Below are 93807 nucleotides of genomic sequence, written 5' to 3' on the forward strand. Positions count from 1 at the left end.
GCTTCGGTGAAGCCGGGATAGGCCTCTAGCTCGAGCACCGTGGTTGAGCCCGCCTCCGCCCGGGCTATGCCCGTGAAGGTGGTCACCGCCCCAACTTCGGTGCGCCCGGCGGTGAAGTCCGACAGCAAGGCGCCGGGATCGAACGGCGTTTCAGAGAGGGTGATCATCCGCCGCTCATCGGCGGGAGAAACGCGACTTCCGCCCCAGCCGACAGCGGGCGGTCGCCGCGTACGATGGCTTGGTCCAACGCTATCTGCACGCCCGGGGCGGCCAACGCTTCTCCCAGTCGGGCGTCCTCGGCCGTCAGTAGCGCTGTCAACGCCTGGATGGACGCGGCGTCCACCTCCCGCTCACGCCAGCCGGCGAGATCGCGGAGCGGTCCGAACAACAGCACCTTGGCCACTGCTCAGCCCCCCGTCGTAGACATGTGGCGAGCGACGGCAGGGCCAGCGCTCCGTTCGATGCGGAAATCGTGGCCTTTCGGCTTGCCGTCCACAGCCAGCCGGATCGCGTCGACGAGGTCGTCGTCGGAGCCACCGGCGCGGATCACCGCCCGCAGGTCCGAGGCGTCCTCCTGGCCGAGGCAGGTGTGCAGCGTGCCGGTGCAGGTCAGCCGGACGCGGTTGCAAGCCTCGCAGAAGTTGTGGCTGAGCGGGGTGATGAAACCGAGGCGTCCCCCGGTCTCCGCCACCGCGACGTAGCGGGCGGGCCCGCCGGTAGAGAGCGGCAGGTCCGAGAGCGTCCAGAAGCTCTCCAGTTCGGCGCGCACGGTCTCCAGCGACAGGTACTGATCCGTGCGATCAGTCTCGACCTCGCCCAGCGGCATGGTCTCGATCAGCGTCATGTCGCAGCCGCGCCCGTGCGCCCAGCGGATCAGCTCCGGCAGCTCGGCCGCGTTGTCGTCCTTGAGTGCGACAGCGTTGATCTTCACCTTCAGGCCCGCCGCCTGGGCGGCCTCGATCCCGGCGACAACCTTGGCGACATCGCCCCCACGGGTCAGTCGCCGGAAAAGCTCGGGCTTCAGCGTGTCCAGCGAGACGTTCACCCGGCGCACCCCAGCCTCGGCCAACTCGCCGGCGAACTGAGCAAGTCGGGTGCCATTGGTGGTGAGCGTCAGTTCCTCGAGCGCTCCGCTCCGCAGGTGTCGGCCGAGCTCGCGGATTAGCCCCATGACGCCCTTGCGCACGAGCGGCTCACCGCCCGTTATCCGCAGCTTCTTGACGCCCAAAGCCACGAACGCCGAGGCGATCCGGTCGAGCTCCTCCAGGGTGAGCACCTCGGCCTTCGGCAGGAAGGTCATGTGCTCGGCCATGCAGTAGACGCATCGCAGGTCGCAGCGGTCGGTCACCGACACGCGCAGATAGCTGACCGTGCGGCCAAAACCGTCCGTCAGCCCTGTGGGGCCTTGCCCCGATATGGCGTCGTAGGGCGTCATATGGCGACCAAGATAGAGAGGATCGGCGGTTGGCGACAGAGGCGGGTGGGCCGCAATGCTTCGAAGCCGTGGTTCTGGCCGCGGGCGCTGGCTCCCGTTTCGGCGGCGGCAAGCTGCTCGCGCCCTATATGGCGGGCGTCCTGCTGGACGGCGCCCTGGCCGCCGCCTTCGCAGCCCCGGCGCGGAGCGTCACGGTGGTCACAGGCGCGCAGGAGCAGGCGGTGGCGCAGGCCGCCATCCGTCTGGCCGACCGTCTGGGGGTGCACGCGCGCCTGCGGATGGTGCACGCGGCCGATTACGCCCTGGGCATGGCTCATTCGCTGCGGATGGGGATCGCGAGCCTTCCCGCCGAGACGGAGGCGGCCTTCGTGTTCCTGGGCGACATGCCCCGCGTGCCGCGCGAGATCCTCCGGCCTATGGCCGAAGCGGTCGACGCGGGCGCGCCGGCCGCCGCGCCCGTCTTCCAGGGCCGGCGAGGCAATCCCGTGCTGTTGTCCGCGGCCCTGTTCCCGCAGGTGCTGGCGCTCAGCGGCGACGCCGGCGCCCGCGCCGTGCTGGAGGGCCTCGGCGAGCGGCTGGCCCTCGTGACGGCCCCGGACGACGGCGTGCTCTACGACGTCGACCGGGCTGAGGACCTGCCGCGCTAGGCCTTGACGAACGGGAGGCTGGTGGTCGGCTGGCCGCCCATCGCCAGCAGGGCGTTGGCCACCGCAGGGGCAATCACGGGCGTGCCCGGCTCCCCCACGCCGCTCGGCGGGTTCGGCGACGAGACGATGTAGGTTTCCACCCTGGGCGCCTCGGAATTCCGCAGCACCCGATAGGTGTCGAAGTTCTGCTGGTCGACCTTGCCGTCCGTGAGAGTGATCGCGCCGTAGAGCGCGGCCGAGAGGCCGTAGCAGGTGCCCCCCTCCATTTGGGCCGCGACCTGGTTGGGCGAGATGGCGATGCCGCAGTCGATGGCGGTGACCACCCGGCCGACCTTCGGCTGGCCGTCCACCAGCTGCACTTCCGCGATCTGCGCCACCACCGAGCCGAAGCTCTCGTGCACCGCCACGCCGCGCGTCCAGCCCGCAGGGGCCGGCGTTGTCCAGCCCGCCTTCTCGGCGGCCAGGTTCAGCGCCGCCAGGTGCCGGTTGGCTCCGGCCTTCACATAGAGTGCGCGGCGGTAGTCCACCGGATCCTTGCCGGCCTTGCGCGCCAGCTGGTCGATGGTGTGCTCCATGACGAAGGCGGTGTGGGTCGCGCCCACAGAACGCCACCACAGCACCGGCACCCCGATGTCCGGCGTGATCACCTGGGCGTCCACCACCGGCGTGGCCTTCAGATAGGGCGAGCCCTTGGCGCCCTCCACCGCGGTGTCGTCCAGCTTGGGCGTGCCCATGGGCGAGCCCTTCATGATCGACTGCGTGACGATCCGATGGCGCCAGGTGGCCGGGAAGCCGTCCGCATCGGTGGTGACGCGGACCGCATGGTGCACGATCGGACGGTAGTAGCCCGCCTGCATGTCGTCTTCACGGGTCCAGACCAGCTTCACCGGCCGGCCCTTGCCGACCTTCTTGGCGATGTGCACGCATTCGACCACGTAGTCGGACTGGAAGGTCGCGCGGCGCCCGAACGAGCCGCCGGCGAACAGGGTCTCGACCTCGATGGCGCCCGGCGCGTTGATCACGACCTTCGCGGCGTTCATCTGGTCCATGGTCGGGATCTGCGAGCCATGGATCAGCTTGCAGCGGTTGCCGTCGACGATGGCCACGCAGTCCAGCGGCTCCATGGACGCGTGCGCCAGGTACGGGAAGTCGTAGGCGGTCTCGAGCGCCGCGGTCCCGCCCGCCGCCTGAGCGGCGTCGCCCTTGCTGTCGAAGGCGACCCACTCGGTCTTGTCGGGCGTGGTTTTCCCCGTGGCGATGTCGCGATAGAGGGCGGTGATCTCCGCCGAGCCGCGCTTTTCCGCCTTGCTCTCGTCCCACACGACCTTCAGGGCGTCCCGGCCCTGCCGCGCCGCCCAGGTGTTCTCGGCCACCACGGCCACGCCGCTCGGGATCTGGAAGACGTCGACCACGCCCGCGATCTGGCGGGCCGGAGCGGCGTCGAAGCTCTTCACCTTGGCGCCGAAGCGCGGCGGGTGGGCCACCATGGCCACCAGCATGTTCGGCAGCCGCACGTCCTGGGTGAACCTGGCCTGGCCCGTGCTCTTGGCCACCGAGTCCTTGCGGCGGACCCGGTCAGTGCCGATCAGGGTGAAGGTCTTCGGATCCTTCAGGGTCGGGGATTGCGGCGGGGTCACCTTGGCCGCGTCCTCCAGCAGCTCGCCGAAGCCCGCCTGGCGGTTCGACCCGGCGTGGCGCACCACGCCGTCCTGCACGGTCACCTCGCCGGCCGGCACGTTCCACCGGGCGGCGGCGGCCTGCACCAGCATGGCGCGGGCCGAAGCGCCGGCGGTGCGCAGCTGTTGCCAGGAGTTGGCGATGGCGGTCGAGCCGCCCGTGCCCTGCACGCCCATCAGTGTGTTGGCGTAGACCTTGGCGTTGCCCGGGGCCTGCTCGACGCGGACCTTGGCCCAATCGGCGCCGAGCTCCTCGGCCACGATGGCCGCGAGCCCGGCATGGTTCCCCTGGCCGAACTCGATGTGCTTGGAGAGCACCGTCACCCAGCCATCGGGGCTGATGCGCAGGAAGGGCCCGAAAGCGCCGAAGTCCTTCTTCGCCCCGATGCTCATGATGTCGGCGGGCGAGCAGCCCACCAGCAGGGCGCCGCCGGCCAGGGTGGCGCCGACCGCCAGGGCTTCGCGGCGCGTGGCGCCCTGGCTCAGGTCCTTGAGGAGCTTCTTCATCGCAGGTCTCCTCAGGCCTTCGGCGGCGGAACGGGCAGCGGCTGCGGATTGACGGCGATGGGCGGCGGCTGGGCGGGCGCCAGGCCGGCGGCGTCCTTGATGGCCGCCCGGATCCGCTGGTAGGTCCCGCAGCGGCAGATGTTGCCATCCATGGCCGCCGAGATCGCCTCATCGGTGGGCGCGGGCGTGGTGTTCAGCAGGGCGACGGCGCTCATGATCTGGCCCGACTGGCAGTAGCCGCACTGCGGCACGTCGTGCTTCACCCAGGCCTGCTGCAGCGGGTGGTTGCCCCCAAGGCCCTCGATGGTGGCGATCTTCATGGTCCCCACAGCCGAGATCGGGGTGGAGCAGGAGCGGATCGGCTGGCCATCGGCGAGCACGGTGCACGCGCCGCACTGGGCGACGCCGCAGCCATATTTGGTCCCGGTCAGCCCCAGTTCATCTCGCAACACCCAGAGAAGCGGGGTGTCCGGCCCGGCCTGCACCTGCAGCGGCTTGCCGTTCACATCGAGCGTTGTGGCCATAATCAAATCCCCGGGAACGCCTGTCCGTTGGTCATCCTAGCTGCGTTCAGATCGTCGGGTAAGCCGGGCAGCCTTGCGCCCGGCCGATGATGCGATAGCAATGCTCCGCGACACGCGCGCCATACCCATTCTTCAAGGAGAGCCGATTTGTTTCGTTCGATTTTCGCTGTCGCAGCCCTGAGCCTTGCCGCCAGCCCGGCGCTCGCCGCCGACGGCGGCCAGCTGTTCAACATGCAGTGCAAGATGTGCCACACGGGCGGCCCGATGGGGCCCTCGCTGACCGGCGTGGCGGGCGCGAAGATCGCCTCGAAGGAGTTCAACTACTCGCCGGCCCTGAAGGGCAAGAGCGGGACCTGGACCGACGCCAACCTGGACGCCTTCCTCAAGGCCCCGGCTCAGTTCGCGCCCGGCACCCGCATGATGGTCTCCGTGCCGTCCGAGGAGAACCGCGCCGCCATTATCGCCTACCTCAAGACGCTGAAGTAGGATCGGGCGCATGGACGCCTTCCCCGCCTTTTTCCCGCTCGCTGGCCGTACGGTCGTCATCGCGGGGGAAGGGGAGGGCGCCGAGGCCAAGGCGCGGCTGTTCGACGGCTCCCCCGCCGATGTGCGTCGGCTCAGCGGGGCCGACGCTCTCAGCCCGGTCTCATATCAGGGGGCGGCCCTGGCCTTCGTGGCCAGCCCGGACGACGCGTTCGCCACGGCAGCCGCGGCTGCGGCCCGCAAGGCGCACGTGCCGGTGAACGTCGTCGACCGGCCGCAGCTCTGCGACTTCACCACCCCGGCGGTTATCGACCGCGGCGAGGTGGTGGCGGCGGTGGGCACGGCGGGCGCCTCGCCCATGCTGGCCACCCTTCTACGCCACGACATCGAGGCCCGCGTGCCGGAGGGCGCCGGCCGCGTGGCCGCCCTGTTCCGCAGCCTGCAGGACGAGGTCCGCCGGGCCCTGCCCGAGCCGCATCGCCGCCGCGCCTTCCTGCGGGCGGCGCTCACCGGCCCAGCCGCCCAGGCGGCCATGTCGGGCGACATGCAGGCCGCCGCCGACCGGCTGCGCCAGGCGCTGGCCGACGATGCGCCCGGGCTCGGCGTCATCCAGGTGCTGGACGCCCGCGGCCCCGCCGACAACCTCAGCCTCAGGGCGAGCCGGGCCCTGGCCGCGGCCGACGTGCTGGTGTGCGATCCGGGCGTCGACCCGAACGTGATCTCCCTGGCCCGCCGGGACGCGGAACGGCTGGCGCCCCAAGATCTATCGCCCGAGCGCCTGCGGCGGCTGGTGGAGGACGGCATGCGGGTTGTCCGTCTGCACGATGGCCACGTGCCGACGGAGGACTTCGCCGCCGCCGGCGTGACCATCGAGGTGCTCCCGGTGGTGGAAGCTTGAATTATACCCGGATGATATTGCCGGTGGGTTTTTACCCGGGTAGATAGCGCGCTCCCTCTGGAGTGCGCTATGCTTGACCCTGTTCCTTCCGAGCGGCGCGCCCAGGTGGCGGCCGCGCTGCTTTCCGCCTTTGGCGTGACCGCTCCCGACGCCCCGCCCGCGCAGATCAGTGGCGGCATGTCCGGCGCCGCCCTGTTCCGCATCCGGGTCGGCGGCATCGCCTACATCCTGCGGCTGGAGCCGCCGGCCTCGCCCCCGTTCGGGGATCCCGTCCGCGCTCACGCCTGCATGCAGTCGGCCGCCGACGCCTGCTTGGCTCCCTCCGTGCGGTTCGCCGATCCGGCGACGGGCGTGGTGATCATGGACCTGGTCCCCGAGCAGCCGCTCGCCGACTATCGCGCCGGCCGCCAGGCCATGGTCGTGGAGCTCGCCCAGGCGGTGCGCCTGCTACACGCCACGCCCGCCTTCCCGCCGGCCGTGGATTACCTGACGGGGATGGACGAGATCGTGCGCTGGTTCCGCGGGGCTGGCCTGTCCTCTCCCGAGGCTGAGGAGCTGGTCGCCCGGTTCGAGCGCTTCCGCGAAACCTACCGCACGCCGCCGGCCGACCTAGTCTCGAGTCACAACGACCTGAACGCCCGCAACGTCCTCTACGATGGTCGGCGGCTGTGGCTCATCGACTGGGACGCCGCCTTCCTGGCCGACCGGTATGTGGACCTGGCGGCCGCCGCCAACTGGTTCTGCCGCGGGCCGGCGGAGGAGGATCTCCTCCTGCGCACCTACTTCCTCGCCGAGCCGACGGAGGCGAGGCGTTCGCGCCTCTTCGTCATGCGCCAGGTGAACTACCTGTTCTACGGCCTGATGTTCGCCTTGAGCGGCGCCGCGGCCGCCACGCCGGGCGCGGCGGATCCGTCGCGGGCGCAGCCGCATGCCGTCCTTCGGGACGAACTTGCGGCCGGCCGCCTGGACCTCTGGCAGGCTGCCAACCGGCTGGCTTATGGCGCGGCGCTGCTGCGGGAAGCCCTCGCCGGCTTCCGCAGCACGGACTTCGCCGATCGGCTCGCCGCTGCGGCCTAAGAATCCAGTGAGCGGCCCTTCGTCTCCGGCAGGAGGAACAGGCAGGTCAGGACGCTGATCAGCGTGAAGGCGAAGGGGTACCAGAGGCCCGAGTAGATGTCGCCGACGGCGGTCACGATGGCGAAGGCGGTGAAGGGGACGAAGCCGCCCACCCAGCCGGTGCCCACGTGGTAGGGCAGGCTGAGCGCCGTGTAGCGGATCCGCGTCGGGAACAGCTCGACCAGGCAGGCTGCGATCGGACCGTAAAGGGCGGTGGCGGCGACCACGAACACCAGCAGCACGCCGAAGGCGCCGATCAGGTTCATGCGGGCGGGATCGGCCTTCTCCGGGTAGCGGGCCACGGCCAGGCCCTGCTTGATCTGGCGTTCGACGGAAGCCTTCAGGGCCTTGGTCACCTCCGGCGGATGCCCGCTGGCGTCCACGGAGTTGATGATGGCGCCGCCGATGCGGACCTGCGCCGGGGCGCCAGGGACGCCGGGCTGGGTGGTGTAGGACACGCCCGCATTGGCCAAGGTGCTCTTGGCGATGTCGCAGGAGGTGACAAACTGCGCCCTGCCCACCGGGTCGAACTGCAGCGAGCAGTCGGCGGGGTCGGCCACGACCACCACCGGCGTCCGCGCCTCCGCCTCGGCCAGCGCCGGGTTCAAGGTCTGCGACAGCAGGTGAAAGCCCGGGAAGTACGCCGCCAGCATCAGGGTCATGCCGAACAGCATCACGGCTTTGCGGCCGAGTTTGTCGGAGAGCCAGCCGAAGAAGACATAGAGCGGCGCGCTGGCTGCAGTGGCCGACAGCATCAGGATGTTGATGGTTGCGGGCGGCGCCTTCAGGAAGCGCTCCATGAAGGTCTGCACGTAGAAGAAGGCGGTGTACCAGACGGCGCCCTGGGCGAACATGATGGCCGCAAGCGCGATCAGCACCAGCTTCAGGTTCGGCCAGGTTCCGAAGGCCTCCTTGAAGGGGGCCTTCGAGTGGGAGCCCTCTTCCTTCATCTTGGCGAACGCCGGACTCTCCGAGAGCTTCAGCCGCATCCAGACCGACACGGCCAGCAGCAGGGCGGAAACCAGGAAGGGGATCCGCCACCCCCAGGCGTCGAAGGCTTCAGGGCCGGCCAGCTCGCCCACCACGACCCGTGTGACGAGGATCACCATCAGCGCGCCGAAGAGGCCGATGGCGGCGGAGGTTTGCACCCAGCTCGTGGCGCGGCCGCGGGCGCCGGGCGGGGCGTGCTCAGCCACATAGATCGCGGCGCCGCCATACTCGCCGCCGAGCGCGATGCCCTGCACGATGCGCATCAGGACCAGCAGCGCCGGCGCGATCAAGCCGGCTTGGGCGTAGCTGGGCAGCAGGCCGATGGCGAAGGTGGCGCCGCCCATCATCAGGACGGTGGCCATGAAGGCCCCCTTGCGGCCGGCGCGGTCGCCGATGCGGCCGAAGATCAGCGCGCCAAGCGGTCGGAACAGGAAGCCCGCTCCGAACATGGCCAGGGCGGCGATATAGCCCGCCGTCTCGGGCAGGCCCGAGAAGAAGGTGCGGGAGATGACCTGGATCAGGCTTCCGAAGACGAAGAAGTCGTACCACTCGAAGGCTGTGCCGGCTGCCGACGCGGCCACGACCGTGGTCAGCGAGGTCTCCTTCTTCTGCGCCCCAGCCTGATCTGCGGTGATCTCCGCCATACGTTTCTCCCCGGACTTGACGGCAAGCTGTAGCACCGCTCTGCGAAGCGTTGGAAGGCGGTGGCGGAGAATGGACAGCGGCGGGCGAACCGCCCAAGGCTGCGCCCGTTCTGGACGGGCAGCTGGAGAACGCGCTTTGCAGGACATGAGGGACTATCCGGAAGGGCGGCTGGAGTATGTGGCCGCGCCGGCCGGTGTGGGTGCAGCTCCGCCGCCGGCCGAGCCGCCGCCGCCGGAGGCGCGCGTCTCCGTCTGGCGCCGGCGGCCGGTTCAGATTGCGCTCGCCGCCGCCGCCGCTCTGGTCCTGCTGTTCCTCTGGCTGAGCTGGGCCCTGCCGGTGGGCCGCGCGCTGGAGCCGCTGGAGAGCCCGACGCTGGTGCTGGTCACCGCCGACGGCAAGCCCTTCGCTCGGCGAGGGTCGTACAAGGAGGCGCCGGTGGAGGTGGAGCGGCTGCCCGAGCATGTGGCCGGAGCCTTCATCGCCATCGAGGACCGGCGATTCTACCGGCACTTCGGGCTCGACTTCCGCAGCATCGCTCGGGCCGCGGTGACCAATGCAGAGGAGGGGGAAGTCCGCCAGGGCGGCTCGACCATCACCCAGCAGCTGGCCAAGAACGCCTTCCTCACCAACCGGCAGACGCTGCGGCGCAAGGCGCAGGAAGCGCTGATCGCCCTCTATCTCGAGGCGCGGCTGTCCAAGGAAGAGATCCTCTCCAGGTACCTGTCTTCCGTCTATTTCGGCGACGGGGTGTTCGGACTGCGCGCGGCCGCCCGGCACTACTTCAACAAGGCCGCTGAGCAGCTCACCGCCGGAGAGGCCGCCATGCTGGCCGGCGTGGTGAAGGCCCCTTCGAGGTTGGCCCCCACGGAGGATTTCCAGGCCGCTCAGCGCCGCCAGCGCGTGGTGCTGGCGGCCATGGTCGAGCAGGGGATGCTGACTCCGCAGCAGGCGCGACAGGCGCGCCGCGTCCGCCTGCGCGAAGGCCGCGCCGTGCTGCCGGTGGGTTCCTACTTCGCCGACTGGATCTCGGCTGACACCAAGCGGGTGTTCGACCGCGCCTACGGCGAGGTGCGGGTGCAGACCACTCTGGACTCGGTGCTGCAGGCCCAGGCGCAGCGGGCGATCCGCCGCGCCGTCGGCAGCGCCCGAGGCCAGCGCGCCACCCAGGCCGCGCTCGTGGCCATGCGCACCGACGGCCGGGTGGTCGCCATGGTTGGCGGCCTCGATTACCAGAAGAGCCAGTTCAATCGCGCGACGCAGGCGCAGCGGCAGCCGGGCTCGGCCTTCAAGCTGTTCGTCTACCTGGCGGCGCTGCGCCGCGGCTACACCCCCGACAGCGCCATCCTGGACGCGCCCCTGCGCCTCGGCGACTGGACCCCGCAGAACCACGAGGGCGAATACGCCGGCCGGCCGGTGCCGCTGCGCGACGCCTTCGCCCGGTCCAGCAACGTGGCGGCCGTGCGCCTGTCCGAGCAGGTGGGCCGCCAGAACGTCATCAGTGCGGCGCGCGATCTGGGCGTCCGCTCGGATATCCCCAACGATCCGACCATCGCGCTCGGCACGTCCCAGATGTCCTTGCTGGAGCTGACCTCGGCCTATGCCGCGGTCGCGGCCGGCCAGGCGCCGGTGCGTCCCCGCGGCCTGCTGGTGGAGCCGGCCTACGGTCCGTTCGGCGGCCCGCCGCGGCCTCGCGCTCTGAACCGCCGCGAGCGGGACGGCCTCTTGGTCCTGCTGCGCGACGTGGTCACCCGCGGCACGGGCGCCGGCGCCAACCTCGGCGTCCCGGTCTACGGCAAGACCGGCACCAGCCAGGATTATCGCGACGCCTGGTTCATCGGCTTCACCGGGGACCTGGTTGTCGGCGTCTGGGTCGGCAACGACGACAACACGCCGATGAACCGGGTGACGGGCGGCAGCATCCCCGCCCGGGTCTTCCGCGAATTCACCAGCTTCGCCGCCTCGCGGCAGGACTTCCGCCAGCCCGCGGCCGTCGCGGACGAGGCCGAGACCCTGGACCTGGAGGCTATCGCCCCCGAGCCCCTGGAGCTGCCGCCCTTCGAGGGCGCGCCCACCGACGAGGCGCCGCTGGACCTGCCGCCCGGCGCAGAAGCGCCCCCGCCGGTGGCCGTGCGTCCGGACGAGTTGGCCGTGCCGCCGCCCGAGGTCGACGAGCCTGCGCCCGACGACGAGCCCGCGGAAGCGCCAACGCCATAGGGCGGCGGGGCGCGCGCCGCCAGCCGCCTACTTCCCGTAGGCGTAGGCGCTCACCAGGTCGAACAGGTAGTCGCGGCCCTCGTAGACCGAGCTGACGCGCAGCCGTTCGTTGAGGCCGTGAGCTCCGTTGCCGTCCGGATCGCCGAACACGCCGGGCGCGCCATAGACCGGGATCTTCGCCGGCCCGAAGTAGCGGCCGTCGGTCGCGCCAGCCAGCATGGACGGGATCAGCGGCACGCCCGGGAAGTGCTTGGCCGCCACCGCCTTCATCGGGCCGATGACCTTGGGGTCGAGAGGCGGCTGGGTGGCGATCGGGCGGACCGGCTGCACCGTCTCGATGCTCACCCGCGGATCGGCCACCACCTTGACCAGGGTCTCGCGGGTGCCTTCCACGGTCTCCCCGGGAAAGATCCGGCAGTTCACGATCGCGGTCGCCCGCTGCGGCAAGGCGTTGCTGGCGTGGCCGGCGTCGAGCCGCGTGGCGACGCAGTTGGTGTGCAGGATGGCGTTGACGTTCGCGTCGGTCGCGGCCACGCGGGCGGCCTCCGCGTCGGCGGGGTTGGCCAGCAGCTTCTTCAGCGCCTCGCCGACCGCGTCACCCGCTTGTGCGCGAAGGCCGAAGCCCACCCGCGTCGTGTCGTTCAGCCGGGTTGGGAAGACATAGCTGCGGATCTTCAGCAGGGCGTCGGCCAGCTCGTAGATGGCGTTGTCCGGCCGCGGCCGCGACGAGTGTCCGCCCGGATTGGTGACGGTGAGCAGATAGCTCTGGGCGGTCTTTTCGCCCACCTGGACGCCCATCCGCTCCTTGCGGCCCTCGGCGTTCAGCTGGCCGCCGCCGCCCTCGTTCAGGGCGAACTCGGCACTGATCAGCTCAGGGCGGTTGCGCACCAGCCAGTCGGCGCCGTTGAAGGCCTCGGCCGTCTCCTCGCCGCAGGTCAGCGCCATCTTCACAGTGCGGCGGGGCGGCTTGGCCGCCGTCTTCATGCGGATCAGGGTGTCGACCCAGATCGCGTCCATGGCCTTCATGTCGGCCGTGCCGCGACCGTAGAAGTAGCCGTTCTCCTCGATCAGGGTGAACGGGTCGCTGGTCCAGTCCTCGCGCCTGGCCTCCACCACGTCGAGGTGGCCAAGCAGCAGGATCGGCTTGGCCTTTGCGTCCGAGCCCTTCAGCACGGCGTCGATCGAGCCTTCCTTCGGGTGCGACGGCTCGGTCAGCAGGTGGATGTCGCCTTCGGCGAACCCGGCCTTGCGCAGCCGGGCGCCCATCTTGGCGGCCGCCTCGGTGCAGCTGCCGGAGGAGAGGGTGGTGTTGGTCTCCACCAGCTCTTCGTAGATCTCACGGAAGGCCTGCTGGTCCGGCCGCGGCCCCTGGGCCTGCGCGTCCGCCGCGCCGGCCAGCATGGTGGAGCCGATCAAGGCCGCCAGGATCTTCCGCATACGCACCCCCGCTGTTCGGGGGCCAATCAAGCACGGGGGCGCCGGCGCCGGAAGAGGTCAGGCGACAGCGATCTCCAGCTGCGTCGGCTCGGCACGCGCAGGCGCGCTGATGCGGGCGATCTCGGCGATCAGGGCCGCTGGGGAGATCGGCTTGCCGACAACCCCGTCCATGCCCGCGTCGAGGTAGGACTGGCGCTGGTGCGAGAGCACGTTGGCGGTGAGCGCGATCACCGGGGTCGCGGCTACGGGGCCGGGCAGGGCGCGGATGCGGCGTACGGCTTCAAGCCCGTCAATGCCGGGCATCTGCACGTCCATCAGCACCAGGTCGAAGCCGCCACGGCCGGCGGCCTCCACGCCGAGGTAGCCGTCTGCCGCCGTCTCCACCGAGGCGCCCAGCTGCTCCAGCATCTTGGTGGCGATCATCCGGTTGGTGGCGTTGTCCTCGACCACCAGCACCCGCACGCCGTCCAGGATGGCCTCGGAGCTTTCCTCCTGCGGCGCGGCGGCTTCGGCCGGCTCGGCGGCCACCTCCAGCCAGAAGGTGGAGCCTTCGCCTTCCACCGAGCTGAAGCCCACGTCGCCGCCCATCATCTCGGCCAGCCGCTTGGTGATGGCGAGCCCAAGGCCCGTGCCGCCGAACTTGCGGGTCGTCGAGGCGTCGCCCTGGTCGAAGCGCTGGAAGATGCGCGGCTGGGCCGCCGCCGGGATGCCGACGCCGGTGTCCTGCACCTCGAACCGCAGGCGGCCCTCTGCGGGCGACGAGCACCGGATGGTGACGTGCCCCCGCTCCGTGAACTTCACCGCATTGCCGACCAGGTTGAAGAGCGCCTGGCGCAGGCGCACGGGGTCTGAGCGCACCCAGCCCAGCGCGGGGTCCGCGTCGAGACGAAGCTCCAGGCCTTTGCCTTGAGCCTGCGGCCCCAGCAGGCGCACGACGCCATCGGCCAGCAGGGCCGGGTCGATCGGCTCGCAGGCCAGCTCCAGGCGGCCCGCCTCGATCTTCGAGAAGTCCAGGACGTCGTTGAGCAGCTCGGCCAGCATGTGGCCGCAGTTGAGCGCCTCCTCCAGCATGGCGCGGCCCTCGCCAGAGAGGCTTTCCTTGCGGAGCAGTTGCAGCACGCCCATCACGCCGTTCAAGGGCGTGCGGATCTCGTGGCTCATGTTGGCCAGGAAGGCGGCCTTGGCCTCGCCGGCCGCTTCCGCGGCGCGTTGCGCCTCGATCAGCGCCAGTTCCTGCCGCTTGTGGGCGTCGAAATCGTGGATCAGGCCCACGGCTTTCAGCCAGCGGCCGTTCCGGCCGACCTTCAGGTGGTGGACGACCCGGACCCAGCGCTCTTCGCCGTCCTCGCGCACGATGCGGGCCTCGAAGGCCTCGCCCGAGTCCTTGTCGCCCGCATGGAGGGCGCGGAAGGAGGCGCGCACATGCTCCAGGTCGTCGGGATGGAAGCCGGGGTAGCGGAGCTGGGTGGCCTCTTCGTAGGTGCTGCGCCGGCCCTTTCCGGTCAGCTTCTTGAACTCCGGCGAGCACCAGAAGCTCTTGTTGACGTGGTCGATCTCGTAGACGCCGGCGCCGGCGGCCTCGAGGGCGAGCTTCAGGCGCTTCGCGTTCTCCAGCGCCTCGCGGCGGGCCAGCCGCATGCGGGCCTCGCCCTCGCGGGCGGCGTCGCGAGCCTCCACGAGCTCGGTGATGTCCTGCGAAAGGCCCTTCAGCGCGTACACGCCGCCTTCGCGGGGCTCCGCGTGGAAAGTCGCGCGCACGGTGATCCAGCGACCATCCTTGCGCCGGATCCGGTGCTCCAGCTGAGCAGAGCCGCCCTCCAGCGTGCCCTTGCGGAGGGCGGCGAAGACCATCGCCCCCTCGGCGGGATCCAGCTGGGCCATGAACTTCTCGGGGGTGTCGACGTCCTCGGCCTCGAAGCCGGTGAGGGCCAGGAGTTCGTCGGACCAGTAGATGCTATGGCCGCCCGGCTCGAACGACCAGATCCCGACCCCCGAGGCGGCGCCCAGCAGCTTGCGCTCGCGCCGGGCGTCGTCGATCTCGGCCTCGCGGGCCATCTCCTCGCTGGCGTCGCGCATGGTCACGATCAGCGACTGGTCGGGCATCTTCTTGCTGCGGGCCGACACCCACAGCCACTCGCCGTTCTTCTGCAGGAGCCGGATCCGGCTCTGGCGGACGTCGCCCTCGGCCATCTCCCGGACCCGCTGCTGCACGCTCGGCAGGTCGTCGGGGTGGATCAGCTCGCGTATGGAGCGGCCGATGAGCTCGGCCTCGGGCCAGCCGCTCACGCGCACCCAGGCGGGGTTCACCAGCTTCAGCACGCCGCCTGGTCCGGCCACATGCATGAGGTCGCCGCTGTTTTCGAACAGCCAGCGGATCATCTCGTCCTTGCAGGCGGCGCCGGATTTGCGCGTTCGGCCCATGCGTTCCCCTCAACCGGGGAAGGCTAACATTAGCCTGGTAAACGTAAGGTTCTGATCGCCAGCGACTGTTTTAGAAGGCGTTCTCGCCCGTGATCGCCCGGCCCAGGATCAGGGCGTGGACGTCGTGGGCGCCCTCGTAGGTGTTCACCGTCTCCAGGTTCGAGGCGTGGCGCATCACGTGGTACTCGCCCGAGATGCCGTTGCCGCCGTGCATGTCGCGGGCGACCCGCGCGATGTCCAGGGCCTTGCCGCAGTTGTTCCGCTTCAGCATCGAGATCGCCTCGGGCACCCAGGCGCCTTCGTCGATCAGCCGGCCGAGCGCCAGCGCGCCTTCGAAGCCCAGCGCGATCTCCGTGGACATGTCGGCCAGCTTCTTCTGCACGAGCTGGCGCGACGCCAGGCTGCGGCCGAACAGCGAGCGGCTGGAGGTGTAGTCCCGCGCCGCGTGGAAGCAGAACTCCGCCGCCCCCATGGCGCCCCAGGCGATGCCGTAGCGGGCCTTGTTGAGGCACGAGAACGGCCCCCGCAGGCCCTTCACGCCCGGCAGCATCATGTCTTCCGGCACGAACACGTCCGCCAGGGCGATCTCGCCGGTCACCGAGGCGCGCAGCGACAGCTTGTTCTGGATCTTGGGGGTCTCGAAGCCCTTGGCCCCCCGCTCCACGAGGAAACCTCGGATGGTGTCATCCAGCTTCGCCCAGACGAGCGCCACGTCGCTGATCGGGGAGTTGGTGATCCACATCTTCGCACCGTTCAGCACGTAACCCCCGTCCACCTTCTTCGCGACGGTGCGCATGGAGGCGGGATCGGAGCCGCCATCGGGCTCGGTGAGGCCGAAGCAGCCGATGATCTCGCCCTTCGCCATCCCGGGCAGGAACTTGCGCTTCTGCTCTTCCGAGCCGAACGCGTAGATCGGGTACATGACCAGAGAGGACTGCACGCTCATGGCCGAGCGGTAGCCGCTGTCGATCGCCTCGATCTCGCGGGCGATCAGGCCGTAGGCCACGTGGTTGACGCCGGCGCAGCCGTACTCTTCCGGAATGGTCGGCCCGAGGAAGCCGAGCTCGCCCATCTCGGTCATGATCTCGCGGTCGAACCGCTCCTCGGCGTAGGCCGAGACCACGCGGGGCAGCAGCTTTTCCCGGGCGTAGGCGCGGGCCGCCTCCCAGACCATCCGCTCGTCCTCGGACAGACGCGCCGCGAGGTCCAGGGGGTCGTCCCAGCGATAGGTCTTCTGGCTGGCGCCGGTGTCGAGCGGCATGGGAGTCCTCCAAGTCTGGTCGCCGGCCTTATGGCCCCATTTCGCGGCGGCGGGTAGGCCCCGCCATACCTAGACTTCGGACCACATCCTGAGAAGGTTGTGATAGGAGCCCGTCAAGGAGACCAGCTCCGGTTCGCCCGCGCCCACCCGGGCAGCGAGCTGCTGGATGGCGACGTCCATCTGGAACAGCAGGGCGCGGCGCTCGTCGCTGCGCACCATGCTCTGGATCCAGAAGAAGCTCGAGACCCGCTCGCCCCGCGTCACTGGCGTCACCTCGTGCAGGCTGGAGGCCGGGTAGAGGACCATGTCGCCGGCCGGCAGCTTCACCGAATGCACGCCGAACGTGTCCTCCACCTGCAGCTCGCCGCCGTCGTAGGCTTCGGGGTCGGTGAGGAAGAGGGTGGCCGAGAGATCGCTGCGGATGCGCGTCCTGCCGTCGCGCGTCTGGCGAATGGCGTTGTCCACGTGCACGCCGAAGCCATGGCCCCCGCCATAGCGGTTGAACAGCGGCGGGAAGACCGTCTGCGGCAGGGCGGCGGCCACAAACATCGGGGTGCGTTCCAGGGCGTCCAGCACCCGCGCGCCGGCGGCCCGCGCCGCGTCGCTGCCTTCGGCTAGCTGCAGGTTGCGCTTGGCCAGCGCCGACTGACGCCCCGACGTCGCGTTGCCGTCGACCCATTCAGCGGAGTCGATCAGGGCCCGGAGCTCGGCGACCTGGTCGGGGCTCAGCACCTGGGGGATGTGCAGCATCATGGACTACCGTCTCCGGCTTGCGCGAAGACGCCCCGCCGGCGGCGGCCGACGGGGCGTCACGAGCCTGATCCCTCAGGGGGAGGAGGATCAGAACTCGAGATTGGCGGTCAAGAGCGCCGAACGGCCGGCGGCGATCTGGACCATATGGGTCTGGAACGGGCGCTCCACGTAGCGCTCGTCGGTGATGTTGTTGAGGTTCAGCTGCAGGCGCACGTTGCGGGTGACCTGCCAGCTGGCCACCGCGTCCAGTCGCCAGTAGCTGTCCACCTTGCGCAGGTTGGCGGGGTCGGCGAACCGCTCGCTCATATAGACGGCGCCTCCGCCGAGGCTGATCGCCGGGTTCACCGCATAGGTGCTCCAGACGGTCAGCGAATGCTCGGGGGTGTTGGGGAAGCGGTTGCCCTCGTTGGTGCGCAGCGGGCCGCCGTCGACGATCTTGGAATCCAGCCAGGTATAGCCGCCGAACACGCTCCAGCGGTCGTTGATCCGGCCGTTGGCGGACAGCTCGACGCCGTCCACCCGCTGCTCGCCCACCAGCAGGATGGTCCCGAGGGAATCTGTCACCCGGGCGTTGGTCTTCTCAGTGCGGAAGATGGCCGCGGTCGCCAGCAGCCGCTCGCCGAACAGCTGCCACTTCGTGCCGAGCTCGTAGGAGACGTTCTCCTCCGGATCCAGGTTGGCGTTGGCTAGGCTGAGGCTGGAGAAGTCGCCCGTCCCTTCGCCCGAGGGGTTCGAGGACGTGCCCACCGACGCATAGATCGAGCCGTTCGGGGCCGGCTGGTACACGACGCCCAGCTGGTAGTTCAGGAAGTCCGACTTGTTGGAAAGCGAGACCGGCGTCGTCGTGTAGTAGGGCGCCGTCGCGGCGACCGCCGCCGTAATCCCTGAGAGCTTGGTGCGGAAGTCATCCCATCGCAGGGCGAAGTTGACCGACCACTGGTCCGACAGGGTCACCGTGTCGAACAGGTAGAGGGCCGTCGTCTGGGTGGTGCTGTCGTTGAAGGCGATCGCCCGGCTGATGGTGCCGATCCAGGGATCCCTGGCGTTCGGGTTGTCTAGAGTCGTGCAGTTGTAGCCGAAGGCGGGACCGAGCCGCGTCGGCGATGAGCAGCCCAGGTTGGTCGCCGTCACCGCCTGATCCACGCGCGTGGCGGCGGCGACGGGCGGGAAGCCGGGCTGCTGTGGCAGGCCGGGCCCGGTGACGTAGTAACCCCGATTGTGGGTCTTCTCCTCCGACAGCTCCAGGCCGGCGGTGAAGCTGTGCGAAAACCCGGCGAAGTCGGCCGTGCCGCTCAGGTTCGTGACGCTGGCGAGCGTCCTCGTCGTCACGTTCCGGTTCTTGGACGAACGGAAGAGATAGCCGTTACGCACATTGCCCCGGCTGTCGTCCGGATTGGTCACCACATAGGCGTTGTTCGAGCGGCCGTAGCGCGTGGTGCTGGTTAGCCGCAGGTTGTCGGCGATGTCATATTCCAGCTTCACCGTGCCGATGTCGGACTTGGTGGTGTGGAAGTCCCGCGACAGCAGGCCGTAGAAGTCGTCGTCGTGGCCCTTGATCGGCCGGAGCGTCGCCGGATCGTAGGGAATGCCGTAGTCGGGCACGTCGTCGGTCTCGAGGTGAGAGTAGCTCAGCACCGCCCGGAGCGGCCCGTCGAGGCCAAGCGCCAGCGACGGCGCGACACCCCAGCGGCTGACGCTCACGTGGTCGCGGCCGGCGACATCCGCCTCGTGGGCCATGGCGTTCAGTCGGACCGCCACACCGGGGGTGAGCATCTGGTTCAGGTCGATGGTGGCGCGGCGGGTTTCATCCGTTCCCAGCGCCAGTGTGCCGCCCTGGAATGACTCGGGTTTGGGACTTTTGGTCACCAGGTTGACCGAGCCGCCAGTCGACCCGCGGCCGGAGAACACCGAGCCCGGCCCCTTGGTCACCTCAACCTGCTCCAGATTGAAGACCTCGCGCGACTGGACGCCGGCGTCGCGCACCCCGTCGACAAACACGTCGTTGGTCGACTCCACGCCGCGGATGAACGGCCGGTCGCCCATGGAGGTCCCGCCTTCGCCGGAGCCGAGGGTCAGGCCGGGCACGGTGCGCATCAGGTCCGACAGCGTCGTGGCCGCCGTGGTGCGGATCAGCTCCTGGCTGATCACCTGAATGCTCTTGGGCGTCTCGAGGATGGTGGCGGTGAGCTTCTCGGAGGTGGGGTCGCCCGCCGGCCGGGCGGTCACCACCAGGCTATCCACCGTGGGGGCGTCCGCCGCATCGTCCGCCGCAAATGCGGGCGGCGCCAGGGTAAGCCCCGCGATGCTGGCGAAGGCGGCCGGCGCCAGCGATCGGCGCGCGCGACTGCGGATACCCATGGTGTGGCTGGTCAACGCGTCCCCCGTCCAATTGAGACTGAAAGTGAGAAGCGTTCTTAGTTAGCCGCCTTGGCCTTGGCAATGCGAATCATTCTCAACTTGCCGAGCGGCCCAGGGGACGTCCGCAACCAAGCTCCGGGTTCCGTGTTCCGAACATGAGGGGCAGCGGTTGCCCGGGGAATTCCGCCCATGCCGACGAGCGGCGCTTTCGAGATCGCGAAGCCCTTCTTGTGGATGGCGTTCGTCGCCTTCCTGGTCGGCTTCTTCAGCTACTTCCTGTTCAACGACCCGGCGCAGCCCTTTGGCGCCCAGCCCGAGGCGTGGTCCGCCGCGGTGTCGGGTCCCTCGTCCGACGAGTGGAACGTCCTTAAGCACATCTGACGGCGCTCAGCCGCCGCGCGCCACGAACCAGCCGTTTCGGAAGCCTTCTGACGCCTTGCCGTACCCGAACGGCTGACCGTCCGTGGTGAGCACCGAGCCGCCCGCGGCCTCCAGGACCGCGTGGCCGGCCGCCACGTCCCACTCCATCGTCGGCCCGTGCCGCGGATAGATGTCGGCCGCGCCCTCGGCGATCCGACAGAACTTGATGGAGGAGTCCATCGGCTCCTTGCGGTCGAAGCCGTACTCGGCCGCGAGCTTCCCGATGGTCTCTTCCTTCATGGTGTGGCTGATCAGGGCCGTCGCCTCGCCCTGCGGCCAGGAGCGCACCCGCACCGCCGCGGCCGCGCCGCCGTTGACGCGCTTCCAGGCCCCGCCGCCGGCCGTCCACCAGGTCTCGCCGGTGGGCGGCGCCGACACCGCCCCGGCCACGGGGCGGCCGTTTTCGATCAGGCCGATGTTGACGGTGAAATTGGGGTCGCCGCGGACGAAGGCCTTCGTTCCATCCAGCGGGTCAACCAGGAAGAAGCGCGGCCCGATGGCGTCGGGGGTGCCGAACTCGCTCGCGTCCTCCTCCGAGATCACCGGCACGCCCGGGAACCGCCGCGCCAAGTGCTCGAGGATCAGGGTCTCACCCCGCCGGTCGGCCTCGGTGACCGGGCTCTCGTCCGCCTTTTGGAGCACCTGGAGGCCCGAGCGCCAGAGGGGCAGGATCAGCTCCGCCGCCGCCTCGCAGATCTCGGCCAGGGCCGCACCGATGTCGTTGTCAGTGTCGCTCAACTCAAGCCCTCGGATCGTCGCCCACGAACTCCAGCCTCACCACCGCGGCGTCAATCACCTGCTTGCCGGCATGCTCGAAGTTCACCGTCACCCGCCGCCCGGCCACCGACTGCACCTGACCCAACCCCCAGTCCGCCTCGACAGGGTGTCGCACCAGGACGCCGGGCTCCAGAAATGGGTCGGAAAACGGCTCCATGTCCCGTCCTCATATGGGGCCGCGACCGTTTTCCAAAGGCTCAAATCACCTCAAGGTCCGCCGCCATGAGCGACATTCCGAGTTCCCCCGCGCCCGCGGTGCGCACCGCCGAGCTGACGGCCTACATCGCCGCACGGATGTGCCACGACTTCATCAGCCCGGCGTCGGCGATTGTCTCGGGCCTGGACCTGCTGGACGATCCCTCCGCCCAGGACATGCGCGAAGAGGCCATGGGCCTGATCGCCACCTCCGCCCGCAAGCTGGCCGACCTGCTGGCCTTCACCCGTGTGGCGTTCGGCGCTTCAGCCTCCGCCGAGACCTTTGACGCCCGTGAACTCGAGAAGCTGGCGCAGGGCGTCTTTGGTCACATGCGCGCCGAGCTTGCGTGGACGGTGGAGACGCCGGCGGTGAACAAGCCTGCCGCCCGGGCGCTGTTGAACCTGGCCCAACTGGCCGGAGCCGCGCTCCCCACCGGGGGCACCGCCCGGGTGCGGGCGGTGCAGGAGGGCGCCTCGATAGCCATCGCCGTGGAGGCGACGGGCCCCCGGGCCCGCCTGCGCCCGGAGGTCCTGGCCGGCCTTCAGGGGCAGCCGATGGCCGAGGGGCTGCACGGCCACTGGGCCCAGGCCTACTATGTGCACCTGTTCCTGGCCGACGCCGGCGGCCGGGTGTTCGCCGACGTGACGGAGGAGAAGGTGACCTTCGCGGCCACGGTTCCAGCCTGACTTCCACCGCTCCTTAACCCTGACGCGCGACAACCCTTCTGAAGGAAGGGTACCGCGTCTTGAAGACCTGTCTCGTCGTCGACGACAGCCGCGTCATCCGCAAGGTGGCGCGCCGAATCCTCGAGGAGCTCGGCTTCGAGGTGGCCGAGGCTGCCGACGGCGCTGAGGCGCTGGCCTGGTGCCGGGTGGTGATGCCCGACGCGATTCTGCTGGACTGGCAGATGCCCGTCATGGGCGGCCTCGACTTCCTGCGCCGCCTGCGGCTGGAGCCCGGCGGCCAGACGCCGAAGGTGATCTTCTGTTCCGTGGAGAACGACCTCGACCGTATCCGCGCGGCGTTGGACGGCGGGGCCGACGAATACATCATGAAGCCGTTCGACGGCGAGATCATGGCTTACAAGCTGGCGGCCGCCGGAGTGACGGCGTGACGCCGGGCGAGCGCGCCTTCGTGGCCTGGCTTTGCGCAGAGCGGGCCGGCCTCCTTGTCGATCCAGACAAAGAGTATCTGATCGAAAGCCGGCTCGCTCCCGTGGCCCGGCGCGAGGGCTTCGGCTCGGCGGCCGAGCTGCTGCAGGCGCTGCGGGACCGGGAGGAGGAACGGCTGGTCTCCGCTGTGGTGGAGGCCCTGGCCCAGCGCGACGCAAGCTTCTTCCGTGAGCCTGAGGTCTTCGCCCTGCTTCGCGACCAGGTGCTGCCGAGGCTGGCGCGCCGGCGCGAGGGAGAGGCCATACGCGTCTGGTCGGCAGCGTGCGGTCCCGGCCAGGAGGTCTATTCCCTGGCCATGATGCTGGCCGATGCGCCCCTCGCTGGGGCGCGAGTGGAGCTCTTCGCCTCCAATCTCAGCGAGCGCCAGCTGGAGAAGGCGCGAAGCGGGGTTTACACCCAGTTCGAGGTCCAGAGGGGCCTCCCGGCCCGCATGCTGGTCCGCCACTTCGAGCGCCGCGACGAGGCCTTCGAGCTCTCGCCGCGCCTGCGCCAGATGGTGCGCTGGCGGCGCGTGAACCTGCTGGATGATCTCTCCCGGCTCGGTCGCTTCGATGTCGTCCTTTGCCGGCAGGTGCTCCCGGCGATGACGGAGGCGGGCCGCGCTCGGGCGCTCGCCGGCCTCACGGCCGCCGTGGACGGCGGGGGCGTCCTAGTGCTGGGGCGCCAGGACCTGGTCTCGCCGCCGCTTGGCTTTCGGCCGCTCGGGCTGGCGGGGATGTTCGTCGCCGACGCCGAACTCCAGGCGGTGGCCTGAGCCCGAAAAGGCGAAAGCCCCGCCGCGGGGCGACGGGGCTTCCGTTGGTCGGCCGGTGTAGGCCTTAGTTCTTGGCGTCTTGGGCCGTTTCCGTGACGGCCGAGCCGGCGGCTTGGACGTCCTTGCCGGCGCCGGCGACCGTGTTGCAGGCCGCGACGAACATGCTGGCGGTCAGAGCCGCCATCACAACAATCTTGCGCATTCCAAATTCTCCCGGGGAGTCGCTACTCAGCGCCGCCTGAACGGATCACGCTGCAGCTTGGTTCCCTGCGCTGGCCGGAGATGGCGTCTCGGCCCCCAGGGTGGGGAAGGTCAGCCGCGCGGTGATGCCGCCGTCCGGGTTGCGCGCCAGTTCGGCGCGACCGCGCAGCTGGCGGGCGAAGGCGGTCATCAAGGTGCGGCCGACCCCCGAGGCCACGAGCGCGTCGTCCGGCGCCTCGCCGTCGTCCGAGATCTCCAGCACCGCTTCCTGCCCGTGCACCGAGAAGCGCAGCGTCAGGGTGCCGCCGCGCTCGGCGAACGCGTGCTTCTGGGCGTTGGTGATCGCCTCCACGGCGAACAGGGCCAGAGGCGCCAGCCGGTCTGGATCGATCACCAGCGCCTCGACCTGCAGGTCCGTGCGCACGGGCGGCCCGTGCAGCATCTCGCCCGCCACCAGCTGGGCGGTCAGCTCTTCCAGGAACGGGCGCAGGTCCACGCGCTTGAGGTCGGGGCCTTGGTACAGCGCGCGGTAGATCAGGGCGAGCGCGGTGATCCGCTGGCGGGTGTCGCTCATCGCAGCCCGCGCCGCCGGGTCGGCCAGGGCTCGCTGCTGCATGTTCAGCAGGCTGGATATGACCTGCAGGTTGTTCTTCACCCGGTGGTGGATTTCGCGCATCAGCGCGTCCTTCTGGGCGAGGCTGTCGCGCAGCGAGGCGTCGCGCCCGACGATGGCGTCGGCCATGTCTTCCAGGGTCTCGGCCAGCTCGCGGATCTCGGGCGGCATCTGCTCCGCCTGCACCGGCCGCACGCTCAGGCGACCGCGGGCGTAGAGGGAGGCGATCCGCTGCAGATATGCGATCCAGCGCACGACCACGCGTTCGGTCACGGCGGTGACGGCGGTCAGGGCCAGCAGGAAGGTCAGCAGCGGGAAGAGGATGCCCGTCAGCGGATTCAGCCTGGCCCAGGACAGCAGGCCCGGAGACTCCGCCGACAGCACCACGAACACCTCGTCCCCGACCACAGGCGCGGCCGAATAGGCGCGTCGCTCGCCGAGCGCGTCCTTGGCGTACCAGACCGCAGAGCCTTGCTCCTTGGCCTCCTTCACCCAGTCCTGCGGCAGGCCGGAGAGCGCCTGCGGGTTCGTGGCGCCGATCGTGCGTCCCGCCCGATCGATCAGCGCCACCTCGGCGCCCCGAGGCAGGGCTGGGTCCTCGGCGTTCGGCTGCAAGCTCGACAGGGCTATCACCGCGGCGAACGCGCCGTCGAACCGGCCGTCCGGGGTGTTGGCGCGCACGGCGGCCAGCACCGCCGGCGCCTTGGCGTAGGCGGTCCCCGCGGCCTGGGTGATCACCAACGGGTCACCGGCGGCCAGCCGCTGGAACCAAGCTCGGGATGCACGTTGCGGATCAGCCGGCACGTCCCGCGCGGCGCACGCCACGTCGCCGCTCGCGCCGAAGCGGATCAGGTTCAGGTAGCCGGGCAAACGGCGCGTCGCCTGTTCGAGCCGCTGCGCGCACTGGGCGCCCACCGCGCCGGGCGCCAGCGTCTGGAGCAGGATGTCGCCCCCCTCTACGCGCGTCCGCGCGGCGGCGGCGCTCCGCTGGGCCGCGAAGCCCAGGGAATCGCGCAGCTCCATCCCTTCGCGTCGGTAGGCGATGGCGGCCTGGATCACGCCAAGCAGGAGAACGGGCAGCAGAGCGGCGGCCAGGGCCGCCGTCAGGCGGACCCGGATCGTGCTCAGCGATCCCAGCGGCGGGGCCTTCATGGCCGTCTTCCCGTCCTCAACGGACGGTGCTTAGCCGCTCCGCGTCGGCCAGGATAGACCGCATGGCGTCACCGGCGGCCGCGCCGTCGCGCTCATAATTGCCCTCGTCCAGAATGGCGTGCAGGGCGCGGCGCGCGCGACTGACGCGGCTCTTCACCGTGCCCACAGCGCAGTTGCAGATCTCGGCGGCCTCTTCGTAGGCGAAGCCCCCGGCGCCCACCAGGATCAGCGCCTCGCGTTGCTCCGGCGGCAGCATGGCCAATCCCTGCCGCAGTTCGTCGAGCGCCACCGGCGCCTCGGGATCGTCCACGGCCACGAGCGTCCGCTCGGCCGCTTCCTGGTCGAGCTGGCTCTGCCGCCACGAGCGGCGCTTTTCCGAATAGAACTGGTTGCGCAGGATCATGAAGGTCCAGGCCTTCATGTTCGTGCCCATCTGGAAGCTGGCGCGCGCGTCCCACGCCTTCATCATGGCGTCCTGCGCCAGGTCGTCGGCGGCCGCGGGATCGCCGCACAGGGTGCGCGCGAAGGCCCGCAGGTGCGGGATCAGCTGCACAAGCTCACGCTTGAAGGCGTTGTCGTCCGTTGCGCCCCGCGACGGGCGGGTGTCGGTCCCGTCCGCCATCAGCGGCTCTCCGACCGGCTGTCAGCGCGGCGCAGGATCTCCAGGAATTCCTCGGGCACGTCTTCGTTGACGATCTCGTCGAACATTTGACGCAGACGCACGCCGATGGCCTGCTGGCGCAGGCGGGCTTCGTCGAGCGCGGCGGACGACTTGCGCCGTTCCTCGGATGGACGTTGTTCGATCATGGCATCGGCGCTCCGCTCGCGCGGCGGCCGCCCCCTCTTTGCATCCTCGTCGCCGCTCAACGCCCGACTCCGTCCCAGGTTCCCGGTTCGCTGCGAACAAGATGCGGAAAACCCCGAGCCTTGGGAACCGGTTCCCAAGCGTGGCGTTCTTGTCCCATGATGGCGGTGCGGTCGGGGATTGGCCCTCGTCCGTTGCTGCCGCGCTCCGATGTCTACACTACGGGAGGGGTTCCCTTTGAGTCTTCTAGCCCGTCTGGCGCCGCATCTTCCCTACGTGCGCCGTTATGCCCGCGCCCTGACCGGCGATCAAACGACGGGCGATCACTATGTGCGCGTGGCGCTCGAGGCGCTGGCGGCTGGCGAGCGCGTGCTCGAGGCCAACCTGACGCCCCGCGTGGCGCTGTATCACGTGTTTCACGCCATCTGGTGCACCTCCGGCGCCCAACTCGAGGGACCGGCCGAGGACGATGGCGTCGGGGCTGACGACACCACCCGGCGGCTGATGCGGATCGCTCCGCGCTCTCGGCAGGCCTTCCTGCTGACCGCGCTCGAGGGGTTCACCCCGTCCGAAGCCGCCCAGATCCTGGGCACCGACTTCCCGGAGGTCGAGAAGCTGATCGCCGAGGCGCAGGCCGAGATCGACGCCGAACTCGCCACTGACGTCCTGATCATCGAGGACGAGCCGGTGATCGCCGCCGACATCGAGGCCCTGGTGCGCGAACTCGGCCATACGGTCGTCGACATCGCCGCCACCCGCACCGAGGCGGTGGACGCGGTCACCCGGAAGACTCCGGGCCTGGTGCTTGCCGATATCCAGCTGGCCGACGGCTCTTCCGGCATCGACGCGGTGAAGGACATCCTTGCCCGTTACGACGTACCGGTCATCTTCATCACCGCCTTCCCTGAGCGGCTGCTGACCGGCGAGCGGCCGGAGCCCACCTTCCTGATCACCAAGCCGTTCCAGCCGGAGACGGTGAAGGCGGCGATCGGGCAGGCCCTCTTCTTCCACCCGCGCAAGGCCTCCAAGCAGGCCGCCTGACGCGGGACCGAAAATCATTCTGGTGGGGTGAGGGCGCTGCGGCTTGCTGCAGCGCCCTTCCTTTTTGCGGCGCACCTCTGACGCCGCGCGCGCATAAAGAAAACGGCCGCCTCGAGGGCGGCCGCTTCGTTGGTTTCGACGGTTGGCGTCTATTGACCAGCGGGGACGGGCGGAACCTCGCCCTGGGCGCTGCCGGGCTGGGTGATCTGGGGGGGCTTGCCGTTCACCGGCGCCGGCTCCGGCGCGTTGAAGGCTTGGGCGTCAGCCGCCTCGCGAGCGTTGTTCGGCTCGGTGGACGCCAGGTCGCCCGACTTCCAGGTGAAAGCGGCGAAGAAGCCCAGCACCACCAGCGCGATGCCGAACACCAGCACCCAAAGTACGTGCCGGCCGAGACGGCCCTGGCGGGCGCGGGTGGCGCCCACCGCTGGGCGTTGAGGTGCGCGCGAAAGCGCCATGGCGGAGCTCCTTACTCAGAAGGGAAATAGCTGGATGGGCCGAAGTAGGGCCGGCCCGGGTCGAAGGCCTGTGGTCGCGCGGTCAGCGAGCCGATCACGCCGCTCACCATGGCCAGGCCCATCACCGCGGCGGCCACGAAGAACCGGCGGCGCGCCACCTGCTGTCGGTAGCTTGGCGTCTTCGTCAGTATGAAGCCGCCGCGCGACGCGAACGAATTGCGCATGGTCGAGCGTTCCTTCGCGGACCCAGCGGGCCCGTGTCGCCCGCCAAGGTCCTAACGCGCCGGTGAAGCCGCCGTTCCCTTGGGCGGCCGACCCGCGCCGTCCCGGAAAGACTTGCAAAATCAAAGGCTGTGGATAAGATGGCCACAGTGTCGTCGGCTCGAGCGAGGCTCGTCGGCGGTCGCGATTCTTTCCGATCTTTTTTTTGCGGCGGCCGGAACGCCTTTTGGCCAAGTGCATTTCTAGGTGTGCGGAGGCGGCGACGCCCCCCCCGACTTGAGACTGGTGATCATGCCAGTCTGCCGTCTCCGCACCCCTTTTCTCGATGATGCACACTCCGGCGGGCCCCAAGGGGCCCGCCTCTTCTTTGTGCGCACGTCGGCGGGACCGCCGGTCCGACCGGCGATCCCGAGCCGATCAGTCGGGCCGGCTCATGCGCAGCACCACGTCCACCCTGCGCCGCAGCGGTGCGGCGCGCCCGTCGGCCGTGGCGGCCCCGCTGGCGCCCACGGCCCCGACGCTGAATTCCGCCGCCGGCAGGCCTGCGGACGCGAGCGCGGCCGTTACCGACTGCGCCCGGCGTTTAGAGAGCTCCAGGTTGGCGTCTGGCGCGCCGGCCGCGTCGGCGAGGCCGATCACCTCCACCCGGCCCACCTTGCAACCCCGGGCGTCCGCGGCCGCCTGGCGGATCACGGCCCGTCCCTCGTCGGTCACGTCGGCGGCGCTGGGCTCGAAATAGATCTGCACTGTCTGGTCGGCGCAGCGGTTCGGGATTCGTACGATCCGCTCCCGCGCCTGCTCGACCGTGGCGCAGGCGGAAAGCCCGATCACCAGCGCGGCGGTGGCCGCGGTCCTCGCCAAGTCCATCTCAGTCCCCTCCCGTGCGTGACAAAGGCGTGCATGACAAAGGGCGGCCGGAAGTCCGACCGCCCTTGCCGTTCCCTAGGCGGCGTCGCCGCTTAGTAGCGCGGCGTGCCGTCGGACCAATAGTAACGGCCCGTGGCCGGGTCGTAGTAGTAGTAGCGGCCCGCGCGCTCGTCATAATACTGCTGGCGATTGGCCGGAGCCGCGCCGCAGCCGCCGTCCTCGCGGCAGCCCTTCACGGCGCCCGCAACCGCGCCGACGCCTGCGCCCACCGCGGCGCCGGTGCCCACGCCGACATCGCCGGACACAGCGCCGATGGCGGCGCCCGCGAGCGCGCCCAGCGCCGCGCCGCCGGCGGCGTTACCTTCCACGTTGCCGGTCGTCGAGCAGGCGGCGGCCAGAACGCTGGCCCCGGCGAGGGCGATCAATGGCTTGAGCATGTGTTTGGCTCTCCTTGCTTGTCCCCTGCGGCCCCTAACGCGGGTGCAAGCTTAACAGTTCCGCCGGAACCCATCGCCGCCGCCCTCGTTAGGCGCGCAACACACATGACCAGGAGCCCGCCCATGGTTGGCGACCGCCGAGACGCGCATGCCGACGACCTCAAGGCCGACCTGCGCGAAGCCTACGAGCGGGGCCGGAAAGACGAGCGCGCCACGCGCAAGCGTCATCCGGTCCTGATGACGTTCACCGTGATCGCCGCCGCCGTCGGCCTCGCGTTGATGGCTCTTGCGGCCTTCAACGGCTCGTTCGGCGGCGCGGGCCGGGTGGTGGACAAGAACCTCGCCGTGGCCGCGGACAAGGCCGAGCCAGCGGTGCGCGGCGCCGCGGCCGACGCCGGCGAGACCCTTCGCGAGGCCGGTCAGCCCCAACAGCCTGCGGCCGCCCAGACCGCCGACGCAGCCAGCTGACATCCAATGGTCAACGAGGGGGGCGCGACGCGCATCCGGCGCGTCGAGGCGATCGCTAACGTCGCCTCCGGCAGCGTCAGCGCGGATGCGCCGGCGCAGATCGAGAAGATCTTCGCGGACTATGGCGTCGACGCCCATGTCTGCGCGCCGGCCAAGGAGGACATCGGAACCTGCCTGCGCGCCGCCGTGGACGCTGCGCCCGACCTGCTCGTCGTCCTGGCCGGCGACGGCACCGCGCGCGCCGCAGCAGAGCTTTGCGGGCCAACGGGTCCGATTGTGGCGCCCCTCCCGGGCGGCACCATGAACATGCTGCCCCACGCCATCTACGGGCCGCGGCCCTGGCAGGACGCCCTGACCATCGCCCTGGCGCAGGGCGAGGAGCGCATGCTGGGCGGGGGCGAGGTGGAGGGCCATCAGTTCCTGGTGGCGGGCATCTTCGGCGCCCCGGCGCTTTGGGCGCCCGCCAGGGAGGCGGCGCGCTACGGCAAGCCCAAGCTCGCCTTCCTCCGCGCCCGCCGGGCCGCGCGCCATGCGTTCACCGGCCGCCTCCGATACGTGCTGGACCAGGGCGACCGCGATAAGGCCGAGGCGCTCACCTTCATGTGCCCGCTCGCTTCGCGGGCGCTGGCCGAGGACGAACATGTGCTCGAGGCGGCGGCCCTCGACCTGAACGGCGCGCTGGACGCCTTCCGCCTGGGCTTCCACGCGCTCACCGGCGACTGGCGCGACGATCCCAACGTGCTGGTCCAGAAGTGCAAGGTTGCGCGGATCTGGGCCGCCAACGGCATCCCGGCCCTGCTGGACGGCGAATCCGTCCGCCTGAAGTCGCTGGCCGAGGTGCGCTATCGTCCGGACGTCGTGCGCGTGCTCTCGATACCCAAGGACGTCTGACGTGATCCGCTTCGCGCACCTCTCGGATATCCACTTCGGAGGCGAGAACGAAGCGGCGGTGGCGGCGGCCGCGGACTACGTCAACGGCGGTGGTTTCGACCTGACGGTGGTCTCGGGCGACCTCACCCGGTTCGGCGAGAAGGTCGAGTTCGCCGCCGCGGCGGAATGGCTGGCCAGCCTCAAGGGGCCGCAGCTGGTCACGCCCGGCAACCATGACGCCCCCTATATCGCCGTGGCGGAGCGGGTGATCGCACCGTTCCGCCGCTTCGAGCGGGCGATCGGCCCAGCCTGGGCGCAAAGCTACCTGGGCGGCGGCTTCGCAGTGCGAGGGATCAACACCGCGCGCGGTCCGCAGCCCCGCCTGAACTGGTCCAAAGGTCAGATCGCCACGCGCCATGTGCGTGAGGCCACCCGCTTCTTCGACCAGTCGCCGCGCGCCTGCTTCCGCATCCTGGTCTGCCACCATCCGCTGATGGAGATGATCGGCGGCCCGATGACCGCCAAGGTGTGGGGCGGCGAGGCGGCGGCGGCGGCCTTCGCGGAGGCCAAGGTCGACCTCGTTCTGTCGGGGCACATCCATGCGCCCTTCACCTGGCCCTATCCGTTCGGCGACGGGAAGACCTATGCGGTCGGTGCGGGGACGCTTTCGGTGCGCGAGCGCGGCGTGCCGCCGGGCTTCAATGTGGTGGAAATAGAAGGGGCGGCGATCCGCGTCGCCGCCCTCTGTTGGGGGGGCTCGAAGTTCGAGCCCTATAGGACCTGGTCCTTGGACCGTCGTCCTATCTGAGCGGGGTCAAGGAACTCCTCGTCCTCGTACGAAGTGCATGACGATGGAAACCAGGAACAGCGCCAGGAAGACGAAGAACAGGATCTTGGCGATGCCCATCGCGGCGCCCGCGATCGTGGTGAAACCAAGAACCGCGGCGATCAGGGCGACCACCAGGAAAGTCAGAGCCCAACCCAGCATTGGCGTTCTCCTTTCTCGCCCATGGGGCGAGTCGATCGAGTACTGAGCAACATAGCTCACCCGATCAACGCGGCTGGAAGCGGAGCTGTTCCCGAGGGCGCCGTTAGCGGCGCCGTTCGGGGGGCTTGGCGGCGGCGCGGCCGGCGATGGCGGCGCTCAGGATCGTGGTGACGATCTTCGGGTTGCGGGCCAGGACGATGGCCCCCGCCACCGCCGCCCCGGCGGCCAGGACCGGCCGCTCGCGGGCGAGCTCGATCAGCCGCCCGGCCATGCCCTGCTCTTCGGGCGGGACGGGCTTGGGCCGCCCCTTCGCGTTGAGGGTCAGCGCCACCACCACCGCAAACAGGGCGAAGACGCCGGCGACGATGGCGGCGGCCCAGGCCGGGCCCACCAGCGGGCGGAACGCGGCGTAGACGGCGAACGACGCCGCGACGACGACGACGGCCGCCGCAGCCGCAATGGCGGCGGCGGCGGCCAGCAGTCTCACGATCTTCTGGAGGTTCAACGGCGTCCGGAGGAGAGCAGCAGGCCGATCAGCACGCCGACGCCCAGGGCGGCGCCGGTGGCCGCCAGCGGCCGTTCCTTCACGCGCTCGCTGACGTACTGCTGGGCGACGTCGAGTTGTTGGCCGGCGGTGTCGGCGTAGGTGCGGCTGTGGGCCCGGAGCTGCTCCAGGCCTTCCTGCACCACCTGTTCGATCTTCGCGCGCGCCTCGATGAAGGTGCGCTGCGCCTCGGCGGCCAGGCGCTTGCTGTCGCTGCCGGTCACGTCGGTATCGTTGGCCTGGTCAACGGCGTTCGCGGGCATGTCGATGTCTCCGAAGAAGGAACCCGGCCGACGCCGGGAAGCGCGAGCTTGAACGCCGGACATGCTAACCGGTTCCGCCTTGCGAGCAAAGGCGGAGCTTCTTCCATCCCCGGCAGGCCAAACGCTGTGGGCAACGCACGGTTCCTGTCGCAAGGTGCGTCATGTAGCCCTATGTTCGCGCGTCAGGGGCGCGCCAAGGGGTGACCGTTTAAGTGAACCACAAGCGTCTGGAACTCGCGATCGAAGCCGCCGGCCTGGGGGGATTCGAGTGGGACCTTGCTCGCGACGTCTTCGTGGTGTCCGAGCGGATGGCGGCGATCACCGGCCTGACGCCGGGCGAGATGCCGGCCGACGGGGGCACGGCGCTCGATCGCTATGTCCACCCCGAGGACCTGCCGGCCTACCAGGCGCGCCGCGAGCGCGACCTGGGCGCGGCGGGCGCTTATGAGGCCGAGTTCCGCCAGCTGCGCGCCGACGACGGCCGGACCATCTGGGTGCGAGTGGCCGGCGTGGTCAGCCGTGACGGGGGCGGGCGGGCTACGAACGTCACCGGCATCGTCCAGGACATCACCGAGCGCAAGGTCGAGGAGGACCACCGTCAGACCCTGATGGCGGAGCTGGATCACCGGGTTAAGAACGTGCTGGCCACCGTTCAGGCGCTCGCCCAGCAGACCGCTAAGCGGACGACCTCGCTCGAAAGCTTCCTCAGCAACTTCGGCGGCCGGCTGAAGGCCATGGGCTCTGCGAACGAGCTGCTCACCGCGGCGCGCTGGCGCGGCGCGGCGGTCGACCACCTGGTGGCGGCCGAGCTTGGGGCGATCGTGCCTGGCCAGACCAGCTGGGGCGGGCCCGAGCTGTTCCTGACTCCGCGCGCCGCCAACGCGCTCTCGCTGGCCTTGCACGAGCTCGCCACCAACGCCGTGAAGTTCGGCGCCCTGTCCGTGGAAAGCGGCCACGTGGACGTACGCTGGACCCGGACCGGCGACGGCGGCTTCGAGCTGGCCTGGACCGAGAGCGGCGGTCCTCGGGTGATGCCCCCCGCCCGCCAGGGGTTCGGCTCGACCCTGCTGGAGCAGGTCACGGGCCGGGAACTGAACGGCCAGACCGCGGTCGAATACCGCCCCGGCGGCGTCTACGCCCGTCTGCGCGCAGGCGCACCGGCCGTGGCCCCCCGGCCCGAGACGGTGCCCGAGGCCCCCACCGCGCGCGCGGCCGAGACCATCGTCGCGTCCAGTGGCCCAGCCGATCTCAGGGGCTCGCGCGTCTTGATCGTCGAGGACGCCGTCCTGCTGGCGCTGGAGCTGGAGACCAGCCTGTCTGAGGCTGGCGCCGAGGTGATCGGTCCGGCCTACGAGCTGGAGGAGGCCATGGCGCTTCTCGACCGTCAGATCGACGCCGCTGTGCTCGACGCCAATCTCAACGGCCGCTCGGTGACACCGGTGGCGGAAGCCCTGGCGCGGCGGCAGGTGCCCTTCGTGTTCGCCACCGGATATGGCGAGGCGGGGGGCGCGCCCGGCGGCTTCGACGCGCCGGTGATCCGCAAGCCGTACGACGTCACTCAGGTGGCCGCCGCCGTCGCCGAGCTGCTGCGGCCAAGCTGACGCACCCCCTGAGACAAGGCGCCGCCTCGCCGCCGCCAAAGCTACGCTGTAAATGGACGGGCATGGGGGACCTGCGGCAGCCGCAGGGGCCGGACCGGCGGCCCAGGGATATCGCCCGGAAGCAAGCGACCCGACCCTCAGACGCGCGTCAGATGACGCCCGCCGCCTTCAGGGCCTGAAGCCGCTCTTCGGAGCAGCCGGCCCGCGCGCGCAGCACCTCCGCCGTATGCTCCCCCAGCGCCGGCCCTGGCCAGCGTACCCGTCCGGGCGTGGCGGAGAGCTTGGGGAAGGCGTTCTGCATCCGGATCGGGCCGAACACCGGATGGTCGGTGGTGACGATCGCCTCGCGCGCCGTGAATTGCGGGTCCTCCAGCATGTCGGGGGCGCGGAACACCCGGCTCGCCGGCACGCCCTTGTCTTCGAGTAGTTTCAGCAGGTCGGCCAAGGCCCAGCCGCTGGTCCATTCCGCAATGATGTCGTCCAGCTCGCCCTGGTGACGGCCGCGGGCGGCGTGGTCCACAAACTTCGGATCGGCCTTCAGCTCCGGCCGGCCCATGGCATCCACCAGCCTCGCAAACACAGTATCGCCGTTGCCGCCGATCAGGATCAGCTCGCCGCCGGCGCACGGATAGGCGTTCGACGGCGCGATGCCCGGCAGGATCGAGCCGGAGCGCTCGCGCACATAGCCGGTCAGGTCGTACTCGGTGACCAGGTTCTCCATCACCGCTAGTACGCTTTCGTAGAGCGCCGCGTCGATGACCTGGCCGCGCCCGGTCCGCTCCCGGTGATGCAGGGCCATCAGGATGCCCATGACCGAGTGCATGGCCGCCAGGCTGTCGCCGATGGAGATTCCGGCCCGCGCCGGCGGCCGGTCCGGCTCGCCGGTGACGTAGCGGAGCCCGCCCATGGCCTCCCCGATCAGGCCGTAGCCCGCCCGCTGGGCGTAGGGCCCGGTCTGTCCGAACCCCGACACCCGGGCCATGATCAGCCGCGGGTTCTCGGCGGCCAGGTCCTCATAGGACAGGCCCCACTTCTCCATGGCCCCGGGGCGGAAGTTCTCGATCACCACGTCCGCCTGGCGGATCAGGGCGCGGGCGATCTCCTGGCCATCCCGGGTCCGCAGGTCCAGGCCGACCGACTTCTTGTTGCGCCCGATCACCGGCCACCAGGGCGATAGCCCCTTCGGTAGGCTTCGGCCCCACTGCCGCATGGGGTCGCCGGTCTTCGGATCCTCGATCTTGATCACCTCCGCGCCGAAGTCGCCCAGGATCTGGCCGCAGAACGGGCCGGCGATCAGGGTGCCCATCTCGACGACCACGAGGTCAGACAGCGGGCCGGGCGGCGAAGTTTCGGACATGGGCTCTCGGAACAGCTGGAGAAAGCAGGGATCGAACTGGCGGAGGCAAGGTGGAGCCGGCCCGCCATGCCTCTGTCAATGATCACCCTGCGTCGCCCCAGGCCCGACCCGGCCGCCGGCCTGGTCGCCCACCACCTGGCGCAGGCGGCCCCGGCCTGCAGGCGCAGCTCCCGAGGCCGGCTTCCCAAGCGCCCGGCGCGGGTCTAAGCCCTGCGGTCATGACCGCCTTCGTCGTCGACGCGCCCGCCACGCCCGCTGTCCCCGTGGACGGTGAGGGCGCCGCCTTCCCGGTCCGCCGCATCCTCTGCGTGGGCCGCAACTACGCCGCCCATCGTCGCGAGATGGGCGGCGACGACCGCGACCCTCCGTTCTTCTTCGCCAAGCCCGCCGACGCCATCGTGCCGCCCGGCGGGGACCCGGCCTATCCCCCTCGCACCGCCAATCTTCACCACGAGATCGAACTGGTGGTGGCGCTGAAGGCAGGCGGGCTGGACGTCCCGGTGGATCGGGCCCTGGATCTCGTCTTCGGCTACGCCGTCGGCGTCGACCTCACTCGCCGGGACCTCCAGGCCGCCGCCAAGGACAAGGGGCAGCCCTGGGACAGCGCCAAGGGCTTCGACGGCTCGGCTCCGATCTCGGCCATCCGGCGCTGGGACGGCGCACCGCCCCAGGGACGGATTTGGCTGTCGGTGAACGGCCAGGTCCGGCAGGACGCCAGCGTCGCCGACATGATCTGGAACCTCCCCGAGATCGTGTCCGAGGCCTCGAAGCTGTGGCGGCTCGCGCCCGGCGACCTGATCTTCACGGGAACGCCGGAAGGCGTCGGCGCTCTGCAGCGCGGAGACCGGGTGGAGGGCGGCGTCGAGGGCGTGGGCGAGCTCGCCTTCCGGATCGTCTGATGACGCTCGTCCTGCACAGCTACTGGCGGGCGACGGCGCCCTACCGGGTCCGCATCGGCCTGAACCTCAAGGGTGTCGCGTACGACTACGCGCCCGTCCACCTGGTGAAGGGCGTTCAGCACTCCGACGACTACAAGGCGCTGAACCGGCAGGAGCTGGTGCCGTCCATCGTCACGGAAGAGGGGCGGGTGATCACCCAGAGCCTGGCCATTCTCGAGTGGCTGGAGGAGACCCATCCGCAGCCGCCGCTGCTGCCGGCCGACCCTGCCGACCGGGCGGTGGTGCGCGCCATGGCCGATATCGTCGCCTGCGACATCCACCCGTTGAACAACCTTCGCGTCCAGCAGCAACTCACGGCGCTGGGCATCGATGACACCGGCCGCGACCTGTGGTCGAAGCGCTGGATCGACGACGGCTTCCGGGCGCTGGAGCCGATGGTCGCCCGCCACGGCGCGGGTTTTGCCTTCGGCGACGCGCCGACGCTGGCCGACTGCTGCCTGATCCCGCAGGTCTATTCGGCGCATCGGTACGGCGTGGCCCTCGATCCCTATCCAGCGATCGCGGCCGTCGCGGCGCGCGCCGCGGGCCATCCGGCCTTCGCCGCCGCCCATCCGGACCGGCAGCCCGACGCCACGCCAGGCTGATCAGACAGGCGCCTCACGCGGCGGAGACTTGCCACCCGCCGCGGCTTCGGCTTAGAGGCCGGCCATGCTCGAGGACCTGAAAGCCAACAACAAGCGCTGGGCGGAACGCAAGATTTCGGCGGACCCCGGCTTTTTCAAGCGGCTCGAGGGGCAGCAGGCCCCCGAGTACCTGTGGATCGGCTGCTCCGACAGCCGCGTGCCCGCCAACGAGATCGTCGACCTCGATCCCGGCGAGCTGTTCGTCCACCGCAACGTGGCGAACCTCGCCCCGCCGCAGGACGCCAACTACCTCTCAGTCCTGCAGTTCGCCGTCGACGTGCTGAAGGTGAAGCACATCCTGGTCGTCGGCCACTACGGCTGCGGCGGCGTGGCTGCGGCCGTGGACGGCAAGCGGCGGGGGCTCGTGGACCACTGGCTGCATCCGATCCGCGAGGTGCATCACGAACACAAGCACGAACTCGACGCCATCCCGGACGACCAGAAGCGCTGGGACCGGCTGGTCGAGCTGAATGTCATCCGCCAGGTCCGCAACGTCGCCTCGGACGTTTTCGTGCAGGACGCCTGGGCGCGCGGCCAATCGCTGTGCGTGCACGGCTGGGTCTATTCCATCGCCAACGGCCTGGTGACCGACCTCGATGTGGCTGTGTCCGGCCTCGAAGGGCTCGAACGCCTGGGCTGACCCTTGACGTGAGGCGGCGCGGAGGCTTCCCATCCGCGCCACCTGCGGCGCCCGCCAGAGGCGCCGGAAACGCTCAAGGAATACCGATGAAATCCAAGCTGTTGGCGGCCAGCGCGGTCGCCCTCCTTCTTGGCTCCGCCCCTGCTATGGCGCAGCGGGCCCCGGCCGGCGCCCAGCCGACCGCTGCCGAGGCCAAGGCCTTCGTCCAGAACGCCGAGGCTCAGCTCGAGAAGGTCAACGCGGTGGCCGCGCGGGCCTCGTGGGTGCGCGCCAACTTCATCACCGCCGACACCCAGTGGCTGGAGGCCAAGGCCTCGGCTGAGCAGAACGAGACGGCCACCCGCCTCGCCATGGAAGCGGCGCGCTTCAACGGCGTGAAGACCGACCCGGTCACCGCCCGCAAGCTGCAACTCCTCAAGCTGTACCTCGTCTCCCCGGCGCCGAACCGCCCCGGCGCCGCCGACGAGCTGTCGTCGCTGCTCACCAAGCTCGACTCCACCTACTCGACGGGAAAGTTCGACTTCCAGGGCAAGCAGATCACCCTGAACGACGCCGAGGACGTGCTCGCCAAGTCGCGCAACCCCGCCGAGCTGAAGGCGGCCTGGGAGGGCTGGCACTCGATCTCGCCGGTGATGAAGCCGGACTACGCCCGCTTCGTCGCGCTCTCGAACGAGGGCGCCGTCGGCCTCGGCTACAAGGACACCGGCGCGCTCTGGCGCGCCAACTACGACATGGAGCCGGACGCCTTCGCCGCCGAGACCGATCGTCTCTGGAAGCAGGTGGAGCCGTTCTACAAGAACCTGCACTGCTACGTGCGCGGCCGGCTGAACGCTCAGTACGGCGACGCCGTCCAGCCGCGCACCGGCCCGATCCGCGCCGACCTGCTCGGCAACATGTGGGCCCAGCAGTGGGGCAACATCTACGACGTCGTCCAGCCGAAGGGCGTCACCTCCAGCTACAACCTGGACGACCTGCTGGTGACCAAGGGCTACGACCCGGTGAAGATGGTCCGCACCGGCGAGAACTTCTACTCCTCGCTGGGCTTCGCGCCCCTGCCGCAGACCTTCTGGGAGCGCTCGCTGATCACCCGGCCGCAGGACCGGGAAGTCGTCTGCCACGCCTCGGCCTGGGACATCGACGACAAGGACGATATCCGCATCAAGATGTGCACCAAGGTGAACGCCGAGGACTTCACCACCATCCACCACGAGCTGGGGCACAACTACTATCAGCGGGCCTACAAGGATCAGCCCGTTCTCTTCCGCAACTCCGCGAACGACGGCTTCCACGAGGCCATCGGCGACTTCGCGGCGCTGTCGGCCACCACGCCCACCTACCTCCAGCAGATCGGCCTGCTCCAGAAGGCGCCCGGCGCGGAGGAGGACATCCCGTTCCTCCTGAAGATGGCGCTCGACAAGATCGCCTTCCTGCCCTTCGGCCTTCTGGTCGACCGCTGGCGCTGGCAGGTGTTCTCCGGCGAGGTGACGCCGGATCGCTACAACGACGCCTGGTGGAAGCTGCGTCTGCAATATCAGGGGCTGACCGCGCCGGGGCCGCGCCCGGCCGACGCCTTCGATCCGGGCGCCAAGTACCACGTGCCTGGCAACACGCCGTACACGCGCTACTTCCTGGCCCACATCTACCAGTTCCAGTTCCACCGCGCCGCCTGCAAGCAGGCCGGCTGGAAGGGGCCGCTGCACCGGTGCTCCGTGTATGGCCAGAAGGAGGTCGGCGAGCGGCTGAACACCATGCTGGCGCTGGGCCAGTCGCAGCCGTGGCCCGAGACGCTGAAGACCTTCACCGGCGAGACCCGCACGGACGCCAGCGCCGTGGCGGAATACTTCCAGCCGCTGAACGCCTGGCTGACCAAGCAGAACCGCGGCCAAAAGTGCGGCTGGTAGCCTGACCTGAGGTCGGGGAGGGCGGCGGCTCGTCCTCCCCGCACCGGTTAACCGTCAGCAGGCAGTTAACCGTCCCTCTTGCCCCGATTTTTACAGCGTTCGTCCGATCTGATGGCCGAACTCTGTCGAAAGGATCGGGGCCCCCGATGCAGACCAAGTCTGGGAACCGCCTGGCCGGCGTGCTGGCCCGACTGAAGTCCGGCGCCCGTGACGAACAGGGCGTGGCGGCGGTGATCTTCGCCCTGGGCCTGTCCGTACTCACGCCCATGGCCCTGGGCGTGTTCGACGTCTACATGGCCAGCCAGCAGCGCGGGAAGCTGCAGGACGCCCTGGACGCCGCCGCCCTCTATGCGGCGCGGTCCAACGCCCAGGACACCGACGAGATCGATGCCATCGGCGACCGCGCCTTCGCGGCCAACCTCGAGCTGATCCGCGGCGCGACGCTCGAGAACTCCACCTTCGCCCTGCAGGGCACCAAGGTCGTCGCCTCGGCCTCCGTCCGGCTGCAGGCCTTCGCCCCCACCTTCTGGGAGCACGATCCGGTGCAGGTGAGCGCGCAGGTGCAGCGGGCCGTCGACCGGCTCGAGATCGCCCTGGTGCTCGACAACACCGGCTCCATGGTCCTGAACAACAGCCCCAAGCTGTCGATCCTGAAGACCGAGGCGGCCAGGCTCGTCGACAAGCTCGCGCTCGCCGCCTCGCTCAGCACCGAGCCCGAGCCGATCAAGATCGCGCTCGTGCCGTTCTCCAACACCGTGCGCGTGCAGGGCCAGACGGCGCTGACGACCTACAACGCCACCACCCATACCGGTCCGGGCATCCCCTCGTGGATCGACCCGCGCGGCCAGGCGCACTGGAATGCTGCCAACAACAACATCTTCGAGCCGGCCGACACCGATCGCTTCCTGCTGATGCGCAACATCGGCCAGCAATGGGCCGGCTGCGTGGAGGCCCGCCGCCAGCCATTCGACATCAGCGAGGATCCGCCGGCGGCCAACGACGTGGCCTCGCAGTTCACGCCCTACTTCTGGCCGGATGAGCTCGACGTCAGCAACGGGACGATCCGGGTCAACGACTACCTGACCGACGGGGGCGCGAACAGCCTGACGACCCGTCAGAAGCTGCGCCGCACGGCGAAGTACGCCAACAACGCCACCTGGCGGCGGACCGGCAACTTCACCACCTCGCTCGGCCTGACCTACGCCCACGGCCCGAACGCCGGCTGCACCCTCCAGCCGATCCGCCGGCTGACCACGGACCTGCAGCAGGTCAAGACCGACATCGCCGCCATGACCGCCACGGGCGAGACCAACATCCCGCTCGGCCTCGTCTGGGGCTGGCACACGCTCACGCCGAACGCGCCGTTCTCGGACGGCCGCGCCTACAACACGCCGCACCTGCGCAAGATCGTCATCCTGATGACCGACGGCGACAACACCATGTATGACTCGGGCACCGACAACGCCTCCTACTACGGCGGCCTGGGCTTCATCTGGCAGAACATGCTGCCCGGCCTGGGGACCAGCTCGACCCTGGCCCAGCGGCAGACGGCGATGAACGGGCGGCTCTCGGCGCTTTGCACAGCGATGAAGGCGCGGCGGATCGAGATCTACACCGTTCGCGTCGAGGTCTCGGGCGGCTCGTCCACCCTACTGCAGAACTGCGCCTCGTCCCCGGACAAGTTCTTCGAGGTCAGCCAGGCCAGCCAGCTGGGCGCCGCCTTCGACGCCATCGCCGCGGCCATCACCAACCTGCGGATCATCAAGTAGCGGAGATCCCCCGGACCCCTCCGGGGGATGGCCTCGCCGGCGAGTGCTGTCGGTGGGGCCGGGGGCCGCGCGTCACCTCCCCAGTCTCGCGCGGCCCCCACCAGTCCCTACTTCAGCTTGATCTCCGCCAGCCGCTCCTGGAGGTAACCGTCGGCGGTGATCGGCTCGGGGTAGCGGTCGGGATGCTCGGCATCCACGCAATCCGGCAGCGTCTTGATCAGGTAGTCCGAGTTGAAGTGCAGGAAGAACGGCGTCGAGTAGCGCGGGAAGCCGCGGCGCTCAGGCGCCGGATTGACCACCCGGTGCGTCGTCGACGGCAGGCGGTGGTTGGTCAGCCGCTGCAGCATGTCGCCGATGTTGCAAACCAGGGCGCCGGGCGGCGGGTTGATGGCGATCCAGCGGCCGTCGTGGTCCTTCACCTCCAGGCCGGCCTCCTCGGCGCCGAGCAGCAGGGTGATGACGTTGATGTCCTCGTGGGCGCCGGCGCGGATGTGCGGCCCGTCCTGCGGCACCGGCGGATAGTGCAGCAGGCGCAGGATCGAATTGCCCACGTCCACCTTGTCCACGAAGAAGTGGCGGTCGAGGCCCAGGTAGACGCTGATCGCCTCCAGCACCTTCAGCCCCATGGCGTCCAGCGCGTCGTACAGCCACTGCACCTTCTCGCGGAACTGCGGCAGCTCGGCGTCCGGCCAGACGTTGTCGGGCATGTGGTCGCGGAAGGGATGGCCGGCCGGCAGGGTGCGGCCCACGTGCCAGAATTCCTTCAGGTCGTAGTGCTGGTGGCCCTTGGCGGTCTCGACGCCGAACGGGGTGTAGCCGCGCTGGCCGGCCACCGGCAGCTTGTACTTCAGCTTCACCGCCTCGGGCAGGGCGAAGAAGGCCTTCATCTGCTCCAGGGCCGCGTCGATGCGGTCCTGCGGCAGGCCATGGTCGGAAATCACCGCAAAGCCCCAGCGGGCGTAGCTGCCGCCCAGCGTCTGGGCGAAGGCGTCGAAGTCCTGGGCGAAGAGGTCGAAGGAGACCGGCTCGATGCGGTCCTGGAGGGCGAGGGCTTGGCTCATGCGGAGCGTTCTACACCCGCCGTCCGCCCGCCTCCACCCGGCGCGGCGTTTCGCCGGCTCCGCCGCCGCCCTCCACATCGTTGTCCGCCTCTTCGGCCTCCTCGCGCGCCACCCGCTCCATCTCGGCGCGCAGCAGCCGCTCCATGGTCTCCCGGCTGGCGCGGCTCGCCATGACATAGCCGTCGTCGTCCACCGCCGCCGGCTGCAGCTTGCGGAACAGCGTGTCGTCGTGCTCGCGGAACAGCACCGCGGCCTTCAGCGCCCGGCGCTCGCTGACCCCCAGCCGGACCAGCGCCTTGCGGCCGAAGTTGAGCGCGCTCTCGTAGGTCTCGCGCTCCACGTCGTGGGCGCCTGCCTCCAGCAGCTCATAGGCGTGGCGGCGGTCGAAGGCGCGGGCGATCACCGTCAGGTGCGGGAAGCTCTCGCGGGCCAGCTCGACCATCTCCTTGGCCTTGTCGCGGTCGTCGATGGCGACGATCAGCAGCTTGGCCTTGTCGGCGCCCGCCGTGCGCAGGAGGTCGAGCCGGCTCGCGTCGCCATAGTGCACCCGCCAGCCGAAGCGGCGGATCAGGTCGATCTGCTCGATGGACGAGTCCAGCAGCACCACCTTGAAGTCGCTGGCCATCAGCAGGCGGGTGGCGATCTGGCCGAAGCGGCCGAAACCGGCGACGATCGCGTCCGGCGGGCCCTCGTCGAACGGCAGGCGCTCGGGCTCGTCCAGCGTCTCGGTGCGGTTCAGCGCCAGCCGTTCGAAGGCGGCGAACACCAGCGGCGTCGCGGCCATGGAGACCGCGATCACGGCGGTCAGCAGGCGCGACAGCTCCGCGTCCAGCACCGCAGCGCCGACCGCGAAGCCCAGCAGGACGAAGGCGAACTCGCCGCCCTGGGCCAGCGCGACGGCCGTGGTCGCCGCTGTCCGCGGCGGGGTGCGGAACACCCGCGCCACCACGTACATCGCCAGGGCCTTGCCGGCGATCAGCCCCGCCATCAGGCCGAACAGCTCCAGCGGCCGGCCGGCCACCATGCCCAGGTCAAGGCCCGCCCCGACGGTGATGAAGAACAGGCCCAGCAGGAGGCCACGGAACGGCTCGATGTCGGTCTCCAGCTCGCGCCGGAACTCGCTCTCGGCCAGCACCACCCCCGCCAGGAAGGCGCCCAGCGCCGGCGACAGGCCGACCAGCTCCATCAGCGCGGCCACGCCCACCACCAGCAGCAGGGCCGAGGCGGTGAACATCTCGCGCAGCTGCGCCTGGGCGATGAACCGGAACACCGGCCGGGTCAGGTACCGTCCGCCGACCACCACCGCCGCCACCGCGGCGATCACCGCCAGCGGCCGGACCCAGGCCGGCAGGCCCGCCAGCAGCAGGGCGCCCCCGTGCCCCGCCGTCTCCGCGTGTCCCGCCTCCACGGGCGCGCCGCCGGCCAGCGCCAGCAGCGGCAGGAGCGCGAACAACGGGATCACCGCCAGGTCCTGGAACAGCAGCACCCCGAAAGTGGCTTCGCCTACCGCCCCCTGGCGCAGGCCCTTTTCCTCCAGGTTCTGCAGCACGATGGCGGTGGACGACATGGCCAGGATCAGCCCGGCCGCCAGCGCCGTGCGCCACTCCAGGCCGAGCGCCACGCCCGCGCCGCCCAGCACGGCGGCGGTGGCCAGCATCTGGCCCGCGCCGAGGCCGAAGATCGCCGTCCTCATCCGCCACAGCAGGGCTGGGCGCACCTCGAGCCCGATCAGGAACAGCAGGATCACCACCCCGAACTCGGCGAAGCGCATCACGTCGCCGGCCTCGCCCACCAGGTCGAGGGCGAAGGGCCCAACCGCCACACCGGCCAGCAGGTAGCCCAGCACCGAGCCCAGCCCCAGCCGCTTGGCGATGGGCACCGAGATCACCCCGGCCGCCAGATAGACCAGGGCCTGGGTGAGCAGGGTCTGGCCGTTCATTCGCAGGGTCCTTCGAGGGGGGCTCTCATCCGCGGGACATGACCCCGCCTCGCGCCGCCATGCACGTGCTTTTTGTGGCCATCCGCCTCGGCCGTGTGACTTGCATTCATCGGTCGATGAATTTTTCAGCGCCCTGGTTCTCAACCGCGCGCAGGCAGCGTAAAGGGCGGGGCATGGCGAACAAGGTTCAGAACGCCGCCGCAGACGCCCTGGCCGGGCTGCTGTTCGACGGCATGACCATCATGGCGGGCGGCTTCGGCCTCTGCGGGATCCCCGAAAACCTGATCGCGGCGATCCGCGACAGTGGCGTGAAGGACCTGACCGTCGTTTCCAACAATTGCGGCGTGGACGACTTCGGCCTCGGCGTGCTGCTCGCCGGCGGGCAGATCCGGAAGATGATCTCCTCCTACGTGGGCGAGAACAAGCTGTTCGCCGAACTGTACCTCTCCGGGAAGCTGGAGCTGGAGTTCAACCCGCAGGGCACGCTGGCCGAGCGCATCCGCGCCGGCGGCGCCGGCATCCCCGCCTTCTTCACCAAGACCGGCGTGGGCACCCTCGTGGCCGAGGGCAAGGAGACCCGGGTCTTCGACGGCGAGGAATACGTCATGGAGCGGGGCCTTACCGCCGACCTCTCCATCGTCAAGGCGTGGAAGGGCGACGCCGAGGGCAACCTCGTCTACCGGCGCACGGCGCGGAACTTCAATCCGATGATGGCCACGGCCGGCAAGGTCACCGTCGCCGAGGTCGAGGAGCTGGTGGACGTGGGTCAGATCGATCCCGACCACATCCACACCCCGGGCATCTACGTCGACCGGATCCTCAAGGGTCCGGCCTACGAGAAGCGCATCGAGCAGCTCACGGTCCGCAAGCGCGAGACGCACGCCGCCCCCGCCGCGGCCGGAGAGGAAGTCTGATCATGGCCTGGACCCGCGACCAGATGGCGGCGCGCGCCGCCCAGGAGCTGCGCGACGGCTTCTACGTCAACCTCGGCATCGGCATCCCGACCCTGGTGGCCAACTACATCCCGGCCGGCATGAGCGTCACCCTGCAGTCCGAGAACGGCATGCTCGGCATGGGCCCGTTCCCGTACGAAGGTGAGGCCGACCCGGATCTGATCAACGCCGGCAAGCAGACCATCACGGCCCTGCCGACCTCGTCCTACTTCAGCTCGGCCGACAGCTTCGCCATGATCCGCGGCGGCCACATCGATCTGTCCATCCTGGGCGCCATGCAGGTCGCGGCGAACGGCGACCTGGCCAACTGGATGGTGCCCGGCAAGATGGTGAAGGGCATGGGCGGCGCCATGGACCTGGTGGCCGGCGTCAAGCGCGTGGTGGTGGTCATGGAGCACGTGGAGAAGTCCGGCGCGCCCAAGCTGGTGGACGCTTGCTCCCTGCCGCTCACCGGCAAGGGCGTCGTCGACCTGGTGGTCACCGACCTTGGCGTCTTCGACGTGGCCCGCGGCAAGCGTCCGCTCCGCCTCGTCGAGCTCGCCCCGGGCGTCAGCCTCGATGAGGTCCGCGCCAAGACCGAGGCGGCCTTTGAGGTCGCGGACGCCGCGGCCGCCTAGGGATCGAGCAGTCCATCCTGGGCGGCGCGTTCCAGCATCAGCGGCTTCCGGCCACCCTTGTAGTGCGAGATGTAGGGCGCCGGGCCCTTGCCTTCGTGCTCTGGCAGGCAGGCGTAGAGGCTTTCCGGGAGGTGATGGACCTCGTAAGCACCGGACTCGACGATGTTCCGGAGGGCTTCCTGGTCGCCGTACCAGTTGAAGAACTTGGGCGGCAGAGCCTCCATGTTCCGCAGGCAGCGGGCCCAGAAGTCCGTCTGGTGAAGGCGAGTGGCGCAGCCCACGTAGGGATAGACCGCGCCTAGGGTCCGTCCTGCGTGTTCGCTCAGGTCCATCCCATTGAAGCGGTGGTTGAAGATCTGCTTGCGATTGAATTCGCGCAGGCAGACGGCGACCTGCGGCGCGCCATCCACCGCCAGCGGCCGGTGGCAGATCATGTCCGTGTCCAGGAACCACGTCGGCTGGTCGGTCGGCAGCTGCGCGAAGCACTGCATCCGGAACAGCATGACGTTCGCGTGCGTCCTCGGATGCCGGATGACCTCGTCCACCTCCTCGAGCCCAGGCGACGTGGTGTCGGAGATCTGAAGGATCCGCGTGCCGGGGTTATGGCGTCGGATCGATCGGGCGAGAATCTTGGCCATCTGCAGGTCGGGCCCGATCTGCAGGAACGCGACCGTCTGTGAATGGGCGGCGGTCAAGGTTCAGCCGAGATGGCGGCGGATGATGATCAGGCTGTTGTCGTCCAGGTGGGTGTTCGGACGCAGCAGATTCAGATCTCGATGTTGAGATCCTTCCCCTGGAAATAGTCGCGGAATTTCACCAGGGCGTCCGGCTTGATGTCTTCGATGATGTAGACGCCCTCGGGCGCGACCTTGTGGAACGAGTTTTCGAAGAGGCAGAGGCCCGCCTCGAAGGTGTGCAGCCCGTCGTCCAGCATGAGGTCGAACGTCTGGTCGGGAAGCTGCGCCCAAAGCCTGGCTATGGAGGCGGGGTCCGTCTGGTCCACGTGGTAGGTGCGGATCCGCTCTTCCTCGAAGAGGATGTCGGCGTCCACGTCGGCGCCGATGATCTGCGCGTTCGGGAAATAGTCGCGCCACGCCCGGAGGCTCGCGCCGGGACGGCCCCGCGCGCCCATGTGGGAGGGCAGGCTGATGTTGTTCGTGCCGATCCCGCACTCGAAGACGGTCCGCACGTAATGCCGGCAATGGTCGTAGAGCCGGCCATAGACGTCCGTGTAGGTGTGCGAGGGCCAGCGGTAGGGATGGCCGTGCGGCGATACTTCGCCCTTGTCCGAGCCATACTTGTCGCACAGGGAGGCCAGGAGCGACTTGGTGTTCTTGGCGTAGTGTGAGACCGCCCGGTAACCAAGCGGCTGGTTGAACCAGTCCAGGAAGTCTCGGACGGTCATGGTCTGCATGGCGTGGAGAGTCCCTGCGCTCAGTCGGTGAAGGCGGACGCTATAGCGTTCGCGTCCATGGCGGAAAAGCGGCTCGCCGTTGATGGCCGGCCCTCAAAACACCGCACCTGGATGGCTATATGTGGAAGGGCGCGTAGAGGAGCCTCTGAGGAGACCCGCCGGATGCGACCTGCCCTTTCCGCCGCCATCGTGGCCGCTTCCGCCCTGGCTGTGGCCTCCGCCGCGCCCGCCCAGTCCAACCTGCGCACCGCGGTGTTCGCCGGCGGCTGCTTCTGGTCGGTGGAGAAGTTCTTCGAGTCCGCGCCGGGGGTGGTGAACGCCGTCTCCGGCTATTCGGGCGGGGCCCGGCGCAACCCCACCTACGAGAACCACCACGGCCACCTGGAGGCCGTGAAGGTCACCTACGACCCGGCGAAGATCAGCTACGCCAAGCTGGTGGACTACTTCTTCCACCACATCGATCCCACCGATCCCAACGGCCAGATCTGCGACAAGGGCCCGGCCTACCGCACCGCCGTCTTCGTCTCGAGCCCGCAGGAGCGACAGGCCGCCGAGGCGGTCCGCGCCCAGGTGCAGAAGGCGCTCAACACCCGCATCGCCACCGAGGTGCGGCCGGCGGCGACCTTCTGGACGGCCGAGGGCTACCACCAGGATTTCGCCAAGAAGAACCCCGCCCGCTACGAGGCCTACCGCATCGGCTGCGGCCGCGACCGCCACCTCAAGGTGATCTGGGGCGGCCGGTAAGCGGGTCGCGCGGCTTGGGGGCGAAGCCCTCGCCGACGAACATCTCCACCCTCCGCTTGCGCTTGCGGTCCAGCCTCACGCTGGCGATCTCTTCGCCCGACACGCCACGGAAGTCGCCGGCCATCTCCGCCCGCCAGTGGCCTTCCAGCGCCACCGCCAGCACACGCGCCCCTTCGGCCGCCGTCAGCGGCGCGCTGGTTTCGGCCTGGTTCTGCGGCCCCTCCGCCAGCAGCCAGGCGCGGAGCGGCGGCGCGGCCGGGTCGGCGAACCAGTCCCGGCCGTAGTAGCGCATGGCGTAGTAGAGGAAGCGGCTGTTCACCGCGATGGCGGTGAGGCCGGCCGGCTCCTCCGCCGCGGCGCGCCGCAGCACCGCCTCGGTGGTGTCCTCCCAGCCCTTTGCCCGCTTGAAGCTGTTCGCGGCGCCCAGCTGCTCGGCGAACGCGGGCGAGATGGTGAAGGCCAGGAACAGCGCCGCCACCGCGGCCTGCAGGCCCAGCGCCGCATAGAGCCAGCCGCGCGCCCGCCAGCGCAGCAGCCAGGCGGCCACGACGATCGCGCCCGGCAGGTAGGCGGCGCCTGACCAATTGGCGTTGGCCCGGCTGATGAACGCCTGTCCGGTGACGATCAGCAGCGGCGGCAGGGTGAAGCAGAGCAGCAGCAGGTCGCGGGGATCCAGCCGTCGCCGCCGGACCGCCAGCCCGACGCCGACGAGCAGGACCGCGAAGGGGATGGGGCCGAACACCCCGAACTGGGTCAGCAGGAATTCGCCGAGCTCGCTCACATTGAACAGCTGGCGCCCGCCCCAGGCGGCGTTGGCGGCGGTGTGCTGCAGGGTGGCGAAGCCGTGGGCGGCGTTCCAAGCCAGGTTGGGGGCCAGCACGGCGCCGAAGGCGCCGAGCGCCAGGGCGATGCGGGCCGGCGTCCACGCGCGGCGCGCGTCGGGCGCCAGCGTCAGGTGGAGGGCGAGGCCGACCACGCCATAGAGGGCGGCGTATTTCGACAGGAAGGCCAGCCCCAGCGCCGCGCCGACCGCCGCCGCCAGCAGGCCGCGCCGCCGCTCCGCCTGCTGCAAGGCCACATAGGCCAGCAGGGTCAGGCCCAGGAAGAACAGCAGCGGCGCGTCCGTGGCGATCACCGCCGCCGACAGCTGGATGGCCGGCGCGAGCGCGTAGAGGGCCGCGCCCGCAAGGCCCACCCGGGCGTCGTAGAGCCTGCGCCCGATGGCGAACACCAGCAGCGCCGCGCCGGCCTGGAACAGCGGCGCGCCCAGCCGCACCCAGGCTTCGGCGTCGCCCCAAAGGGCGGTCGTCGCCCAGATGGTCCAGGCGATCATCGGCGGCTTGGAGTAGTAGCCGAAGTCGAGGGTGCGGGACCAAAGCCAGTACTGGGCTTCGTCCGGATAGAGCTCCAGCGGGGTGGCGAAGAGCGCGACCAGGCGCGCGGCCGTCAGGCCGGCGACCAGCAGCACGGCGGCCCGCCAATCCCGGTCCGGCGCCCGCGGCGTCACAGTTTCGCCCATCAACGACCTCGTGCTCGGCCCCGCCCGCCGCTCGGGAAAGGGCACGGTTGTATAGCGTGGGCGCCACGTTTCGGTGCGATTCGTGCGACCCGTCGTCACCGTTACAAAAGCGTCACCCACAAATACGGATTTCGAGGTATAGGGCGCCGCAAGACACGTGGACTCGTCGTGGGGCGACGGTTCGACGGTTGGGAAAAGGGGATATTTCCATGAACATCACTCAACGGCTCGCCTGTGGCGCGGCGGTGATTGCGCTCGCGTCGGCGGCCTCCTCGGCCGTGTACGCCCAGGCGACCACGGGGGCCCTGCGCGGCCAGATCACCGACGAGAACAGCGCTGGCGTCGCCAACGCGACCGTCACCATCACCCACGTGCCGACCGGCTCGACCTCCACCTCGGTCACGGACGCCAACGGCTTCTACTCGGTGCGCGGCCTGCGCCCGGGTGGCCCCTACCGCGTCAGCGTCACGGCTGCGAACTTCGACACCGGCACGGCCAATGTGGCCGCCATTGGGGTGGGTGAGCCCGCCAACGTCGACGTCCTGCTCTACGCCCGCGGCAACCAGGTCTCCGAGCTGGTCGTGACCGCGGCCGCTGCGGTGTCGAACCAGGGCGGCCCCAGCTCGAACTTCACCGCGGGCGACATCGAGAACCTCCCCTCGATTAGCCGCGACCTGAAGGACATCGCCCGGATCGACCCGTTCGCCTCGATCGACCCGACCAACCAGGACGCCCTGTCGTTCGCGGGCCAGAACACCCGCTTCAACCAGCTGACCGTCGACGGCGTGCGCCAGAACGACGACTTCGGCCTGAACAACAACGGCTACCCGACGCAGCGCTCGCCGATCTCGCTCGACGCCATCGCGGCGGTGAACGTGTCGGTCGCTCCCTACAGCGTGATCAACAACGGCTTCTCCGGCGGCCAGATCAACGCCGTCACCAAGTCGGGCGGCAACACCTTCTCGGGCACCGCCTTCTACGAGTACACCGACCAGGATCTGCGCGGTGACTCCATCGAGGGCGTCCGCGCTGGCGCGGCCTTCGAAGAGAAGGTCTACGGCGCCACCCTCGGCGGCCCGATCATCAAGGATCGCCTGTTCTTCTTCGGCTCCTACGAGAAGTTCGAAGGCCTGCTCGGCTTCGACGACGGCCCGATCGACTCCGGCGCCTCCATCCTGATCCCGCGGATCACCACCGCCGCCGTCGAGCAGTTCCGCGCCGACACCCAGCGGGTCTACGGCTACGATCCGGGCGGCGTGGTCGAAGGCCCGTTCCCGGTCGAGGACGAGAAGTGGCTCGCCAAGATCGACTGGAACATCACCGACAACCACCGCGCCTCGTTCACCTACCAGAACACCAAGGGCAACTCGTTCAACGGCTCGGTGTCCGACACCTTCGCCCAGGGCAACAGCACGACCCAGCCGGCCATCGGCCTGCTGTCGCGCCAGTACGTGAAGAACGAAGAGCTCACCGCCTACACTGTGCAGGTGAACTCGGACTGGACCGACGACTTCTCCACCGAGCTGCGCTGGTCCTCGAAGGAAACCGACACCACCCAGATCCCGCAGGGCGGCCTGACGGTCGGTGAAACCTTCGTCCGCGTCGCCGACCTGCCGGGCGTGCTGCCCGGGGCCGGCACCCCGGAAATCCGCTTCGGGGCGGACATCAACCGCCACGACAACTACCTGAACGTGAAGCTGGACACGCTGGAAGCCATCGCCCGCTACCGGGTCGGCGCCCACGACCTGCTGCTCGGCGCCCGCACCGAGAAGGACGAGATCTACAACGTCTTCGTCGCCCGCTCGCTCGGCGCCTACACCTTCAACAGCTACGCGGACTACCTGGCCCGCCGCGCCTCGGCCTTCTCGCTGACCGGCGGCATCGACCCGAGCTCCGGCCAGATCCCGGCCACGCTCGGCACCGCCCGCCGCGGCGCCGCGGACTTCGGCTTCCGCCTGTCGAGCCTCTACGCCGAAGACCGGCTGCAGATCACCGACAACCTCGACATCACGGCCGGCTTCCGCTTCGACTGGTACTCCACCAACGACGCGCCGATCCTGAACACGGCCTTCGTCTCCCGCCAGGGCTTCGCCAACACGAAGAGCCTGGACGGCGAGTCGGTGTTCCTGCCGCGCGTGTCGTTCAACTACGAGCCGATCGCCAACCTGAACATCACGGGCGGCTTCGGCCGGTTCTCGGCCACCGGCCTGAACGTGTGGATCTCGAACTCCTTCTCGAACACCGGCGTCAGCCAGACCAACGCGGTCTGCCCGGCGGGGCCGTACAACAACGTGAACCTGACCCAGGCCCCCGCGGGCTGCACCTTCACGCCCCGCGGCGGTGACGTGAATGCGCTCTCGCCGGCGTTCCAGATCCCGACGACCTGGAAGGCCAACCTGTCGGTGGGCTACGAGTTCGACTTCTCGGGCTTCGGCCTGGGCGACGCCTGGCTCCTGCAGGTCGACTATCTGAAGTCGATCAACGAGAACGCGCTCTACTGGTACGACGCCCGCGCCAACCAGATCGGCGTGGCGCCCGACGGCCGGCCGGTCTACGGCCGCACCACCACGGGCGACCTGACCGGCAACCAGGGCGACTTCATCCTGCGCAACATCGACAAGGGTGGGTCGGACTCTGTGGCGTTCACGGCGGCCAAGGACTGGCGCGACGGCCTGCTGGACGGCTTCGGCTTCCGCTACACCTACACCTACACCGAGGCGGAAGACGCCAACCCGATGACCAGCTCGATCGCGTCTTCGAGCTTCACCCGGTTCGCCAGCTCCGACCCGCAGCGTCCGCCGGCGGCGACCTCCGACTACGAGGTCCGTCACCGTCACGCGCTGAACCTGTCGTATGCGCGCAAGTTCCTGGGCGACAACGAGACGGCCTTCACCGTCTTCGCCCAGCACCGTTCGGGCCTGCCGTTCAGCTACACCTTCGCCAACAGCCGGACCGGCAACTTCGACAACGACTTCGGCTACTACACCTCGTCGTACTCGGGCCGCCAGGCGACCTCCAACGCGCTGCTCTACGTGCCGACCGCCAACGACCCGCGGGTCGTCTACGGGCCGGGCTTCGACGTGGCGCGCTTCCAGACCTTCCTGGAGAACTCGGGCCTGTCGAAGTACGCGGGCGGCATCGCCCCGCGGAACGCCTTCCGTCAGGCGGACGTGACCACCATCGACCTGCGCATCAGCCAGGAGCTGCCGGCCTTCTTCCCGAACGGGGCGAAGCTCGAGGTCTTCATGGACATCGAGAACCTCGGCAACCTGCTGAACGACGACTGGGGCGTGCTCGAGCAGTACGACTTCTCGCGCATGGTGCCGGTGATCGACGTCAGCTGCATCAACGCGGCTGGTGGCGCCGCGCCCACCTGCGCTGCTCCGGGCGCCCGCTACCTGTACCGCGGCACGGGCGTCAACGGCGCCTTCCAGGAGCCGGTCAAGGCCTACCGCCGCGACCAGTCCCTGTGGCAGATCAAGTTCGGCGCGAAGTACAAGTTCTAAGCCTCAGGGCCAGAACGGAAATCAGGGCGGCCGCAGCGATGCGGCCGCCCTTCTTCTTTGGGCGCGATGTCGCGCATGCTTGACGCAGGGGTCCCCCGGGGCCATCTGCGCCCGGCTTTTGTCGCGAGGGGGCCGATGACGACCTTCACCATCCCTGCCGAGTGGGCGCCCCACCGGGCCATGTGGCTGGGTTTCCCCAGCCATGCCGACCTGTGGGAGACCGACCTCGAGGCGGCCCAGCAGGAGGTCGCCGCGCTCGCCCGCGCCCTGGCCGGGCCGGGCGGTGAGACCGTGCGCCTGATGACCGGGCACGACGACGGCGAGGCCGCCGCGCGTCGGATGCTCGGCGATGTCGCGGGCGTCGAGATCGTCCCCGGCCGCTTCGGCGACATCTGGCTGCGCGACACCGGCCCGATCTTCGACAGCCTCGGCCGGGCGCGCGGCTTCCGCTTCAACGGCTGGGGCGGCAAGTACGCGCTGGAGCACGACGACACCGTCGCCGCCCAGATCGCCGAGGCCTCGACCGCCGAGCTCGTGCCCCACGACTTCATCCTCGAAGGCGGCGCCGTCGACCATGACGGCGAGGGCACGCTACTGACCACCGGTCAGTGCGTCCTCAACCCGAACCGCAACGCCGGCTGGCGTGAGTCCGACGCCGAGTCCGCCTTCGCCTCGGCGCTGGGCGCCCGCAAGGTCATCTGGCTGGGCGAGGGCCTCCAGAACGACCACACCGACGGCCACGTCGACAACCTGGCCCGCTTCGTCGCCCCCGGCGTCGTCGCCGTCCCGGTCGCCTGGGGCCGCGGCGATCCCAACCAGCACGCCTATGACGACGCCGCCCGCCGCCTGGCCTCCGAGACCGACGCCGCCGGCCGGAAGCTGAAGGTGGTGCGCATCCCCTCGCCGGGTTTCGTCGAGGGCGACGAGGGCCGCGCCGTCCCGGCCAGCCACATGAACTTCCTGATCGCCAACAAGGCGGTGATCGTCCCAATCTACGAGGCGCGTCCCGGCGAGCTCGCCGTCCAGGCGCTGGAGACACTGTTCCCCGACCGCCAGGTGATCGGCCTGCCTTCGATCGCCATCCTCACCGGCGGCGGATCCTTCCACTGCATCACCCAGCAGGAGCCCGCCCGATGACGCGCACCCTGACCGTCGCCGCCATCCAGACCTCCTACGGCGAGGACCTGCAGGCCAACATCAAGAAGACCGCCGACTTCATCCGCCAGGCCGCCGACCAGGGCGCGCAGGTGATCCTGCCGTCCGAGCTGTTCCAGGGCCCCTACTTCTGCGTCACCCAGGAAGAGCGCTGGTTCGCCACCGCCGCCCCCTGGCGCGAGCACCCCTGCGTGACCGAACTCGCGCCGCTGGCGCAGGAGCTGGGCGTCGTCCTGCCCATCTCGATCTACGAGCGGGAAGGGCCGCACTACTTCAACAGCCTCGTTATGGCCGACGCCGACGGGAGCCTGCTCGGGGTCTATCGGAAGAGCCATATCCCCGACGGCCCGGGCTACATGGAGAAGTACTACTTCCGGCCCGGCGACACCGGCTTCAAGGTTTGGGACACCCGCTTCGGCAAGGTGGGCGTCGGCATCTGCTGGGACCAGTGGTACCCGGAGGCCGCCCGCGCCATGACCCTGATGGGCGCCGAGGTGCTGCTCTATCCGACCGCCATCGGCTCGGAGCCCCACGACGCCACCCTCGACACCGCAGCGCCGTGGCGCCGCGCCATGCAGGGCCACGCCGTGTCGAACGTCATCCCGGTGGTGGGCGCGAACCGCACCGGCTTCGAGCCCTGGGACAACTACCCCAACGGCGGCCAGCTGTTCTACGGCTCGAGCTTCATCTCCGATCACCGGGGCGACCTGGTGGCCGCCTTCGGCCGTGAGGACGAAGGCGCCCTGACCGCGACCTTCGACCTGGACTTCCTGCAGACCCACCGCGCCGCCTGGGGCTTCTTCCGCGACCGGCGGACGGACCTCTACGCGGCGCTCGCGGGCGCGCGGCCGGCGTGATCGAGACCGAGCGGCTCATCCTGCGCCCCTGGCGCGACGCCGATCGCGAGGCCTTCGCGGCGATCAATGGCGATCCGCGGGTGGGTGACTGGCTGGGCGGGCCGATCGACCGCGCCCAGTCGGATGCCCTCGTCGACCGCCTGATGGCGCACCAGGCGCAGCACGGCTTCTGCTTCTTCGCCGCCGAGCGGAAGGCGGACACCCGGCTGGTCGGCATGATCGGCGCCAAGCGGATGGACGACGACCTGCCGGAGCCCGGCGCCGTCGAGCTCGGCTGGCGGCTGCATCCGGATGCCCAGGGGCAGGGGCTGGCGACGGAGGGCGCCGCGGCGGTCCGCGACTGGTCGTTCGCCCGCTTGGACGCCGATCAGGTGCTGGCGATCACCGCCGCCTCCAACCTGCCGTCCCAGGCCGTCATGCGCCGCATCGGCCTGGCGCACGACCCGGCCGCCGACTTCGACCACCCGCGCCTCGCGGCGGACCATCCGCTCCGCCGCCACGTGCTCTATCGCCGGAGGCGCTAGGCCGCCGGGCAGCTCGCGACCGGGGCGGCCGCGAGCTCGCGCCGGGCCTTGGCCATGTCAGCGCGGAAGGCGGGCTCGGCGTGCAGCCGCGCCACCATGGCGGACGCCAGCGTGCGGCCTGCCTCGATGTCGCTCATGAAGTGCACGCCGCAGATCGCGCGGCTCTCGCCCATCTCGCGGCCGGCCACCAGCAGGCGGTCGGCGCGCTCGGGGGCGAGCTCGGTCAGCAGCAACCCCCACGTCCAGCCCACCATGGCGTGGCCGGAGGGGTAGGACGCGTTGGTCTTCATCCAATCGGCCCGGGGGATGCAGATCGGCTTGTCGTTGCCGATCGCCGGCCGGACGCGGGCGTAGTGGTCCTTGGCCGGCGTGCCCACGTCGCGCACATCAAGCTCGATGCGGTGCAGGATGCGCCAGGTATTTGGGGTCCGCGCCTCGCTGATCTCGCGGCCCAGCGCACACGAAAATCGCCTCAGTGCGCCGCCCTGCCAGATCTCGTTGTCCTCGATGGCCTGCGTCCAGCGGGGCGTGCCCTCCAGTGCACGGCTTTCCTCGTAGGCGGCGCGCTCGGCGCGGCCCAGAGCGGAGTCCGGCGCCGCCGGCGGCGGCAGCACAGCCTTGCCGTCGAGCGCTCCCTTGGGGAGGTAGCCCGTCAGCTTGGTCGGGACCGGCCCGGCCCGGGCCGCGTCCACCGCCGCGGCCCTTGGCTCAGGGGCGTCGGTGGCGCATGCGGACAGCGCCGCAGCGGCCATAGCGGCGAGAAGGGTGAAGCGGATCAAGCGAAGCCCCCGGACGCTAGGAACGCAGCACCGTCTTGCCGTTCTTGATGACGGTGGCGCCACGGTCCTTAACCCGCGCCTCGAACGAAATCACGTTCCCGTCGCGCCACAGGTCCACCGTGATCACGTCGCCGGGAAACACGGGGGCCGAGAACCGGGCCTGGTGGCTGAGGATCTGGTTCGGGTCGTAGTCGGTGATCGCCTGCAACACGGCGCGGCAGGTGATGCCGTAGGTGCACAGCCCGTGGAGGATCGGCCGCGGAAAGCCGGCGCGCTTGGCCACCTCGGGGTCGGAGTGCAGCGGATTGCGGTCGCCGTTCAGCCGATAGAGCAGGGCCTGGTCGGGTCGGGTGTCGAAGTCCACCGACAGGTCCGGCGTGCGCTCGGGCGTCGGGTGGGGCTCGGGGGCGCCCTCCGTCGGGCCGCCGAAGCCGCCGTCGCCCCGGGCGAAGGTGGAGCCGGTGAGGGTGGCCACCTTCTCGCCGTTCTCATCGCGCCAGACCGTCTCGTTGACGATCACGGCGCCCTTGTCCTTGCCCTTGTCGTAGGCGCCCACCGTGCGGCTTTCGGCCGTGAAGGTGCCCGACACCGGCAGCGGCTGGTGCAGCTCCACCTTCTGCTCGCCGTGCACCACCATCAGGAAGTTGATCTCGCTGACGCGTCGGCCTTCCGGCACCTGCGGCGGCGCGCGGCCCTGGCGACCGCCGGCGGCGGCCAGCACGGTGGCGGCGGTGGGCACCACCTTGAGGTTCTTCTCGTAGACGAAGTCGAGCTCCCGCGGGTCCATGGGGTCGCGGCCGATGCCGATGCCGAGCGCGTAGAGCATCACGTCCTTGTCGCCGTACGTGAAGGTGCGCGGCGCGGTCTTCTGCTCGAGAATGTCGGGGTAATAGATCGGCATCTGAAATCCTCCCAATTCTTATGGCCAGGATTGAAGACCCGCCGCGGTCCCCTTCGCAAGCGCTCGCCGCGGATTTGCGGGCGTAGCGGCGATAGGCTAGAAGCGGCGACCTCGCGCGCGGGGACCGCTGCGCCCAGACTTCTCGAAGGCTTCCATGACCACGACGACCCAGCCCGGCCTCGGCCAGATCACCGGCAACGTGCTCTTCTACTCGCAACCCGAGCCGCTCACGCCCGAACTGCACGGCAAGCTCGGCGTCAAGCGCATGGACGGGCCGTTCAAGTTCGCCAAGACCGGCCACGCCATCCCGTTGACGGTCGGCGAGTTCCCGCTGGCCGCGGTCACTGGGCCGATCATCTTCGTGGGCGAAGAGAAGCTGCCGATCGCGGTGATGGGCCTCAACGCCGGCGAGAACATGTTTGTGCGTGACGACGGCGTCTTCGAGGCCGGCGTCTACATCCCCGCCTACGTGCGTCGCTATCCGTTCGTGTTCGCCAACGACTCCAGCGCCAACCAGATGGTGCTGTGCATCGATCGCAAGGCCGAGTTCATCGTCGAGGGCGGCGACATGGCCTTCTTCGAGAACGGCCAGCCCAGCGAGTACACCAAGAACTGCATCGAGTTCTGCAACAATTTCGAGATCGAGCGGCAGCGCACGATGTCCTTCGTGCAGATCCTGAAGGACCTCGACCTGTTCGAGACCAAGACCGCCAACTTCACGCCGCTGAACCCCGACGGCACCGCCGGCCAGCCGCAGAAGATCGCCGACTACTTCGGCGTGTCCGAAGAGAAGCTGAACCAGCTGCCCGCCGAGAAGGTCATGGAGCTGCGCGACAACGGCGCGCTTGGCCAGATCTACGCCCACCTGCTGTCGCTCGTCGGCTGGGACCGGCTGATCGCCGTCGCCATGGCCCGCGCGCCGCAGGAGCCCGCCGCGGCGAACGCCTAGGCCCGTCCCGCCCCAGGCCGGGGCGGGGACCACGCGTGGTGGAGGGGCTTCCGCTCAGACGGCGGAGGCGCCCCCTCCGTCTCCGCGCCTTAGCGTGCGAACACGCTCCGCGTCAGGCACGAGAAGACCAGCCGGCCGGCCTCGTCGAGCAGGTCGTGCTGGCAGATGACGATGCCTTTGCCGTCGCCGACCGGGTCCTTGGCCATCACCGTCATGCGGCCGCGCAGCAACTCGCCGGGCGGCGGGTTGCGCACCCAGCGCAGCGCGTCCACGCCGAGCCGCTTCGTCTGCGGCCAGTCGGTGTGCGCCACGGCGTCGAGCTTCGCCCAGATCGCGTAGAGCATGGCGTCGGGGCAGCCGCGGTCCACCGTCCAGCCCGGGGTGAAGGCGCCGCAGAAGGCCTCGAGCGCGGCAGGGTCGACCGCAGCGGCGCCCAGCGGCACCACCTGGCCGATCTCAATCTCGTCGAAGGATGCTGGCACGGACGACTCCGGGTTGGCGGGCGCTGTTGCGGCTGATGTGCCGCTGGCGGCCGCACGTGTCGAGGGCGCTTTGCGTCACGCCTGCCGCCGGGCCATATAACGCCCTGGTTACGCGAACGGATTAGGGCGGATGATGCGCTTCTTGGCGGGGCTTCTGATGGCGCTGGCGACAGCCGGCGCAGCCCTCGCGCAGCCGGTGAACACCGGGCATCTCGAGACCGAGCTGGTCGCCGAGGCGCGCGGCGTGGCGCCGGGCCAGACCATCCACGCCGCGCTTCGCCAGAAGATCCAGAAGGGCTGGCACACCTATTGGCGCAACGCCGGCGACTCCGGCGAGCCCAGCAAGATCGAGTGGACGCCGCCGCCCGCGGGCTGGACCACGGGCGCGTTCGTCTGGCCGACGCCGCATCGCCTCCCTGTGGGGCCGCTGGTCAACTACGGCTATGAGGGCGAGGTCCTGCTGCCGTTCGCCGTCACCGCCCCGGCCACCGCAAGGCCGGGCGAAACGGTCACGCTCTCGGGAACGGCCTACTTCCTGGTCTGCGAGGAGATCTGCATTCCGGAACAGGGGGTGGTGAAGCTTTCCCTGCCGGTGACGGCCGGTCCCGCCCCCGCGGATCCGAAGTGGGGGCCGGCGATCCGCGCCGCGCTGGCGGCCGCCCCGAAGCGGGCCGGCCTGGCCGCGGCCTTCGAGAAGCGCGGCGAACGGCTGGCGCTGGCCGTCACCGGCCCGGCCTTGAAGGGCGCTGACCTGGCCGAGGCCTACTTCTTCCCGTTCGAGCCGGGCCTCATTGATCACGCCGCGCCGCAGGCGATCGAGCGCGGCCCCGAGGGGCTCACGCTGACCCTGGCTCCCGGAGACGAGTTCCAGGTTCAGCCAGGGCCCCGAGCGCTTGCCGGCGTGCTGTCCCTGGGCGGGGCGGCCTACGAGGTCGCCGCGCCAATGGGGCCCCTGCCGTCGGGCGCCGGCGGACTTGGCCCGCCGCCGGCGAAGTCGGCGCTAGGGGCAGGCTCGGCCGGCCTTGGTTTGCCCATGGCGGCCCTGTTCGCGCTGCTGGGCGGGCTGATCCTCAACCTGATGCCCTGCGTTTTCCCGATCCTGGCCATGAAGGCCGCGTCCCTGGCCGGGCATGCGCACGAGGGGGCGACGGCGCGCAAGCAGGGCCTGGCGTTCGGCGCCGGGGTGGTGGCGAGCTTCCTCGTCCTCGCCGGCGCGCTGATCGCCCTGCAGGCGGCCGGCGCGGCGGTCGGTTGGGGGTTCCAGCTGCAGTCGCCGCCCGTGGTGGCGGGCCTGGCCCTGCTGATGCTGGCGGTCGCCCTCAACCTGTCGGGCGTCTTCGAGGTGGGTCTGTCGCTGCAGAACACCGGATCCGGCTTGGCGGGGCGAGGCGGCGTCGCCGGCGCCTTCTTCACCGGCGTCCTGGCCGTTGTGGTCGCCGCACCGTGCACCGCGCCCTTCATGGCCCCGGCCCTGGGCTGGGCCCTGACCCAGACGCCGGCCGCGGCGCTCTCGGTCTTCCTGGCCCTGGGCGTGGGCTTCGCCCTCCCGTTCGTGGCGGTGGCCTTTGCGCCCGGCCTGCTGGCGCGACTGCCCAAGCCCGGCCCGTGGATGGACGCCTTCAAGAAGGCCCTGGCCTTCCCGATGTACGGTGCGGCGGCCTGGCTGGTGTGGGTCCTGACCCAGCAGGCCGGCGCCGACGGCCTGGCCCGGATCCTCGCCGCCGCCGTGGTCTTGGCGGCCGCGCTGTGGCTCGCCGGCGCCGCCCAGCGCCGGCGACTGGCGGGCGGCCGTTCCCTGCCCCTGGCCGCCGCGGCGGGCGCGTTGGCCTTGGTGGCCTTGGTCGCGGCCATCGTGCCCCGCTACGCGCTGGCGACCCCGGGCGCGGCCCCATCCGGCGCGACCGCCGCCGTCCCCTACGAGCCGTGGAGCCCCGAGCGGGTGGCCGCGCTCCAGGCGGAGGGCCGACCGGTGTTCGTCAACTTCACGGCCGCCTGGTGCGTCAGCTGCCAGGTGAACGACCGGGTGGCGATCTCCCGCGACGGCGTCGCCAAGGCCATGGCCGCGCAGAACATCGCCTACCTGAAGGCCGACTGGACCCAGAAGGACGCGGTGATCGCCGCCGAACTCGCCCGCCACGGGCGGGCCGGGGTGCCGCTCTATCTCGTGTATGGCGCCCAGGGCGGCGCGCCGCGTATCCTGCCGAACATCCTGACCGAGGGGACGGTGATCAAGGCCCTCGAGGCCGCCGCCCGAAGCTGACGAGACGGAGACTGGCGATGATCCCGCGCAGAGCCCTCCTGGCCTTTGGCCTCCTCGCCATGGCGGCGGCGTCGCCGGCCGGCGCCAAGCCGCACGTCGGACAGCCCGCCCCGGCCTTCCAGGCCGTGGACGCCGACGGGCGCACCCGCACGCTGGCCGAGTTCCAGGGGCGCGTCGTGGTGCTGGAATGGACGAACAACGGCTGTCCCTACGTGGGCAAGCACTACAGCTCGGGCAACATGCAGCGGCTGCAGCGGCAAGCCGTCAAAGACGGCGTGGTCTGGTTGACGGTGGTCTCGTCGGCTCCTGGCATGCAGGGTCACCTCACCGCGCCGCAGGCGAAGGCCTGGAAGGCGAAGACGAAGGCGGCCTCCACCGCCGTGCTTCTGGACCCCACCGGTCGGGCCGGACGGGCCTACGACGCCCGGGTCACGCCGCACATGTTCGTCGTCGATCGCAACGGCCGGCTCGTCTACATGGGCGGCATCGATGACAAGGCCTCCTCCGAGCCGGAGAGCCTGAAGGGCGCCACGAACTACGTCACGGCGGCGCTTTCCGACCTGAAGGCCGGACGCCCTGTCGCCACGCCGGTGACCCGACCGTACGGCTGCGGCGTTAAGTACGGGTCGGCCGACTGACGGCCGGGGGAAAGACCTCAACAAGGGGCTAGAGAGCTTGTCGGAAGTCGACGCCGCCTGGGCGGCCCTGCACGCCGCCGCGGAGCGCGCCCGTGCGCGCCGGATCGTGAGCCTGTTCGCCGAGGAGCCGGACCGGCTCCAGCGCCTGACGATGTCGGCCGCCGGCCTGACGCTGGATCTCTCGAAACAGCCGTGGTCCCTCGCCGAGCTGGGGGCCGCCCTGGACCTGGCGCGGGCGAGCGGGGTCGAAGCTGCGTGCGAGCGGCTGTTCGCCGGCGAGACGGTGAACGCTTCCGAAGGCCGGGCCGCCCTGCACATGGCGTTGCGCGCGCCCCGGGGCGCGCAGTTCAAGGCTCAGGGCCAGGCGGTCTCCGGCGAGGTGGAGGGCGTGCTGGACGCCATGCGCGCGTTCGCCGGCCAGATCCGCTCGGGGGCTCGCCGCGGCGCGACCGGCAAGCCGTTCCGGGCCATCCTGCACATCGGCATCGGCGGCTCGGACTTCGGCCCGCGCCTGGTGTGGGAGGCGCTGAGGCCGCTGGCGCCGCAGATCGAGCTGCGCTTCGCCGCCAACGTCGATCCGGCCGAGATCCAGCAGGCGCTGGTCGGGCTGGATCCCGCGGAGACGCTCGTGGTGGTGGTCTCCAAGACCTTCACCACCCAGGAGACCATGACCAACGCCGAGACGGCGCGCGCCTGGCTGCGTGAAGCGCTCGGCGACGGCGCCGACGCCCATCTGGTCGCGGTCTCCACCGCCCTGGACAAGACCCGCGCCTTCGGCGTGCGCGACGACCAGGTGTTCGGCTTCTGGGACTGGGTGGGCGGCCGCTACTCGGTTTGGTCGGCGGTGGGCCTGTCGTGCCTGATCGCGCTCGGGCCCGAAGTCTTCGACCGGCTGCTGGCCGGCGGCGCCGCCCTGGACGACCACTTCCGGCAGGCGCCGCTGGAGGCCAACGCCCCGGTGCTGCTGGCCCTGGCGCATGTCTTCAACCGCAACGGCCTGGGCCGGCCGGTCCGCTCCGTCGTGCCCTACGCCCAGCGCCTGCGCCTGCTGCCCAACTTCCTCCAGCAGCTCGAGATGGAGTCCAATGGCAAGCGGGTGACGGCGGACGGGCGCCCCGTGCCGCACGCCACCGCCGCGGCGGTGTTCGGCGACGCCGGCTCCAACGTGCAGCACGCCTTCTTCCAGATGCTGCACCAGGGGACCGACGTCATCCCGCTCGACATCATCGCCGTGGGGGAGGGCTCGGAGGGCGATCCCGCCGCCCAGAAGAAGCTGCTGGCCAACGCCATCGCCCAGGCCGAGGCCCTGCTGGTCGGACGCAGCGAAGCCGAGGTGCGTGAGGAGCTCTCCCAGCGCGGACTGGCGGCCGCGGAGATCGACGTGCTGGCGCCGCAGCGGACCTTCCCGGGCGACCGGCCGTCGAGCTTCATCCTGTTGGACCGGCTGACCCCCGAGACCCTGGGGGCGCTGATCGCCCTCTACGAGCACAAGACCTTCGTCGAGGGCGTGCTCTGGGGGATCAACAGCTTCGACCAGTGGGGCGTCGAGTTGGGCAAGACGCTCGCCACCCGGGTGCTCGGCGAGCTCGAGGGCGGAGCCCCCGGCGAGCACGACCCCTCCACATCGGCGCTGATTGCACGGCTGAAGAGCTAGGGCGCTGTCCTGCCTCCCCTGCGAAGCGGGGGAGGGGGACCGTCCGCCGAGGTCAGCGCCAGCTGACCGGAGAGCGGATGGTGGAGGGGGCGAACGGCCGGCAATGCGTGGGGCTCGCCCCCTCCACCATCGGCTCTTCGCCTGTGGCTCGGCCGACGGTCCCCCTCCCCCGCTCGCTGCCGCTCACAGGGGAGGCAGATGGCCTAAGTCGCCGGCGTGAACTCCACCGGCATCGAGCGGATGGCGTAGACGAAGTTGTTCGGCGCCACGTCCTTCGGGCCGGCCTGGCGGATGTCGGGGAAGCGGGCCAGCAGCTGGCGATAGACTGCCTCCAGCTGCAGGCGGGCGACCTGCTTGCCGATGCAGGTGTGCGGGCCGTAGCCGAAGGCGATGTGCTTCTCGGCGTTCGGCCGTTCGATGTCGAATCGATCGGCGTCCGGGAACACCGTCTCGTCGCGATTGGCCGAGCAGTAGTACATGATCACCTTCTCGCCCTCGGCGATCTGCTGGCCGGCGACCTCCACGTCCTTGGTGGCCGTTCGGCGCATGTAGAGCACCGGGCTGACCATGCGGATGATCTCGTTCACCGCGCCGCCCATCAGCTCGGGTTTGGCCAGCAGCTTGGCCTTCTGGTCGGGGAAGCGGGTGAACAGCTCCATCGCCCCCGAGATGGTGTTCCGCGTGGTGTCGTTGCCGGCGAAGACGATCAGCAGCCAGGAGCCGTCGAGGTACTCGTCGGCGAGGAACTCGCCCTCCACCTGGGCGCGGGCGATGGCGCTCATCAGGTCCGGCTGCGGATCGGCGCGCCGCCGGTGCAGCATGTCGCGGCCGTACTCGAACATCTCTTGTACGGCGGCGGTGAAGGCGTCGAGGAACATCTTGGCCTCGGGCGGCAGCTCGGCGGCCAGGGCCTCGACGTTGCCGCCGACCTGGGCGGCGCGCTCGGCGGCGAAGGAGTTCGCCATCTCGAGGAAGTGCATCCAGTGCAGGAACTTCGGCCGGTCCTCCTGCGGCACGCCGAGGATCTCGCACAGGGTGAAGAGCGGCAGCTGGGCCGAGAGCATCGGCACCAGGTCGCACTTGCCCAGCGGCGCCATGGCGTCGAGCAGCCGGGTGACTTCCGCCTCCACCTTCGACTGCAGGCCCCGCAGGTAGGCCGGGGTGAAGTAGGGCATGTGCTCGCGGCGCAGCTGCATGTGCAGCGGGGCGTCGAGGGTGATCATGGCGTCCAGCGAGGCGCGGGCCAGCTGCATCTCCGACTTCTGGTGATGCATCAGGATGCCGCCGCGCTGGGACGAGAAGGTCTCGTAGTCGCTGTTCACCCGCATGACGTCGTCGTACCGGGCGACGGACCAGAAGCCCGGCCGGTCGCCCGGCTCCTCGTTCCAGGCCACCGGCGCCTCGCGGCGCAGGCGCGCCAGGTCGTCGAGCGGCGGGCCTTGGGTGAAGCGCTCGGGATTCCAGAGCTCGGCGGCGCTTGCCGGATAGACGGCCGGATAGGCGTGCCCTTTCCGGCTGACGGTCTCGATGGTGTCGCTGACCAGCTGCATGCGTCGTTCCTCCCGCTTTCCGTAAACGTAAGCTGGCTTCCGTTGCGAAATCCAAGCGGGATGACAGCGCTCTTGGGCTCGGCTATAGGCCGCCGCGATGACCCGCGTCGCGCACCATCACGGCCACCACCACCATCCGACCCGCGAGGGCTCGGTTCGGGATCGTCTGGCCTGACGCGACCGCACCTGCAGCCCCGCCGCACCGGACGGGGCTGACGCCGACTTCAGCTCCGTCCTCGCCGAACCTTCGAGGACCCGAGCATGCGCCTTCCTTCCTTGAGCCCTTCGCCCGCAGAGGCTAAGCGCGCGCCATGACCGACACCGTCCGCCCCGAGGCGCGCGTCCCGCGCGGCTTCGTCGACCGCCGCGCCCGCGACCTGGCCGCCGAGCGCGCCATCCTGGATGCGGTCTCCGCCATCTATGAGCGCTACGGCTTCGAGCGGCTGGACACCGGCGCGTTCGAATATGCCGACGCCCTGGGCAAGTTCCTGCCGGACGCGGACCGGCCGAACGAGGGCGTCTTCGCCCTGCAGGACGACGACGAGCAGTGGATGGCGCTGCGTTACGACCTGACGGCGCCCCTGGCCCGCTTCGCCGCCCAGAACTGGGAGACCCTGCCCAAGCCGTTCCGCCGGTACGCCTTCGGCCCCGTGTGGCGCAACGAGAAGCCCGGCCCCGGGCGCTTCCGCGAGTTCACCCAGTGCGACGCCGACACGGTGGGCTCCGCCCGCCCCGAGGCCGACGCCGAGATCATCGCCATGGCGGTGCAGGGCCTGGAAGCCGCGGGCCTGCCGGCCGGCTCCGCTGTCCTGAAGATCAACAACCGCAAGCTGCTCAACGGGCTGATGGCGGCCGCGGGCGTGGCCGACGACAACCAGAAGCTGGCGGTGCTGCGCGCCGTGGACAAGCTCGACCGGCTGGGGCCCGACGGCGTGCGCCTGCTTCTGGGGGAGGGGCGGTTGGACGAGTCCGGCGCCTTCACCAAGGGCGCCGGCCTGAATGCGGCGGCGGCCGAACGGGTGCTGGCCTTCACCGCGGCGGGCGTGGGCGGCCGGCGCGAAACCCTGGACGCGCTCGCCAACGTGGTCGGCGGCTCGGCGGAGGGCGACGAGGGGCTGGCGGAACTGGCGGCGATCGACGCGGCTCTGACGGGTCTCGGCGTCGGGCCCGAGCGCGCGCTGATCGACCCCTCTGTGGTGCGCGGCCTGGAGTACTACACCGGGCCGGTGTTCGAGGCTGAACTCCTGCTCTCCACGACCGACGAGAAGGGCCAGCCCATGCGCTTCGGCTCGGTCGGCGGGGGCGGGCGCTACGACGACCTGGTGGCCCGGTTCACCGGCGAGCGGACGCCCGCCACCGGCTTCTCGTTCGGAGTCTCCCGCCTGGCGGCGGCGCTGCGCGCCGCCGGCCGCGACCTTACCGCCCAGGTGCGCGGGCCGGTGGTGGTGATCGCCTTCGACCAGAGCCGGATGGCCGACTACTTCGCCGTGGCCGGCGAACTCAGGGCCGCCGGCGTCCCCGCCGAGGTCTACCTCGGCCAGTCCGGCATGAAGGCCCAGATGAAGTATGCCGACCGGCGGCTCTCGCCCGCCGCCGTGATCGTCGGCGAGGACGAGCTGGCGGCCGGGACGGTGACCATCAAGGACCTGGATCTCGGCCGCGCGCTCTCCAGCAAGGTGACCGACAACGCCGCCTGGCGCGAGCAGCGCCCGGGGCAGCAGACCGTCCCGCGGGCGGAGCTCATCGAAGCCGTCCGCAAGATCCTGGACCAGGCGTCGTGAGGACCGAGCCCGCCGTGCCGGCCGAGGCGCTCGCCGCCATCCGCGCCCCGCTGGCGGGCGCCGGCGCCGAGCGCGTGGACGCGCCCCTGCTGCAGCCGCTCGGCCTGTTGCTCGACCTGGCAGGCGAGGCCATGCGGGCGCGGCTGTTCGTGGTGCAGTCGGAAGGCGGCGGCGAGCAGTGCCTGCGCCCCGATTTCACGGTGGCCATTGCACGGCGGCACATCGATGAGGGGGCCGCCGCCGGGCGCTACTTCTATGAGGGGCCAGCCTATCGCGCCTCGCCCGACGCGGACCGGCCAGAAGAGTTCGTGCAGGTCGGCCTGGAGCTGTTCGCCCCGGCCGGCACCCCCAGCCTCGAGGCCGACGTTGAAGCCGCGACGCTCGCCTGGGCCGCCGCCTCCGCCGGCGGGCGGGGCGACCTGTCGCTCTGGCTCGGCGACGTCGGCCTGTTCTCAGCCTTCATCGAGAGCCTGTCGCTTCCGGCCGGCGTGGCCGCGCGGCTGAAGCGTGTCGCAGGCCGGCCGCGCCTCCTGCAGGCGGAGCTGGCCCGCACGGGCGGGGCGCCCGCCTCCGGCGAGGGCTCGCAGCTGGCCGGCATGCTGTCGGGGCTCTCCGAGCCCCAGGCGGCGACCCTGCTGCAGGAGGTCTGGGCCCTGGCCGGCGTGGAGCCGGTGGGCGGCCGGGGTCCGGCCGAGATCGCCGCGCGCCTGGTCCGCAAGGCCGAGGCCGCCGCGGCGCCCGCCCTGACCGAGGCGCAGGCCTCGGCGATCCGCGAGTTCATGGCCATCTCCGATGCGGCGGCCGCCGGCCTGGCGCGGGTGCGGGCGCTGGCCGGCCGTCAGGCGGCGGGCCTGGACGCGGCGCTGGCGGAATGGGACGCGCGGCTGCCGCGGCTAGAAGCGGCGGCGCCGGCCGAGCGCCTGCGCTTCGCCCCGGCGCTGGGCCACGCCTTTGAATACTACGACGGCCTCACCTTCGAGGTGCGCAGCGAGGCGCTCGGCGCGGACCGGCCGGTGGCGGTCGGCGGCCGCTACGATTCGCTGCTGGCCCGGCTGGGCGGCGCGGCGGAGGCCCGGGCCGTGGGCTGCATGGTGCGGCCGTGGCGCGCGTTCGCGGGAGGCGAGGCATGAGCGGGCCCCTGATCGTCGCGGTCCCCTCCAAGGGCCGTCTCAAGGAGCAGGTGGAGGCTTGGCTCGCCGACTCCGGCCTGACGTTGCAGGTCAGCGGCGGGGCGCGCGGCTACATGGCCGAGCTGAAGGGCCTGGCCGGCGCGCAGATCCGGTTGCTGTCGGCCGGCGACATCGCCGAGGCCCTGGACGCCGGCGAGGTCCACCTGGGCGTCACGGGCGAGGACCTGCTGCGCGAGCACGGCGAGCTGGACGGCCGGGTCCTGCTGCTGCGGGCGCTCGGCTTTGGCCGCGCCGACCTGGTGGTCGCCGCGCCCAAGAGCTGGCTCGACGTGGAGACCATGGCCGACCTCGAGGAGGTGGCCCACGACTACTTGGCCCGCACCGGCCGGCGGATGCGGGTGGCCACCAAGTACCTGGTGCAGACGCGCGCCTTCTTCGCCCGCCACGGGGTGGCCGACTACCGCATCGTCGAGTCCGGCGGCGCCACCGAGGGCGCGCCCGCCTCGGGCGCGGCCGAGCTGGTGGTGGACATCACCACCACCGGGGCGACCCTGCAGGCCAATGGACTGAAGACGCTCGCCGACGGGGTGATCCTGAAGAGCCAGGCGCAGCTGGCCGCCAGCCTGCGCGCCGCGTGGAACGGGGACCAGCTCGCCGCGGCCGAGCGGCTGCTGCGGATCGTGGAGGCCCGCGCCAGCGCGCTCAAGAGCGCCACCTTGATCTGGCCTGCGGCCGGGGACGCCGCGGAGGCCGCCGTGGTCGACCAGCTCGTCGCGGCCGGCGCATCCCGGCGTCCTAACGGCCTGCTCGTGGAGGCCCAGGCGATTCCCGCCGCCGCTACCGCACTGACGGGCGCCGGCCTCGGCCCGGTCACGGTGGCCAAGCCCGACTTCGTCTTCGACGTGGCCTGCGCCTCATTCGAGAAGCTGGCCAATGCTGTTTCTGGCGCAGCCGTCAAAAAGACAGTGTAAAATTCCGCCGGATCGCGAAATTCTGATCAGCCTGTGCTGGGAACCGGTGCAGGACCCGTTGACTCGGGCAGGAAATTGCCGTTCTGTCATGTGGCGAGAGACAAGACGGCATTAGTCCTGAAGTCTCCGGCGTTTCGGGGAGGAAACGCCCGCTCATTCGAGCGACTGCTCAAAGATGGCCCGCCAGGATTATCCCCCCTGGCGGGCCAAACTTTTCTCGGTGCCGGCACTTTTTGACGCCGGCGTCAGAAACGGCGGAGCCCGCCGTCGCCCGCGCCGACCCGGACGCCGCGGCTGCGCGGCGCCCCGTCGGGCCAGCCTCACCAGATCCGCACACGCATCTCGGGCGCGACATACATCGGGTCGCCCGGCTTGACGCCGAACGCGGCGTAGAACGCGTCGATGTTGCGCACGGGCAGGTCCACGCGGCTCTGCGGCGGCGCGTGCGGGTCCGAGACCAGCACCTGGCGCATCCGGTCGTCCCGGTACTTGCCCCGCCAGACCTGCGCCCAGCCCAGGAACACCCGCTGGTCGCCGGTCAGGCCGTCGATCACCGGCGCCGGCTGGCCCTTCAGCGACAGGTGGTAGGCGTCGAGCGCCAGCAGCAGGCCGCCCAGGTCGGCGATGTTCTCGCCCATGGTCAGGTCGCCGTTGATGAAGGCGCCGGGCAGGATCTCCACCGCCGCGTACTGCTTGCCGAGCTTCTTGGCCTCCGCGTCGAACCGCGCCGCGTCCTCGGCGGTCCACCAGTCGCTCAGCCGGCCATCGCCGTCCGACTTGCGGCCCTGGTCGTCGAAGCCATGGGTGATCTCGTGGCCGATCACCGCGCCGATGCCGCCGTAGTTGATCGCCGGGTCGCCCTCGGGGTCGAAGAACGGCGGCTGCAGGATGGCGGCGGGGAAGACGATCTCGTTCTTGGTCGAGGAGTAGTAGGCGTTGATGGTCGGCGGGGTCATGCCCCACTCGGCGCGATCCACCGGCTGGTCGATGCGTCGGGCCCGGTAGGCCCAATCGAAGGCGACCGCCCGCTTGACGTTGCCGTAGAGGTCGTCGTCGCGAAGGCTCAGCGCCGAATAGTCCCGCCACTGGTCGGGATAGCCGATCTTCACCGTGAACTTCGCGAGCTTCTCCAGCGCCTTGGCCTTGGTGGCCGGCCCCATCCAGGCGAGCTTCTCGATCCGGCCCCTCATGGCGGTTTTGATGTCGGCCACCAGGGCGTCCATCTTGGCCTTGCTCTCCGGCGGGAAGTAGGCGTCGACGTAGAGCTTGCCCAGCGCCTCGCCCACCTGGTTGTCCACCAGGTTCACGCCGCGCTTCCACCGGGGCTCCTGCTGCGGGGTGCCCGACAGGGTCTTGGCGCGGAACTCGAAGTTCGCCTGGTCGAAGGCCTTGGACAGGTACGGCGCGGCGTTGTCGGCCAGGTGGAACGCCATCCAGGCCTTCAGCGTGTCCACCGGCGTCTTGCCATAGATGGCGGCGATCTTCGGGAAGGCGGTGTTTTCGCTCACCACCACCTGCTTGCGGGAGGGCAGGTCCATGCCGGCCATGAAGGCGGCCCAGTCGAAGCCGGGCGCGTCGGCCGTCAGCTTCGTCAGGTCGTAGGGATTGTAGGTCTTGTCGTCGTCGCGCCGCTCGGCGCGCGTCCAGGAGACCCGTGCGATCTCGGTCTCCAGGGCGACGATGGCTTTGGCGTTGGCCGCGGGGCTGGGCCAGCCGGCGAGGCCGAGCATCTTGGCCACATAGGCCTCGTACGCCTGCTTCTGGGGCGCGAACCGCTCCACCAGGTAATAGTCGCGGTCCGGCAGGCCGAGGCCCGCCTGGCCGAGGTAGACCGTATACTTCAGCGGGTCCTTGGCGTCGTCGTAGATGGCCGCGGAGAAGAACGAGCCGCCGAAGTCCCTCTGCGACTCGCCCATCAGGCGCGCCAGGTCCGAGCGGGTCCTGGCGGCGCGGATCTGGCCCAGGTCGGACGCCAGCGGGGTCGCCCCCAGCGCCTCCACCCGGGCCTCGTCCATGAAGCTGCGATAGAGCGCGCCCACCTTGGCGGACGGGCCGGCGGCGGCGCCATCGGCGGCGGCCTTTTCGGTGACGGCGCGCATGCGTTCGCGGGACAGCTCGTCCAGCACGTTGAAGGCCCCGTAGGTGGAGCGGTCGGCGGGGATCTCCAGCCGGTCCATGTAGCCGCCGTTCGCCCAGCGGAAGAGGCTGTGGCCCGGCGTGGTGCTCGTGTCCCGGCCGGCGAGGTCGAAGCCCCAGGGACCCATGCGAGGCGCCTTGGAAAGGTCGCGGGCGGCGGGGCTGGCGGTCTGGGCGGAGGCGGTCTGGGCCAGGGCGGGGGCGGCGGCGAGCAGCGCGGACGCCGCGGCGGCGGCGAGCCAGAGGGTCTTGGTCACGAATGGGCTCTCGAAGGGTTCCAGCCCGCCGACCATGACCCGGTCTCAGCCCGTCACACCCGTTACATTTTGGACAGGATCGGCGGTGAGAGGCGCCGGCTCAGTGGTGGTGGTGCGCGCTGTCCGCGGCGGGCGCCAGGCCTGTGCCGACCTTCAGGTCCACCTTGGCTCGCGCGCCGCTGGCGAAGCTCAGGGTCACCGGCACGCTGTCGCCCGGCGCCAGGGCCTTCTTCAGGCCGATGAGCATCAGGTGGTAGCCGCCCGGCGCGAACGTGGCCCGGCCGCCGGCGCCGGGGATCGGCACGCGCGCCTGGCGGCTCATCCGCATCACCCCGCCTTCCAGGCTGGAGCGGTGGATCTCCACCTTCTGGGCTAGGGGGCTTTGCGCGCCTACAAGGGCGTCGGCCGCCTTCGCCCCGTTGGTGATCGTGAAGAAGCCGGCCCCCGTGGTCCCGGCCGCCGCGGGCCGGCTCCAGGCGTTGGTGACGGTCAGCATGTGACCCTGAGCGGCGGCCGGCGCCGCGACGGCCAGCGGGGCGGCCGCCACCAGGGCGGCGAAGGCGAGCTTCGTGATCATGGCCGCCTGTTACGCCACGTGGCGGATTTCTCAACCCGGCCCCGTACGCCATAGTCCCGCGAATCGCGAACCTGGAGACCGGATGGAAGGGCACGTCGAGGCCGCCGCCTACAAGGATGTGGTGTTGTTCCTGGCGACCGCCGGCATCGTCGTGCCGCTGTTCCGCCGCTGGAAGATCAGCCCGATCCTCGGTTTCCTCGGCGCGGGCGTGCTGCTCGGCCCCTTCGGGCTCGGTGGTCTGGCGGACGAGTTCGGCTGGATCGGCAATCTGACCATCGACAACCCCGACGAGGTGGCCCAGCTCGCCGAGTTCGGCGTGGTCTTCCTGCTTTTCATGATCGGCCTGGAACTGTCGTGGGAGCGTCTGCGCCTCATGCGCCGCTTCGTCTTCGGCCTCGGCGCCGCCCAGGTGACGCTGTGCCTCAGCGCCATCGGCGGCGTGGCCTGGCTGGCCGGCGCCTCGCCAGGAGCGGCGATCGCCATCGGCGCCGCCTTGGCGCTGTCGTCCACGGCCATCGTCATGCCGATCCTCACCGAGCAGAAGCGCCAGCATGCGCAGGCCGGCCGCACCGTCTTCTCCGTCCTGCTGTTCCAGGACTTGGCGGTGGCGCCCATTCTCGTCACCCTGGCCCTGTTCGGGCGGCGCGAGGACGGGGGCGGGGCGGCCAACCTGCTGATCTCCTTCGCCAGCGCCGCGCTGGGCGTGGTCATCCTGTTCGTCGTTGGCCGCCTGCTGCTGCGACCCATGCTGCGCTCGGTCGCCAAGGCGCGCAGCGAGGAGCTGTTCGTCGCCGCCTGCCTGCTTGTGGTGATCGGCGCCGGTCTGGTGAGCGCGCTCACCGGGCTTTCCATGGCGCTGGGCGCCTTCATCGCCGGCCTGCTCCTGGCGGAAACCGAGTACCGCCACGAGGTCGAGGTGGTGATCGAGCCCTTCAAAGGCCTTCTGCTCGGCCTCTTCTTCCTGTCCGTGGGCATCGGGCTGAACCTGCCCCTTCTGCTCGCCCGCCCGCTGCCCATCGTCGGCGCGGCCGCGGGCCTGATCCTGGTCAACGGCTTGGTGACGTTCGGCCTGGCCCGCCTCTTCGGCCTGGGAACGCGGCGGGCCGCCGAGACCGCCCTGCTGCTGGCGGCGGGCGGCGAGTTCGCCTTCGTGATCCTGGGTCAGGCCATGCAGACGGACATCGTGCCCCGCCAGCTGGGGGAGAGCGTGCTGGTGGCGGTGACGCTCTCCATGTTCGCCGTGCCGTTCTTGGCCCAGCTGGGGGTGCGGATCGGCGGGCGGCAGGTGGCGCCGTCCGAGTTGCCGCCCGAGGCCGCCGGCGAGCGGGAGCTCCAGCCACGCGTGCTGATCGCCGGCTACGGCCGGGTCGGCCGACTCGTCGGCGAGATGCTCCACAACCACGACATCCCCTGGGTCGCCGCCGAGTCGGACGCTCGCATCGTCGAGCAGGCGCGCCGGGCTGGGGAGACCATCTACTTCGGCGACGCCGCGCGGCCGGAATTCCTGCAACGCTGCGGGCTTCCAGACGCCCCGGCCCTCGTGGTCACCATGGACAATCCGGAGGGCGCGGAGGCCATCGTCGCCACCGCCCGGGCGTTGCGTCCCGACCTGACCATCGTCGCTCGCGCCCGGGATGCGCGCCACGCCAAGCGGCTCTACGAACTCGGCGCCACCGATGCGGTGCCCGAAACCGTGGAGGCGAGCCTGCAGCTATCCGAGGCCCTGCTGGTGGAGATCGGCGTTCCGATGGGCCTGGTGATCGCCTCGATCCACGAGCGGCGCGACGCCTTCCGGTCCGAGCTGAACAGGCCGGAAGCCCTGGGCGGCCGCACGCGCGCGCGGCGTCGACGCGACGGCGCCTGATCGGCGCCGGAAAAGCGGCGAAAAGGAATCGCAGCTCAACTGCACCACGGCCGGAACCAAGCGCAGCCATGGACGTTGAGGGGTCGGCGCCGCAGGGGTGCGGCCCGCCAGTGCGAGTCGGGGATGCTTTCGCCTTTGTCCGTGGTCCGATCGGTTGCCGCGCCGCGCGGGGATGATCGTCGCCCGGGCCCAGAGTGCGGCATTTCGGCAACTATACAAGGTATTCCAAGGACTTCGCGCATCCTTGCGGGCGCTCGTCGCTTAAGTGCTCAAGCAGGCGTGAGGTGCAGAAGACAGGTTTCGGCCTACGGGAGATCGCCAGGCCTTCCGGATGGTCGTAGATCGGAGGCGTTTCGCCTCCGCCCGCCGTTGATCGCGGAGGGTTTCGTCGTATAGCGTCCTGGCTTAGGTTCGCGCGGCTGGGGAAATTGCGGTCTGAGTGTGGCTCTGGCGACACTTACGCAACCATCCGGCCTTGATATAACGATGCTGGGTCAATTGGCCGCAGCACATCGGGCAACGAGAGGGCTCTGATTATGAAGTTGAAACTCCTTGCAGGGGCTGCTCTGGCTGCGGTGTTCACCGCGACCGGGGCCGCAGCGCAAGTCGGCTGGTATGGTGCCGTCGACCTCGGCTACCACTGGCCGGAAAGCCTCGAGGCGACCTCGTCCGCCAACGCTCCGAACGGTGCGCCCTATGCCTGGGACTTCAACCAGGAAGACGATTGGGCGGGCTTCGCGCGTCTCGGCTACCAGCTGAACGACAACTGGCGCGTCGAGCTCGAGCTCGGCTATCGCGGCGGCGACCTCGAGTCGGTCCGTGGCAATGGCGACGCCGGCACGATCGTCGGCCTCTGCACGCCGGGCATCGTCCGCACCGCCGCGTCCCCGGCCTGTAACGCGCCGGACGGCGACGTGACGTCGTGGACCGTGATGGGCAACATCCTCTACGACTTCGCCCCGGGCTCGGCGATCAATCCCTTCGTGGGCGCCGGCCTCGGCGTGAACCACGTGGAGATGGAGACCCTCGGCCAGTTCTCGAACGTGCCGGGCGCCTTCACCGCCGCCAATCCGGCGATCCAGAACCTGGCGATCGACGACGACGACACCGCCTTCGCCTGGCAGCTGATCGCCGGCCTGGCGTGGCGCGCCACCGACCGCCTGAATGTCGACCTGACCTACCGCTACCTCGGCGGCTCGGACCTCGACTTCGCCTCCACCGGCACCAACAGCCTGCAACCCGGCGTGTTCAGCGGCGAATACCGCGACCAGTCGGTGACGCTGGGTCTGCGGTACTCGTTCGCGGCTCCGCCGCCGCCGCCGCCCCCGCCGCCGCCGCCCCCGCCGCCCCCGCCGCCGCCTCCCCCGCCGCCGCCCCCGGCTCCGGCGTTCGAAGCCCGGCAGTTCATCGTCTACTTCCCGTTCGATCAGTACATCCTGACGCCGGAAGCCCAGACGGTGGTGACGGAAGCCGCCAACTACGCCCGCAGCGGCAACGCCACGCGCGTCGTGGTGGTCGGCCACGCCGACACCTCCGGCTCGCAGGCCTACAACGTCCGCCTGTCGGAACGCCGTGCGAAGGCCGTGGCCGACGCGCTGGTCTCCGCCGGCATCAACCAGACCTCGCTCTCCGTCGACTGGAAGGGTGAGACCATGCCTGCGGTCGCCACCGGCGACGGCGTGAAGGAACCGCTGAACCGTCGTTCCACGATCGACATCAATCCCTGATCTCGATCGCCGACGGTAAAGTCGGAACGCTAGCGGGAGCCCGGCCGAAAGGCCGGGCTCCTTGCGTTTGAGTGGCTGTCGCGCCCTGCCTCCCAGGTGAGCGGCAGCGAACGGTGGAGGGGGCGAGCCCCACGCCCTGCCGGCCGTTCGCCCCCTCCACCGTCCGCTCTTCGGTCAGCTGGCGCTGACCTAGGCGAACCGTCCCCCTCCCCCGCTGCGCAGGGGAGGCTGAGCGCACCTCACACCGGCAGCTGGGTCGTCGACTTCACCTCTTCCAGCACCGCATAGGTCCGGGTCTCCCGCACGCCGGGGATGCGCACCAGGACGTCCTCCAGAAAGGCGCGCCAGGCGGCGAGGTCCTTCACCCGGCTCTTGATCAGATAGTCGAAGCCGCCTGCCACCATGTGGCACTCCAGCACGTCGGGCGAGCGCCGGGCGGCGGCGGCGAAGGTGTCGAACACCTCGGGCGTGGTGCGGTCCAGCACCACCTCCACGAAGATCAGCACGCCGCGGTCGATCTTCTCCGGGTCCAGCAGGGCGGCGAAGCCCTTGATGTAGCCCGCCTCGCGCAGCCGCCGCACCCGGTCGGAGCAGGCTGACGGCGAGAGATTGCACCGCTCCGCCAGCTCGGCGTTGCTGATCCGGCCATCGGCCTGCAGCGCGCGCAGCAGCCGGCGGTCTGTGTCGTCCAGCCGTAGGTTGTTCGCCATTTCGCCCCCTCCGCCGCAGGTCTCCGGCGTTCCGGTCCCAGAGACGTAGCACATTCGGCAGGTAGAGCGTTATGCCGGAGGAACTTGCGCAGGAGGCCGCCGTGCCGTTTGATCATCTGGACGATCAGAAGTTCCTCGACGAGCGCGCCGCGGTCGCCGCCGCTCTGGAGACCAAGCCCCTGAGCTTCGAGGAGCGCGGCCAGGTTCGCGACGAGGCCGAGGCGCTGGTGCGCGCCGCCCGGCGCGCCGCCAACCGCCAGGGGGTGGTGGAGAGCTTCCTCCAGGAGTTCAGCCTCTCCACCCGCGAGGGGCTGGCGCTGATGTGCCTCGCCGAGGCCCTGCTGCGTACGCCCGACGAGGAGACCCGTGACCGACTGATCGCCGAAAAGATCTCCTCTGCGGATTGGGCCAGCCACGCCGGCCGGTCGGACTCGTTCCTGGTCAACGCCTCCACCTGGAGCCTCATGCTCACCGGCCGCCTGATCGAGCCGGACGACGAGGCCCGCCGAAACCTGCCCGGCTTCATCAAGCGGCTGGCCGGCCGCCTGGGAGAACCGGTGATCCGTCGCGCCGTCGGCGCTGCGGTCCGCATCATGGGCGAGCAGTTCGTGCTCGGCGCCACCATCGACAAGGCGATCCGCCGCGCCGCGCAGGAGGGGTTCACCTGCTCGTTCGACATGCTGGGCGAGGGGGCTCGCACCGACGCCGACGCCGACCGCTACGAGGCGGCCTACGCCAACGCCATCGCCGTCGTCGGCGCCCAGGCGAAGGGGCAGGGGCCGGAGGCGGGGCACGGCATTTCCGTCAAGCTCTCCGCGCTGTCCCCGCGCTACGACGCGCGGCAGCCCGAGCGGGTGTGGAACGACCTCTACCCGCGCGTCTTGCGGCTCGCCGCCCAGGCGTCGGCCGCCGACATCAACTTCACCCTCGACGCCGAGGAAGCCGATCGCTTGGTGATCTCGCTTGAGATCCTGGAGCGGCTAGCCAATGCGCCGGAGCTCGGCGGCTGGAAAGGCCTGGGCCTCGCCGTCCAGGCCTACGCCAAGCGGAGCCCGCAGGTGATCGCCGCCGTCGCCGATATCGCGCGGGCGAGCGGTCGGCGGCTGATGGTGCGGCTGGTGAAGGGCGCCTACTGGGATTCCGAGATCAAGCGCGCCCAGGTGGCCGGCCTGCCCAACTACCCGGTCTATACGACCAAGGCGGCCACCGACCTTTCCTACCTGGCCTGCGCCCGCGCCTTGCTCGGCGCCGCCCCGCACCTCTACGGCCAGTTCGCCACCCACAACGCCCACACCCTGGCCGCCGTCCGACTGATGGCGCGGCAGGCGGGTCTGGCCTGCGAGTTCCAGCGTCTGCACGGCATGGGCGAGGCGCTCTACGCCGCCGCCCAGGAGCGTTACGGAGACTTCCCCCTCCGGGTCTACGCGCCGGTCGGCAGCCACGAGGACCTGCTGCCCTACCTCGTCCGCCGGCTGCTGGAGAACGGCGCCAACACCTCCTTTGTCCACGCCCTGCTGGACGAGCGCACGCCGGTGGCGAAGGTCGTGTCGGATCCCGTCGGCCTTGTGGAGGCCACTGGCGGCGCACCCCATCCGCGCATTCCCCTGCCGGTCGACCTCTACGGGCCCAGCCGCCGCAACTCCGTGGGCCTCGACCTCTCCACCGCCGCCGATCGGCTGCGCCTCTCGGCCGCGCTCGCCGCCCTGGAACCGCTGCAAGGCGGACCCATCGTCAGCGGCCGCCTGCTGCCCGGTCAGGCCAGTGAACCGCGCGTGTCGCCCGCGGACGTCGCTCTGGAAGTGGGCCGCGCGTCCAGCGCCACACCGGCGGACGTGGATGCGGCCTACGCCGCGGCGCGCAAGGCGCAGCCGGCCTGGGACGCGCTCGGCGGCGAACGCCGCGCCAAGGTCCTACGCGCCATGGGCGACGCGCTGGAGACCCACCGTGACCGCCTGATCGCCATCTGCGCGCGGGAGGCGGGCAAGACTCTGCAGGACGGCATCGCCGAGGTGCGCGAGGCTGCCGACTTCTGCCGCTACTATGCAAGCCTCGCCGAGAAGCAGTTCGCCCACGCCGAGACGCTAAAGGGACCCGTCGGCGAGACCAACCGCCTCTATCTGCGCGGCCGGGGCGTGTTCGCCTGCATCAGCCCGTGGAACTTCCCCCTGGCCATCTTCACCGGCCAGATCGCCGCCGCCCTGGCGGCCGGCAACGCCGTGCTCGCCAAGCCGGCCGAGCAGACGCCGCTGATCGCCTGCGAGGCGGTGCGCCTGTTCCACCAGGCGGGCCTCGACCCCGACCTTCTGCACCTGCTGCCAGGCGACGGGGCCACCATCGGCCAGGCCATGGTGGCTCACGAGGGCTGCGACGGGGTCGCGTTCACCGGCGGCACCGACACTGCCTGGGCGATCAACCGCACCCTGGCCGCCCGCCAGGGCCCGATCGTGCCGTTCATCGCCGAGACCGGCGGGCTGAACGCCATGTTCGTGGACACCACGGCCCTGCGCGAACAGGTGCTGGATGACGTCCTGCTCTCCGGCTACGGCTCGGCCGGCCAGCGCTGCTCGGCGCTGCGCCTGCTGTTCCTGCCGCACGAGACCGCCGACCACCTGATCGAAGGGCTCGTCGCCGCCATGGACACCCTGGAGGTGGGCGATCCGGCCGATCCGCGCACCGATGTGGGCCCGGTGATCGACGCCGAGGCCCGCGGCATGCTCGAGGCTCACGTCCAGCGGCTGGAGGCGGACGCGAAGGTGCTGCACCGGATCGCCGCTCCGGCCTCGGGCCACTTCTTCGCGCCCACCCTGGCCGAGATCCCGGACGCCAGCTTCCTCGGCAAAGAGGTGTTCGGCCCGATCCTGCATGTGGTCCGCTACGACCCCGCCGACCTGGGGACGGCCGCCCTGCCGGTGAAGGCGGCGCGCTACGGCCTGACGCTCGGCGTGCACAGCCGGCTGGAGTCGTTCGCCGAGCAGGTCCAGGAGGCTGTGCCGGCCGGCAACGTCTATGTGAACCGCTCGATGATCGGGGCAGTCGTCGGGGTCCAGCCGTTCGGCGGCGAGGGCCTCTCCGGCACAGGGCCCAAGGCCGGCGGTCCGCACGCCCTGCTGCGCTACGCCGTGGAGCGCGCGGTCAGCGTCAACATCGCCGCCCAGGGCGGCGATCCCGCCCTGCTCAACCTCGAGGTCTGAAACCAGCGATCAATCGATTGGCGCCGGCGGCCATGGGCGGCGGTCGGCGCCACTCGCATGCTGGGGTGGTCCTGAAGACCTGGAGCGCCCCGTGCCCCGCATTGCCATCGCCGTCCTCGCGCTCGCCCTCGCCGCCGCGTCGGCCGCCGAGGCCGCCGGCTACAAGGCGCCGCGCACCGCCTTTGGCCATCCCGACCTGCAAGGCCTGTGGACCAACACCGCGGTCACCTTCCTGCAGCGGCCGCCGAACTTCAAAAACCTGATCCTCACCGAGGCCGAGGCCGAGCAGCTCGCCGCCGGCTTCCGCAAGATGGTCGAGCCGCTGATCAGCGAGGCGCCCATCGACCCGAACCTGCCCGCGCCGCCCGAGGTGGAGGAGGTGCAGAACGCCGATTTCATCGAGATGCAGCTCGCCGCGGGCCGCATCGACGGCAAGCCGCGCTCCTCCTGGATCGTCGACCCGGCGGACGGCCGGCTGCCGCTCAGCGACGCGGGCCGCCAGCTCGGCCGGGAGCTCACCCGCTACCGCTACGACAGCTACGAGTACCGGCCCAAGGACGAGCGCTGCCTCACCGCCATCGGCTCACCCGAAGGCCCGCCGATGATGAACTCGGGCTTCAACGGCCACTATCAGGTCGTCCAGACCCGGGACCATGTGGCGATCCTGGTGGAGATGAACCACGACGTCCGCATCGTGCGCCTCACCGACCGCAAACGTCCCGCCGATCCCGTCCGCTCGTGGCTGGGCGATTCCATCGGCTGGTGGGAGGGCGACACCCTGGTGGTCGAGACCACCAACCTGCGGCCGAACACCTTTATCGGCAGCCTCGGCGGCGGCTTCGCCTACGGCCCGCGGGCCAGGCTGACCGAGCGCTTCACCCGCACCGGTCCCGGCGACATCCTCTACCAGTTCGAGGTGGAGGACCCGGACGTCTTCACCCGTGTCTGGCGCGCCGAGATGCCCTGGCGCGCCGCCAAGGGCCCGATCTACGAATACGCCTGCCACGAGGGCAACTACTCGCTGGAGAACATCCTGGCCGGCGCCCGGGCGCAGGACCGCGAAGCTACGGGGAAACCTGCGACGCCGCCGCCTCCAGCTGCGGCGCCCGCGCCCGCGGCCGGCCAACCCTGAGCAGGGCCGCCAGCATCGGCTTTTCCACCCACCGGTGCAGCGCCAGCCCTGCCCCGATCGAGAGTACGACGCCGAGGCCCACGACCGTCAGGAACTGAAGCCAGCCCTCCAGCGCCATCGTCTTGCACCGCCAGGACACGACCGCCAGCACCAAGGTGTGGAACAGGTAGATGGCGTAACTCGCGTCCCCAAGCGCCAGCAGCGGCTTGCTCGGTCGCTGCGCCCACCGCGGCTCCAGCGCCATCACGCCGGCGACCAGGGCGGCGCTGGCCGCGATCAGCCCGAGCTTCGGCAGATGGGCCCAGGGGCTGAAGTGGGCCGCCAAGAGGCCCGCGCCGAGGGCTCCGAGCCCCCAGGCGCTGGCGAACCCCGCCCACCGCTCGCGCAGCCAGGCGATGGCCAGGCCCGAGAAGAAGGCGAGCAGCAGCGGGCTGGTGTAGGTCTTCAGCACCGGATCGGCCGGCGTCAGCAGCAGCCCGCCGGCGACCAGCAGGAGCAGGGCCGCCGAGGTGAAGACCATCACCCGCTTCATCGCCAGGCCGACGGCGAACAGGCCGTAGAAGAACATCTCACAGTTCAGCGTCCAGCCCGGCACCAGCACTGGCCAGACCATGCCGCGATGCAGGCTGCCCTCGTGAGGAATCATCGCAAGCGAGAGGATGAGGTCGCGGCCGGTGGGCGGCTCCAGATCCCGGTAGGCGAGCCAGGCCACGAACGCCAGGGTGGCGACCCAGTAGAGCGGGACCACCCGCAGAACCCGCCGCCGCATGAACTCCAGCGGCTGCGCCTCGCGCGCGGTCACGAACATGATCACGCCACTGATCACGAAGAAGATTTCGACCCCCGCCGTGAAATCCCAACCAGCGAGGGGATTGAACAGCCAGGGGCGTGGATTGCGGGCGTGCGCCAGCAGCACGAGCAGCGCTGCGGCTGCGCGCAGGTACTGGATGCCCAGCAGCGTCGAGCGTTGTGGCGTCACCCCCATCCGCGCCCTCCTATCACGGAATGGTGATGGGGAAAGTCGCCGTGGCCTGCGACCAGACGGCTGGCGATGGATCGGCCACCCTGAGGGAAGCCGAAACAGAGTCTTGCGCGTTGGTGCCGCGGACGCCGGGGAGCCGGCGCGAGGGACGTGCATGACGCTTCAGCAGGGTCTGGCCTTTGGCCTGATCGGGATCACGATCGCCGCCTTCATTTGGGGACGCTGGCGCTATGACGTTGTCGCCCTGACGGCCCTGGTGCTCGGCGTCGCCATCGGCGTCGTGCCGGCGGAGGACGCCTTCTCAGGGTTCGCGAACGACGTGACGGTGATCATCGCCTGCGCCCTGGTGGTGAGCGCCGCTTTCGCCCGGTCTGGCATCGTGGAGACGGTGTTGCGACCCGTGTTGCCGCACCTGACCAGCGCGCGAACCCAGGTGCCGCTTTTCACGGCCGCGGTGACCCTCCTGTCCATGGTCACCAAGAACGTGGGCGCCCTGGCGATCATGATGCCCATCGCCCTGCAGGTGGCCAAGCGGACGAACACCGCGCCCTCATGCCTCTTGATGCCCATGGCGTTCGGCTCGCTGATCGGCGGCACCGTGACCCTGGTGGGGACCTCTCCGAACATCCTGGTCTCAGAGGTGCGCGAGCAACTGCTGGGCCAGCCGTTCGGCATGTATGACTACGCGCCGGTGGGCCTCGGCATCACAGCCCTGGGGCTGGTGTTCCTGTCGTTCGGGTACCGGCTGCTGCCGCTGGGCCGGGTGACGGCCGAGACCATGGACGCGGCGCTGGAAAGCGCGCCCTACTTCACCGAAGTGGAGGTCCCGGAGGACTGGAGTCTGGAGCGGCGCACGGTGCGCCACCTGCAGGCCCTTGGCCAGAACGAGGTGACGGTCATGGCTCTGCTGCGCGCCGGGAAGCGGCGCTCGGCCCCGCATCCCAACACTCGCCTTCAACCCGGCGACGTGCTGCTGCTGGAGGGCGAGCAGCAGGCGTTGGACGCCCTGATCCAGCGCGCCAAGCTGAAGCTGACGCGTTCCGATCGGCCGGTGGCCATGGAGGAGCCGACCGACGAGGTGCGCGTCGTCGAAGCGGTGATCGGCGCTGACTCGAGCCTAGTGGGCCGCTCAGCCCAGCAGGAGGATCTCTACGGCCAGCACGGCGTGAACCTGCTCGCCGTCAGCCGCGCGGGCTACCGCACGACCCGCGAGCTGCGGACCGTTCGCTTGCGACAGGGGGACATCATCGTGTTGCAGGGGGGCGAGCGAACCCTCCCGGGCGCGCTCAAGACCTTGGGCCTGCTCCCACTTGCTGAGCGGGAGGTGCGACTGGGCGGCATTCGCCACCGCGTGGCGCCGGCGCTCATCCTGCTGACCGCCATGGTGCTCGTGGCTTTCCGCATCACGCCCGTGGCCATGGCGTTCTTCGCCGCCGCCCTCGCCATGGTCTTGGTGGGGGCGATCCGGATGCGCGAGGCTTATTCAGCCCTGGACGGCCCGGTGCTGGTGCTGATCGCCGCGCTGATCCCGGTTTCCGACGCGATCCGCGCGACAGGCGGGGCGGACCTCGTAGCTGCGGGGCTCGCCGACGCCTTTCGCGGTCAGCCGCCGGTCTTGGCCGTCGGCGCCGTCATGTTGGTTGCGATGGCGGCGACCCCGTTTCTGAACAACGCTGCGACGGTGTTGATCGTCGCACCGATTGGGGGCGCGCTGGCGAAGCTGCTGGGGCTCAATCCGGACCCCTTCCTGATGGCGGTCGCCCTTGGCGCGGCGTGCGACTTCCTCACCCCCATTGGTCACCAGTGCAACACGCTGGTCATGGCTCCCGGCGGCTACAAGTTCACCGACTATCCCCGATTGGGCGCCCCGCTCAGTGTGCTCGTCCTGGTTGCGGGCACCATCCTCATTTCGTGGGTGTGGCCGCTGGCGGGTTGAGCGGCCACTTCACAGTCGCGTGAACTGGCGCTGCGACCATCCGCCCATAGCTCAATCCACCGAGGGGGCCGTTAGCCAATTAACCTCTGCTTTACGAAAAAAGCCTGGGGGCGGACGGCTCGCCTCATTGACGACTCCTTAGCCAACGTGTCCCCATATGTGGGCAGGTTGGGTGCTGGGACACACAACATGTAGGGGCAGCTGGGAACCGCGGCGAAGGCGCCGGGTTCCTCTTAGGGGACGGGTCCAGGACGATGAGTGAAGCGGCGAAGGTTGGGATCGTCGAGCAGGCTGGCCGCGCGGAGACCCGCGCCGACCGCCCGCAGCTGCAGCTTGTCCGCAAGGTCGAGGTCGACCGGTCGCGTGACGCCCTGCTGACGGATTTCGGAAAGACGACGCTGGAGGACCGCTACCTGCTGCCTGGCGAGTCGTACCAGGACATGTTCGCCCGCGTGGCCACGGCTTTCGCCGACGACGCCGACCACGCCCAGCGCATCTACGACTACATTTCGAACCTCTGGTTCATGCCGGCGACGCCCGTCCTGTCGAACGGCGGCGCCGACCGTGGCCTGCCGATCTCATGCTTCCTGAATGCGGTGCCCGACAATCTCGATGGCATCGTCAGCGTCTGGAACGAGAACGTCGCCCTGGCCTCGAACGGCGGTGGCATCGGCACATACTGGGGTGGTGTCCGCTCCATCGGCGAAAAGGTGAAGGGCGCCGGCCAGACCAGCGGCATCATCCCCTTCATCCGGGTCATGGACTCGCTGACCCTCGCCATCTCCCAGGGCTCGCTGCGCCGTGGCTCGGCGGCGGTCTACCTGGACATCCACCACCCGGAGATCGAGGAATTCCTGGAAATCCGGAAGCCGTCCGGCGACTTCAACCGCAAGAGCCTGAACCTCCACCACGGGCTGTCGATCACCGACGAGTTCATGGAAGCCGTGCGCGACGGCGCGATGTTCGGCCTGCGCTCGCCGAAGACGGGCGAGGTGATCCGCGAGGTGGACGCCCGCTCGCTCTGGCAGAAGATCCTCGAGGTCCGCCTGCAGACCGGCGAGCCCTACCTGATCTTCTCGGACACCGTGAACCGCGCCATGCCGCAGCATCAGCGCGAGCTCGGCCTGTCGGTGCGGCAGTCGAACCTCTGCTCCGAGATCATGCTGCACACCGGCAAGGACCACTTGGGCCAGGAGCGGACCGCGGTCTGCTGCCTGTCCTCGGTCAATGCCGAGAAGTTCCTGGAGTGGCGCGACCACCCGACGTTCATCGAAGACGTGATGCGCTTCCTCGACAACGTGCTCGAGGACTTCATCAGCCGGGCGCCCCCGGAAATGAAGAACGCCGTCTACGCCGCGCAGCGTGAGCGTTCGGTGGGCCTGGGCCTGATGGGCTTCCACTCCTTCCTGCAGGCCCAGAACGTTCCGTTCGAGAGCGCGCTGGCCAAGAGCTGGAACATGCGGCTCTTCAAGACGCTGCGCCGCGGCTGCGACGCGGCTTCGCGCAAGCTCGCCGCCGAGCGCGGCCCGTGCCCGGACGCGGCCGATCGTGGCGTCATGGAGCGCTTCAGCCACAAGATCGCCATCGCGCCGACCGCGTCGATCTCGATCATCTGCGGCGGCACCAGCGCCGGCATCGAGCCGATCCCGGCCAACATCTATACCCACAAGACCCTGTCGGGCTCGTTCGCGGTGAAGAACCCCTACCTGGAGCGCCTGCTCGAGGAGAAGGGGCAGAATACATCAGCTGTGTGGGACTCCATTCTCGAGAACGAGGGCTCGGTTCAGCACCTCGATTTCCTGGCGCAGGACGAGAAGGACGTGTATAAGACTGCGTTCGAGATCGATCAGCGCTGGGTGGTTGAGTTGGCTGCTGACCGTACACCTGACATCTGTCAGTCGCAGTCAGTAAACCTCTTCCTTCCCGGGGATATCGACAAGTGGGATCTACACATGCTCCACTGGTCTGCTTGGGAGCGTGGTTGTAAGTCTCTTTATTACCTGCGGTCGAAGTCCGTGCAGCGGGCGGCGCATGCGGGGGGCGAGGGGCTGGCGGCGGTCGAAATGACTACCGAGGGCAAGACCGATTACGAGGAGTGCCTCGCCTGCCAATAGTGGCGCCGTTAAGGTTAGCTTGAGCATAGTGAAGAGGCCGCAGCGATCCTGCGGCCTTTTTGCCGCGCAGTATTCCCTTGCCAGCCGACGAAATGCGGGCGAGCGTCCCCAGGTCAGGAACAAGTTTGCGGTTTGCGGCTTAGCTTGTTCGTGGGACAGTGCAGCTTGAACCACGCGTCATGACGTGGGCTGGGAGATAGACAGGATGCGGCGAGTGGCTCTTGCAGCCATCGTGCTTTCCGTGGGCGGCGCAGGCGCTGCGTCCGCCCAATCCTTCGTTCCCCATTCCGCCACCCAGGCCCTGCATGCCGCCGCCTTCGCCGAGCGCGACGCGGTGCTGGACGGCCAGCGGGCGAAGTTCGCGGTCAGCGAGGCGCCGCTCTCCAGCCGCGCCCACGGATCGGTGGACTCGGTGCGCCTGAGCGTCGCCGGCGTCCTGGACGCCCCCGGAGGGCCGCTGGCCTTCGACCGCGCCGAGTTCCAGCCGCGCGACGTGGACGTCAGCCTGATCCGCACCTGGCCCAAGGCGCTCAGCTTCGAGGCCGGCAAGTTCGACGTCGACCTGTCGCCGCACGCCGGCGTGGGCGTCGGCAACCGCGGCGGCTCGGCCGAGGCGGGCGCCGAGGTGCGTCTGTCGGCCCCGAAGACCCGCGAGGAGCGCGCCGTCGAGCAGCTGAAGGACATGGGCGTGGGCGACGGCGCCAGCTTCGGCGACCGCGGCCGCTGGTACCTGTTCGCCGCCGCCAGCGGCCGGGCCGTGGGCCTGAACATGCTGCGCAGCGAAGGCGACTGGGACCGCGCCGGCTGGACCACCGACCCCACGTCCGAGCTGGTGGGCGACGCCCAGGTGGGCGTGGGCTGGCGCAAGGGCGCGATGCAGACGTCGTTCGGCGTCGTCCACCGCGAGGTGCGCGGCGAGAAGATGATCTTCGGCCAGATGACCCGGGACGACACCGTGGCCGCCTTCAGCTTCGCCATCCGCCCCGGCCAGTAGGCGAACCTTCCCGAGTCACAACCGCAGCTAGGCGCCCGCCGGCGTTATGCCTAAGCTTCGCTCCGGGACGGAGGGGCGGCGATGGCCTTGCGGGCGTACAACCAGGCGGACCTGGAGGTCCACTTTCCGGCGACGCGATCGGCGGAGGACAAGACCCGGTTCGAGATCGCGCTCGCCTGCACGGGCGGCACCTCCACCGGCGCCTACATCGCCGGCGTCCTGGACTTCATCCTGGAAGCGCTCGAGTGCTGGGGCGAGGCCCGCGACGCCGGCCAGGCGCCGGACCACGACGTGCGCCTGACCACCCTCGTCGGGACCTCCGCCGGAGGCCTCGGCGTCTCGCTGGCCGCCCTGATGAGCGTCCGGCGCTTTCCACACGTCTACGACCCGCAGATCTGGGCGCAGATCGGCGACGGGAGGCCGCAGGAGAAGGACAGGAACCCGCTCTGGCGCGCCTGGGTGAAGGAGATCAGCCTCGACAAGCTGCTGGCCCATCCTGACGACGCCGAGGCCGGCGAGCCGTCGTTGTTCTACGCCGCGCCGCGCGACGTGCGCGATACGGTGTTCAAGCTGGTCGCGGAGGCGCCCTTCGCCTCAGGCCGCGACTGGCTGGCCGACCCGCTCGACCTGCGGGTCGTGGTGGGCGACCTGCGCGGCGTGCCCTACGCGCTCGACTTCAACAACCTGGCGCCGACCACCAACGTCAACCAGCGGCTGCACATGCACCGCGATCACGTCGCCTTTGCGGTGCAGACGGACGTCGCCGGCGGCCGCCGCTTCGGTAAGGCGGATGCGCCCGACGCCCACCTGCTCAAGGCCGGCGAGTTCGACCAGGGTCCCGCCTGGGCGCTGTTCGGCGAAACGGCGGTGGCCAGCGCCGCCATCCCCCTGGTCTTCCGCACGGTGCGCATCGCCCAGGACCCGCGGGCCTACGACTGGCGCGCAGCCTGCTGGGACGAGGCGCTCGGCCGGGCCATTGTCGACCTGCCGGCCTGGCGCGAGCGGCCCACCCCCGACTTCAGCTTCACCGCCACGGACGGCGGCCTCTTCGACGACGCGCCGTTCGACCTGGCGCGCCGCCGGCTCGCCGGCGAGCGCGGCCGCAATCCCCGCGCCCCGCTGGAGGCCTGCCGCGCGGTGGTCCTGGTGGATCCGCTGGTGGACGAGACCGCCGGCGTGCCCGGCGACCCGGGCGCCGAGCGCGAGTCCGACGGCAAGCCCGTGACCCCGCGGACGCGGCTGGGCCGGCTGCTGTCGGCGCTGGTCTTCGCACCGATCAGCCAGGCGCGGCTCAGCACCTTCGACCTCGCCCTGATCAAGGACGAGGACAGCCGCAGCCGTTTCATGATCGCGCCCTCCCGCTGCAGCCCGAACAATCCGAAGGAGGGATGGGGCCCCGGCCTGTCGCTGATGACCTCGCCCATGAAGGCCGTGCTGGGTTTCGCCGACGAGGCCTATCGCGAGCACGACTTCCTGCTCGGCCGGCGCAACGCCCAAGCCTTCCTCAGGCGGCACTTCCACCTGCCGAAAGGCCACGCCCTGTTCCACGGCAGGACGGGCTGGACGGCCCGGGAAGAGCGTGAAGACGAGTACCCGATCATCCCCCTGCGCGGGACGGCGGACGTGGAGTGTTCAAACGATCCGGAGTGGTCGTGGCAGGCCCTCGACAAGGGCGACATCGACCGTCTCACCACGGCCTTCGGCAAGCGGGCGGACGGCCTGCGCAAGAACCTGCTGAAGACCCTGGGCGCCAACTGGCTGCTGCGGACGGGGTTCGCCGCCTACTGGAAACTGTTCGGCGGGCGCAAGGCGGTGGAGAAGATGTTCCGGGACGCGCTGACCACGGCGCGGGACGGCCTGAACCCTGCCGACCGCCGCCGCTCCGACCGCGGCTACTGACGGCCGGCGGCTAGCCCTCCCAGCCGTCGTCGAACGGAAACCGCTCGGCCCAGAGCCCGGCCAGGCGCGGCTCGGCGTCGACGCGACGCACCACCTCCGCCATCTTCGGCGCGACCGCGTAGAAGCGCCGGCGCCTGGGGGTCCAGCGGGAGACCACGGTGACGTAGAGGTCGAGCACGCTCAGCCGGTCGCCCAGGATGTAGCGGCCCGGCGAGACCTGCTGGTCCATCATGCGCCAGCAGTCGGCGATCCGCTCGGCGGTGCGGGCCAGGATCACCTGCTCGGCCGCCTCGCCCTCGGCCAGGCGCGAGGGAATGTCGCGCACCCAGTACATCGGATAGATCTGGCCGGGGATGTAGGCCATCCAGCGCAGGAACTGCGCCCGGGCGGGATCGCCGGGCAGCGGCGCGAGCCCGGCCTCGGCGTGCTGCTCCGTAAGCCACAGCAGGATGGCGGCGCTCTCGGTGAGCAGCTCACCGGAGGGCAGCACCAGCGCCGGCACCTGGGCCAGCGGGTTCACCCGGGTCAGCCGTTCGTCCTCATGCGCGAAGACGCCTTCCTTCAGGTCCACGCGCGCGTAGGGCTCGCCCATGAGGGTCAGGGTGGCCTCGACGATGGTCGAGCCCCAGCCGGGGGAGCCGTAGAGGCGATAGGTCGGGTCCATGGTTTCCATCCCCAGGTTCTTCACAACATGTTGGGCGCCTGCGCCAACTTGGCGCTAGATGTTGTCGGAAATCGGCGCCACCTTGAGTCCCATCAAGCTCACGATCCGCGCGCAGGGGAAGCCGCCAGTGACCGTCCAGACGCCGTCCGCCGCCACGTCCTCCCGCCCGCTGCCGGGCCTGCTCACCCCGTCCTACGCCTACAAGCCGTTCCGCTACCCGTGGGCCTACGACTTCTGGAAGAAGCAGCAGCAGGTCCACTGGATGCCGGAAGAGGTGCCGCTGGGCGAGGACCTCAAGGACTGGGCGTCCAAGCTCAACGACCGCGAGCGCAACCTGCTCACCCAGATCTTCCGGTTCTTCACCCAATCGGACGTCGAGGTGAACGACAACTACATGGAGCGCTACAGCCGCGTCTTCAAACCCACCGAGGTGAAGATGATGCTGGCCTCGTTCTCCAACATGGAGACGATCCACATCGCGGCCTACGCCCTGCTGCTCGAAACGATCGGCATGCCCGATTCCGAGTTCACCGCCTTCCTCGACTACAAGGCGCTGCGCGACAAGCACGACTACATGCAGACCTTCGGGGTCGACACCGACGCCGACATCTGCCGGACGCTGGCGATGTTCGGGGGCTTCACCGAGGGGCTGCAGCTGTTCGCCAGCTTCGCCATGCTGATGAACTTCCCCCGCCACAACAAGATGAAGGGCATGGGCCAGATCGTCAGCTGGTCGGTGCGCGACGAGAGCCTCCATTGCGAAGGCATCATCAAGCTCTACCACGCCTTCAACAAGGAGACCGGCGCGGTCACCAAGGCGGTGGCCGACGACATCGTCGACTGCTGCAAGACCGTGGTGGGCCTGGAGGACAAGTTCATCGACCTGGCCTTCGAGGCCGGCGAGGTCCAGGGCATGACCCCGGACGATATCAAGAAGTACATCCGCTTCATCGCGAACTGGCGCCTGCGCCAACTGGATCTGCCGCAGGTCTACGACGTCACCAACGAGAACCCGCTGCCCTGGCTGCAGTCCCTGCTCTCGGGCGTCGAGCACGCCAACTTCTTCGAGGCGCGCAGCACCGAGTACTCCAAGGCCGCCACCAAGGGCTCGTGGCACGGCAACGAGGGCGTCTGGGCGAGCTTCGACGCCCTGATGGCCAAGCGCAAGGAGAGCGGGGAGCTGGTGGCGGGGGAGTGATCCCCGACACAGATCCGCGGTGATCACGGTCCGGGCGCAGCCAAGGGCCGGATCGATGAACACGGCGCCGCCGGCCAGGAGCTGGCGGCGCCGTTTTCATTCGCTTCGGAGGCCCTCTACCTCCCCCGTTGCGGCAGCAACGGCGGGAGGGGGACCGCCGGCCGAGCGCGCAGCGCGGAGAGCCTGTGGTGGAGGGGGCGAGCCTCAGGCGCGGCGGAAAGACGGGCGCTGGCGGCCCGGTGCGTGGGGCTCGCCCCCTCCACCCCCCGCTCTTCCGCCCGCGGGCGGAAGAGCGGGGGAGGTAGGGGCGGCGCCCGCGGAATAGCTGCCGAGGGTGATGAAGAGGCCTGCTCGCCGCATCCCCCCACTGTCATCCCGGTTTCCGCGGAACGCGGAAGACGGGGACCTCTCATCGCTTGGGGCGGAGGAGGAGACGGGGCCGCAGGCCCGCGCGCGGTCGAGTCGGCGCGGAGATGGAGGTCCCGGTCGTCGGCTTCCGCGGAAACCGGGATGACAGTTGGGGGCGGTGCTGCGTGGGGCTTGCCCCCTCCACCTCCCGCTCTTCCGCCCGCGGGGGCGGGCGTCGGCGGGCGGTCCCCCTCCCGCCGCTTCGCGGGGGAGGTAGGTGGTGAAGAGGCCTGATGGTCGCCTCCCCCACTGTCATCCCGGTTTCCGCGGAAGCGGAAGACCGGGACCTCTCAGCGCCTGTGGGAGAAGGGGAGGCGCGGCGGCAGGGCTCGTGCGGGCTCGGTCGGCGCGGAGATGGAGGTCCCGGTCTTCGGCTGCGCCGAAACCGGGATGACAGTTGGGGGCCCGCAGCTTCGCGGGGGAGCTAGGGCGCGGGGGTTTGGCTAGGCGGGCGGCGGCTTGCCTTCGGGCCAGGGGGCGTCGAGGGGTTCGTGCCAGCTCATGTCGGGGGCGCGGCCGAGGAACTGGGCGGCGCCGGGGCAGGCGACGCGCTTGCAGCGGGCGCGGCGGTTCCAGAGGCTGAACGCCGGGCCGCGGATGCGCGCCACGTGGCGGAGGTTGACGCGGGTGGTGAGGCCGCAGGCCTGGCATTTCGCCAGCACGTCCCAGCCGCGGGCCTCCATCTCCGTCACGGTCTCGCACTTGCGGCGGCGCATGGAGACGGGCACGCGATCCGGGTTCGGCGGGACCAAGCGGGGTACTCGTACTGGGCGGCGGAGACACGACAGGATACGAACGTAACGAGAACACCCGTCGCGCGCCAGCGATCCCAAGTTGCGGGCGGCGGGTCAGGCGATCAGCGCCTCGCCGTGGTCCTGGCTCCGCTGGTCCGGCTCATGTTGGCCGGGCTCTCGTGGCGAGCGGCATCGCGAGATGCCTGCTGCGCCATGGATCTCACGGTAGATGCGAGCCGGCCGGGCTCGGCAAGTCAAGGACGACGCCCGAGGCGTCGCCGCGGAGCGGCCGGCCGCAGGCCGGTCCTTGAGTTGCCGATCCCGGCCGGCAGGATGGCCGCCATGAGATCAATGACGGGGTGCGTCCGGAGGACGGTCCATTAGGCCTTGGGACCGCCTGCGACCGGAGCTGTCGTAGCGGCGTGCGACGGTGGGCGGCATGACCTACCGGTTTGCGTTCAAGACGCATGTGAAGGATGCGATCAATCGCAGGGCTGGCGGCCGGCGAAACGCTGAAGGCGGTGTGCGAGGACCCGCAGATGCCCTCCACGGTCCTGGTGCACAGCTGGGCCCGCAAGGACGCCGCCTTCGCCGCGGCAATCGCCGAAGCGCGGGCGCTGGCCAAGGCCCGGGCCGGCGTCGTGGTCGACCCGGCCAAGCTGGCCGAGATCTGGCGGCGGCTGGGCGAGGGCGAGCAACTGCACAAAATCCTGCAGAGTTCGCCGCACCTGCCGAGCCGCGCGGTGTTCAAGCTCTGGCGGCAGCAGGACCACCTGTTCGATGGCGAGCTGCGCGCCTACTGGCGGCGCAGCCGCGAGGGCAAGCCGCGCAAGCCCAGCCGCGCCTTCGACCGGCAGATCGCCGACCGCATCCTGGTCCGCTGCGGTCGCGGCGACCGCCTGAGGGACATCCTGCGCTCGGACAAGGCCTTCCCCTGCCTCAAGGTGCTGGAGCGGTGGCGGCGGGAGACGCCCGGGTTCGACCACGAGCTGCGGGTCTGCATGCGGTTCGGCAAGGCGGCGCGCACGCGGGCGAAGGTCGAGGACCTGACGCCGGAGATCGTCGAGGCGATGATGCAGGGGGCGTCGCTCCGCAGCCTGGCGCAGGCCTGGGCGGCGGCAGGGCGCAGCGACCGGCCGAAGCTCAAGACGCTCTACAGCTGGGTCGCCACGCGACCGGAGTTCGCCTCGGACCTGCAGCTGGCCTGCCAGATCCGCGAGGAGGACTTCATGGAGCGGGAGTACGAGATCGCCATGGCCGCCACCCCGTCGAACCTGAGGGCGACGAAGGCCGCGCTGCGGGAGCTGAACGGGCGGCGCGGGCGGCTGAAGCGCGGCCTCGGCCGGCGGTGGCTGCCCGACGAGGGGGTGGAGGAGTAGGGGGCGGAGCGTGGGCTTGGCCGCAGCGTCAGGCGCGGCTTTCCGGTTCGCCCTTCCGCGTAGGCGCTCCACCCCGGGCTACCCCCGCCGTCCAGGTGAAGCAGGCATCGCAGATGCCTGCTGCGCCATGGATCTCACGGCAGATGCAAGCGGACCGGGCTCGGCAAGTCAAGGACGGCCCGGAGGGCCGCCGCGGGGCGGCCGGCCGGAGGCCGGTCCTTGAGTAGCCGATCCCGGTCCGCAAACTGGCCGCCATGAGATCAATGACAGGGTCCGTCCGAGGGACGGGCTTCTAGGCCTGACGCGGCTGACTTACTCTCCGGTCTAGCTGCGCCGGGGGCGGGGAGGCCATCAGCCGCGGACCCGATGCGCACGCGGGCGCGAGCCGCTACATAGGCGGCGACATGCTGAGGATCTCGGAACTGAAGCTGCCGCTGGACCACGCGGCGGAAGACCTGCCGACGGCGATCGCGGCGCGGCTGGGGCTGCGCGACGGCGAGCTCCTGCGCTGGTCGGTGTGGAAGCGGGCGCACGACGCGCGCCGGAAGACCGCGATCCTGAAGGTCTATATCGTCGACGCGGAGGTGAAGGACGAGGCCGCCGTGCTGCGGCGGCTGGCCGCCGACCCCCACGTGCGCCCGACGCCGGACACGGCCTACCGCCACGTGGCGACGGCGCCGCCGGGCGTGGGCGCGCCCGGGACCGGGCGGCTGCGGCCGGTGGTGGTGGGGGCGGGGCCCTGCGGCCTGTTCGCGGGGCTGATCCTGGCGGAGATGGGCTTCCGGCCGATCATCCTGGACCGGGGCAAGGTGGTGCGCGAGCGGACCAAGGACACCTGGGGCCTGTGGCGGCGCAGCGAGCTGAACCCGGAGTCCAACGTGCAGTTCGGCGAGGGGGGCGCGGGCACCTTCTCGGACGGCAAGCTCTACAGCCAGATCAAGGACCCGCGGTTCCTGGGCCGCAAGGTGCTGACCGAGTTCGTGGCGGCCGGGGCGCCGCCGGAGATCCTGACCGAGGCGCACCCGCACATCGGCACCTTCCGGCTGGTGACCATGGTGGAGAGCCTGCGGGCCAAGATCGAGAGCCTGGGCGGGGAGTACCGCTGGACGCAGCGGGTGACGGACGTGGAACTGGACCGCGGACCAGACGGGGGACGGCGCGTCCGCGGCCTGCACCTGCACACGGGCGAGTTCCTGGAGGCGGACCAGGTGGTGCTGGCGGTGGGCCATTCCTCGCGCGACACTTTCGAGATGCTGCACGGGCGGGGCGTGTACATGGAGGCCAAGCCGTTCTCCATCGGCTTCCGCATCGAGCACCCGCAGTCGTGGATCGACCGGGCGCTGTTCGGGCCTTGCGCCGGGCATCCGGACCTGGGGGCGGCGGCCTATTCCCTGTCGCACCACTGCCGCAACGGCCGGACGGTCTATTCCTTCTGCATGTGCCCGGGCGGCACCGTGGTGGCGGCGACCTCGGAGCCGAACCGCGTGGTCACCAACGGGATGAGCCAGTATTCGCGCAACGAGCGGAACGCCAATTCCGGGTTCGTGGTGGGGATCTCGCCCGCCGACTATCCGGGCGAGGGCCCGCTGGCCGGCGTCGCCCTGCAGCGCGAGCTGGAGAGCCGGGCGTTCGTGGCGGGCGGCAGCGACTATTTCGCGCCCGGCCAGCTGGTGGGCGACTTCCTGGCGGGGCGGGCCTCCACGGCGCTGGGCGGCGTGGTCCCCAGCTACAAGCCGGGCGTGCGGCCCACCGACCTGGCGGCGATCATGCCCGACTATGTGGTGGAGGCCATGCGCGAAGCCCTGCCGGTGTTCGGGCGCAGGATCCCCCGCTACGACGACCCCGAAGCGGTGCTGACCGGGGTGGAGACGCGGACCTCATCGCCGGTGCGGATCACCCGCGGGGCCGACTTCCAGAGCCTGAACGTGCGCGGCCTGTTCCCGGCCGGCGAGGGGGCGGGCTACGCCGGCGGCATCCTCTCGGCGGCGGTGGACGGCATCAAGGTCGCCGAGGCGGTGGCCCGCGCGGTGGCCGGAGAGGCCGCCGCCTGAGGCGCCCCCC

Annotated in this window: 84 protein-coding genes (1 of these 84 cut by a window edge); 44 read left to right on the plus strand and 40 right to left on the minus strand. The window is 70.2% G+C overall.

The genetic code is table 11. From position 1 onward, the window contains the following. The 3 genes in view from VIL67_RS05775 to moaA are tightly spaced (at most 3 nt apart) and all read right to left on the minus strand, a layout consistent with a single transcriptional unit that may run on beyond the window. Positions 1-167, minus strand: partial view of a molybdenum cofactor biosynthesis protein MoaE gene (locus tag VIL67_RS05775; RefSeq protein ID WP_332047883.1) — the beginning only. 310 nt of this gene lie to the left of the window's left edge; the window shows 167 of its 477 coding nt (coding positions 1-167); its start codon is at positions 165-167; its stop codon lies beyond the left edge, outside the window. Then, entirely contained in the window at positions 164-403 is a 240-nt protein-coding gene (locus tag VIL67_RS05780) for a MoaD/ThiS family protein (RefSeq protein ID WP_332047884.1), read from the minus strand. The genes VIL67_RS05775 and VIL67_RS05780 overlap by 4 nt, the downstream gene beginning before the upstream one ends. 3 nt (positions 404-406) lie before the next feature. Next, a complete protein-coding gene (moaA, locus tag VIL67_RS05785) occupies positions 407-1435 on the minus strand; it encodes a GTP 3',8-cyclase MoaA (RefSeq protein ID WP_332047885.1) in 1029 nt (342 codons plus the stop codon). Between the two features lie 29 nt (positions 1436-1464). Here moaA and VIL67_RS05790 point away from each other — a divergent pair, with 29 nt between their 5' ends. After that, a complete protein-coding gene (locus tag VIL67_RS05790) occupies positions 1465-2082 on the plus strand; it encodes a nucleotidyltransferase family protein (RefSeq protein WP_332047886.1) in 618 nt (205 codons plus the stop codon). Here VIL67_RS05790 and VIL67_RS05795 read toward each other — a convergent pair. Both VIL67_RS05795 and VIL67_RS05800 read right to left on the minus strand, forming a co-directional pair. Further along, a complete protein-coding gene (locus VIL67_RS05795) occupies positions 2079-4265 on the minus strand; it encodes a xanthine dehydrogenase family protein molybdopterin-binding subunit (RefSeq protein WP_332047887.1) in 2187 nt (728 codons plus the stop codon). The genes VIL67_RS05790 and VIL67_RS05795 overlap by 4 nt on opposite strands. Before the next feature lie 11 nt (positions 4266-4276). Next, on the minus strand, positions 4277-4789 hold the full coding sequence (locus VIL67_RS05800) for a (2Fe-2S)-binding protein (protein ID WP_332047888.1): 513 nt from the start codon (positions 4787-4789) through the stop codon (positions 4277-4279). 147 nt (positions 4790-4936) lie between these two features. On the opposite strand from VIL67_RS05800, the gene VIL67_RS05805 reads away from it, so the two are divergent. From VIL67_RS05805 to VIL67_RS05815, 3 genes are all read left to right on the plus strand, one after another. Next, positions 4937-5275 (plus strand): c-type cytochrome, encoded by a 339-nt coding sequence (locus VIL67_RS05805; protein WP_332047889.1) that lies wholly within the window; start codon positions 4937-4939, stop codon positions 5273-5275. Positions 5276-5285: 10 nt separating this feature from the next. After that, positions 5286-6170 carry a precorrin-2 dehydrogenase/sirohydrochlorin ferrochelatase family protein gene (locus VIL67_RS05810; protein WP_332047890.1) on the plus strand — a complete coding sequence of 295 codons (885 nt, stop codon included), beginning with the start codon at positions 5286-5288 and terminating at the stop codon, positions 6168-6170. Positions 6171-6239: 69 nt separating this feature from the next. Beyond that, positions 6240-7247 (plus strand): phosphotransferase, encoded by a 1008-nt coding sequence (locus tag VIL67_RS05815; RefSeq protein ID WP_332047891.1) that lies wholly within the window; start codon positions 6240-6242, stop codon positions 7245-7247. On the opposite strand, the gene VIL67_RS05820 is transcribed toward VIL67_RS05815, so the two are convergent. Next, positions 7244-8920 carry an MFS transporter gene (locus VIL67_RS05820; RefSeq protein ID WP_332047892.1) on the minus strand — a complete coding sequence of 559 codons (1677 nt, stop codon included), beginning with the start codon at positions 8918-8920 and terminating at the stop codon, positions 7244-7246. The genes VIL67_RS05815 and VIL67_RS05820 overlap by 4 nt on opposite strands. A gap of 145 nt (positions 8921-9065) precedes the next feature. On the opposite strand from VIL67_RS05820, the gene VIL67_RS05825 reads away from it, so the two are divergent. Then, the gene (locus VIL67_RS05825) at positions 9066-11135 is read left to right on the plus strand and encodes a transglycosylase domain-containing protein (RefSeq protein ID WP_332047997.1); all 2070 of its coding nucleotides are present in this window, start codon (positions 9066-9068) and stop codon (positions 11133-11135) included. A gap of 27 nt (positions 11136-11162) precedes the next feature. Here the strand turns inward: VIL67_RS05825 and VIL67_RS05830 are convergent, their stop codons facing one another. The 5 genes from VIL67_RS05830 to VIL67_RS05850 all read right to left on the minus strand — a co-directional run bounded on the left by VIL67_RS05830 (position 11163) and on the right by VIL67_RS05850 (position 19380). Continuing rightward, positions 11163-12572: a M20/M25/M40 family metallo-hydrolase gene (locus VIL67_RS05830; protein ID WP_332047893.1), complete on the minus strand. Its 1410-nt coding sequence runs from the start codon at positions 12570-12572 to the stop codon at positions 11163-11165. A gap of 57 nt (positions 12573-12629) precedes the next feature. Beyond that, the gene (locus tag VIL67_RS05835) at positions 12630-14993 is read right to left on the minus strand and encodes a PAS domain S-box protein (RefSeq protein WP_332047894.1); all 2364 of its coding nucleotides are present in this window, start codon (positions 14991-14993) and stop codon (positions 12630-12632) included. 70 nt (positions 14994-15063) lie between these two features. Further along, positions 15064-16254, minus strand: a complete 1191-nt coding sequence (locus tag VIL67_RS05840; RefSeq protein ID WP_332047895.1) for an acyl-CoA dehydrogenase — start codon at positions 16252-16254, stop codon at positions 15064-15066. Between the two features lie 69 nt (positions 16255-16323). Then, complete coding sequence (locus tag VIL67_RS05845; RefSeq protein ID WP_332047896.1) at positions 16324-17007, minus strand: Fe2+-dependent dioxygenase; 684 nt, start codon at positions 17005-17007, stop codon at positions 16324-16326. A gap of 87 nt (positions 17008-17094) precedes the next feature. Then, positions 17095-19380, minus strand: a complete 2286-nt coding sequence (locus VIL67_RS05850) for a TonB-dependent receptor (protein WP_332047897.1) — start codon at positions 19378-19380, stop codon at positions 17095-17097. 174 nt (positions 19381-19554) lie between these two features. On the opposite strand from VIL67_RS05850, the gene VIL67_RS05855 reads away from it, so the two are divergent. After that, a complete protein-coding gene (locus VIL67_RS05855) occupies positions 19555-19746 on the plus strand; it encodes a hypothetical protein (protein WP_332047898.1) in 192 nt (63 codons plus the stop codon). A 6-nt stretch (positions 19747-19752) separates the two neighbouring features. Here the strand turns inward: VIL67_RS05855 and cysQ are convergent, their stop codons facing one another. Together cysQ and VIL67_RS05865 are read right to left on the minus strand one after the other, a co-directional pair. Beyond that, on the minus strand, positions 19753-20523 hold the full coding sequence (gene cysQ, locus VIL67_RS05860; RefSeq protein WP_332047899.1) for a 3'(2'),5'-bisphosphate nucleotidase CysQ: 771 nt from the start codon (positions 20521-20523) through the stop codon (positions 19753-19755). A 1-nt stretch (position 20524) separates the two neighbouring features. Beyond that, positions 20525-20719, minus strand: coding sequence for a DUF3553 domain-containing protein (locus VIL67_RS05865; RefSeq protein WP_332047900.1), 195 nt, complete (start codon positions 20717-20719; stop codon positions 20525-20527). Positions 20720-20784: 65 nt separating this feature from the next. On the opposite strand from VIL67_RS05865, the gene chpT reads away from it, so the two are divergent. The 3 genes from chpT to VIL67_RS05880 are packed head-to-tail and all read left to right on the plus strand — an operon-like array spanning position 20785 to position 22684. Continuing rightward, the gene (gene chpT, locus VIL67_RS05870) at positions 20785-21444 is read left to right on the plus strand and encodes a histidine phosphotransferase ChpT (RefSeq protein ID WP_332047901.1); all 660 of its coding nucleotides are present in this window, start codon (positions 20785-20787) and stop codon (positions 21442-21444) included. Positions 21445-21503: 59 nt separating this feature from the next. Then, positions 21504-21872 (plus strand): response regulator, encoded by a 369-nt coding sequence (locus tag VIL67_RS05875; protein WP_332047902.1) that lies wholly within the window; start codon positions 21504-21506, stop codon positions 21870-21872. Beyond that, positions 21869-22684 (plus strand): CheR family methyltransferase, encoded by an 816-nt coding sequence (locus tag VIL67_RS05880; RefSeq protein ID WP_332047903.1) that lies wholly within the window; start codon positions 21869-21871, stop codon positions 22682-22684. Before VIL67_RS05875 ends, VIL67_RS05880 begins: the two co-directional genes overlap by 4 nt. A 64-nt stretch (positions 22685-22748) precedes the next feature. On the opposite strand, the gene VIL67_RS05885 is transcribed toward VIL67_RS05880, so the two are convergent. The 4 genes from VIL67_RS05885 to nepR are packed head-to-tail and all read right to left on the minus strand — an operon-like array spanning position 22749 to position 25517. Beyond that, complete coding sequence (locus VIL67_RS05885; protein WP_332047904.1) at positions 22749-22886, minus strand: entericidin A/B family lipoprotein; 138 nt, start codon at positions 22884-22886, stop codon at positions 22749-22751. Between the two features lie 45 nt (positions 22887-22931). Beyond that, on the minus strand, positions 22932-24650 hold the full coding sequence (phyK, locus tag VIL67_RS05890) for a sensor histidine kinase PhyK (RefSeq protein ID WP_332047905.1): 1719 nt from the start codon (positions 24648-24650) through the stop codon (positions 22932-22934). A gap of 16 nt (positions 24651-24666) precedes the next feature. Continuing rightward, entirely contained in the window at positions 24667-25272 is a 606-nt protein-coding gene (locus tag VIL67_RS05895) for a sigma-70 family RNA polymerase sigma factor (RefSeq protein ID WP_332047906.1), read from the minus strand. Beyond that, the gene (nepR, locus tag VIL67_RS05900; RefSeq protein WP_332047907.1) at positions 25272-25517 is read right to left on the minus strand and encodes an anti-sigma T factor NepR; all 246 of its coding nucleotides are present in this window, start codon (positions 25515-25517) and stop codon (positions 25272-25274) included. Before nepR ends, VIL67_RS05895 begins: the two co-directional genes overlap by 1 nt. Positions 25518-25692: 175 nt before the next feature. Here nepR and phyR point away from each other — a divergent pair, with 175 nt between their 5' ends. After that, positions 25693-26496, plus strand: coding sequence for an anti-anti sigma factor/receiver protein PhyR (gene phyR, locus VIL67_RS05905; protein WP_332047908.1), 804 nt, complete (start codon positions 25693-25695; stop codon positions 26494-26496). A 149-nt stretch (positions 26497-26645) separates the two neighbouring features. Here the strand turns inward: phyR and VIL67_RS05910 are convergent, their stop codons facing one another. From VIL67_RS05910 to VIL67_RS05925, 4 genes are all read right to left on the minus strand, one after another. After that, positions 26646-26951: a hypothetical protein gene (locus tag VIL67_RS05910; RefSeq protein WP_332047909.1), complete on the minus strand. Its 306-nt coding sequence runs from the start codon at positions 26949-26951 to the stop codon at positions 26646-26648. An 11-nt stretch (positions 26952-26962) separates the two neighbouring features. Then, positions 26963-27175, minus strand: a complete 213-nt coding sequence (locus VIL67_RS05915; RefSeq protein ID WP_332047910.1) for a hypothetical protein — start codon at positions 27173-27175, stop codon at positions 26963-26965. A 415-nt stretch (positions 27176-27590) separates the two neighbouring features. Continuing rightward, entirely contained in the window at positions 27591-28040 is a 450-nt protein-coding gene (locus tag VIL67_RS05920) for an OmpA family protein (protein WP_332047911.1), read from the minus strand. 92 nt (positions 28041-28132) lie between these two features. Then, a complete protein-coding gene (locus tag VIL67_RS05925; RefSeq protein WP_332047912.1) occupies positions 28133-28477 on the minus strand; it encodes a YMGG-like glycine zipper-containing protein in 345 nt (114 codons plus the stop codon). A gap of 123 nt (positions 28478-28600) precedes the next feature. Here VIL67_RS05925 and VIL67_RS05930 point away from each other — a divergent pair, with 123 nt between their 5' ends. Genes VIL67_RS05930 through VIL67_RS05940 form a run of 3 tightly spaced genes read left to right on the plus strand, consistent with a single transcriptional unit; the run spans position 28601 to position 30623 of the window. Further along, entirely contained in the window at positions 28601-28945 is a 345-nt protein-coding gene (locus tag VIL67_RS05930) for a hypothetical protein (protein ID WP_332047913.1), read from the plus strand. Positions 28946-28951: 6 nt separating this feature from the next. Continuing rightward, positions 28952-29836: a diacylglycerol/lipid kinase family protein gene (locus VIL67_RS05935; RefSeq protein WP_332047914.1), complete on the plus strand. Its 885-nt coding sequence runs from the start codon at positions 28952-28954 to the stop codon at positions 29834-29836. Position 29837: 1 nt separating this feature from the next. Continuing rightward, on the plus strand, positions 29838-30623 hold the full coding sequence (locus VIL67_RS05940) for a metallophosphoesterase family protein (RefSeq protein ID WP_332047915.1): 786 nt from the start codon (positions 29838-29840) through the stop codon (positions 30621-30623). 6 nt (positions 30624-30629) lie between these two features. Here the strand turns inward: VIL67_RS05940 and VIL67_RS05945 are convergent, their stop codons facing one another. The 3 genes from VIL67_RS05945 to VIL67_RS05955 form a co-directional block, all read right to left on the minus strand. Continuing rightward, positions 30630-30803 carry a DUF1328 domain-containing protein gene (locus VIL67_RS05945; protein ID WP_332047916.1) on the minus strand — a complete coding sequence of 58 codons (174 nt, stop codon included), beginning with the start codon at positions 30801-30803 and terminating at the stop codon, positions 30630-30632. A gap of 103 nt (positions 30804-30906) precedes the next feature. Further along, the gene (locus VIL67_RS05950; RefSeq protein ID WP_332047917.1) at positions 30907-31290 is read right to left on the minus strand and encodes a hypothetical protein; all 384 of its coding nucleotides are present in this window, start codon (positions 31288-31290) and stop codon (positions 30907-30909) included. 14 nt (positions 31291-31304) lie between these two features. Further along, the gene (locus tag VIL67_RS05955) at positions 31305-31610 is read right to left on the minus strand and encodes a glycine zipper domain-containing protein (RefSeq protein WP_332047918.1); all 306 of its coding nucleotides are present in this window, start codon (positions 31608-31610) and stop codon (positions 31305-31307) included. A 212-nt stretch (positions 31611-31822) separates the two neighbouring features. Between VIL67_RS05955 and VIL67_RS05960 the strand changes: the two genes are divergently transcribed. Further along, complete coding sequence (locus tag VIL67_RS05960) at positions 31823-33211, plus strand: HWE histidine kinase domain-containing protein (protein ID WP_332047919.1); 1389 nt, start codon at positions 31823-31825, stop codon at positions 33209-33211. Positions 33212-33359: 148 nt separating this feature from the next. Here the strand turns inward: VIL67_RS05960 and VIL67_RS05965 are convergent, their stop codons facing one another. Further along, positions 33360-34568, minus strand: coding sequence for a CaiB/BaiF CoA transferase family protein (locus tag VIL67_RS05965; protein ID WP_332047920.1), 1209 nt, complete (start codon positions 34566-34568; stop codon positions 33360-33362). Positions 34569-34786: 218 nt separating this feature from the next. Between VIL67_RS05965 and VIL67_RS05970 the strand changes: the two genes are divergently transcribed. The 5 genes from VIL67_RS05970 to VIL67_RS05990 all read left to right on the plus strand — a co-directional run bounded on the left by VIL67_RS05970 (position 34787) and on the right by VIL67_RS05990 (position 40460). Beyond that, entirely contained in the window at positions 34787-35467 is a 681-nt protein-coding gene (locus VIL67_RS05970) for a fumarylacetoacetate hydrolase family protein (protein ID WP_332047921.1), read from the plus strand. Continuing rightward, the gene (gene maiA / locus VIL67_RS05975; RefSeq protein ID WP_332047922.1) at positions 35467-36111 is read left to right on the plus strand and encodes a maleylacetoacetate isomerase; all 645 of its coding nucleotides are present in this window, start codon (positions 35467-35469) and stop codon (positions 36109-36111) included. Before VIL67_RS05970 ends, maiA begins: the two co-directional genes overlap by 1 nt. A gap of 64 nt (positions 36112-36175) precedes the next feature. Further along, positions 36176-36790 carry a carbonic anhydrase gene (locus VIL67_RS05980; protein WP_332047923.1) on the plus strand — a complete coding sequence of 205 codons (615 nt, stop codon included), beginning with the start codon at positions 36176-36178 and terminating at the stop codon, positions 36788-36790. A gap of 86 nt (positions 36791-36876) precedes the next feature. After that, positions 36877-38691, plus strand: a complete 1815-nt coding sequence (locus VIL67_RS05985; protein WP_332047924.1) for a M2 family metallopeptidase — start codon at positions 36877-36879, stop codon at positions 38689-38691. A gap of 146 nt (positions 38692-38837) precedes the next feature. Next, positions 38838-40460, plus strand: a complete 1623-nt coding sequence (locus tag VIL67_RS05990) for a TadE/TadG family type IV pilus assembly protein (RefSeq protein ID WP_332047925.1) — start codon at positions 38838-38840, stop codon at positions 40458-40460. A gap of 107 nt (positions 40461-40567) precedes the next feature. On the opposite strand, the gene VIL67_RS05995 is transcribed toward VIL67_RS05990, so the two are convergent. Beyond that, positions 40568-41521: an isopenicillin N synthase family dioxygenase gene (locus VIL67_RS05995; RefSeq protein WP_332047926.1), complete on the minus strand. Its 954-nt coding sequence runs from the start codon at positions 41519-41521 to the stop codon at positions 40568-40570. Between the two features lie 10 nt (positions 41522-41531). After that, a complete protein-coding gene (locus tag VIL67_RS06000; RefSeq protein ID WP_332047927.1) occupies positions 41532-43460 on the minus strand; it encodes a monovalent cation:proton antiporter-2 (CPA2) family protein in 1929 nt (642 codons plus the stop codon). Between the two features lie 173 nt (positions 43461-43633). Between VIL67_RS06000 and VIL67_RS06005 the strand changes: the two genes are divergently transcribed. Both VIL67_RS06005 and VIL67_RS06010 read left to right on the plus strand, forming a co-directional pair. Beyond that, on the plus strand, positions 43634-44374 hold the full coding sequence (locus tag VIL67_RS06005) for a CoA transferase subunit A (RefSeq protein WP_332047928.1): 741 nt from the start codon (positions 43634-43636) through the stop codon (positions 44372-44374). Between the two features lie 2 nt (positions 44375-44376). Beyond that, positions 44377-45030: a CoA transferase subunit B gene (locus VIL67_RS06010; protein WP_332047929.1), complete on the plus strand. Its 654-nt coding sequence runs from the start codon at positions 44377-44379 to the stop codon at positions 45028-45030. Here VIL67_RS06010 and VIL67_RS06015 read toward each other — a convergent pair. Continuing rightward, positions 45027-45725, minus strand: coding sequence for a hypothetical protein (locus tag VIL67_RS06015; RefSeq protein WP_332047930.1), 699 nt, complete (start codon positions 45723-45725; stop codon positions 45027-45029). The genes VIL67_RS06010 and VIL67_RS06015 overlap by 4 nt on opposite strands. Positions 45726-45796: 71 nt before the next feature. Further along, complete coding sequence (locus VIL67_RS06020) at positions 45797-46444, minus strand: class I SAM-dependent methyltransferase (RefSeq protein ID WP_332047931.1); 648 nt, start codon at positions 46442-46444, stop codon at positions 45797-45799. Positions 46445-46606: 162 nt separating this feature from the next. Between VIL67_RS06020 and msrA the strand changes: the two genes are divergently transcribed. Next, positions 46607-47188 carry a peptide-methionine (S)-S-oxide reductase MsrA gene (gene msrA, locus VIL67_RS06025; RefSeq protein WP_332047932.1) on the plus strand — a complete coding sequence of 194 codons (582 nt, stop codon included), beginning with the start codon at positions 46607-46609 and terminating at the stop codon, positions 47186-47188. Here the strand turns inward: msrA and VIL67_RS06030 are convergent. Beyond that, entirely contained in the window at positions 47163-48707 is a 1545-nt protein-coding gene (locus VIL67_RS06030; RefSeq protein ID WP_332047933.1) for a glycosyltransferase family 39 protein, read from the minus strand. The two genes, msrA and VIL67_RS06030, sit on opposite strands and share 26 nt — an antisense overlap. Before the next feature lie 209 nt (positions 48708-48916). On the opposite strand from VIL67_RS06030, the gene VIL67_RS06035 reads away from it, so the two are divergent. The 4 genes from VIL67_RS06035 (at position 48917) to VIL67_RS06050 (ending at position 54749) form a co-directional block, all read left to right on the plus strand. Next, a complete protein-coding gene (locus VIL67_RS06035; RefSeq protein ID WP_332047934.1) occupies positions 48917-52213 on the plus strand; it encodes a TonB-dependent receptor in 3297 nt (1098 codons plus the stop codon). Between the two features lie 135 nt (positions 52214-52348). Then, positions 52349-53350 (plus strand): agmatine deiminase family protein, encoded by a 1002-nt coding sequence (locus tag VIL67_RS06040; RefSeq protein WP_332047935.1) that lies wholly within the window; start codon positions 52349-52351, stop codon positions 53348-53350. Then, positions 53347-54225 (plus strand): N-carbamoylputrescine amidase, encoded by an 879-nt coding sequence (aguB, locus tag VIL67_RS06045; protein ID WP_332047936.1) that lies wholly within the window; start codon positions 53347-53349, stop codon positions 54223-54225. Before VIL67_RS06040 ends, aguB begins: the two co-directional genes overlap by 4 nt. Beyond that, positions 54222-54749, plus strand: a complete 528-nt coding sequence (locus tag VIL67_RS06050; protein WP_332047937.1) for a GNAT family N-acetyltransferase — start codon at positions 54222-54224, stop codon at positions 54747-54749. Before aguB ends, VIL67_RS06050 begins: the two co-directional genes overlap by 4 nt. On the opposite strand, the gene VIL67_RS06055 is transcribed toward VIL67_RS06050, so the two are convergent. Beyond that, positions 54746-55528 carry an acid phosphatase gene (locus VIL67_RS06055; protein ID WP_332047938.1) on the minus strand — a complete coding sequence of 261 codons (783 nt, stop codon included), beginning with the start codon at positions 55526-55528 and terminating at the stop codon, positions 54746-54748. The two genes, VIL67_RS06050 and VIL67_RS06055, sit on opposite strands and share 4 nt — an antisense overlap. Before the next feature lie 16 nt (positions 55529-55544). Then, complete coding sequence (locus VIL67_RS06060; protein ID WP_332047939.1) at positions 55545-56429, minus strand: MaoC/PaaZ C-terminal domain-containing protein; 885 nt, start codon at positions 56427-56429, stop codon at positions 55545-55547. Between the two features lie 154 nt (positions 56430-56583). Here VIL67_RS06060 and VIL67_RS06065 point away from each other — a divergent pair, with 154 nt between their 5' ends. After that, positions 56584-57378: a SapC family protein gene (locus VIL67_RS06065; protein WP_332047940.1), complete on the plus strand. Its 795-nt coding sequence runs from the start codon at positions 56584-56586 to the stop codon at positions 57376-57378. Between the two features lie 89 nt (positions 57379-57467). Here VIL67_RS06065 and VIL67_RS06070 read toward each other — a convergent pair whose 3' ends face one another. Then, the gene (locus tag VIL67_RS06070; protein ID WP_332047941.1) at positions 57468-57860 is read right to left on the minus strand and encodes an acyl dehydratase; all 393 of its coding nucleotides are present in this window, start codon (positions 57858-57860) and stop codon (positions 57468-57470) included. 157 nt (positions 57861-58017) lie between these two features. Between VIL67_RS06070 and VIL67_RS06075 the strand changes: the two genes are divergently transcribed. From VIL67_RS06075 to pgi, 3 genes are read left to right on the plus strand one after another with little or no spacing between them, the layout of a single operon-like run. Next, on the plus strand, positions 58018-60120 hold the full coding sequence (locus VIL67_RS06075) for a protein-disulfide reductase DsbD family protein (protein WP_332047942.1): 2103 nt from the start codon (positions 58018-58020) through the stop codon (positions 60118-60120). Between the two features lie 17 nt (positions 60121-60137). Further along, positions 60138-60758: a redoxin family protein gene (locus VIL67_RS06080; protein ID WP_332047943.1), complete on the plus strand. Its 621-nt coding sequence runs from the start codon at positions 60138-60140 to the stop codon at positions 60756-60758. 37 nt (positions 60759-60795) lie between these two features. After that, positions 60796-62412, plus strand: a complete 1617-nt coding sequence (pgi, locus tag VIL67_RS06085; RefSeq protein WP_332047944.1) for a glucose-6-phosphate isomerase — start codon at positions 60796-60798, stop codon at positions 62410-62412. A 203-nt stretch (positions 62413-62615) separates the two neighbouring features. Here pgi and VIL67_RS06090 read toward each other — a convergent pair whose 3' ends face one another. Continuing rightward, entirely contained in the window at positions 62616-63962 is a 1347-nt protein-coding gene (locus VIL67_RS06090) for a cytochrome P450 (protein WP_332047945.1), read from the minus strand. A gap of 311 nt (positions 63963-64273) precedes the next feature. Between VIL67_RS06090 and hisS the strand changes: the two genes are divergently transcribed. The 3 genes from hisS to hisG are packed head-to-tail and all read left to right on the plus strand — an operon-like array spanning position 64274 to position 67844. Further along, entirely contained in the window at positions 64274-65743 is a 1470-nt protein-coding gene (hisS, locus tag VIL67_RS06095; RefSeq protein WP_332047946.1) for a histidine--tRNA ligase, read from the plus strand. Beyond that, complete coding sequence (locus VIL67_RS06100; protein ID WP_332047947.1) at positions 65740-66873, plus strand: ATP phosphoribosyltransferase regulatory subunit; 1134 nt, start codon at positions 65740-65742, stop codon at positions 66871-66873. Before hisS ends, VIL67_RS06100 begins: the two co-directional genes overlap by 4 nt. Beyond that, positions 66870-67844, plus strand: coding sequence for an ATP phosphoribosyltransferase (gene hisG / locus VIL67_RS06105; protein ID WP_332047948.1), 975 nt, complete (start codon positions 66870-66872; stop codon positions 67842-67844). Before VIL67_RS06100 ends, hisG begins: the two co-directional genes overlap by 4 nt. A gap of 320 nt (positions 67845-68164) precedes the next feature. Here the strand turns inward: hisG and VIL67_RS06110 are convergent, their stop codons facing one another. Both VIL67_RS06110 and VIL67_RS06115 read right to left on the minus strand, forming a co-directional pair. Further along, positions 68165-70237, minus strand: a complete 2073-nt coding sequence (locus VIL67_RS06110) for a M13 family metallopeptidase (RefSeq protein WP_332047949.1) — start codon at positions 70235-70237, stop codon at positions 68165-68167. 100 nt (positions 70238-70337) lie between these two features. After that, complete coding sequence (locus VIL67_RS06115; protein WP_332047950.1) at positions 70338-70814, minus strand: copper chaperone PCu(A)C; 477 nt, start codon at positions 70812-70814, stop codon at positions 70338-70340. Between the two features lie 82 nt (positions 70815-70896). On the opposite strand from VIL67_RS06115, the gene VIL67_RS06120 reads away from it, so the two are divergent. Both VIL67_RS06120 and VIL67_RS06125 read left to right on the plus strand, forming a co-directional pair. Continuing rightward, positions 70897-72678, plus strand: a complete 1782-nt coding sequence (locus VIL67_RS06120; protein ID WP_332047951.1) for a cation:proton antiporter domain-containing protein — start codon at positions 70897-70899, stop codon at positions 72676-72678. 536 nt (positions 72679-73214) lie between these two features. Beyond that, the gene (locus VIL67_RS06125) at positions 73215-74405 is read left to right on the plus strand and encodes an OmpA family protein (RefSeq protein ID WP_332047952.1); all 1191 of its coding nucleotides are present in this window, start codon (positions 73215-73217) and stop codon (positions 74403-74405) included. A 239-nt stretch (positions 74406-74644) separates the two neighbouring features. On the opposite strand, the gene VIL67_RS06130 is transcribed toward VIL67_RS06125, so the two are convergent. Then, a complete protein-coding gene (locus VIL67_RS06130) occupies positions 74645-75115 on the minus strand; it encodes a winged helix-turn-helix transcriptional regulator (protein WP_332047953.1) in 471 nt (156 codons plus the stop codon). A gap of 71 nt (positions 75116-75186) precedes the next feature. On the opposite strand from VIL67_RS06130, the gene putA reads away from it, so the two are divergent. Together putA and VIL67_RS06140 are read left to right on the plus strand one after the other, a co-directional pair. Continuing rightward, entirely contained in the window at positions 75187-78306 is a 3120-nt protein-coding gene (gene putA / locus VIL67_RS06135; RefSeq protein ID WP_332047954.1) for a bifunctional proline dehydrogenase/L-glutamate gamma-semialdehyde dehydrogenase PutA, read from the plus strand. A 91-nt stretch (positions 78307-78397) separates the two neighbouring features. After that, a complete protein-coding gene (locus VIL67_RS06140; protein WP_332047955.1) occupies positions 78398-79438 on the plus strand; it encodes a hypothetical protein in 1041 nt (346 codons plus the stop codon). Here VIL67_RS06140 and VIL67_RS06145 read toward each other — a convergent pair. Beyond that, positions 79371-80423: an acyltransferase family protein gene (locus VIL67_RS06145; protein ID WP_332047956.1), complete on the minus strand. Its 1053-nt coding sequence runs from the start codon at positions 80421-80423 to the stop codon at positions 79371-79373. The two genes, VIL67_RS06140 and VIL67_RS06145, sit on opposite strands and share 68 nt — an antisense overlap. Positions 80424-80574: 151 nt before the next feature. Here VIL67_RS06145 and VIL67_RS06150 point away from each other — a divergent pair, with 151 nt between their 5' ends. The 4 genes from VIL67_RS06150 (at position 80575) to VIL67_RS06165 (ending at position 87363) form a co-directional block, all read left to right on the plus strand. Continuing rightward, positions 80575-82356, plus strand: a complete 1782-nt coding sequence (locus VIL67_RS06150) for an SLC13 family permease (RefSeq protein WP_332047957.1) — start codon at positions 80575-80577, stop codon at positions 82354-82356. Positions 82357-82610: 254 nt separating this feature from the next. After that, a complete protein-coding gene (locus VIL67_RS06155; RefSeq protein ID WP_332047958.1) occupies positions 82611-84470 on the plus strand; it encodes a ribonucleoside-diphosphate reductase subunit alpha in 1860 nt (619 codons plus the stop codon). A 214-nt stretch (positions 84471-84684) separates the two neighbouring features. Beyond that, on the plus strand, positions 84685-85464 hold the full coding sequence (locus tag VIL67_RS06160) for a lipid A-modifier LpxR family protein (protein WP_332047959.1): 780 nt from the start codon (positions 84685-84687) through the stop codon (positions 85462-85464). 81 nt (positions 85465-85545) lie between these two features. Next, a complete protein-coding gene (locus tag VIL67_RS06165; protein WP_332047960.1) occupies positions 85546-87363 on the plus strand; it encodes a patatin-like phospholipase family protein in 1818 nt (605 codons plus the stop codon). 10 nt (positions 87364-87373) lie between these two features. Here VIL67_RS06165 and VIL67_RS06170 read toward each other — a convergent pair whose 3' ends face one another. Beyond that, positions 87374-88027 carry a glutathione S-transferase family protein gene (locus VIL67_RS06170; protein ID WP_332047961.1) on the minus strand — a complete coding sequence of 218 codons (654 nt, stop codon included), beginning with the start codon at positions 88025-88027 and terminating at the stop codon, positions 87374-87376. Between the two features lie 127 nt (positions 88028-88154). Between VIL67_RS06170 and VIL67_RS06175 the strand changes: the two genes are divergently transcribed. After that, positions 88155-89225, plus strand: coding sequence for a ribonucleotide-diphosphate reductase subunit beta (locus VIL67_RS06175; protein WP_332047998.1), 1071 nt, complete (start codon positions 88155-88157; stop codon positions 89223-89225). Between the two features lie 851 nt (positions 89226-90076). On the opposite strand, the gene VIL67_RS06180 is transcribed toward VIL67_RS06175, so the two are convergent. Next, entirely contained in the window at positions 90077-90349 is a 273-nt protein-coding gene (locus tag VIL67_RS06180; RefSeq protein ID WP_332047962.1) for a hypothetical protein, read from the minus strand. 494 nt (positions 90350-90843) lie between these two features. On the opposite strand from VIL67_RS06180, the gene VIL67_RS06185 reads away from it, so the two are divergent. Both VIL67_RS06185 and VIL67_RS06190 read left to right on the plus strand, forming a co-directional pair. Beyond that, positions 90844-91746, plus strand: coding sequence for a terminase small subunit-like protein (locus VIL67_RS06185; protein ID WP_332047963.1), 903 nt, complete (start codon positions 90844-90846; stop codon positions 91744-91746). A gap of 404 nt (positions 91747-92150) precedes the next feature. After that, a complete protein-coding gene (locus VIL67_RS06190; protein ID WP_332047964.1) occupies positions 92151-93797 on the plus strand; it encodes an NAD(P)/FAD-dependent oxidoreductase in 1647 nt (548 codons plus the stop codon). Positions 93798-93807 lie beyond the last annotated feature (10 nt).

The organism is Phenylobacterium sp., assembly GCF_036563385.1.
In the GTDB taxonomy this organism is placed as follows: domain Bacteria; phylum Pseudomonadota; class Alphaproteobacteria; order Caulobacterales; family Caulobacteraceae; genus Phenylobacterium.

What these genes read in the sequence shown, in the direction of transcription:
- VIL67_RS06080 (WP_332047943.1), top strand. Translation starts at nt 60,138, where the DNA reads ATGATCCCGCGCAGAGCCCTCCTGGCCTTTGGCCTCCTCGCCATGGCG.
- VIL67_RS05865 (WP_332047900.1), bottom strand. Translation starts at nt 20,719, where the DNA reads ATGGAGCCGTTTTCCGACCCATTTCTGGAGCCCGGCGTCCTGGTGCGA.
- VIL67_RS05920 (WP_332047911.1), bottom strand. Translation starts at nt 28,040, where the DNA reads ATGGACTTGGCGAGGACCGCGGCCACCGCCGCGCTGGTGATCGGGCTT.
- putA (WP_332047954.1), top strand. Translation starts at nt 75,187, where the DNA reads ATGCCGGAGGAACTTGCGCAGGAGGCCGCCGTGCCGTTTGATCATCTG.
- VIL67_RS06190 (WP_332047964.1), top strand. Translation starts at nt 92,151, where the DNA reads ATGCTGAGGATCTCGGAACTGAAGCTGCCGCTGGACCACGCGGCGGAA.
- VIL67_RS05795 (WP_332047887.1), bottom strand. Translation starts at nt 4,265, where the DNA reads ATGAAGAAGCTCCTCAAGGACCTGAGCCAGGGCGCCACGCGCCGCGAA.
- VIL67_RS05885 (WP_332047904.1), bottom strand. Translation starts at nt 22,886, where the DNA reads ATGCGCAAGATTGTTGTGATGGCGGCTCTGACCGCCAGCATGTTCGTC.
- VIL67_RS05935 (WP_332047914.1), top strand. Translation starts at nt 28,952, where the DNA reads ATGGTCAACGAGGGGGGCGCGACGCGCATCCGGCGCGTCGAGGCGATC.
- VIL67_RS05995 (WP_332047926.1), bottom strand. Translation starts at nt 41,521, where the DNA reads ATGAGCCAAGCCCTCGCCCTCCAGGACCGCATCGAGCCGGTCTCCTTC.
- VIL67_RS06150 (WP_332047957.1), top strand. Translation starts at nt 80,575, where the DNA reads ATGACGCTTCAGCAGGGTCTGGCCTTTGGCCTGATCGGGATCACGATC.
- VIL67_RS05855 (WP_332047898.1), top strand. Translation starts at nt 19,555, where the DNA reads ATGCCGACGAGCGGCGCTTTCGAGATCGCGAAGCCCTTCTTGTGGATG.
- VIL67_RS05965 (WP_332047920.1), bottom strand. Translation starts at nt 34,568, where the DNA reads ATGTCCGAAACTTCGCCGCCCGGCCCGCTGTCTGACCTCGTGGTCGTC.
- VIL67_RS05830 (WP_332047893.1), bottom strand. Translation starts at nt 12,572, where the DNA reads ATGCGGAAGATCCTGGCGGCCTTGATCGGCTCCACCATGCTGGCCGGC.
- hisG (WP_332047948.1), top strand. Translation starts at nt 66,870, where the DNA reads ATGAGCGGGCCCCTGATCGTCGCGGTCCCCTCCAAGGGCCGTCTCAAG.
- VIL67_RS05810 (WP_332047890.1), top strand. Translation starts at nt 5,286, where the DNA reads ATGGACGCCTTCCCCGCCTTTTTCCCGCTCGCTGGCCGTACGGTCGTC.
- VIL67_RS05835 (WP_332047894.1), bottom strand. Translation starts at nt 14,993, where the DNA reads ATGGGCCGAACGCGCAAATCCGGCGCCGCCTGCAAGGACGAGATGATC.
- VIL67_RS06065 (WP_332047940.1), top strand. Translation starts at nt 56,584, where the DNA reads ATGACCACGACGACCCAGCCCGGCCTCGGCCAGATCACCGGCAACGTG.
- VIL67_RS05840 (WP_332047895.1), bottom strand. Translation starts at nt 16,254, where the DNA reads ATGCCGCTCGACACCGGCGCCAGCCAGAAGACCTATCGCTGGGACGAC.
- VIL67_RS05930 (WP_332047913.1), top strand. Translation starts at nt 28,601, where the DNA reads ATGGTTGGCGACCGCCGAGACGCGCATGCCGACGACCTCAAGGCCGAC.
- VIL67_RS05825 (WP_332047997.1), top strand. Translation starts at nt 9,066, where the DNA reads ATGAGGGACTATCCGGAAGGGCGGCTGGAGTATGTGGCCGCGCCGGCC.
- VIL67_RS06030 (WP_332047933.1), bottom strand. Translation starts at nt 48,707, where the DNA reads ATGGGCGAAACTGTGACGCCGCGGGCGCCGGACCGGGATTGGCGGGCC.
- VIL67_RS05985 (WP_332047924.1), top strand. Translation starts at nt 36,877, where the DNA reads ATGAAATCCAAGCTGTTGGCGGCCAGCGCGGTCGCCCTCCTTCTTGGC.
- hisS (WP_332047946.1), top strand. Translation starts at nt 64,274, where the DNA reads ATGACCGACACCGTCCGCCCCGAGGCGCGCGTCCCGCGCGGCTTCGTC.
- phyK (WP_332047905.1), bottom strand. Translation starts at nt 24,650, where the DNA reads ATGAAGGCCCCGCCGCTGGGATCGCTGAGCACGATCCGGGTCCGCCTG.
- VIL67_RS05945 (WP_332047916.1), bottom strand. Translation starts at nt 30,803, where the DNA reads ATGCTGGGTTGGGCTCTGACTTTCCTGGTGGTCGCCCTGATCGCCGCG.
- VIL67_RS06010 (WP_332047929.1), top strand. Translation starts at nt 44,377, where the DNA reads ATGGCCTGGACCCGCGACCAGATGGCGGCGCGCGCCGCCCAGGAGCTG.
- VIL67_RS06120 (WP_332047951.1), top strand. Translation starts at nt 70,897, where the DNA reads ATGGAAGGGCACGTCGAGGCCGCCGCCTACAAGGATGTGGTGTTGTTC.
- VIL67_RS06005 (WP_332047928.1), top strand. Translation starts at nt 43,634, where the DNA reads ATGGCGAACAAGGTTCAGAACGCCGCCGCAGACGCCCTGGCCGGGCTG.
- VIL67_RS05925 (WP_332047912.1), bottom strand. Translation starts at nt 28,477, where the DNA reads ATGCTCAAGCCATTGATCGCCCTCGCCGGGGCCAGCGTTCTGGCCGCC.
- VIL67_RS05895 (WP_332047906.1), bottom strand. Translation starts at nt 25,272, where the DNA reads ATGGCGGACGGGACCGACACCCGCCCGTCGCGGGGCGCAACGGACGAC.
- VIL67_RS05980 (WP_332047923.1), top strand. Translation starts at nt 36,176, where the DNA reads ATGCTCGAGGACCTGAAAGCCAACAACAAGCGCTGGGCGGAACGCAAG.
- VIL67_RS06170 (WP_332047961.1), bottom strand. Translation starts at nt 88,027, where the DNA reads ATGGACCCGACCTATCGCCTCTACGGCTCCCCCGGCTGGGGCTCGACC.
- VIL67_RS06115 (WP_332047950.1), bottom strand. Translation starts at nt 70,814, where the DNA reads ATGATCACGAAGCTCGCCTTCGCCGCCCTGGTGGCGGCCGCCCCGCTG.
- VIL67_RS06000 (WP_332047927.1), bottom strand. Translation starts at nt 43,460, where the DNA reads ATGAACGGCCAGACCCTGCTCACCCAGGCCCTGGTCTATCTGGCGGCC.
- VIL67_RS05815 (WP_332047891.1), top strand. Translation starts at nt 6,240, where the DNA reads ATGCTTGACCCTGTTCCTTCCGAGCGGCGCGCCCAGGTGGCGGCCGCG.
- VIL67_RS06040 (WP_332047935.1), top strand. Translation starts at nt 52,349, where the DNA reads ATGACGACCTTCACCATCCCTGCCGAGTGGGCGCCCCACCGGGCCATG.
- VIL67_RS05955 (WP_332047918.1), bottom strand. Translation starts at nt 31,610, where the DNA reads ATGCCCGCGAACGCCGTTGACCAGGCCAACGATACCGACGTGACCGGC.
- VIL67_RS05910 (WP_332047909.1), bottom strand. Translation starts at nt 26,951, where the DNA reads ATGGCGCTTTCGCGCGCACCTCAACGCCCAGCGGTGGGCGCCACCCGC.
- VIL67_RS06155 (WP_332047958.1), top strand. Translation starts at nt 82,611, where the DNA reads ATGAGTGAAGCGGCGAAGGTTGGGATCGTCGAGCAGGCTGGCCGCGCG.
- VIL67_RS06035 (WP_332047934.1), top strand. Translation starts at nt 48,917, where the DNA reads ATGAACATCACTCAACGGCTCGCCTGTGGCGCGGCGGTGATTGCGCTC.
- VIL67_RS06090 (WP_332047945.1), bottom strand. Translation starts at nt 63,962, where the DNA reads ATGCAGCTGGTCAGCGACACCATCGAGACCGTCAGCCGGAAAGGGCAC.
- VIL67_RS06060 (WP_332047939.1), bottom strand. Translation starts at nt 56,429, where the DNA reads ATGCCGATCTATTACCCCGACATTCTCGAGCAGAAGACCGCGCCGCGC.
- VIL67_RS06125 (WP_332047952.1), top strand. Translation starts at nt 73,215, where the DNA reads ATGAAGTTGAAACTCCTTGCAGGGGCTGCTCTGGCTGCGGTGTTCACC.
- VIL67_RS05970 (WP_332047921.1), top strand. Translation starts at nt 34,787, where the DNA reads ATGACCGCCTTCGTCGTCGACGCGCCCGCCACGCCCGCTGTCCCCGTG.
- VIL67_RS05915 (WP_332047910.1), bottom strand. Translation starts at nt 27,175, where the DNA reads ATGCGCAATTCGTTCGCGTCGCGCGGCGGCTTCATACTGACGAAGACG.
- maiA (WP_332047922.1), top strand. Translation starts at nt 35,467, where the DNA reads ATGACGCTCGTCCTGCACAGCTACTGGCGGGCGACGGCGCCCTACCGG.
- VIL67_RS05845 (WP_332047896.1), bottom strand. Translation starts at nt 17,007, where the DNA reads ATGATGCTGCACATCCCCCAGGTGCTGAGCCCCGACCAGGTCGCCGAG.
- VIL67_RS05820 (WP_332047892.1), bottom strand. Translation starts at nt 8,920, where the DNA reads ATGGCGGAGATCACCGCAGATCAGGCTGGGGCGCAGAAGAAGGAGACC.
- chpT (WP_332047901.1), top strand. Translation starts at nt 20,785, where the DNA reads ATGAGCGACATTCCGAGTTCCCCCGCGCCCGCGGTGCGCACCGCCGAG.
- VIL67_RS06020 (WP_332047931.1), bottom strand. Translation starts at nt 46,444, where the DNA reads ATGCAGACCATGACCGTCCGAGACTTCCTGGACTGGTTCAACCAGCCG.
- VIL67_RS06180 (WP_332047962.1), bottom strand. Translation starts at nt 90,349, where the DNA reads ATGCGCCGCCGCAAGTGCGAGACCGTGACGGAGATGGAGGCCCGCGGC.
- VIL67_RS05800 (WP_332047888.1), bottom strand. Translation starts at nt 4,789, where the DNA reads ATGGCCACAACGCTCGATGTGAACGGCAAGCCGCTGCAGGTGCAGGCC.
- moaA (WP_332047885.1), bottom strand. Translation starts at nt 1,435, where the DNA reads ATGACGCCCTACGACGCCATATCGGGGCAAGGCCCCACAGGGCTGACG.
- VIL67_RS06165 (WP_332047960.1), top strand. Translation starts at nt 85,546, where the DNA reads ATGGCCTTGCGGGCGTACAACCAGGCGGACCTGGAGGTCCACTTTCCG.
- VIL67_RS06145 (WP_332047956.1), bottom strand. Translation starts at nt 80,423, where the DNA reads ATGGGGGTGACGCCACAACGCTCGACGCTGCTGGGCATCCAGTACCTG.
- VIL67_RS05990 (WP_332047925.1), top strand. Translation starts at nt 38,838, where the DNA reads ATGCAGACCAAGTCTGGGAACCGCCTGGCCGGCGTGCTGGCCCGACTG.
- VIL67_RS06075 (WP_332047942.1), top strand. Translation starts at nt 58,018, where the DNA reads ATGGCGCTGGCGACAGCCGGCGCAGCCCTCGCGCAGCCGGTGAACACC.
- VIL67_RS06185 (WP_332047963.1), top strand. Translation starts at nt 90,844, where the DNA reads ATGCGATCAATCGCAGGGCTGGCGGCCGGCGAAACGCTGAAGGCGGTG.
- aguB (WP_332047936.1), top strand. Translation starts at nt 53,347, where the DNA reads ATGACGCGCACCCTGACCGTCGCCGCCATCCAGACCTCCTACGGCGAG.
- VIL67_RS06130 (WP_332047953.1), bottom strand. Translation starts at nt 75,115, where the DNA reads ATGGCGAACAACCTACGGCTGGACGACACAGACCGCCGGCTGCTGCGC.
- msrA (WP_332047932.1), top strand. Translation starts at nt 46,607, where the DNA reads ATGCGACCTGCCCTTTCCGCCGCCATCGTGGCCGCTTCCGCCCTGGCT.